Origin of the sequence: Sphingomonas rustica (assembly GCF_039652585.1) — a bacterium.
GTDB classification, from domain to species: domain Bacteria; phylum Pseudomonadota; class Alphaproteobacteria; order Sphingomonadales; family Sphingomonadaceae; genus Sphingomonas; species Sphingomonas rustica.
In genome coordinates, this window is record NZ_JBDIZK010000002.1 from 56274 (window position 1) to 171616 (window position 115343).

Annotated in this window: 103 protein-coding genes, 3 tRNA genes and 1 pseudogene (2 of these 107 cut by a window edge); 66 read left to right on the plus strand and 41 right to left on the minus strand. The window is 66.4% G+C overall.

Features of this window, described 5'->3' with window-relative positions:
* From TPR58_RS03245 to TPR58_RS03280, 8 genes are all read right to left on the minus strand, one after another.
* Positions 1-1203 carry the 5' portion of an ATP-binding protein gene (locus TPR58_RS03245; RefSeq protein ID WP_346245182.1) on the minus strand. It extends 720 nt beyond the left edge of the window, so 1203 of the gene's 1923 nt are visible here — the first part of the coding sequence; the start codon lies at positions 1201-1203; its stop codon lies beyond the left edge, outside the window.
* A 39-nt stretch (positions 1204-1242) separates the two neighbouring features.
* A complete protein-coding gene (spt, locus tag TPR58_RS03250; RefSeq protein ID WP_346245183.1) occupies positions 1243-2496 on the minus strand; it encodes a serine palmitoyltransferase in 1254 nt (417 codons plus the stop codon).
* Positions 2497-2504: 8 nt separating this feature from the next.
* A complete protein-coding gene (locus tag TPR58_RS03255; protein WP_346245184.1) occupies positions 2505-2747 on the minus strand; it encodes an acyl carrier protein in 243 nt (80 codons plus the stop codon).
* A 70-nt stretch (positions 2748-2817) separates the two neighbouring features.
* Complete coding sequence (locus TPR58_RS03260) at positions 2818-3723, minus strand: NAD-dependent epimerase/dehydratase family protein (protein WP_346245185.1); 906 nt, start codon at positions 3721-3723, stop codon at positions 2818-2820.
* A 13-nt stretch (positions 3724-3736) separates the two neighbouring features.
* Positions 3737-4882, minus strand: a complete 1146-nt coding sequence (proB, locus tag TPR58_RS03265; RefSeq protein WP_346245186.1) for a glutamate 5-kinase — start codon at positions 4880-4882, stop codon at positions 3737-3739.
* 39 nt (positions 4883-4921) lie between these two features.
* Complete coding sequence (locus TPR58_RS03270) at positions 4922-5671, minus strand: hypothetical protein (RefSeq protein ID WP_346245187.1); 750 nt, start codon at positions 5669-5671, stop codon at positions 4922-4924.
* Between the two features lie 93 nt (positions 5672-5764).
* On the minus strand, positions 5765-6820 hold the full coding sequence (gene obgE, locus TPR58_RS03275; RefSeq protein WP_346245188.1) for a GTPase ObgE: 1056 nt from the start codon (positions 6818-6820) through the stop codon (positions 5765-5767).
* Positions 6821-6887: 67 nt separating this feature from the next.
* On the minus strand, positions 6888-7478 hold the full coding sequence (locus TPR58_RS03280) for a TetR/AcrR family transcriptional regulator (protein ID WP_346245189.1): 591 nt from the start codon (positions 7476-7478) through the stop codon (positions 6888-6890).
* Positions 7479-7533: 55 nt separating this feature from the next.
* On the opposite strand from TPR58_RS03280, the gene TPR58_RS03285 reads away from it, so the two are divergent.
* A complete protein-coding gene (locus TPR58_RS03285; protein WP_346245190.1) occupies positions 7534-8385 on the plus strand; it encodes a metal-dependent hydrolase in 852 nt (283 codons plus the stop codon).
* Between the two features lie 63 nt (positions 8386-8448).
* On the opposite strand, the gene TPR58_RS03290 is transcribed toward TPR58_RS03285, so the two are convergent.
* The 4 genes from TPR58_RS03290 to hspQ all read right to left on the minus strand — a co-directional run bounded on the left by TPR58_RS03290 (position 8449) and on the right by hspQ (position 10379).
* Positions 8449-9006 (minus strand): GNAT family N-acetyltransferase, encoded by a 558-nt coding sequence (locus TPR58_RS03290; protein WP_346245191.1) that lies wholly within the window; start codon positions 9004-9006, stop codon positions 8449-8451.
* A 167-nt stretch (positions 9007-9173) separates the two neighbouring features.
* A complete protein-coding gene (rpmA, locus tag TPR58_RS03295; RefSeq protein WP_110151222.1) occupies positions 9174-9443 on the minus strand; it encodes a 50S ribosomal protein L27 in 270 nt (89 codons plus the stop codon).
* 23 nt (positions 9444-9466) lie between these two features.
* Complete coding sequence (gene rplU / locus TPR58_RS03300) at positions 9467-9841, minus strand: 50S ribosomal protein L21 (protein WP_346245192.1); 375 nt, start codon at positions 9839-9841, stop codon at positions 9467-9469.
* A 157-nt stretch (positions 9842-9998) separates the two neighbouring features.
* Entirely contained in the window at positions 9999-10379 is a 381-nt protein-coding gene (gene hspQ / locus TPR58_RS03305; protein ID WP_428835688.1) for a heat shock protein HspQ, read from the minus strand.
* A 135-nt stretch (positions 10380-10514) separates the two neighbouring features.
* On the opposite strand from hspQ, the gene TPR58_RS03310 reads away from it, so the two are divergent.
* Positions 10515-10604: transfer RNA gene (locus TPR58_RS03310), tRNA-Ser, on the plus strand.
* Positions 10605-10832: 228 nt separating this feature from the next.
* On the opposite strand, the gene TPR58_RS03315 is transcribed toward TPR58_RS03310, so the two are convergent.
* From TPR58_RS03315 to TPR58_RS03340, 6 genes are all read right to left on the minus strand, one after another.
* Positions 10833-11891, minus strand: a complete 1059-nt coding sequence (locus TPR58_RS03315) for an ABC transporter substrate-binding protein (protein WP_346245193.1) — start codon at positions 11889-11891, stop codon at positions 10833-10835.
* Between the two features lie 12 nt (positions 11892-11903).
* Entirely contained in the window at positions 11904-13253 is a 1350-nt protein-coding gene (locus TPR58_RS03320; RefSeq protein ID WP_346245194.1) for an LLM class flavin-dependent oxidoreductase, read from the minus strand.
* A 4-nt stretch (positions 13254-13257) separates the two neighbouring features.
* Positions 13258-13998 carry a class II aldolase/adducin family protein gene (locus tag TPR58_RS03325; RefSeq protein ID WP_346245195.1) on the minus strand — a complete coding sequence of 247 codons (741 nt, stop codon included), beginning with the start codon at positions 13996-13998 and terminating at the stop codon, positions 13258-13260.
* Positions 13999-14011: 13 nt separating this feature from the next.
* Positions 14012-15070 carry an ABC transporter substrate-binding protein gene (locus tag TPR58_RS03330; RefSeq protein WP_346245196.1) on the minus strand — a complete coding sequence of 353 codons (1059 nt, stop codon included), beginning with the start codon at positions 15068-15070 and terminating at the stop codon, positions 14012-14014.
* 151 nt (positions 15071-15221) lie between these two features.
* On the minus strand, positions 15222-16346 hold the full coding sequence (locus TPR58_RS03335) for a sigma-54 interaction domain-containing protein (RefSeq protein WP_346245197.1): 1125 nt from the start codon (positions 16344-16346) through the stop codon (positions 15222-15224).
* An 87-nt stretch (positions 16347-16433) separates the two neighbouring features.
* Complete coding sequence (locus TPR58_RS03340) at positions 16434-17471, minus strand: ABC transporter substrate-binding protein (protein ID WP_346245198.1); 1038 nt, start codon at positions 17469-17471, stop codon at positions 16434-16436.
* Positions 17472-17704: 233 nt separating this feature from the next.
* On the opposite strand from TPR58_RS03340, the gene TPR58_RS03345 reads away from it, so the two are divergent.
* Genes TPR58_RS03345 through TPR58_RS03375 form a run of 7 tightly spaced genes read left to right on the plus strand, consistent with a single transcriptional unit; the run spans position 17705 to position 23942 of the window.
* Positions 17705-18826 carry an ABC transporter substrate-binding protein gene (locus TPR58_RS03345; RefSeq protein WP_346245199.1) on the plus strand — a complete coding sequence of 374 codons (1122 nt, stop codon included), beginning with the start codon at positions 17705-17707 and terminating at the stop codon, positions 18824-18826.
* The gene (locus TPR58_RS03350) at positions 18826-19614 is read left to right on the plus strand and encodes an ABC transporter permease (protein WP_346245200.1); all 789 of its coding nucleotides are present in this window, start codon (positions 18826-18828) and stop codon (positions 19612-19614) included. Before TPR58_RS03345 ends, TPR58_RS03350 begins: the two co-directional genes overlap by 1 nt.
* On the plus strand, positions 19611-20390 hold the full coding sequence (locus tag TPR58_RS03355) for an ABC transporter permease (protein WP_346245201.1): 780 nt from the start codon (positions 19611-19613) through the stop codon (positions 20388-20390). Before TPR58_RS03350 ends, TPR58_RS03355 begins: the two co-directional genes overlap by 4 nt.
* Positions 20391-20404: 14 nt before the next feature.
* Positions 20405-21250 (plus strand): ABC transporter ATP-binding protein, encoded by an 846-nt coding sequence (locus tag TPR58_RS03360; RefSeq protein WP_346245202.1) that lies wholly within the window; start codon positions 20405-20407, stop codon positions 21248-21250.
* A complete protein-coding gene (locus TPR58_RS03365; protein ID WP_346245203.1) occupies positions 21250-21858 on the plus strand; it encodes a nitroreductase family protein in 609 nt (202 codons plus the stop codon). Before TPR58_RS03360 ends, TPR58_RS03365 begins: the two co-directional genes overlap by 1 nt.
* On the plus strand, positions 21855-22772 hold the full coding sequence (locus TPR58_RS03370) for an LLM class flavin-dependent oxidoreductase (protein WP_346245204.1): 918 nt from the start codon (positions 21855-21857) through the stop codon (positions 22770-22772). Before TPR58_RS03365 ends, TPR58_RS03370 begins: the two co-directional genes overlap by 4 nt.
* A 12-nt stretch (positions 22773-22784) precedes the next feature.
* Positions 22785-23942, plus strand: coding sequence for an LLM class flavin-dependent oxidoreductase (locus tag TPR58_RS03375; protein WP_346245205.1), 1158 nt, complete (start codon positions 22785-22787; stop codon positions 23940-23942).
* 50 nt (positions 23943-23992) lie between these two features.
* On the opposite strand, the gene TPR58_RS03380 is transcribed toward TPR58_RS03375, so the two are convergent.
* The gene (locus tag TPR58_RS03380; protein WP_346245206.1) at positions 23993-26281 is read right to left on the minus strand and encodes a TonB-dependent receptor; all 2289 of its coding nucleotides are present in this window, start codon (positions 26279-26281) and stop codon (positions 23993-23995) included.
* Between TPR58_RS03380 and TPR58_RS03385 the strand changes: the two genes are divergently transcribed.
* From TPR58_RS03385 to TPR58_RS22655, 8 genes and pseudogenes are all read left to right on the plus strand, one after another.
* Complete coding sequence (locus TPR58_RS03385; protein WP_346245207.1) at positions 26253-26414, plus strand: hypothetical protein; 162 nt, start codon at positions 26253-26255, stop codon at positions 26412-26414. The genes TPR58_RS03380 and TPR58_RS03385 overlap by 29 nt on opposite strands.
* 491 nt (positions 26415-26905) lie before the next feature.
* Positions 26906-28024 (plus strand): ROK family transcriptional regulator, encoded by a 1119-nt coding sequence (locus TPR58_RS03390; protein WP_346245208.1) that lies wholly within the window; start codon positions 26906-26908, stop codon positions 28022-28024.
* A 180-nt stretch (positions 28025-28204) separates the two neighbouring features.
* Positions 28205-29167 (plus strand): ROK family protein, encoded by a 963-nt coding sequence (locus TPR58_RS03395; protein ID WP_346245209.1) that lies wholly within the window; start codon positions 28205-28207, stop codon positions 29165-29167.
* 61 nt (positions 29168-29228) lie between these two features.
* On the plus strand, positions 29229-30536 hold the full coding sequence (locus TPR58_RS03400) for a sugar porter family MFS transporter (RefSeq protein WP_346245210.1): 1308 nt from the start codon (positions 29229-29231) through the stop codon (positions 30534-30536).
* Positions 30533-32047 (plus strand): glycoside hydrolase family 32 protein, encoded by a 1515-nt coding sequence (locus TPR58_RS03405; protein ID WP_346245211.1) that lies wholly within the window; start codon positions 30533-30535, stop codon positions 32045-32047. Before TPR58_RS03400 ends, TPR58_RS03405 begins: the two co-directional genes overlap by 4 nt.
* A 111-nt stretch (positions 32048-32158) precedes the next feature.
* The gene (locus tag TPR58_RS03410) at positions 32159-34996 is read left to right on the plus strand and encodes a TonB-dependent receptor (RefSeq protein ID WP_346245212.1); all 2838 of its coding nucleotides are present in this window, start codon (positions 32159-32161) and stop codon (positions 34994-34996) included.
* A gap of 177 nt (positions 34997-35173) precedes the next feature.
* Positions 35174-36799, plus strand: a complete 1626-nt coding sequence (locus TPR58_RS03415) for a glycoside hydrolase family 32 protein (RefSeq protein ID WP_346245213.1) — start codon at positions 35174-35176, stop codon at positions 36797-36799.
* Positions 36800-36815: 16 nt separating this feature from the next.
* Positions 36816-37019 (plus strand): annotated as a pseudogene (locus tag TPR58_RS22655) (helix-turn-helix transcriptional regulator); the annotation flags it as partial.
* A 2-nt stretch (positions 37020-37021) separates the two neighbouring features.
* Here TPR58_RS22655 and TPR58_RS03420 read toward each other — a convergent pair.
* From TPR58_RS03420 to TPR58_RS03455, 8 genes are all read right to left on the minus strand, one after another.
* On the minus strand, positions 37022-38410 hold the full coding sequence (locus tag TPR58_RS03420) for an alginate export family protein (protein ID WP_346245214.1): 1389 nt from the start codon (positions 38408-38410) through the stop codon (positions 37022-37024).
* The gene (locus TPR58_RS03425) at positions 38407-39978 is read right to left on the minus strand and encodes an MFS transporter (protein WP_346245215.1); all 1572 of its coding nucleotides are present in this window, start codon (positions 39976-39978) and stop codon (positions 38407-38409) included. The genes TPR58_RS03420 and TPR58_RS03425 overlap by 4 nt, the downstream gene beginning before the upstream one ends.
* The gene (locus TPR58_RS03430) at positions 39975-40382 is read right to left on the minus strand and encodes a DoxX family protein (protein WP_346245216.1); all 408 of its coding nucleotides are present in this window, start codon (positions 40380-40382) and stop codon (positions 39975-39977) included. The genes TPR58_RS03425 and TPR58_RS03430 overlap by 4 nt, the downstream gene beginning before the upstream one ends.
* Position 40383: 1 nt before the next feature.
* Positions 40384-42315 carry an amidohydrolase gene (locus tag TPR58_RS03435; RefSeq protein WP_346245217.1) on the minus strand — a complete coding sequence of 644 codons (1932 nt, stop codon included), beginning with the start codon at positions 42313-42315 and terminating at the stop codon, positions 40384-40386.
* Positions 42312-42506, minus strand: coding sequence for a DUF1427 family protein (locus TPR58_RS03440; protein WP_346245218.1), 195 nt, complete (start codon positions 42504-42506; stop codon positions 42312-42314). The genes TPR58_RS03435 and TPR58_RS03440 overlap by 4 nt, the downstream gene beginning before the upstream one ends.
* A 20-nt stretch (positions 42507-42526) precedes the next feature.
* Positions 42527-43363 carry an alpha/beta fold hydrolase gene (locus TPR58_RS03445; protein WP_346245219.1) on the minus strand — a complete coding sequence of 279 codons (837 nt, stop codon included), beginning with the start codon at positions 43361-43363 and terminating at the stop codon, positions 42527-42529.
* A 75-nt stretch (positions 43364-43438) separates the two neighbouring features.
* On the minus strand, positions 43439-44098 hold the full coding sequence (locus TPR58_RS03450) for an isochorismatase family protein (protein ID WP_346245220.1): 660 nt from the start codon (positions 44096-44098) through the stop codon (positions 43439-43441).
* Between the two features lie 51 nt (positions 44099-44149).
* Positions 44150-44344, minus strand: coding sequence for a hypothetical protein (locus tag TPR58_RS03455; protein ID WP_346245221.1), 195 nt, complete (start codon positions 44342-44344; stop codon positions 44150-44152).
* Positions 44345-44545: 201 nt separating this feature from the next.
* On the opposite strand from TPR58_RS03455, the gene TPR58_RS03460 reads away from it, so the two are divergent.
* Positions 44546-47515 carry a sensor histidine kinase gene (locus TPR58_RS03460; RefSeq protein WP_346245222.1) on the plus strand — a complete coding sequence of 990 codons (2970 nt, stop codon included), beginning with the start codon at positions 44546-44548 and terminating at the stop codon, positions 47513-47515.
* Positions 47515-48171, plus strand: coding sequence for a response regulator (locus TPR58_RS03465; protein WP_346245223.1), 657 nt, complete (start codon positions 47515-47517; stop codon positions 48169-48171). The genes TPR58_RS03460 and TPR58_RS03465 overlap by 1 nt, the downstream gene beginning before the upstream one ends.
* A 30-nt stretch (positions 48172-48201) precedes the next feature.
* Here TPR58_RS03465 and TPR58_RS03470 read toward each other — a convergent pair whose 3' ends face one another.
* Positions 48202-49671, minus strand: a complete 1470-nt coding sequence (locus tag TPR58_RS03470; protein WP_346245224.1) for an AMP-binding protein — start codon at positions 49669-49671, stop codon at positions 48202-48204.
* A 320-nt stretch (positions 49672-49991) separates the two neighbouring features.
* On the opposite strand from TPR58_RS03470, the gene TPR58_RS03475 reads away from it, so the two are divergent.
* Positions 49992-51035 carry a rod shape-determining protein gene (locus TPR58_RS03475; RefSeq protein WP_346245225.1) on the plus strand — a complete coding sequence of 348 codons (1044 nt, stop codon included), beginning with the start codon at positions 49992-49994 and terminating at the stop codon, positions 51033-51035.
* A gap of 63 nt (positions 51036-51098) precedes the next feature.
* On the opposite strand, the gene TPR58_RS03480 is transcribed toward TPR58_RS03475, so the two are convergent.
* Positions 51099-52103: a M48 family metalloprotease gene (locus TPR58_RS03480; protein ID WP_346245226.1), complete on the minus strand. Its 1005-nt coding sequence runs from the start codon at positions 52101-52103 to the stop codon at positions 51099-51101.
* Positions 52104-52657: 554 nt separating this feature from the next.
* On the opposite strand from TPR58_RS03480, the gene TPR58_RS03485 reads away from it, so the two are divergent.
* The 10 genes from TPR58_RS03485 (at position 52658) to TPR58_RS03530 (ending at position 69318) form a co-directional block, all read left to right on the plus strand.
* A complete protein-coding gene (locus TPR58_RS03485; RefSeq protein ID WP_346245227.1) occupies positions 52658-53965 on the plus strand; it encodes a sugar transferase in 1308 nt (435 codons plus the stop codon).
* 87 nt (positions 53966-54052) lie between these two features.
* Complete coding sequence (locus tag TPR58_RS03490) at positions 54053-55342, plus strand: serine hydrolase domain-containing protein (RefSeq protein WP_346245228.1); 1290 nt, start codon at positions 54053-54055, stop codon at positions 55340-55342.
* A gap of 218 nt (positions 55343-55560) precedes the next feature.
* Complete coding sequence (locus TPR58_RS03495) at positions 55561-58560, plus strand: TonB-dependent receptor (RefSeq protein ID WP_346245633.1); 3000 nt, start codon at positions 55561-55563, stop codon at positions 58558-58560.
* Between the two features lie 115 nt (positions 58561-58675).
* On the plus strand, positions 58676-60229 hold the full coding sequence (locus TPR58_RS03500) for a tryptophan halogenase family protein (RefSeq protein ID WP_346245229.1): 1554 nt from the start codon (positions 58676-58678) through the stop codon (positions 60227-60229).
* A complete protein-coding gene (locus TPR58_RS03505; protein ID WP_346245230.1) occupies positions 60230-60946 on the plus strand; it encodes a SapC family protein in 717 nt (238 codons plus the stop codon). It abuts the gene before it with no gap.
* Positions 60939-61970, plus strand: coding sequence for a cupin-like domain-containing protein (locus tag TPR58_RS03510; protein ID WP_346245231.1), 1032 nt, complete (start codon positions 60939-60941; stop codon positions 61968-61970). Before TPR58_RS03505 ends, TPR58_RS03510 begins: the two co-directional genes overlap by 8 nt.
* On the plus strand, positions 61967-63472 hold the full coding sequence (locus TPR58_RS03515) for a tryptophan halogenase family protein (protein WP_346245232.1): 1506 nt from the start codon (positions 61967-61969) through the stop codon (positions 63470-63472). The genes TPR58_RS03510 and TPR58_RS03515 overlap by 4 nt, the downstream gene beginning before the upstream one ends.
* A 21-nt stretch (positions 63473-63493) precedes the next feature.
* A complete protein-coding gene (locus TPR58_RS03520; protein WP_346245233.1) occupies positions 63494-64552 on the plus strand; it encodes a LacI family DNA-binding transcriptional regulator in 1059 nt (352 codons plus the stop codon).
* Between the two features lie 256 nt (positions 64553-64808).
* Complete coding sequence (locus TPR58_RS03525) at positions 64809-66485, plus strand: hypothetical protein (protein WP_346245234.1); 1677 nt, start codon at positions 64809-64811, stop codon at positions 66483-66485.
* 88 nt (positions 66486-66573) lie between these two features.
* The gene (locus TPR58_RS03530) at positions 66574-69318 is read left to right on the plus strand and encodes a TonB-dependent receptor domain-containing protein (protein WP_346245235.1); all 2745 of its coding nucleotides are present in this window, start codon (positions 66574-66576) and stop codon (positions 69316-69318) included.
* A 78-nt stretch (positions 69319-69396) separates the two neighbouring features.
* On the opposite strand, the gene TPR58_RS03535 is transcribed toward TPR58_RS03530, so the two are convergent.
* On the minus strand, positions 69397-70059 hold the full coding sequence (locus TPR58_RS03535; protein ID WP_346245236.1) for a prolyl hydroxylase family protein: 663 nt from the start codon (positions 70057-70059) through the stop codon (positions 69397-69399).
* Positions 70060-70171: 112 nt separating this feature from the next.
* On the opposite strand from TPR58_RS03535, the gene TPR58_RS03540 reads away from it, so the two are divergent.
* The 10 genes from TPR58_RS03540 to TPR58_RS03585 all read left to right on the plus strand — a co-directional run bounded on the left by TPR58_RS03540 (position 70172) and on the right by TPR58_RS03585 (position 77422).
* Entirely contained in the window at positions 70172-71212 is a 1041-nt protein-coding gene (locus TPR58_RS03540) for a GspE/PulE family protein (protein WP_346245237.1), read from the plus strand.
* Positions 71213-71293: 81 nt separating this feature from the next.
* A tRNA-His gene (locus tag TPR58_RS03545) sits at positions 71294-71370 on the plus strand.
* A 56-nt stretch (positions 71371-71426) separates the two neighbouring features.
* The gene (locus TPR58_RS03550; protein WP_346245238.1) at positions 71427-72476 is read left to right on the plus strand and encodes a Leu/Phe/Val dehydrogenase; all 1050 of its coding nucleotides are present in this window, start codon (positions 71427-71429) and stop codon (positions 72474-72476) included.
* A 74-nt stretch (positions 72477-72550) separates the two neighbouring features.
* On the plus strand, positions 72551-73312 hold the full coding sequence (ccmC, locus tag TPR58_RS03555; RefSeq protein ID WP_346245239.1) for a heme ABC transporter permease CcmC: 762 nt from the start codon (positions 72551-72553) through the stop codon (positions 73310-73312).
* Complete coding sequence (locus TPR58_RS03560; RefSeq protein WP_346245240.1) at positions 73312-73440, plus strand: hypothetical protein; 129 nt, start codon at positions 73312-73314, stop codon at positions 73438-73440. Before ccmC ends, TPR58_RS03560 begins: the two co-directional genes overlap by 1 nt.
* Complete coding sequence (gene ccmE / locus TPR58_RS03565) at positions 73440-73874, plus strand: cytochrome c maturation protein CcmE (RefSeq protein WP_346245634.1); 435 nt, start codon at positions 73440-73442, stop codon at positions 73872-73874. The genes TPR58_RS03560 and ccmE overlap by 1 nt, the downstream gene beginning before the upstream one ends.
* Positions 73871-75823, plus strand: coding sequence for a heme lyase CcmF/NrfE family subunit (locus tag TPR58_RS03570; protein ID WP_346245241.1), 1953 nt, complete (start codon positions 73871-73873; stop codon positions 75821-75823). Before ccmE ends, TPR58_RS03570 begins: the two co-directional genes overlap by 4 nt.
* The gene (locus TPR58_RS03575) at positions 75820-76347 is read left to right on the plus strand and encodes a redoxin family protein (RefSeq protein ID WP_346245242.1); all 528 of its coding nucleotides are present in this window, start codon (positions 75820-75822) and stop codon (positions 76345-76347) included. Before TPR58_RS03570 ends, TPR58_RS03575 begins: the two co-directional genes overlap by 4 nt.
* The gene (locus TPR58_RS03580; RefSeq protein ID WP_346245243.1) at positions 76344-76778 is read left to right on the plus strand and encodes a cytochrome c-type biogenesis protein; all 435 of its coding nucleotides are present in this window, start codon (positions 76344-76346) and stop codon (positions 76776-76778) included. The genes TPR58_RS03575 and TPR58_RS03580 overlap by 4 nt, the downstream gene beginning before the upstream one ends.
* Positions 76775-77422 (plus strand): tetratricopeptide repeat protein, encoded by a 648-nt coding sequence (locus TPR58_RS03585; protein ID WP_346245244.1) that lies wholly within the window; start codon positions 76775-76777, stop codon positions 77420-77422. Before TPR58_RS03580 ends, TPR58_RS03585 begins: the two co-directional genes overlap by 4 nt.
* Positions 77423-77935: 513 nt before the next feature.
* On the opposite strand, the gene TPR58_RS03590 is transcribed toward TPR58_RS03585, so the two are convergent.
* The 4 genes from TPR58_RS03590 to ald all read right to left on the minus strand — a co-directional run bounded on the left by TPR58_RS03590 (position 77936) and on the right by ald (position 81879).
* Positions 77936-78949 (minus strand): hypothetical protein, encoded by a 1014-nt coding sequence (locus tag TPR58_RS03590; RefSeq protein WP_346245245.1) that lies wholly within the window; start codon positions 78947-78949, stop codon positions 77936-77938.
* A gap of 27 nt (positions 78950-78976) precedes the next feature.
* Positions 78977-79669, minus strand: coding sequence for a hypothetical protein (locus tag TPR58_RS03595; protein WP_346245246.1), 693 nt, complete (start codon positions 79667-79669; stop codon positions 78977-78979).
* A 225-nt stretch (positions 79670-79894) separates the two neighbouring features.
* Positions 79895-80611 carry a M50 family metallopeptidase gene (locus TPR58_RS03600; protein ID WP_346245247.1) on the minus strand — a complete coding sequence of 239 codons (717 nt, stop codon included), beginning with the start codon at positions 80609-80611 and terminating at the stop codon, positions 79895-79897.
* Positions 80612-80772: 161 nt separating this feature from the next.
* The gene (gene ald / locus TPR58_RS03605; RefSeq protein WP_346245248.1) at positions 80773-81879 is read right to left on the minus strand and encodes an alanine dehydrogenase; all 1107 of its coding nucleotides are present in this window, start codon (positions 81877-81879) and stop codon (positions 80773-80775) included.
* A 135-nt stretch (positions 81880-82014) separates the two neighbouring features.
* Here ald and TPR58_RS03610 point away from each other — a divergent pair, with 135 nt between their 5' ends.
* Positions 82015-82503 (plus strand): Lrp/AsnC family transcriptional regulator, encoded by a 489-nt coding sequence (locus tag TPR58_RS03610; RefSeq protein WP_346245249.1) that lies wholly within the window; start codon positions 82015-82017, stop codon positions 82501-82503.
* Here TPR58_RS03610 and TPR58_RS03615 read toward each other — a convergent pair.
* Positions 82490-82813, minus strand: coding sequence for a hypothetical protein (locus tag TPR58_RS03615; RefSeq protein WP_346245250.1), 324 nt, complete (start codon positions 82811-82813; stop codon positions 82490-82492). The two genes, TPR58_RS03610 and TPR58_RS03615, sit on opposite strands and share 14 nt — an antisense overlap.
* 240 nt (positions 82814-83053) lie before the next feature.
* Here TPR58_RS03615 and TPR58_RS03620 point away from each other — a divergent pair, with 240 nt between their 5' ends.
* The 4 genes from TPR58_RS03620 (at position 83054) to TPR58_RS03635 (ending at position 86681) form a co-directional block, all read left to right on the plus strand.
* Complete coding sequence (locus TPR58_RS03620) at positions 83054-84946, plus strand: potassium transporter Kup (RefSeq protein ID WP_346245635.1); 1893 nt, start codon at positions 83054-83056, stop codon at positions 84944-84946.
* Complete coding sequence (locus tag TPR58_RS03625; protein WP_346245251.1) at positions 84943-85494, plus strand: 2'-5' RNA ligase family protein; 552 nt, start codon at positions 84943-84945, stop codon at positions 85492-85494. The genes TPR58_RS03620 and TPR58_RS03625 overlap by 4 nt, the downstream gene beginning before the upstream one ends.
* Positions 85495-85545: 51 nt before the next feature.
* Positions 85546-85622 (plus strand) — tRNA-Met (locus tag TPR58_RS03630).
* Positions 85623-85778: 156 nt separating this feature from the next.
* Positions 85779-86681: an NAD(P)/FAD-dependent oxidoreductase gene (locus tag TPR58_RS03635; RefSeq protein WP_346245252.1), complete on the plus strand. Its 903-nt coding sequence runs from the start codon at positions 85779-85781 to the stop codon at positions 86679-86681.
* Positions 86682-86784: 103 nt separating this feature from the next.
* On the opposite strand, the gene TPR58_RS03640 is transcribed toward TPR58_RS03635, so the two are convergent.
* A complete protein-coding gene (locus tag TPR58_RS03640; protein WP_346245253.1) occupies positions 86785-87390 on the minus strand; it encodes a peptidylprolyl isomerase in 606 nt (201 codons plus the stop codon).
* A gap of 144 nt (positions 87391-87534) precedes the next feature.
* Between TPR58_RS03640 and TPR58_RS03645 the strand changes: the two genes are divergently transcribed.
* Both TPR58_RS03645 and trxB read left to right on the plus strand, forming a co-directional pair.
* The gene (locus TPR58_RS03645; RefSeq protein WP_346245254.1) at positions 87535-87669 is read left to right on the plus strand and encodes a hypothetical protein; all 135 of its coding nucleotides are present in this window, start codon (positions 87535-87537) and stop codon (positions 87667-87669) included.
* Between the two features lie 151 nt (positions 87670-87820).
* Complete coding sequence (gene trxB / locus TPR58_RS03650) at positions 87821-88792, plus strand: thioredoxin-disulfide reductase (RefSeq protein ID WP_346245255.1); 972 nt, start codon at positions 87821-87823, stop codon at positions 88790-88792.
* A 40-nt stretch (positions 88793-88832) separates the two neighbouring features.
* Here trxB and TPR58_RS03655 read toward each other — a convergent pair whose 3' ends face one another.
* From TPR58_RS03655 to TPR58_RS03665, 3 genes are read right to left on the minus strand one after another with little or no spacing between them, the layout of a single operon-like run.
* The gene (locus TPR58_RS03655; RefSeq protein ID WP_346245256.1) at positions 88833-89645 is read right to left on the minus strand and encodes a hydrolase 1, exosortase A system-associated; all 813 of its coding nucleotides are present in this window, start codon (positions 89643-89645) and stop codon (positions 88833-88835) included.
* Entirely contained in the window at positions 89633-90316 is a 684-nt protein-coding gene (locus tag TPR58_RS03660; protein ID WP_346245258.1) for a hypothetical protein, read from the minus strand. Before TPR58_RS03660 ends, TPR58_RS03655 begins: the two co-directional genes overlap by 13 nt.
* The gene (locus TPR58_RS03665) at positions 90313-90585 is read right to left on the minus strand and encodes an acyl carrier protein (protein ID WP_346245260.1); all 273 of its coding nucleotides are present in this window, start codon (positions 90583-90585) and stop codon (positions 90313-90315) included. The genes TPR58_RS03660 and TPR58_RS03665 overlap by 4 nt, the downstream gene beginning before the upstream one ends.
* Positions 90586-90658: 73 nt before the next feature.
* On the opposite strand from TPR58_RS03665, the gene TPR58_RS03670 reads away from it, so the two are divergent.
* The 18 genes from TPR58_RS03670 to TPR58_RS03755 all read left to right on the plus strand — a co-directional run bounded on the left by TPR58_RS03670 (position 90659) and on the right by TPR58_RS03755 (position 111300).
* Positions 90659-92179 carry an acyl-CoA ligase (AMP-forming), exosortase A system-associated gene (locus tag TPR58_RS03670; protein ID WP_346245261.1) on the plus strand — a complete coding sequence of 507 codons (1521 nt, stop codon included), beginning with the start codon at positions 90659-90661 and terminating at the stop codon, positions 92177-92179.
* Positions 92176-93390, plus strand: coding sequence for a pyridoxal-dependent decarboxylase, exosortase A system-associated (locus TPR58_RS03675; protein ID WP_346245262.1), 1215 nt, complete (start codon positions 92176-92178; stop codon positions 93388-93390). The genes TPR58_RS03670 and TPR58_RS03675 overlap by 4 nt, the downstream gene beginning before the upstream one ends.
* A gap of 988 nt (positions 93391-94378) precedes the next feature.
* The gene (locus tag TPR58_RS03680; RefSeq protein WP_346245263.1) at positions 94379-94651 is read left to right on the plus strand and encodes a hypothetical protein; all 273 of its coding nucleotides are present in this window, start codon (positions 94379-94381) and stop codon (positions 94649-94651) included.
* Positions 94652-94660: 9 nt separating this feature from the next.
* On the plus strand, positions 94661-95137 hold the full coding sequence (locus TPR58_RS03685; protein WP_346245264.1) for a PIN domain-containing protein: 477 nt from the start codon (positions 94661-94663) through the stop codon (positions 95135-95137).
* 264 nt (positions 95138-95401) lie between these two features.
* The gene (locus tag TPR58_RS03690; protein ID WP_346245265.1) at positions 95402-96043 is read left to right on the plus strand and encodes an XrtA/PEP-CTERM system exopolysaccharide export protein; all 642 of its coding nucleotides are present in this window, start codon (positions 95402-95404) and stop codon (positions 96041-96043) included.
* A gap of 10 nt (positions 96044-96053) precedes the next feature.
* A complete protein-coding gene (locus TPR58_RS03695; protein ID WP_346245266.1) occupies positions 96054-97580 on the plus strand; it encodes an XrtA system polysaccharide chain length determinant in 1527 nt (508 codons plus the stop codon).
* A 3-nt stretch (positions 97581-97583) separates the two neighbouring features.
* Positions 97584-98540: an AAA family ATPase gene (locus TPR58_RS03700; RefSeq protein ID WP_346245267.1), complete on the plus strand. Its 957-nt coding sequence runs from the start codon at positions 97584-97586 to the stop codon at positions 98538-98540.
* The gene (locus TPR58_RS03705) at positions 98537-100153 is read left to right on the plus strand and encodes a hypothetical protein (protein ID WP_346245268.1); all 1617 of its coding nucleotides are present in this window, start codon (positions 98537-98539) and stop codon (positions 100151-100153) included. The genes TPR58_RS03700 and TPR58_RS03705 overlap by 4 nt, the downstream gene beginning before the upstream one ends.
* A 20-nt stretch (positions 100154-100173) precedes the next feature.
* Positions 100174-101505: an AAA family ATPase gene (locus tag TPR58_RS03710; protein ID WP_346245269.1), complete on the plus strand. Its 1332-nt coding sequence runs from the start codon at positions 100174-100176 to the stop codon at positions 101503-101505.
* 7 nt (positions 101506-101512) lie between these two features.
* Entirely contained in the window at positions 101513-102355 is an 843-nt protein-coding gene (locus tag TPR58_RS03715) for an XrtA system polysaccharide deacetylase (RefSeq protein ID WP_346245636.1), read from the plus strand.
* The gene (locus tag TPR58_RS03720; RefSeq protein ID WP_346245270.1) at positions 102352-103425 is read left to right on the plus strand and encodes a FemAB family XrtA/PEP-CTERM system-associated protein; all 1074 of its coding nucleotides are present in this window, start codon (positions 102352-102354) and stop codon (positions 103423-103425) included. The genes TPR58_RS03715 and TPR58_RS03720 overlap by 4 nt, the downstream gene beginning before the upstream one ends.
* Positions 103425-104630 (plus strand): TIGR03087 family PEP-CTERM/XrtA system glycosyltransferase, encoded by a 1206-nt coding sequence (locus TPR58_RS03725; protein ID WP_346245271.1) that lies wholly within the window; start codon positions 103425-103427, stop codon positions 104628-104630. Before TPR58_RS03720 ends, TPR58_RS03725 begins: the two co-directional genes overlap by 1 nt.
* Positions 104627-106168, plus strand: coding sequence for an exosortase A (gene xrtA / locus TPR58_RS03730; RefSeq protein ID WP_346245272.1), 1542 nt, complete (start codon positions 104627-104629; stop codon positions 106166-106168). The genes TPR58_RS03725 and xrtA overlap by 4 nt, the downstream gene beginning before the upstream one ends.
* A 110-nt stretch (positions 106169-106278) precedes the next feature.
* Positions 106279-108171 carry an XrtA/PEP-CTERM system amidotransferase gene (locus TPR58_RS03735; protein ID WP_346245273.1) on the plus strand — a complete coding sequence of 631 codons (1893 nt, stop codon included), beginning with the start codon at positions 106279-106281 and terminating at the stop codon, positions 108169-108171.
* Between the two features lie 5 nt (positions 108172-108176).
* Positions 108177-108863, plus strand: coding sequence for a hypothetical protein (locus TPR58_RS03740; protein ID WP_346245274.1), 687 nt, complete (start codon positions 108177-108179; stop codon positions 108861-108863).
* Positions 108864-108976: 113 nt separating this feature from the next.
* Positions 108977-109876 carry a diacylglycerol/lipid kinase family protein gene (locus tag TPR58_RS03745; RefSeq protein ID WP_346245275.1) on the plus strand — a complete coding sequence of 300 codons (900 nt, stop codon included), beginning with the start codon at positions 108977-108979 and terminating at the stop codon, positions 109874-109876.
* A gap of 95 nt (positions 109877-109971) precedes the next feature.
* Positions 109972-110325 carry a hypothetical protein gene (locus TPR58_RS03750; RefSeq protein WP_346245276.1) on the plus strand — a complete coding sequence of 118 codons (354 nt, stop codon included), beginning with the start codon at positions 109972-109974 and terminating at the stop codon, positions 110323-110325.
* Positions 110326-110463: 138 nt separating this feature from the next.
* Positions 110464-111300 carry a MipA/OmpV family protein gene (locus TPR58_RS03755; protein WP_346245277.1) on the plus strand — a complete coding sequence of 279 codons (837 nt, stop codon included), beginning with the start codon at positions 110464-110466 and terminating at the stop codon, positions 111298-111300.
* A 109-nt stretch (positions 111301-111409) separates the two neighbouring features.
* Here the strand turns inward: TPR58_RS03755 and TPR58_RS03760 are convergent, their stop codons facing one another.
* Positions 111410-112210, minus strand: coding sequence for a hypothetical protein (locus tag TPR58_RS03760; RefSeq protein ID WP_346245278.1), 801 nt, complete (start codon positions 112208-112210; stop codon positions 111410-111412).
* A 151-nt stretch (positions 112211-112361) separates the two neighbouring features.
* Here TPR58_RS03760 and TPR58_RS03765 point away from each other — a divergent pair, with 151 nt between their 5' ends.
* Positions 112362-114878 (plus strand): hypothetical protein, encoded by a 2517-nt coding sequence (locus TPR58_RS03765; protein ID WP_346245279.1) that lies wholly within the window; start codon positions 112362-112364, stop codon positions 114876-114878.
* Between the two features lie 9 nt (positions 114879-114887).
* On the opposite strand, the gene TPR58_RS03770 is transcribed toward TPR58_RS03765, so the two are convergent.
* Positions 114888-115343 carry the 3' portion of a DeoR/GlpR family DNA-binding transcription regulator gene (locus TPR58_RS03770; RefSeq protein WP_346245280.1) on the minus strand. 300 nt of this gene lie beyond the right edge of the window, so 456 of the gene's 756 nt are visible here — the last part of the coding sequence; its start codon lies off the right edge, out of view — the gene reads right to left on this strand; it ends in the stop codon at positions 114888-114890.

Sequence of the window (115343 nt, forward strand, 5' to 3'; positions counted from 1 at the left end):
TGCGTCGCGGGCATTGACGGCGAGGTTGAGCAGCGCATTTTCCAGCTGATGCTTGTCGACGAAGATCCGCCAGCCGAGATCGGCGTCGCTGGTCGTCACTTCGATCGCGTCGCCCAGCGTGCGGTCGAACAGCTCGGACATTCCGGCGATGACGGTGCGCGGCTCGATGGCCGCCGGCAGCAACACTTCCTCACGCGAAAAGGCAAGGAGCCGGCGTGTCAGCGCAGCAGCGCGGTTGGCACCTTCCATCGCATTTTCGATATGCTTGTTCGCGTCGTTGCCGCCGGTGTGGAGATGGCGCTTGGCGAGTTCAAGGCCACCCAGCACCACCGCCAGCATATTGTTGAAATCATGGGCAATGCCGCCGGTCAGCTGGCCGACAGCTTCCATCTTCTGTGCCTGGCGGAGCTGCGCCTCGGTCTGTTCGCGTTCGCGCATCTCCTGGCGCAGCTGGGCCGTCGCCGCCTCGACCGCTTGCTGAAGCTCGTCGGCGCGTACGCGCTCGGCATCGGCATCGGTTTCCGCTTCGTCGCGGCCGGCGGCGGCCTGCACCGTCAACCATCCAAGCAGGATCGCGCCCGTGACGACCAGCAGGCCGAACAGACCGAGGATGTTGGTCGCAAGGTGCGAACGGGCAAGGAGAATCGCCGACCGGTCCTTGCGTGCGAGCAGTCGTTGGCGTTCGGTGGTGACGATCTGGTTCAGCAGTCGTTCGATCCCGGTCCGGGCCGCGGTCGCGCTCAACTGGTAATAGCTGCCAAGCGCGTCGCGGCCACGGTCATGAACCATGTAACCGACCGTTTGCGCCAGCTCGTTGCTGCGCGTCTGAAACGCATCCCTCAGACGGGCAGCCCGGACGGCCTGTTGGGGCTGGTCGCGAAGCTGGGTTTCGAGCTGCCTCAGCCGATCGCTCGCGCGTGACCAGCGGTCGGAGAATTGCCGGCCAACCGCGGCGTCGCCGCTGGTGATGTAGCGGCCGAGCATCGCTTCGGCCTCCGCGGAAGCAGTCGAGACCTGGCCGGCGCGGATGATGACTTCGTACGTGTGAGCCTGTCGTTCGAGCGCGGCGTCGCGCTCCCGATCGGTGGTCGTCTGTAGGTTGAGCAGCAGGACCAGCATGCCCGTGCCGGCCAGCGCCATCACGGCGAGCAGCACCATGCGCCAGTCAGTCTTCTGGACCGCTGTCTCTGGAACTGCCCTCATGTCATTCATCATGTCGATCCGGCCGGACGGCCTGTCTGGTTAAGCGATGGCGCCCACCGCATGGCCGGCCGCCTTGAACATGCCAAGCACGCGCTGGATCTGCTCGGACGTGTGTTCGGCGCAGAGCGAGCACCGCAGCAGATAAGTCCCGGCCGGCGTTGCCGGCGGGCGCGCCATGTTGACGTAGAGGCCGTTCTCCAGAAGCCCCTGCCACATGCGCACGGCCTGCTCCTGGTCCTCCAGGATCACGGCGATGATCGCGCTGTCGGGCGTTTCGGTCCCCAGTTTGAAGCCCATTTCCTTCAGGCCGCCATGCAGCGTGCGGGCATTTTCCCAAAGATGCGCGCGCTTGTTGTGCGCATGCATCAGCTTGCGGATCGACGTCGCCGCGGTCGCGACCACCGACGGCGGCAGCGACGCAGTGAAGATATAGGGGCGGCAGGCGAGGCGGATCGCCTCGAACTTCGGATGGTTCGACACGCAGAAGCCACCTACGGTGCCGACCGACTTGGAGAAGGTGCCGACGACGAAGTCGACATCGGCTTCGCAGCCTTGCGCTTCGTATACGCCGCGGCCGTTGGGGCCGAAGAAGCCCATCGAATGCGCTTCGTCCGACAGGACCATGGCGCCGTGCTTCTTGGCGACCGCAACCATTTCCTTCAGCGGGGCGATGTCGCCCAGCATCGAATAGACACCCTCGAGCACGACGAGCTTGCCCGCCTCGGCCGGCAGGCGACCCAGCCGCTTGTCGAGATCCTCGACCGAATTGTGCCGGAAGCGGACGATCTCGGCATAGCCCTGCTTGCAGCCGTCATAGATCGAGGCGTGGCTGTCGGCGTCCAGGATGACATAGTCGCCCTTGCCGGCCAGGGTCGAGATCATGCCCAGATTGGCCATGTAGCCGGTCGAAAAGACGATCGCGCCGCTCGTTCCGTAGAATTCGCGCAGTGCCTGCTCGACGTCCATGTGATCGCGGAACGTGCCGTTCAGCATCCGGCTGCCATTGGTGCCGGAACCGAAGGTGTCGAGCGCGTCCTTGCCCGCCTGCACCACGTCGGGATCGAACGTCATGCCCATATAATTATAGGTGCCGAGCAGGATCGTGTCCCGGCCCTTGATCACCGCCTCGGTCGGCGACTTGACCTGCTCCATCACGATCGCGAACGGATCGATCACGCCGCTGTCGAGCAGCGCCTGGCGCTCCGCGATCAGGCCGTCGAACTTGCTCATCAGGTCGGGCTTCGCGCCGGCGAGCGGGGCAGGGGCGTCGGACGTCTGGATACTTTCGCTCATGGCGTGGCTCAGCCCTTCAGCTTGGCGACCGCGTCGACCAGCTGACCGACATTCTCGATCTCGGCCTGCATGTTCATCGTGATGATGATGTCGAATTCGTCCTCGATCGCTGCGACGAAGTCCATCACCGTCAGGCTGTCCCATTCGAGATCGCCGGCAAAGCTGGTGGTCTCGGACAGCGCCACGCCTTTCTTGTTGAACGGCTCGATCTGGGCGGCGACGGTATCGAAGATTTCGGAGCGATCGGTCACGGGTTCGTCCCTGTTGTTCTTGGGTGCAGCCGCCGCCCTGCCAAGCAAATGCGGCGGCTTATGGGCGCGTCTATAGCAGCCCTTGCGCACGATACCATGCCGCGGTGGCGGCAAGGCCCTCCGGCGTCGGAACCTGGGGCCGCCACAGATCGGCGGGCGGTCGACGGGTCGAATCGATCACCCAATCCCGATGGCAGAAATAGGCGACGCGGTCCGGCGTCAGCTTGGCGCCCTTGCCGCGGACGAGCCGGTCGAGATGCGCGCCGGCCATCAGCAGCATGCGGGGCAAGGCAAGCGCCGCAACCCGCTTGCCCACTGCCGTGCCGATCGCGAGACCGAACGCCTTGTGGCTCCAGCCCCCTTCGGTGCCGTCATCTGCGTCGAGGCTCAGCCCTGGCGCATCGGTCACGGCGAGCGCCAGCAACAGCCGGGCGAGGTCGCCGACCTCGATCACCGACAATCGCCCGCCCGGCGGGAGCAGCGCGAGGCCGTGCTTCGCCAGCTTGAACAGTTCGAGCATCTCCATGTCGCCCGTCCCGTAGATGGCCGGCGGACGGACGACGCTCCAATCGAGCGAGGAGGCTTCGACCAGCGCTTCCCCCTCCGCCTTGGACCAGCCATAGGTCGACAATGCCGGCTCACGTGCGGCCAGCGACGAGACATGGACAAAGCGTCCAACGCCTTCCCGTCCGGCGGCGTCGAGCATGTTGCGGGTGCCATCGATATTGCCCGCGGCAAACCCGGCCTTGTCCGGCGCATTGACGACGCCGGCGACGTGAATGACCGCATTGGCGCCGTCGCACAGCCTCGCCAGCGCCGGAAGGTCGTGCAGGTCGCCCTTGACCCAGGCGATGCCGTCACGATGGGCCTGGTCCCGGCGGGTGAGGGCGCGAACCTGATGCCCGGCCGCCAGCGCCTCGGCGATCAGCCGCGATCCGACGAAACCGGTGCCCCCGGTTATGGCCAGCACGCTCACCTGAAGGTCCCCGTCACAACAGCGCCATATGGCTGCGATGGACCAGCGCCGATCGCGGGGCATAGCCGAGGATGGTGCCCAGGTCCTCGCTGCGCCGCCCGGTAATGCGGTGCGCATCGACATGGTCATATTCGGCGAGGCCGCGTGCCAGCTGCGTCCCGTCCGGTCCGGCGATCACGACCAGGTCGCCGCGCGCAAATCGTCCTTCGACGCGGGTCGCGCCGGCCGACAACAGGCTGCGACCCTGCCGCAATGCCTCGACCGCGCCGGCATCGATATGGATCGTGCCCTTGGCGGTCAGGCCGCCGCGCAGCCATGCCTTGCGCGCGCGGGCGCCCTGGCTGGCGACGAAGATCGTGCCGTGGCCGGTGGTGGCGAGTGCCTGGAGCGGATGATCGATCCGTCCGGTCGCGATCGCGAGATGGGCACCGGCGCTGGTCGCGATCCTGGCAGCCTCGATCTTCGAGACCATGCCGCCCGAGCCCATGCCCGAGGCGGAACCGCGATCGGCCATCGACTCGATCCGCGCGTCGAGCTTCTCGACCACCGGGATCATCACCGCGTCGGGATGGGTCGTCGGATTGCGGTCATACAGTCCGTCGACGTCGGACAGCAGGATCACCCCGTCCGCACCGGCCGCACTGGCGACGCGCGCGGCAAGCCGATCATTGTCGCCGAAGCGGATCTCCTCGGTGGCGACCGAGTCATTCTCGTTGATGACCGGCAGGACGCCCAGCTTCAGCAGCCGGTCGAGCGTTGCCGAGACGTTGAGGTAGCGGCGCCGGTCCTCGAGATCGTCGAGCGTGACCAGGATCTGCGCCGCCGTCAGCCCTTCGCCGTGCAGCAGCTCCGCCCAGACCCCCGACAGGGCGATCTGCCCGGTCGCCGCTGCCGCCTGCGCGTCCTCCAGGCTGGCGCGGCCCCCTTTCGGAAGCTTCAGTCGGCGTGCGCCAAGCGCGATCGCGCCGGACGACACGACGGCAACCTGCTGCCCGGCGCGGACCCGGCCGGCGATGTCCGCCACCAGGCCCTTCAGCCAGTCGCGGCGGACCTGACCGTCCGGATCGACCAGCAGCGCGGAGCCGACCTTCACGATCAGGCGTGCGCAGCGACCGGGCGAGAACGCGGTCATATCGACGGGGGCGAGGCGGGCGCTCATGGCGTCGCTCTTAGCGGGCAGGGGGATCGGACCCAAGCCCTAGACGAGCGAGTCCCTCTTGAGGTGCGTATAGGGCTGCTTGGCCAGTGCCTCGGCGAGCGTCACGCGGGTCGTCTGGTCGCCCGCGCGCACCTCGCCCAATTCGCCTGCGGTCAGCAGCACGATCGGCACCATCCGGACCGGAGAGACCGGCATGTCGTTGATCATGGTGGGGAAGTCAGGCGCAGGGCCGCCGATCAGGACACCCAGCGCATCGTCCGCGGTCACGAACCGCGACGGGACCTGCGAGGCGATCGGATGCGATTGCGATACGCCCGGCAATTCCATCGACAGCAGGCCGTCATAGCGATCCAGCATCGGGACGATGCCTTCGTTGGTCGCGACGATCCCGGCAATGTGGCTGAGCAGCGCGAACATCCAGCCGTCTCTGAGCGCGGTGATCTCCCCGGGCGTGCCCGCCTGCTCCGGCGGCAGGTCGGCGCACTGGACGAAGATCTCCATGCCATAGCCATTGGTGTCGCCCCCGTCGTCGAACGGATCGGACAGGCCGTCGGTCGCAAGCACGAGCGTGCCGTCCGCCCGGCGGACGATGCGATAGGCCTGCCGCGTCGTCGGCCATGCGGGACCGCCCGTGAACTGCGGACTGATCAGATGGGTGAGGACGTCCGATTCGACGGTTCCGACGCGCGACCAGAAGCGGGAGCGCGCCGCGAACGAGGCATCGAGCGCATCAGTGCCGGACGCTTGCGCCGCCGCCGACGGGGCAGGGGCGGCCTCCCGAGGCGACATCCCCAACCACCGTCGCAACTGCTCTCCCAGGTTCATCGGCGTCCTTTCCGCGAATCACTGCCGTTCAGGGAGTCAGGGTTGCTGCGAAATGCTTCAAATCGGCGACCATTCGAGCGTATCCTCGCCCTGATCGCCCTCGGGCACCTCGAGCGTGCTGACAGCGGGACCGATCTTTTCGAGCAATTCGTCGAGGACCCAGTCGATTCCGGTGCCCGCCGCGCCCGAGATCGGAATCACCTTCGCGCCGCTGGCATCCTCGAGTTCGGCCGACAGCGCGGCGATCAGTTCGTCGTCCAGCGTGTCGATTTTGTTGAGCGCGATGACGACTTCCTTGTCCTCCAGGCCGCCGCCATAGGCCTCCAGTTCGTCGCGAACGATGCGATAGCTCTCGGCGACGTCGACATCGTTGGCGTCGATCAGATGCAGCAGCACCCGGCATCGTTCGATATGTCCAAGGAACCGGTCGCCGACACCGGCGCCTTCGGCCGCGCCCGCGATGAGGCCGGGAATGTCCGCGACCACGAACTCGCGCTGCTTGTGGCGCACGACGCCCAGCTGGGGACGGGTGGTGGTGAACGCATAGGCGCCGACCTTCGCCTGGGCATTGGTGACGGCATTGATGAAGGTCGACTTGCCCGCATTGGGCAGGCCGACGAGCCCAGCATCGGCAAGCAGCTTCAGCCGCAGCCACACCCAGGCCTCTTCGCTGGGCCAGCCCGTGCCATGCTGGCGGGGCGCACGGTTGGTCGACGTCTTGTAGCTGGCGTTTCCACGCCCGCCATCGCCGCCGCGCATGAAAATCACCCGCTGCCCGACCTTGGTCAGGTCGACGAGCAGGCTGCGCTCCTCGTCGTCGGCCAGCACCTGGGTTCCCACCGGGACCTTGATCACCAGATCGTCGCCGCCGGCGCCGGTCCGGTTCGATCCCGATCCGCCATGTCCGCGCGGCGCCCGGAAATGCTGCGTGTAGCGAAAGTCGATCAGCGTATTGAGGCCGGCGACCGCCTCGAAGATGATGTCGCCACCCTTGCCGCCATTGCCGCCGTCGGGGCCGCCATATTCGACGAACTTTTCGCGGCGGAAGCTCACGGCTCCCGGGCCGCCGGAACCGGAGCGGACGAAGATCTTTGCCTGGTCGAGGAAATGCATCCCGCGCCCTTATAACAAGCGCTGCCGAAAGAGAACCTTCGTGCGTCGGCGTCGAGGGCTTGGCGGGTCAGGTCTCGCGGTGGAGGTGCGCGGTCGTCATCGCCTTGGTCGCCAGGTCGCGCGCGGTCTCGCGCGGCAGTCCCAGCGCCTTGGCCATCGGCGCGCCGAGCAGGGCGTCGCCCATCGCGGTCAGGACCAGCTGCAGCGTTTCCTCCTGCAGCGACAGGCCTTCGTGATCATGATCCTTGGCGATCATGTCGACCAGCTTCTGGATCGCCTCCAGGATCGGGTCGAGCACGTCCTGGTTGCCGTTCAGGATCATCCAGCTCGCCAGCGCGCCGGCCCCGCCCTTGTCGAACGCGTCGAAGGTCAGGTCCACGACCTCGCGCGGATTATGGTCGGCCCCGCGCGCGCGAAGGATCGCGTCGCCGATCCGCGCCGTCACGCCTTCGGCCAGTCGCGCCACCAGCGCCTTTTGCAGCCCCGCGGCCGACCCGAAATGATGCAGCAGATTGGCATGGGTCCGGCCGATCTTCGCGGCGACCGCCTTCAGCGTCACCGCCTGCGGTCCGTCCTCGAGCAGAAGCTGACGCGCGGCGTCGAGCGCAGCGTCGCGGGACTCCTCTGGGGACAAGCGGCGGCGTGGTGTTATTGACATTGGTGTAAGTAAAATCTAGGCCCCGGGTGTCACATGGACTTACTGGAGATTTCCCGTGGGGAAAGCAAAAACGCCAGCGGACCTGTCCATCACGCCGCGCGATCGCCGTTTCGGGCGACGGTCGCGGCAGGACCGCTGGTGGCTGGGCGGCGACCCGGTCGCCACCGCCTTCTACAATGCGCTGTCGGTCACCTTTCCCAAGGGCGAGGCCTTCTTCATCGAATCGGTGAAGGCGTTTCGCGACGGCACCCCCGACCGGCTCGGTCGCGAGATCCGCGCCTTCACCCAGCAGGAGGTGATGCACAGCCGCGAGCATGTCGCGTTCAATCGCCGGGTCGTCGATGCGGGATATGACGTGTCGCGGCTGGAGGCGAGGGTCGATCAGGTGCTGGCGCTCGCCGCTTCGCGTCCCCCGATCGTCAGCCTGGCGGCGACGATGGCGCTTGAACATTATACCGCGATCTTCGCAGGCGAGATCCTGCGCGATCCGCGCCAGCTGAAGGGCGCGGATGCCGAGAGTGCCGCCATGTGGCGATGGCATGCGATCGAGGAGATCGAGCACAAGGGCGTCGCCTACGACACCTGGATGCACGCGACGCGAAACTGGTCGCGGTGGAAGCGGTGGAGGGTCAAGTCGCTGCTGATGCTGGTGATCACCGGCGATTTCTGGAAGCACCGGATCGAAGGCGCACTCGACCTGTTGCGGCAGGACGGCATTAGCGGGCCACGGGCCTGGGCGGCGCTGTTCTGGTATCTGACGGTGCGTCCCGGCCTGTTGCGCAGGATCGTGCCAGGCTGGATCGCCTATTTCCTGCCGGGCTTTCACCCGTGGAACCATGACCAGCGCGCGCTGATCGACAAGGCGGAAAGCGACTATGAGGCTGCGCGCCTGGCGACGGCGGCGTGAGTCGATGAAATGATGCGATCCTCACGCCCTGTGGAGAGGCGGGGCGTGAGGATCTGGCGCGGCTCAGGCCGCCATTTGCGGTCGCGGGTCGCCGTCGGCTGCGTCTTCGCACAGGTCGAGTTCGAACAGCGCGCAGGCGGTCTTCGCGCCCCGCGCGCGCGAGTCGCGCTCGACGATTCGGCCAGTGGGGCGGAAGCCCAGCTTGCGCAGCACCCGGCCCGAAGCGGGGTTGTCGAGGAAGTGGCCGGACACCAGCCGCTTCATCCGCAGCGTATCGCGCGCCAGGCTGACCACGCCCTGCGCCGCTTCGGTCGCATAGCCGCGGCCCCAGGCATCCGGGGTCAGCCAATAGCCGAGTTCGGTCTCGCCATCCTCGTCGGTGCCGAGTCCGACGCCGCCGACCAGTCGGGTTGCCCCGCGATCATGCGCGAAGATCAGGAAGAAGGCATCGGCCTGGTCGCGCGGCACGCCCAGGAAATCCTCCGCATCCAGCTCCGAATAGGGCCAGGGGGCGGTGGCGAGCTTCGAGCACACCTCCCAGTGATTGATCGCGCGCGCCAGTTCGGGCGCGTCCTCGATCCAGCCGGGGCGCAACGTCAATCTTTCCGTACGCGCGAACATGACCACTCTCCTCAATTCGGTGCCCTTGCCGCGATCAGATGACGCGGTTGAGACACGCAGGGGAGGGAGCACGAAAAAAGGGAGCCGGGGCGACCCGTCTCCCTTGTTCGTCTGGTCCGCATCGGACCCGGGTCACCCTGGTGGGCAACCCGGCTGGTTACCCGATGTTATTCGGCAGCTTCCGCAATCATGTCTACCGAGCAGAACTTGCGGCCAAGCTTGCCCTGCTTGAACGACACGCGGCCGTCGGTAAGCGCGAACAGCGTATGGTCCTTGCCCATGCCCACGTTCACGCCCGGATACACCTTGGTACCGCGCTGACGGACGATGATGTTGCCTGCGACGACGGCTTCGCCGCCGAACTTCTTCACGCCAAGGCGGCGGCCAGCGGAGTCGCGACCGTTACGCGAAGAGCCGCCTGCTTTCTTATGTGCCATTGCCTATGCTCCTCGTATCTCGATTACGCTTCAGCGGCCGGGGTCGCGCCCTCGGCTGCAGCGGCCTTCGCCTTCGGCGCGGCCTTCTTCTTCTCGTCCTGGCCACCGATCGCGGTGATCTTCAGGATGGTGTGCTGCTGGCGATGGCCGTTGCGGCGGCGGTAATTGTGCCGGCGACGCTTCTTGAAGACGATGACCTTCTCGCCCTTCGCCTGGGCGATGATCTCGGCCGACACCGTCAGGCCGTCGGTCGGCTTCAGGTCCGAACCTTCGCCAGCGAGCAGCACGTCGCCCAGCGTGACCGTCGAACCGGCCTCACCGTCGAGCTTCTCGACAACAATCTTGTCTCCTGCGGCAACGCGATACTGCTTGCCGCCCGTGCGCACGATAGCGAACATGGCTCTCTTCTCTAACCAAATGCATGTGCCCGCCAGGAACTTGCCCCGGCAGGAGGAAGGGCGCAGCTATGCCAAGGCCCCGGCGAAGTCAACTAAAAGGTGAACGTTTCGCGGATAAATCGAAGCATCGATCCGCGACTCGGCACCGATCGGGTGATCAGTGCCGATGTCCCGGTTTCAGTCGATAGCGACCCGCTTCATAGGAGTCGAACATGCCGTCGATCGCGGGATGATCGATCGGCTCCTCGCTGTCGTCCGCTTCCAGATTCTGCTGGCTGACATAGGCGACGTAGCTGGAGTCGTCATTCTCCGCGAGCAGGTGATAGAAGGGCTGATCCTTGCGCGGACGAATGTCCTCCGGAATCGCCTCGTACCATTCGTCGCTGTTGGCGAAGACCGGATCGACGTCGAAGATCACGCCGCGAAAGTCGAAATGGCGGTGGCGCACCACATCGCCCAGCGCGAAACGTGCGACGGCGACCTGGGGCATCACGACCCCGCCATCGACGGGGTTCTGGGGGATTGCGCGTGTGTTCATGGGCTCAATCTAGGAAGTCGGCGGCAACACGCAAGGAGGGGCTTGCAGCCGTCGAACGACTCGTCTAGAGGCCGCCCCTTCACAGCGACCGGCGCGCTGCTCCAACCGGGTTGGAACAGGGCGCTGCGCCTCAGCGGAGAGGTGCCGGAGTGGTCGATCGGGGCGGTCTCGAAAACCGTTGTGGGTGCAAGCTCACCGTGGGTTCGAATCCCACCCTCTCCGCCAGTGGCCTTTGATTGCTTTGCATTTCCCAACGAAATCTCAGCGCGGCCATAATTTCGGTCATCATGGTGACGAAGGTTCGGACCGGACCCGGGCGCACCCGCGAGCCCTTCCGCAAGGCTTATAAGTAAGGGGCTGTGATCCCCGCGCCAGGCAGCGCAGCAGGGGAAGCCGGCCGCAGTCGCGGCCGGCCTCGAGGCCGCCATCAATATCGGGCGTCGCGCCGGCCGATCAACCCGCGACGCGGACGGCGCGCAGTGCCTCCAGCGGACGCGCGTCGATCCAGTCGGCCACCTCGAACTGCTCCGGGATGAAGCTCCAGCGGTGGAGGAAGTCGGTGAAGTCCTGGATCGCCGCGACCGACTGTTCGGCCAGGTCGGTCTTCAGCCGCGTCTGCGCGTCCTCGCCATAGGCGACCGAGACCCAATATTCGCTCGAATTGGTCTCGCGCGCGAGGTAGCGGCGAACCTCCGACGGATGATCCTGCGCCCAGGCCTCGGCACGCAGCACCTGGTCGAGGATGGTGACCGCGGCATCGAAATGATGGTCGATCAGGTGACCGTCGACCGCCAGCGTCCGCGGGGTGCCGTTGTTCGATCGCACCAGCGGATCGGGATGCGCGCCGGTGTCGATCACCGTGGTCAGCCCGAACTGGTTGGCGACCTGTGCCCCGTGCGCGCCCTTGAGGAAGATCGCATCGACCTCGCCGCGCAGCAGCGCGATCAGCTCGGCATTGTTCGCCCGGCCGCGGCTGGCGCTGCGCCCGCTCCACGCGACCGTGCCGGCGCCGTTGTCGGCGGCGGCGTCGCTGTAATGGCTCTCGATCGTCTGATCGACCAGCTCGACATCGCCGACCTCGAGCCCTTCGAGCCGCAGCGCATTTTCCAGCGCGCGCAGCGCCTGGGCGCGGGTGAAGTCGATCTCGACATGCCGCCAGTCGGGCAGGCCGAAGCGGCGGCCCTTCAGGTCGCGGACGCTGGTGATGCCCGAGTCCGGACTGGCGAGGATCAGCTGCGTCTCGTCCGCCCAGCTCAGGCCGATCAGCCGCGTATCGCGGCCGCGCGACCGGGCGCTGATCGCGGGGATGTTGCCGCCGTGGCGCACCGAATTGCGCAGCGTGTGGCTGAAATGCGATTCCCTTGTGGCGAAGTCGTTGGACTCCAGGATCGAGGACAGACTGGTCCCCCGGATGCGGAACGCTTCCTCCAGCCAGCCCTGCTGGATGGCGATGCCCAGCCCGGTCGGAACCGGGCAGCGGGTATACCAGAGCGTGTCGAGATGATCGGCCATGATGCGGCTCCCTTATTCGGCTGCGAGGATTTCGGGGTGGGGCGCGGCGGCGCCGATCGCCGGGCGCGAAAGCCCCAGATGATCGCGCAGCGTGCTGCCCTCATAGTCGGTGCGGAACAGGCCGCGGCGCTGGAGCTCGGGAACGACCAGGTCGACGAACTCGGTCAGCGAGCTGGGCAACAGCGGCGGGATCAGGTTGAACCCGTCGGCGGCGCCGCGTTCGAACCAGTCCTGGATCTGGTCGGCGATCTCGACCGGCGTACCGATCACCACCCGGTGCCCGCGCACCGCGTTGAACCGCAGGAACAGCTGGCGGATCGTCAGCTTCTCGCGCCGCGCCAGCTCGGTCAGCTGTCGCCAGCGGCCCTTGCCATTCTCCGGCTCGGGCAGGTCGGGTAGGGGCCCGTCGAGCGGATAGCCGCTGACATCCTGCCCCATCAGGTTGAGCTCGCCCGAGAAATCGACCGCGTCTTCCAGCGCGGCGAACTTGTCCTGCGCCTCCTGCCGGCTGGTGCCGATCGCGAAGGACAGGCCGGGCATCACCTTCAGCGCGTCGGGGTGCCGGCCATATTTCGTCATGCGCCCCTTCACATCGGCATAGAAACGCTGCGCCTCCTCGATGAACTGGGCGGCGGCATAGATCATCTCGGCATATTTGGCGGCGAAGTCGCGGCCGACTTCGGAATTGCCGGCCTGCGCGAAGACGGGATGGCCCTGCACCGGACGCGCCGTGTCGAGCACGGTGCTCAGGTGGAAATATCTGCCGTCATGGCGCACCGGATGGACGTCGTTTGGGTCGAGATAGATGCCGCTGTCCTGGTCGGCATGTTCGAACGCGTCGTCTTCCCAGCTGTCCCACAGCGCCCGGGCGACATCGACGAACTCCGACGCGCGGGCATAGCGCTCGCCATGGGTAAGGGGTTGGTCGATGCCGAAGCTTTTGGCGGCGCCATCGCCGAGCGACGAGACTATGTTCCAGCCGACACGTCCCTGGCTGATATGGTCGAGCGCGGCGAAGCGGCGCGCCAGCGAATAGGGATGGTCGAAATTGGTGTTGACCGTCGCCACCAGACCGATCTTGCTGGTCACGGCCGCGAGTGCGGCGACCAGCGTCAGCGGTTCGAAATCGAGAAAGGCGTGGCGCCGCTCGATCCCCTTGGTGCTGTCGCCCGCCTGGCCGACGAAATCGGCGAAGAAGGCGGTGTCGAGCTTGCCGCGCTCGGCGGTCTTCACCAGCTCGGCCCAATAGTCGAAATCGGGCCGGCCGCTCCTGGCGGATCCCGGCTGGCGCCAGGCGCCCGGATGATGGCCGTGGCGCGTGAGAAAGACGCCGAGCGCGAGGTGACGTTTCCTGGCGGTCATCGGCTTACTCCGCCGCCTGAGCGGTCGCGTCGGCGTAACGGATCTCGCCCTCGTCGGTGACATGCGCGTCGGCGGGCACCAGCTTGCCCATCTTCCATTGTTGCTCGAGGACGCCGGGGCCGAAGGGCCTGGAGCCGCCCAGCGCCGCGCTCAGGATCTGGAACTGTGCGCCTTCCTCCAGCAGGACGATGGTGTTGACGAGATCGCGCAGCCCCTGCCGGCTCCATACGGTCGCGCCGCCGTTCGCCTCGACGATGCCGGGCACCTGATGGTCCTGCTCGATCGCCTCCAGGATGAAGTCGACCTCCTTCTGGCGCCGGTTGATGTAGACCGGAAGCTCGGCCGAGAATCGGAAACGGCGGTTGGGAACATAGAGCAGCGGCAGCGCCGCATGCGCCTGCGAATAGGCGCCGAGATGCGGGGTGTGGATGTGGCTGATCGCCTGCACCCCGTCATGCGTCCTGAACAGCTTCAGATAGCGCGCAGCGCCGCCCGGCGGGTTGCTCCACAGGCTGTTGCCGTCGAAATCGATCACCGCCGTCTGCGGCTTGTCGGGATCCTCCTCCCACAGGCCGAGATAGTTGAGCGTGATGATCTTGTCCTCGCCGGGAATGCGGACGGCGAAGAACAGCGTGCCGCTGGCCGACAGGGTGCGGGTCTCGCGCAGCAGGCGAAAGGCGCGTCGCGCCTCGCTCTCGGTCCTGGCGATGAAGGCGATGGCTTCGGGGGACAGCGTCTGGGACATGGCAAATGCTCCTTCAGGCAGGTTCGGGAATGCGGGCATTGAGCGCGATGGCGGCCTCGAGCGGGCGCGGGTCGACCCAGTCGGCCAGCGCGAAATCGGCATCGAGGAAGCCGTGGGTGAAGAGGAATTTCTTCTGCTGCTCGAACAGCGCGAGCCGCTCCGGATCGAGCGTGGGATGCAGGCCCTCGTGCAGCCGGGCATAGGCCTGGTCGACCGCGGCGGCGCTGCCGTCGGTCTCGAACGCCAGGATCTCGCGCAGTTTGTCGGGTTGCGCCGCGACCCGGTCGGCGGCGCGCAGCGTCACCGCCAGGAAGCGAACCAGCAGGTCGAAATGGTCGTCCAGCAGCGACTGGTGGACGGTGATCGGTCGCGGCGTCCCGTTGTTCACGCGAAAGCGGCGATCGGGCAGGGCGTCGATGTCGACGGCAACGACCAGCCCTTCCTCGCGCGCCTGGTCGAGCGCGGCGGCGCCCTTGACGTAGATCGCATCGACCCTGCCCTCGGCCAGTTGCCGGATCGGCCAGAGCCGCCCCACGCCCGATCGGCGCGGACCCAGGTCGCGTCCGGCACCGCCGATGTTGCGCAGCACATCCTCGGTCTCGACCAGATCGACATCGTCCAGCGTCAGCCCGGCGGAGGCGAGCGCGCCCTTGTACCCGGCCAGCAGCATGCCGCGGGCAATGCTGGTGCCGCGGACATGATCGGGCACGTCGTTGCGGCTCCAGCCCGGCAGCGCAAGGCGCCGGCCCTTCAGGTCGGCCGCGCTACGGATGCCGGTGTCGGGGCGGGTCAGGATCAGCTGGCTTTCCTCGATCCAGGTGAGCCCGACCAGCCGGGTCGGCTCGCCCTGCGCGCGCGCGGCGATCGAGAGCATGTTGCCGCCCTCGCGGATCAGCGTCGGCAGGCGGTGGTCATAATGGTGGCGGCCAAGCTCGGAGCCCGATTCCTGCAGCGTCCTCAGCGCGATGCCGTCCGCGGCGAAGGCCTCGGTCAGCCAGCCGAGCTTGTAGGCGATGCCGGTCGCGGTCGGGACCGGGCAGCGTGTGAACCAGATTTCGTCGAGTGCCGGCACCGCGTCCTCCTCCGCATCGAAGCTGTCGGAGGAAGGAGCAAGGGGCGTGCCAATCGGGCCTGGGAGAGGGGCGCGGGCCGGCGCCCGCTCGGGCCGGGAAGATCTGCGCCATAATCAACAGGGGGCATGTGCGGTTTTCACCGCGCCCGCGTCAGATCAGGCCGAAATTCTTGAGGTGCGTACGCACGACATTGCGCGTGACGCCCAGCGCCGCGGCGGTCTTGATCTGGTTCGCGCCGTTGCGCTGGAAGGCCTCGGTCACCGCCGCGCTGACCAGGCGATCGAGCAACGCATCATGGCTGCCGTCGAGCAGACGGTTCACCAGCGGGCGCACCATGTCCTCCAGGTCCGCGGGCAGGCTCGTCGGCTGCCCGACCATGTCGGTCCGTCGCGCACTTGGCTGATGCTCGGGCAGGCCCAGGTCGTCGATCTGGATCAGCCCGTCGGTGCAGACCAGGGTGGCGCGATAGATCGCATTCTCCAGCTCGCGGATATTGCCGGGCCAGTCATAGCCATAGAGCGCCTCTTCGGCGGTCGGGCTCAGATCGAGCCTGCGCGGCCGGATCTTGTCGCCATAGACCTGGAGGAAATGGCGGGCGAGCGGCAGGATGTCCGCGCGGCGTTCGCGCAGCGGCAACAGCGGCAGCGTGACGACCTGAAGCCGGTAGAAGAGGTCGGCGCGAAACCCGCCCTGGGCGACGGCATCGTGCAGGTCGACATTGGTTGCCGCCACCACCCTGACGTTCAGCGGCCGCGCGGTGCGTGAGCCGAGCCGGACCACCTCGCGTTCCTGAAGCACGCGGAGCAGCTTCACCTGCAGCGACAGCGGCAGGTCGCCGATCTCGTCGAGGAACAATGTGCCGCCATCGGCCGCCTCGAACCATCCGGGGCGGGCGGCATGGGCGCCGGTATAGGCGCCCTTCTCATAACCGAACAATTCGCCCTCGATCAGCGTCTCGGAAAAGGCGCCGCAATTCACCGCCAGGAACGGCCCGTCCGCCCGGTCGCTGAGCGAGTGGACATAGCGCGCGACGAGTTCCTTGCCGGTGCCGGTTTCCCCGATGACGAGGATGTTGGCGTCGCTGGGCGCGGTCTTCTCGATCAGGGGCATCAGCGCGCGGGAGCGCGGGTCGGAAAAGATGAAGGCACGGGCGCGGGCGCCGACCGAATGATGTTTCTGCGAATCGAACGCCAGCACCGAGCGTCCGTTCGCCTGGTGCGCCGCGAGCCCGACATCGGCGCGCGGGCTCGATTCATCCTGTGCGATCATGGCCATGGGTTCCTCCCGAACAGGCGCCCGCAGCGTAACAGAACATATCCTATCGAGTCAGTAGGAAATAAAATACCCGCCAAAGCTGAGCTATCAGGCCTCCAGTGCCTGTGACGCGACACGGTCCGCGCGACGGCGCAAGGCGGCCTGGAGCGGCCGGGGATCGATCCAGCGCGCGACATCGACGCGCTCGTTCAGGAACCCGTGCGACCAGAGGAAATTCGCCTGGGAGTCCAGCATCGCCACGCGATCCTCCGACAGGTCGGGGTGCAGCGAGCGATGATAATCGTCGCGATAGGCCGCATCGACACCGGCGACGGTCGACAGCGTCTCGCGGGCGAGGATGTGGCGCAGCTCCGCGCGGTTGTTCGATGCCCAGTCGGCGGCGCGAAGCGTCTGGTCGAGATAGCGGACGACCAGGTCGAAATGATCCGCGATCATATGCTCGTGAACCGTGATCGGTCGCGGCGTGCCGTTGTTCACCCGGGTCAGCCGGCTGGGATAGGCGTCGAGGTCCAGGCCGACGGTCATGCCCAGCCGCGCGGCGGCTTCCGCACCGGCCGCCCCCTTCACATAGACTGCATCGACCCGGCCCGCGGCGAGCCATTCCAGGCCCAGCCACAGCCGCTTCATGCCCTGGATGCTGGGCTGTTCGACCGGCGGCGCGGGAACGTCGACCAGCCGGATATCGTCGAGCGTCAGGCCTCCCAGCGCCAGCGCGCTTTCGATCCCGTGCAGCGCCATGCCGCGGGCGATGCTCTCGCCGCGGGTGCGCGCGAAGCCGGGCAGGGCGAAGCGCAGGCCCTTCAGGTCCGATGCGCCCAGGATGCAGGTGTCGGGACGGACGATGATCGCCTGATGCTCGTCGATCCAGGTCAGGCCGATCACGCGGGTGGGTGCCCCCAGGGCCCGGGCGGCGAGCGCCTGGATGTTGCCGCCTTCGCGGAACAGGAATCGCGCCTGCTGCTCGGGGTTGGCCGCGACCAGGTCGAGCCCGATCTCGCGCACCCGCCTGATCGCGATCGCATCGGCCGCGAATGCCTCTTCCATCCAGCCAAGCGCCCAGGCCACGCCCGATGCCGAGGGAACGGGGCATCGCGTGATCCAGATGCAATCGGGGACTTCGGCCATCGGTTCGGGCTCCTTGAACGGCGATGCGAGCCAGCAAGGGACATGCCAATTCGGCCGCGCCGGGACAATGCGAAACGGCCGCTGGGATTCGCGCAATCCGCCCCGCGCGCTGCTGCAAACTGCGCAGCGACGGGGCGCAAGGCCGCGTCCGCGCCTGTTTTTCGGTAAGGATCGCGCTTGGCACGCGAAGTGCAACCGGAACGCCGGAACAACGCCGTAACAAGGAGTTTCGCGTGGCCAAGGCAACGTCATGGCGCCCCTGGGCAATCGGCATTTTCGTGGTGGCGCTGATCGGCGTCGCGATCGCCTTCCAGTTCCGCGGACCTGTCCAGGCCGGCGGCGCGAAGGTCGTCAACATCGCCGGCATCGCCTATCCCTATCAGGGCGGCCAGGCCTATAACGGCCTGACCGGCGTGGTGATCAGGCAGGGCTGGCTGAAGGACGAGCTTGCCAGGCGCGGCGTCGAGCTGGTGTTCACCCCGGTGCCCACCGCGGTGGGCGGCCCGATGATCAACGAGGGCTTTTCGGGCAAGCGGATCGACTTCGCTTCCTATGGCGATTTTCCCGCGATCATCGCGGTCTCCGGCGGTGTCCCGCTCAAGCTGGTCGCGCCGCTGGGCCAGGGGCAGAACAGCTATCTGGTCGTTCGCAACGGTCTCGCCGCAAGCAGCATTGCCGACCTGAAGGGCAGGAAGATCGCGCTGCACCGCGGTCGCCCATGGGAGCTGCCCTTCTCGAAGCTGGTCGATGCCAACGGACTGAAGCTCGGCGACTTCCAGATCGTCAACATCAATCCTTCGGCGACTGCTGCCGCGCTTGCCTCGGGCAGCATCGATGCGGCCTTTCTGCTGTCCGACGGACTGCTCCTCGAACAACAGGGTGCGGGCAGGGTGATCTGGTCGACCAAGGAGGCGCCCGCCGACTGGCGGATGCGCGCCGAACTGTTCGCGCGCGGTGGCTTCGTCGACGAGAATCCGGAGCTGACCCAATTGGTGGTCGACGCGTTCATTCGCGCCGCCGCGTGGTCGGCGCGCGAGGAAAATCGCCAGCAGGTGACCCGGGATGCCGCGCGCGGATCGATGCCGGTCGAGATCGTCGCCAGGGACTATGAGGAGTCGGGCATTACCTGGCGCGACCGCTTCTCGCCGCTGTTCACGCCCAATGTCGCCGGCCATTACCGCTCGGTCGCCGCCTATGCCCATGATCGCGGACTGGTGCGCAGCAAGGTGGATGCCGACGCGCTGCTCGATACGCGCTTCGTCGAGCAGTCGCTGCGCACGCTGAAGCTGGAGGGATATTGGAAACCGGCGGGCGAGGGCGCGCAGGCGTCCCGGCCTCAGGGGCCGCGGTCCTGATGGCGCGCGCGACACTTCCCCCGCCGGCGTCCGGCATCGGACGCCATGGCCGGCTTTCTGCCGTCATTGCCCCGCTGGCGCTGATCGCGCTGTGGCAGATCGCCTGTCTTTCCGGCCTGTTCCCGCCGCAGGTGCTGGTGCCGCCCAGCGAGGTCCTGGCCGCCCTGGTATCGCTTGCGAAGAGCGGCGAGCTCCAGCGGCACATCGCCGACAGCATGTTCCGGCTGGGCTTCGGCTTTGCCATCGGCGCGCTCGCCGGGCTCGTCTTCGGGACGACGATCGCGCTCTCGCGGCTGGCGGAGGCGGCGTTGAGCCCCTTCTTCCTGGCATTGTGGCAGGTGCCGGTGATCGCGTTCGTGCCCGTGCTGGTCGTCTTTCTCGGCATCGACGAGCCGTTCAAGATCGCCATCGTCATCCTGGCGGCCTTTTTCCCCGTTGCGCTGGCAACCTTCGACGGGGTGCGCGGTGTGCCCCGGGCATGGTTCGAGGTGGCGCGCGTCTATCGCACGCGGCTGCCCGACCTGATCTGGCGCATCATCGTCCCCGCCACGGTGCCCGCGGTGCTGACCGGGCTTCGCGTCGGGCTGACCCGCGCCTGGGTCGTGCTGGTCGCCGCCGAGCTGCTCGCGGCCGACAGCGGCATCGGCCAGATGATGGAGATGGGGCGGCAGATGTTCCGCATCGATGTCGTGCTGGCCGGCGTCGTCATCAGCGGACTGATCGGCTTCGCGCTGGATCGCGGCGTCAAGGCGATTGAGCGCCGCGCAACCCGATGGAAAACCGCATGACGCTGCTGCTCTCCCGCCGCTGGATCCGCCTCGCCATCGGGCTGGTCGTGCCGGCGATCGCGCTGACCTGGTGGCAGGTCCAGGCGTCGCAGGGCGGCGCCAACGCTATCGCCTTCGCGCCGCTCCAGTCGATCGGGGCCGCCGCCTGGGACCTGACCGCGAATGGCACGCTCGTCAGCGATATGATCGCCACCCTGTCGCGCAGCCTAACCGGCCTGGCGATCGGCGGCACTCTCGGCATCGCCGTCGGCGTCGCGATGGCGATCTGGGGACCGCTCGACCGCCTACTGGGGCCGTTGCTCAACGCCATCCGCCAGGTGCCGCTGATCGGCTGGCTGCCGCTGTTCGGCCTGTGGTTCGGGACGGGGCAGGGATCGGAGCTGATCATCGTCAGCATCTCCGCCTTCTTCCCGACGATGCTCAACAGCTATGAGGGCGTCGCGCATGTCGAGCACCGCTATCTCGAGGTCGGTCGCATCTATGGCTTCACCCCGTGGCAGCGCTTTCGCCTGATCCTGCTGCCGGCGGCGATGCCGCTGATCCTCACCGGCCTGACCCAGGCGCTCGCCTTTGCCTGGATCACCTCGATCGCGACCGAGATCCTGCTCGGCGTCGGCGGCGGGCTGGGCGTCACCATGCAGCTCGCCCAGACCCAGCAGCGCCTCGACATCATCCTGGTGGCCATCATCGCCACGGCAATGCTCGGCTTCGCGATCAACCAGCTGTTCCGCGCCGCCCGCGCCCATCTGCTGCGATGGCAGCCCCTTTCGATCTGAAGCGGAGAGTCCCCATGTACGTGGAAGCCCTGTCACGCGCCAAAGCGACCCCCACCACGCCCGCCGGCGGCGCGCTGAGCGTGCGCGACCTCAACAAGAGTTTCACCATCGGCGGCACGCCGCGGCCGGTGCTCGAAGGCATCAACCTCGACGTCAGGCCGGGCGAGTTCATCAGCATCGTCGGTGCCTCGGGCTGCGGCAAGTCGACGCTGCTGCGGCTGATCGTCGGGCTCGATGCCGAATATGGCGGCGAGATCCGGCTGGACGGCGAGCGGGTGGCGACGACCAGTCTGGACCGCGGCATCGTCTTCCAGGATCACCGGCTCTTCCCCTGGATGACGCTGGAACAGAATATCGAGCTGGCGCTGCTCAACACGGGCACGCCGAAGGAGCGGCGCGCCCGGATCGTCGCCGACCATATCGCGCTGGTGAATCTCGACGGTTTCGAAAAGGCCTATCCGCATCAGCTGTCGGGCGGCATGGCGCAGCGCGCGGCGATCGCCCGCGCGCTGGTGACCGAGCCCAAGCTGCTGCTGCTCGACGAACCGCTGGGCGCGCTCGATGCGCTCACCCGGGTCCATGTCCAGAGCGAGCTCCAGCGCATCTGGATGGCCGAGCGCTCGACCATGATCATGGTGACCCATGACGTCGAGGAAGCGCTGTATCTCGGCGACCGCGTGGTGATCATGGCGCCCAATCCCGGCCGCATCCGCCGCATCGTCAACGTCGACCTGCCGCACCCGCGCGATCGCAGCGCGCCGCTGCTGCACCGGCTGAAGGACGAGATCCTGGCCGAGCTGACCGCGACGCCGGCCGATCCCGCCAACCTGATCCGCCTGCCGGCGCGGGAGGAGCGCTGATGCCGCGCCAGGCCGCCTATCCGGTCGAACCGCTGTTCGTCGACCGCTGGTCCCCGCGCAGCTTCACCGGCGAGCCGGTGCCCGACGCCGTGCTCCAGACCGCGTTCGAGGCGGCGCGCTGGGCGCCGTCGGCGTCCAACGTCCAACCCTGGCGCTTCCTGGTCGCGCGCCAGGGCGATGCGAATTGGGACGGCTTCGTTGGTCTGCTCGCGGCACGCAACGCGCTCTGGGCAAGTCGCGCGTCCGCGCTGATCGTCATCCTGTCCGATCGCTATGTAGAGCGGCGCGGCGAGGTGGTCGCGAACAGCTCGCACAGCTTCGACACCGGCGCTGCCTGGACCAATTTCGCGCATCAGGCGCTGCTGCTCGGCTGGCACACCCATGGCATCGGCGGGTTCGACCGGGATGCCGCGCGCGAGCTGCTCGAGGTACCCGACGGGTTCGCGGTCGAGACGATGGTCGCGCTCGGCCGGATCGGCGGCCTCGACACGCTCCATGCCGATTTTCACGCATCCGAGACCCCCAATGGCCGGCGCCCCCTGAGCGAGTCCGTCTTCGCCGGCCGCCTGGGCCATCCTGCATTCGACGACGAAAGGACCGCGGCATGAGCGTCAGCACCTATTGGCGGATCGATCCCGCGGCCGACCCCTCCCGTTCGGAGCCCGGCGCGCGGCGTGGCGGTCTGTTCCGCGACGTCCGCCCGGCCACGATCAACCGCTATGACTATTATGCGCAGATCGCGCAGGCGGCGGCGCAGACGGCGTTCGACGGCCTGTTCATCGCCTATCGACCCGACTGCGACGACAGCCGCATCCTCGCCGCAGCGATCGCGCGCGAGACGCCCCGCCTCGCGCTGATCCCCGAATTCCCGTCATCCTCGGGATCGGCGGTCTATGCCGCCAAGCAGGCGGTAAGCTTCCGGCGCGCGACGCACGAGCGGCTGGGCTGGGCGATCGCCCCGTCCGGCGACGACCGGGACCTGGCTCGAACCGAGGAATTCCTGGCTGTAGCGCGGGGCGTGCACAGCCAGCATCCCTTCTCCTTCGCCGGCGATCATTTCGAGGTGCAGGGCGGTGGCTTCGAGGCGCCCCTGAACCGGGTGCGCGCGCCGCAGGTCTTCCTCCAGGGCGACAGCGAGGAGTCGCTGGCGCTTTCGGCCCGCGCGGCGGATGTCCACCTCTTCGCCGCCGCCCCGATCGATTCGCTGCGCCATGCCGTCGAGGCACTGGATGCCGCCAGCCTGAGTGCGGGACGAACGGTCGGCTTCGGCCTGATCCAGCCGATCCTCGCGCGCGAGGATGACGACGAGGCCCGGCGCGACGCCGAGCGGCTGGGCCTGGGCCCCGACGCGCTGGTCGGGACCTATGATGCGGTCGCCGACCGCCTGGCGCAGCTCGCCGCGCTCGGCATCGGCCACCTCGTGCTGACCGCGCCATCGTCGCTGGAGGAGGCCTATCGGACCGGCCAGCACGTCCTGCCGCGCCTGCGCGCGCGCACCGATCCGGCCCGCGCCGCCGCCTGAAGGGAGAGTTTCATGTCGATCGATTTCTACTGGCGCCTGCCGACCCATGGCTGTCACGCCAGCCTGCGCCACAGCGCCTATGACCGCGGCGACTGGTCGCCGCTTCGGCCGGGCAACGTCGCGCCGGGCCTGGACCGCGACGGCGAGGATGACGGCCATCGCTATATCGATCATCTCGCCGAGATCGCCCGCGCCGCCGAAAGCGCCGGGTTCATCGGCGGGCTGATCCCGTCCTTTCCCAATACCGACGATCCCTGGGTGATCTCGCCATTACTTGCACGTGCAACCAAGGCGTTCCGGTTCATGATCGCGTTCCAGCCGGGATTCCTCGATCCGGTCCACGCCGCGCGCATGTCGGCCAGCCTGCAGCGCGCGACCGGCGGACGCACTGTTTTCAACATCATAACCGGTGGTGGCGGCCCGTCCCAGCTCTGGTGGGGCGACGGTTTCGGTCATGATGATCGCTACGGACGGACCACCGAATTCCTCGACGTGTTCAAGGGCGTCTGGAAGGCTGAGGATTTTTCCTATGACGGCCGATTCTACCGGGTGCAGGACGAGGGACTCTCACCGCTGCTCGCGGCGGAGGACCTGCCCGAGATCTGGTTCTCCGGATCGTCGGACGCGGCGCTGCAATCGGCGGCGAAGCATGCCGACTATTACCTCTCCTGGCTGGAACCGTTCGACCAACTCGCCGACAAGTTCGCGCGCGTGAAGGCGCGCACCGCCGCGCTAGGCGGGGAGCAGAAATGCGCCGTGCGCGTCGATCTCGTGGCACGCCCGACCGAGGAAGAGGCGTGGCGCGAGGTTCGGGCGGGCTTCGAGAATCTGAGCGACGAACGCCGCCGCGCCAGCAGGGCCGGGCCGACCGATTCCGTTGGCGCCGCGCGCCAGCAGGCGCTGAAGCCCGGCGAAGCGCGATATTATGACGACCTGATCGTCGCGTCGAACCTGTGGGGCGGGTTCAGCCTGCTGCGCGGCGGACCCGCGCTCGGCATCGTCGGCAGCTACGAACAGTGCGCCGCACGGCTCGACGAGCTGATCGCCCGCGGCGCCGACGCCTTCATCCTTGCCGGCACGCCGCATCTGGAGGAAGCGTGGCGCGTGGGCGAGGAGGTGCTGCCGCTGCTCGGACGAAGCGCGCAGAGCCTGCTGCAGGCCGCCGAGTAACAAGAAAAAAGGGGGCGCCCGCGGGATCCCGCGGGCGCCCCCTTTTCGTGTCAGAACCGCACGATCAGCGAGGCGCCATAGGTGCGCGGATCGCCCCATTGCACCGTGTCGCCGGTGATGCCCTGCACCGGATTGTTCTGCGGCAGCGCGTGGTTGCGATAGTCGGTGTCGAGCAGGTTGTTGGCGAACGCGGACAGGGTGTAGCGATCGTCGGCCGAGGTGAAGCTGATCCGCGCATTGGCGATCGTATAGCCGCGCTGCGACAGCGCCGGCCGGTTCACCAGGTCCTGCGGCGTGATGTAGTAATGCTGGAGCGAGGTGTATCGCGCATCCGCCACCAGATCGATCGTGCCCGCGCCCTCGATCGGCACGCTATAGGTCGCGCTGCCGTTCAGCGTCAGCCGCGGCGCGCGCACGAACCGCGCGCCGGACAGGTTCGCCCCGCCATTCACCACCTGGAGCCGGTCGTACTTGGTATCGAGGATACCGACCGCGCCGCTCAGCTGCAGCCGGCTGACCGGCCGCGCCTGGATCTCGATCTCGACGCCGTTGACATGCGCCTTCTCGGCATTCTGGAGGTAGGAGACGGTCGCCCCGCCCACCGCGCCGGGGTTGGGCCCGACCACGTTGATCTGCACGTCATTATATTTGTAGTGGAAGCCGGTGACGTTGAACGTCAGCGCGCCGTCGAACCATTGCGACTTGTAGCCGAGTTCGAATGCGTCGAGCTTCTCGGGTTCGACCACCTGCAGCGCGACCGGCAGCGTCGCGGCAGTGTTGAACCCGCCCGACTTCAGCCCGTGCGAGAATTTGAAATAGAGCAGGTTGTCGCGGTCGATGTTCCAGGACGGAGTGACGTCATAGGTGAACGCGTCCCAGGTCTTCCTGAAATCGCCCGAGAACGTCCCCGCACCGCCGAAGCTGCCGGTGTAGCTGTCCCACCAGCGCGCGATGTTGGACCAGCCGGCGGCGGCGGCGTTGGGCGACGCGAACCGATCGAAATCGAGCGTCTTGGTCTCACGCGTCCACCGCGCGCCGAGCGTCAGCTTCACGGCATCGGTGAAGGCGAAGGTCGCGCTGCCGAAGGCGGCACCGCTCTCCGCCTTGTGGTCGTAGCGCGTCAGGCTGTAGGCCGCGGTCGCGGTCGCGCCGGGACGCGACGGCACGCTGCCCTGCGGCAAGGTCGCGGAATAGCTGTCGGACGCGATCTTCTCGGTGAAATAATACAGGCCGAGGATCCAGCTCAACCGATCGGCCTGGGGCGAGGCGAGGCGCACCTCCTGCGTCCATTGTTCGCTCTTCGCCTGCACATAGCCGCGCGAAATCTCCAGCGGCGTATAGTCGCTGTCGGTCGCGCCGCGCGTCTTAAACCGTTCATAGCCCGTGATCGAGCTCAGCGTCAGTGCGCCCAGCGTCCAGTCGAGGTGCAGCGATCCCCCGAACTGGCTGTTGCGCGAGAATTCGCCGGCATTGGTCGAGATGTCGTCCTTGTCGGTCGAGGGCGCATACCCGTTGCGCAGGATTCCGCTGGGGGCATAGCTGATCGTGTTCCAGTAGGTGCCGTCGGTGTCATAGTCGCGATAATGGAGGCTCAGCAGCGTCTCGACATTCGGGTCTGGCCGGAACAGCAATTGCCCGCGCAATACGGTATCGCGAACCGCATTCGACGTCTCGCCGGTGAAGAGATTGGTGAAGCGCCCGTCGCGATCGTCGAACCGGGCCGAGATGCGTGCCGCGAGCACATCCTGCGCCAGCACCGCGCCCACCGCGCCCTCCACGATCTTGTTGTCGAAGCTGCCATATTCCAGCTTCACATAATTGTCGCCGTCGCGCGGCGTCAGGCTGGGCCGCTTGGAAATGACGTTGATCGCGCCGCCGGTCGTGTTCTTGCCCCACAAGGTGCCTTGCGGGCCGCGCAGCACCTCGACCCGCTCAAGGTCGAACAGCGGGATGCCGGTCGCGCTCGCATTGCTGATATAGACATCGTCCAGATAGAAGCCGACCGGGTTCGCCAGATCCAGCTGCTGCTGCCCCGCGCCGACGCCGCGGATCCACCAGCGGGGGCGGCCATGTTGCTGCGTGCCCGCCGACGCATTGGGAACCAGGTTCAGGATCTCGTTTGCCGATCGCCCGATCCCGCCTTCGCGAAACACCTCGTCGCCCAGCACGGTGACTGCGGTCGGCACATCCTGCACCCGCTGTTCGCGGCGCTGCGCGGTCACGACGATGTCGGCGCCACGTTGATCGTCTTCATCGTCGGCCTTGGCGGAGGCGCTGGCAGGAACGACGTCGTCCCCCCCGGGGGCGGCATTGGCGACGCTGGCCGAACCGAGTGCCAACGCCAAGCTGCTGATCCGGGTAAGCGTGACGGTGGAAGGTGTAAAAATCTTCGACAAGGAAGCCCCCGACTTGACGCGCGGCGACCGCGCAGGTTCGAAGCAAGTCGAAGCAATGGTCATGCCATTTATCTAACCGTTTGAATTGACATATTTTCGTTACCGTCTTGGCGCGTTGAGGCCTGGGTATGGTGCGATCGCAACAACCCAAATCCGGGTCGCTGCTGAGGATTGAACACGTGGGGATGTATGTCCGGCTATCGAGGCGGCACCCTTGGTCCATGCCTTCGCACGCCCAATGGCAGCGCTTGATCCCTGACCGCTTGCGTGAGGCGAACTGACCAAAGGCCAGTGCGTCGGCCGGTGACGATTCTGGAAAACGGTTGGTCCGTTGTCGGCGCCGCCGCGGCGATTCCGACCGTGCCCTTCATGGAGCAGGCGATTGAGAAGAGGAGCGCTGTCGCGCTCGACACTCGGATGTCCCCGGCCCATGACCTTCGACGACAATGCGCAGTTAGCGCCAATATGGTGGTAACCGGAAGTGTGCCAACCTATTCCTGATCGTGTCGGGAGGGGGCTGGCCTAACTGGCATTCCCGGGATCGAAAGAAGAGGATGCGGTTTGCAAATGATGCGTAAAGGCACGAACGCTGGCGGAATGCGGCGGTACAACGAACGCCTCATCCTGTCCGCGGTGCGCCGCATGAATGGCGCTTCGAAGGCCGAACTCGCGCGGATGACCGCGCTTTCTCCGCAAGCGGTCGTGCGGATCGTGGATGAGCTGGAAGAGGAAGGCCTTCTGTTCCAGGCGGCCAAACGAACCGGCGGCATGGGGCAGCCCGCGACGATTTATCGGATCAACGGCAAGCGAGGAAATACTGTCGGCGTGGAGGTGGGTCGCGGTGACACGACGATTGTCCTGCTGGACTTCGATGGAGCCCGAAAGGCAGTTTGCCGCCATGCGGGCAGCTTTCCATCGATCGATACCGTACTTCGGCACGTGGCATCTTTCATTGACGAGCATCTTGCGTCGAACACCGTGCAGAATGCCGAGGCCCTGATGGGCATCGGCATTGCGATGCCGTGGTTCCTGGGCGAATGGCGTGATGAACTCGGGATATCGATGGACCAGGCCGATGAGTGGCGCCGGGCGGACGTCGCGGATCGGCTTCAGGCCGGATTTGCCTGGCCGGCATTCTTCGAGAATGACGGCAATGCCGCTGCGCTTGCACAGCTGCTCTGCGGTGCCGGCGTCGATCTCCAGGATTTTCTGGCGGTCAACATCGGTACATTCGTCGGTGGTGGCCTGGTGCTGGGCGGACGCGTGCATCAAGGTCGGCACGGAAACGCCGGTGCGCTGGCATCGATGCCCGTTTTCGCAGCGGACAAGAGCGATTACCTGATCCACTACGCGTCGCTCTACGCGCTCGATCAGGACGCAAATGCCGGAGCCCGTTCCGCTTGGACGAAGCAATGCATCGAAGCGCTGGCCTTCGCAGTGACGAGCGCGAACAGCCTGCTCGACCTGGAAGCGGTTATCCTCGATGGCGCGCTGCCGCCTGCAATACTGGATGACATTGCAGAGGGGCTGCGAAGCCATTTCTGCACTGATGCGCCGCCGGACTTTTTTGTCCCCGAGATCCGGAAGGGCACGCTGGGCGGGGTCGCGGGAGCGGTGGGCGCCGGCCTGCTGCCGCTCCATGCAAGCTTCACTCCCGATCTGGCGAGCCTCTTCAAGAAGGGCTGAAACCGCCGCTGGAGCGACGACACCCCCATGTCGCCGGGAGCTGCGCAACTTCGCTTGACAGACTAAATCTCACTAGTAGATTTAGTACCTGACCGCGAGGCCGCGGCTGTGAGTAGGGGAGGAAGTTGGTGCCCGTCCGCGTTATATCGTTCTGGCTTGCTCGCGTATTGGTGAGCGTCCATGGTTGAGCCATTGCGCCTGGGCGCCATCGAGGCCGGCGGAACGAAGTTTCTCTGCGCCGTCTCCGATCGTGACGGCACGATTCTGATGCAGACGCGCATCGCAACTACGACCCCGGACGAGACATTGGGCGCGGCCAGTGCTTTCTTCACGAAAGCCGCCGAGCAGCTTGGCGCTCTCTCGGCCTTCTCCATCGGCAGTTTCGGCCCCCTTTCGTTGAACCCGGTCGCGGCGGATTATGGCTGTATCACCTCTACGCCGAAGGCGGGGTGGCAGGACGTCAATCTGCTCACGCATTTCCGCTGCACCGTCGATGCTCCGATGGCGCTCGACACCGACGTGAATTGTGCGGCGGTGGGGGAGCGGCTGTTCGGTAGCGGCCAGGGGCTTGATACCTTCTGCTATGTCACGGTCGGCACCGGGATCGGTGTGGGATTGCTGATCAACGGCGCTCCGCATGGGGGCGCCAATCATCCGGAGACAGGGCATATCAAGTTGCCCCGCGCGCCCGGAGACGATCAGTTTGCCGGCATCTGCCCCTATCATGGAGACTGCCTGGAAGGTCTCGCATGCGGCCCCGCGATGCAGGCGCGGTGGGGCGTCCCGGCGGAGACGCTGCCCGCAGATCACCAGGCCTGGGACATCGAGGCGGAGTATCTCGCCGGCCTCTGCGCCACACTCACCTATACGGTGCGCCCCGACCGCATCATCATCGGCGGCGGGGTCATGCAGCCGCCGATGTTCGATCGAGTGCGCCGCGCCCTGCGCGAGAAGCTCGCCGGCTACGATGCGAGCATGCGCGCGATCGATATGGCAGACTATATCGCCGCGCCGACGGCCGGGCCGTCCGCGGGTCTCACCGGCGCGCTGGCGCTCGCCTATCGGACCATGACGCGCCAGTGGCCGATGCACTGGGCCATCACCGATACCTCCTCCATCACAGCGGAAGCCGTCCATGCATAACGTTGTACATCCAGGCGACTCCGGCATTGTTGACGACGCCAGGGCGACGCCAGCGATCATCATGAGCGCCGCAGGCGCCGCGCTGGGCGGTCTGCTTTTCGGTTTCGATACCGCCGTGATTTCCGGCGCGACCGACGCGTTGCAGGATCAGTTCACGCTGACTGCGGCCTCGCTGGGCTTCACCGTGGCGTCGGCGCTGATCGGAACGGTCCTCGGCTCGCTGATCGCGGGCGCCCCAGCGGATCGCTATGGCCGCAAGGCCATCATGCTTTCCGTCGCAATCGGCTATGTCGTGTCCTCCCTCGGCACTGCGCTGGCGCACGACTGGTATCTGTTGGTCGCGTTCCGCTTCCTGGGCGGCATCGCGATCGGCGCGGCGTCCGTCGTCACGCCAATCTACATTGCGGAGGTGTCGCCGGCGCGGTTCCGCGGGCGGCTGGTGGCGATGAACCAGCTCAACATCGTGCTGGGCATCCTGATCGCCTTCCTTTCCAACTATATCATCGCGCAGGTGCTGCCGCCCCAGACAGCATGGCGCTGGATGTTCGGCATCGTCGCGGTTCCGTCGATCCTGTTCCTGGTCGTCACCTTCTTTCTTCCGGAAAGCCCGCGATGGCTGGCCGTGCGCGGGCATCGCGAACGCGCCGTGCGCGCGATGACGCAGCTTGGCTTTACCGATCCTGGAGCCGAACTGGCGCGTATCGAAGCGGCAGACCGGCGCGAATCAGCCAAGGGCGCGCCCAGCCTGTTCCAGGCATCGCATCGCCTGCCGGTGGCGTGCGCAATCGCGATCGCGATGTTCAATCAGCTTTCGGGCATCAACGCGCTTCTCTACTACGCACCACGGATCTTCCAGCTCGCCGGCGCCGGAGCGGACAGCGCATTGCTGCAGTCGGTCGCGGTTGGCGGTACCAACCTGTTGTTCACCGCGCTGGCATTGTTCCTGATCGATCGGTTCGGGCGAAAGCCCCTGCTGTTCGTCGGCTCCATCCTCTGTGCCGCCGCCCTGCTCCTCGTCGGCTGGCAGCTGGAACGGGCGGCGCCAGACGGCACGCTGATCCTCGCCGGGCTCCTGGTGTTCATCGCCGCGTTCGCGGTCAGCCAGGGCGCGGTGATCTGGGTGTTCATCTCCGAGGTGTTCCCGAGTTCCGTGCGCGGCAAGGGTCAGGCGCTGGGATCAACCACGCACTGGGTAATGGCGGCAATCATCACCTGGCTGTTCCCGGTGGTCGCCAGCGCCGTCGGCGGCTGGGTCTTCGCCTTCTTCGGGGGGATGATGCTGCTCCAGTTTCTCTGGGCGTGGAAAGTGATGCCGGAAACCAATGGCGTTGCGCTGGAAGACATGAATTTGCGGGGAGCCGCGGCATGAAGAAGATCGCCCTGTTCTTGGCCGCCAGCGCCATGCTCGCCACGTCGGCGGTCGCGCAGCGCGCGGACCCGCGGCCAAGCTATCACTTCGCGCCGGCGAAGAACTGGATGAACGATCCCAACGGGCTCGTTTACTATGACGGCGAATATCATCTGTTCTACCAGTACAACCCGCACGGGGATCGGTGGGGGCATATGAATTGGGGCCACGCCGTGAGCCGCGATCTGGTGCACTGGCAGGAACTGCCCATCGCCATTCCGGAAACTGCCGATGTGATGGCCTTCTCGGGCAGTGCTGTCGTCGACTGGAACAACACGAGCGGTTTCGGCCGAAACGGCAAGCCTCCGCTGATCGCGATCTACACCGGTCACAATCCCAAGGCGAAGCTGCAGTCGCAGTACGTCGCCTATAGCAACGATCGCGGGCGGACCTGGACCGTGCACGGTGAGGTTCTGAGCGTCGGTTCGCCCGAATTCCGCGATCCGAAGGTGTTCTGGCATGCTGCTACGAAGCGTTGGGTGATGGTTGCGGTGATGGCGCTGGAGAACCGCGCGCTTATCTTCACCTCACCGAACCTCAAGCAATGGACCTTTGCCAGCAGCTTCGGGCCTGCGGGCGGACGCGGCAAGAATTGGGAATGCCCCGATCTCTTCGAACTGCCCGTGGAGGGCGGGGCGGCCGGCGAGAAGCGCTGGGTGCTCGGCATCAACCTGGGCGATAATGCCGTGGGCGGCGGATCGGGGGGTCAGTATTTTGTCGGCGATTTTGACGGGGCGAAGTTCACTCCGGTTCCGGGCTGGCCGGGCGATGCACAGTGGATGGATTATGGCGCGGACTTCTACGCCGCCGTGTCGTGGAACGATCTGCCCAAGGATGATCCCCGCCGCATCTGGATCGGCTGGGCGAACGACTGGCGCTATGCCGAAGCAATTCCGACCTGGCCGTCGCGCGGGCTGATGACCGTGCCGCGGCAGGTCACGCTGCGGAAATCGGCGGCCGGTTATCGCATCGCGCAAATGCCGGTGCGGGAAGTCGCATCTCTGCACGGCACCCGGCAGGATTTTGCCGCGACGCTGGATGAAACGCCGACTGCGCTGCCCGTGCAGGGCGGATCGGCGGATCTGGAATTCGCGATCGACGGCGGATCATCCGAGCAGGTGGCAATCACGCTGACGGATGGGGAGGGCTATCAGACAGTTGTCGGCGTCAATCCGACCGTGGACGAGGTGTTTGTCGATCGGACCCGCTCGGGACCCCACTTCCACCACGCGTTCGCCAACCGGCATGTGGCGCCGGTCGACCTGAAGTCTCGCACCGTAAGGCTGCGCATCCTGGCGGATGAATCGATCCTCGAGGTCTTCATCAACGATGGCGAGCGTACGATCACCGATCGATTCTTCCGCGGCGGCGGCCCGCTTCGCTGGAGCGCCTCCGCACGCGGCGGCAATGCGAAACTGAAGCTTACCGCGTGGACCATGCAGGACGGTGCAGTGAAAGCTGAAGCGGAGTGAGGATGTATTTCGCTCCAGGGGCGATGGCCATGATAGCGCCGGGCTGACCGGTCGGGCCCATGGCCCCCACCATCATTTCTAGAACATCAACGTAATAAAAGAGGGGATTTTATGACGAGGTCTTTCCACGCCTTGTTGGCATCTGCTGCACTTCTTCCGATGATCGTCGCATCGTCCGCTTGGGCGCAGACGTCCAGCGAACCGCTGCCTGGCGCAGCGCCCGCCGGAGCAGAACAGGCAGATCCCGCCCAGGACAGCGACGCAACTTCCGGCCAGGAAATCGTCGTGACCGGCTACCGTGCCGCGCTCGGTTCTGCGCAGGCGCTCAAGCGCAACTCGGATTCGATCGTCGATGCGATCGTTTCCGAAGACATCGGCAAACTGCCGGACAACAACGCCGCCGAAGCCATTTCGCGCGTGGTTGGCGTAACCGTGACGCGCTACAATGATGAAGCGGGCGTCATTCTGGTGCGTGGTCTGCCCGACGTTGCGACCACGTTCAACGGGCGCGAGTTCTTTTCGGCCGAAGATCGCGTCCTGCATCTTCAGGACTTCCCGGCTGGCGTGGCGGCCGGCATCGAAGTGTACAAGTCGGGGACAGCGGACTTGATCGAGCCGGGTCTCGCCGGCTTGGTCAACCTGCGTTCGCGTCGCCCGTTCGACGTGAAGGACACCGAGATCGCGGGCGAGATCCGCGGATCGTACAACGATCAGTCGAAGAAGTTCGACCCGGCCGGCAACCTGCTGCTGACCAAGCGCTGGGACACCCCGATTGGCGAGATCGGGGCGCTCATCAACCTCAGCTATGTGCGTTCCACCTATCGTAACGCGGATCGCTACGCAGATTCCGCGGTGATCACGCCGCGCGGGTTCGGCGTCGACGATCCCGCCGACGACATCAAGGTGACGACCCCCGGGGTCGGCAACTTCAATTTCCCGGCGAACGCCGGCAACTTCTACGAAAAAGGCGTGCGTCACCGTCCCGCCATCAACGGCACGCTGCAGTGGCGCCCGTCCGCTGATCTGGAAGTCTATGCCGAGGGCCTTTGGCAGGCCTATCGCGGCAACGTGCTTCGGGATTCGTTCAACGTCAATTTCGAACGGCGGGATCTGAACGGCGTGGCGCCCACGCTCAGCAACGTCGTTCTGGTACCCGGTGAGCCCGGCAAGGCGGCGAGCTTCACCAAGACCGGCGGGTACGTGCCCGAATTCTCCCGCGTGGCGCAGGACGATCGTACCGATACCTATCAGGGCGCCATAGGCTTCAAATGGACTACGGGCCGGGCCACCCTGTCGGGCGACTTTGCCTACACCAACAGCCGCTACAAGGCGCTGGAGATCGCGATCGATTCCCAGCTCGCCACCGCCCCGACCATCAATGTCGACTGGGATGCCCGCGGATCGGCAGTGTTCGACCTGGGCGGATACGACATCATGAATCCGAATACTGCGCGGTGGCGCGGCATCAACCAGCGCGAATTCGTTGCCAAGGGCAATGGCATCCAGGGCCGCCTCGATCTCGACCTTCAGACCGACTGGGCCTTCCTGCCGCGCCTGCAGTTCGGTGTGCGTGCCAGTGACCGCAATGCATTGTCCCAGAACAATTCGCGCTATGCCTATACGGCGGGTCTCGACATTCCGCTGGCTTCTTTGCCCACCGGCGCGCTCGAAGAGATCACCGAGGGCTTCCGGAGTGATCCGCAGCGTTTCCGGACCTGGCTGGCGCCCGATCGCGACGCGATCATCGCCAACAGTGAAGCGCTGCGCCAATTGGCCTATGCGTCGGTGCAGAAGGCGACGATACTGTTCCCCAACGATGGCGGCATTCGTGATGCGGTGACCAAATATGCCACGGCAGCGATCCCGGTCGATCCGCTGGGTGGCTTCACTGCCAGCGAGGCGAGCTACGCCTTTTACGGCCAGGGCAAGTTCGCCTTCAACATCGGCAGCATCGACATCGATGGCACCGCCGGCGCGCGCGTGGTGAACACCGATGGCGAGTATCGCGGGTTTAGCCGGGTGCAAGGTGCCAACGGCGGCACCGCCATCGTGCCGACGACCACCAGGCAGAACTATGTCGATGTCCTGCCGTCTGCGATTGCACGCATTCGCTTCTCCCGGGAGTGGCAGGTGCGCCTGGGTTATACGCAGACGCGCACGCGCCCGGGCTTCGGCCAGCTCAATCCGTCGCTTAACATCACTGCCAACAGCCCGGGGCCGGATGGCTCGCCACCGCAGTTCGACGCGAGCGGCTCGGGCGGCAATCCGAACCTCCGCCCGCTGACGTCGAAGAACTATGATGCGACGCTGGAATGGTACTTTGCCAAGAACGGTTCTGCGTCGATTGCAGCCTTCTACCGCGATCTTAACGGCTTCATCGGCAACTACACCCAAGTGGTGAATGACCCGATCTATGGGCGTGTCCAGCTGAACCGGCCGGAGAATGCCGGCGATGGCCGGATCAAGGGTCTGGAAGCCTCCGTGCAGACCTTCTTCGACTTCCTGCCCGGCATGCTGTCCGGTTTCGGCGTACAGGCAAACGGCACCTATTTGGACGGAACCAATCAGCTTCCGCAGGCACTCGGGGTAGGCAGTCCCCAGGTCCAGATCACTGGACTGTCCAAATGGGCGTACAACCTCACCGGCTTTTACGAGAAGGGGAAAGTCTCGGCCCGGCTCTCGTATAACTGGCGTTCGGGATATACGACCAGCTACAACCGCAACGTCAACGAAGTGCAATATGCCGGCGAACTGGTTCGACCCGTGTCGCGCCTCGATTTTTCCGCGAGTTATGAACCCGTCACGAACATCACGGTCATAGCGAACGTCAGCAACATCTTGGGGCAGCCGTTCAAGAACTACCGCTACTACAATGAAACGCAGTATTTCGGTCGTGATCTGCGGGTCGAAGGTCGATATTTCAGCCTCGGGCTGCGGTTCAAGATGTAGTCGTCCCATGCCGTCCGGCGCGGACTGATGCGCCGGACGGCATGGGCCATATTTCCCTACGCCACGTCGTTCGCCGGCACGTCGGCGGCGCATGGCGTGCGCGTGCCTTCCGCAGGACGAAGCCGTTGGACGGCAGACAGCGCCCGCCTTCAGAAATTCCGGATAGGAGCCAAGGCGATGACGATCGAGAAACCCTGTTCCCGAAGAACCGCACTGGGCATGATCGCCGCGCTGCCTGTCGTGGCGTCATGCGGACAATCCGCCGCCGGAAGCGTTACAACGGCACCCACAAGCGGCGCGCCGCCGTCCGCACCGCTCCCGACGCCAAAGCCTGCGCCGCCCACCGTGAGCGCGCGCCCCCAATACCATATCGCAGCGCCGGCGGACATCTGGATCAACGATCCTCAACGGCCGGTGAAGATTGGCAACACCTGGACCTTGTGGGCGCTCTCCAATCCCACTTATCCAACAGGCGGCACCGAATGGCGGCGTTGGACCTCGCCGGATCTTGCCACCTGGAAAGATCAAGGCGTTGCCATTCCGCGGCGAACGACTGCGTTCGGTGATGTGTGGAGCGGCAGCACCGTTGTCGATAAGAACAATAGCGCCGGCTTCGGCGCGGGGGCACTGATCGCCCTGCTGACGATGCCGGCCGACGATGCAGGCGGACAAAACCAGTCGTGCGCCTTGTGGTACTCGCTCGATGGCGGCGCCAACTTCGCCTTCCACGGCATCGTCCTCCCGAATTTCCCGGGTCACAAGGCATTTCGGGATCCCACGGTGTTCTGGCACGAGCCGACAAACTGCTGGGTCATGACGCTTTCCGAGGAAGGAAAGATCGGGATCTATACCTCGTCCAATTTGACACAATGGACCTATGCGAGCGGCTTTGTGTCCAATGTCGCGGGCGACATCATGGAATGCTCGCACCTCTTCAAGCTGCATTTGTACGATGCCGATGGAACGACATCGGCGGACAAATGGGTTCTTCTGGTCGGCGGCAATGGCACGGCGCGGGGGTTCACCGGCGGCACCTATTATTGGGTCGGCGATTTCGACGGCACCACCTTCGCCGCTCAGCATGCTGAAGGACAGTGGCTCGACGGCGGCGCGGATTTCTATGCTGCCGTGGTGTGGACAGATCCGGATGCTGCGGACCCGCTCGCGTCCGCCTTCTCGATCGGCTGGCTGAACAACTGGGCTTATGCCAACCAGCTGCAGCCTGCCGGAGGGTATCGCGGGCAACTCAGCATCGTTCGGCGGTTGCGCTTGCAGCGCGTCGAGGGCGTACCGCGCCTGCTCAGCACGCCGCTGACGGCGCAGAATGGTGTCTTCGAGAAATCTGTCATCGGAACCGACCAGACGATCGCGGAAGGCACGGACTATATCTGGCCAGCGGGTGCCGAAGCCGTTGCCGGCAGAATTGATCTCACCCTGATCCGGATTGGTGCGACATGGCCATCGGGGCTTTGGCTATCGGTGCGAAGAGGCGACGGATTCTTCACGCAGATCGGTTTTGACCTTCGGAACAACAGGGCCTTCACCAACCGCCGCTCGAGTGGTCCAGACGCACCGGACAGCGATGCATGGCGACAGGACCGCAGCGTAGCCTGCGACTTTTCGGGCGGCACGGCCACTGTCAGCCTGTTCGTTGACGCCGGCTCCGTTGAGGTCTTCCTGAACAACGGAGCCGCCACGATGTCCACCCTGATCACGGCGCCAATGACGGCAACCGGCTTGCACCTGAATGTTGCGGGCGGCAGCGTCCGCGTTTCGGGCGTGACGATCGCAAGCAAGCGATAAGCGCGCGCCGCATGCCTATCTGCGACGGTGGCGGCTCACACTCGCCCAGGCGCTTGTGGCGCGTGGCAATGTGACAGCTGCCCATGACGCAAGCGAATTGGGTTACACGTCGCAAAGCGCGCTCGGCCATTCCTTTCGAACGGCGCTCGGTGTCTCGCCCCGCGCGAGCGCCGGCGAACCGATGCTCGACGGGGTATGCGGCCGTGCTGGCGATCGTTGAGCTCAGAATCTCAGCATCGCCTCGCCCGCGATCATGCGGATTGGCTCGTCGGGCCCGGTCTCGCGCACGAACCTGCCCGCCGAGAACAGCGACGCCGAGGCGGAGAAGGACAGGGTCGGGGTGGCCTGCCAGCTCATTGACGCTTCGATCTGGTTGCCGATGTGGCGCGCGCGGCTGCCGCCGGGCCCGCGGATGAGCTGCCCCGGCACGTCGTAGATCCCGTCGCCGCGGCTGGCGCGCCAATAGGCGATTCCGGCGATCTCCGCCGTGACGCCGCCACCGAGATCGAAATCCATGCTGGGATGCAGGTTCACGATGTTGCGCGGTCCGATCGGCGACAATTCGCCGAAATATTTTCCCTTGGGAAACATCGCGTTGAAGGTGCCGAGCACCCCGTCGGCGGGATTGCGATCGCCGCTGGCAATATTGGCGCGCAGGCGCAGGCGGGGGGCGAAGGCGAGCCGGGGCCAAGTATAGCTCGTCTCGCTGGCGATCGACCAGGCGCGGATCGCCTCGCCCTGGAACCGGCCGCGCTGAAGCATCGCTTCCCAGTTCCATGCCAGTCCGCCATTTCGGCCCCAGAGCCTGGCGCCGAACGTGTCGCGCCGCTCTTCACCGTTCGCGCCCTGGAAACGGGCGACCCTGTCCCGATAGCGCAGCCAATAGAGATCTGCCTTGGCGCCGGCGGCAAGGGGCAGGGTGGCATAGACGCCGCGCAGCGCCCTGGTCGGCGAGGTACGGTCGTCGAAATTTCCCGGCCCTACCGCAACCGGCCGCAAGTCGAACGCATCGATCCGAACCGATCCGATATCGAGCATCCCGCGCACGCCGTCGAACGCCTGCGGCACGTTGGGCCCATAGCGCAGCCCTACGAGCCGCTCGGATCCGAGGGCGACGAGTTCGCGACCGCCGCGCAGGGTGAGCGTCGCATGGCTGCCGAGGGGCAGCCGGACATCGGCGAATGCCTGGAGGACGTCGATGCCGGTCGTGTCGGCGGGCCCGGCACCGGCAGCGACCCCGTCGGCGTGCGCCGCAATCCCCTGGACGAAGGCGCGCACCGGACCGGCGCGCAGTTCGGCGAGCGGCATCAGGCGAAGCCACAGATAGCCGTCGTCCGGGGCGGGCGGCTGGCCCCAGAGATTGTCACGAAACGCCTCGAACCGGGCACGCGCCTCGGCGCCGAGGGTCAGGCGAATATCGCCATCGCCGTCAAGCGGCCGGTCCTTCAGCCGATGCCACCAGTCGGCGTTGCGATGCGGCAAGTCGCGCAGCCGTGCCCAGTCCTCGTCATAGCGTAGATTGGTCTGCGCCACCGTCGCCTCGCTCTCGGACTGGGCCAGCGCGGCGCCCGGCAGCATCAGCAAGGCGGCGGCAGTGCAGCGGCGGATCATCGCGCGATCAGGTGGCGCACGACCGGCGCCACACCGTCCAGCTGGAAGGCCCCGACCTGGTCCTGGCGCACGCGATCGGCATTAGTGACGCGGTCATGCTGGCGCAGATGCTCGAGCCAGCTTTCGACGGTGAAGGTCTCCAGCACCAGTCCGGGCTCGGCGACATCCTCATACAGGCCCCAATGGATCGCGCCGTCGCGGCGGCGAATGCGGCGCATGCCCTGCATCTGCTCGAAAAAGGCCGGAACCTGGTCCGGAGCGATGCGATACTGGATCGTCACCATCACCGGGCCCCGGTCATGCTCGACCGCGCCTTCGGTCACGGGCGACGGCCAGTGGAGCGAGGGGGCAAGATCGAGCTTCGCCATCCCGTCGAGCGGATAGCGCCAGGCAAGCGCCAGCGTGACCGCGACCAGCAGGGCCGCCGCCAGCGTCAGCGTAGCCGGCACGCCGACCTGGCCGGCAATCGTTCCCCACAGCGTCGATCCCGCGGTCATCGATCCCTGGAAGACCAGCAGATAGATCGCCAGGGCGCGTGCCTTGACCCATCCCGGCGAGCTCGACTGGGCGCCGCCGTTCAGCGACGCCATCATCGCGATCCAGGCGAAGCCGCCGGCAGCCAGGGCGGCTGCGGCAGCGACGAAGCTGCCGGCCTGGGCGAGGCCCGCCATCGCGGCCGCGAGCAGGATCGACGCGAGGACCGTCGTGCGGTTCGCCCCCAGCCGGCTGCGAAGCCGCGGCATCAACAGCGCGCCGCAGATCGCGCCCAGGCCCATGACGGTCAGCAGCCCGCCATAGCCGGCCGGCCCCAGGCCCAGGTCTCGGCGGGCGATGATCGGCAGCAATGCCCAAAGGCCGCTGGCGAACAGGAAAAAGCCGACCGACCGGATCAGGACGATCTGCAGTTCCGGCGCGCGCAACGCGTAGCGGACACCGGCGCGCATCGCTCCGACGAAATGCTCGGCCGGCAGATGACGCTCCGCGGCGGTCCGGCGCCAGCGCCACAGCACGATGATCACCCCCGACACCGATACCGCGTTGAGCGCGAAGACTGCGGCGGTGCCGGACGCCGCGATGATCAGCCCGCCCAGTGCCGGGCCGATCGCCCGGGCGATGTTGACCCCCAGGCTGTTCAGCGCGACCGCCTGTTGCAGCGCCGGACCGCCGACCAGTTCCGGCACGATCGCCTGGAAGGTGGGGGCGGACAGCGCGGCGCCGACCGCGATCGCCGCCGTCATCGCCAGCAGCAGCCAGGCGTCGGTCAGTCCCATTGCGGTGGTGAGGGCGAGGATCAGGGTGGCGCTCAGCCCGAACAACTGGGCACCGATCAGGAGCCGGCGGCGATCGAGGATATCGGCCAGCGCTCCCGCCGGGAGCGCCAGGACGAACATGGGTAGGGTCGTCGCCGCCTGGACGAGCGCCACCATCAGCGGGTCGGACGACAGCGACGTCATCAGCCAGCCGGCACCGACATCGTGCATCCAGGTGCCGATGTTGGAAACGACGGTCGCGATCCACAGCGCGCGAAAGACCGGGTTGGCCAGCGGCTTGTCGGAGGTCGCGGTCATGCCTCCCTCCGCCCGATGGCGGCGGCGAGCATCAGTCCGCCGATCAGCCCGACATGCTCGAGAAAGGTGTTGCGCTCGTGAAAGCGGAGCATCGGATCGGCGACCTGCCAGAAGGGATGGGCAATCAGCGTGGCAAGCGCGGTGAACACGCCCAGCGCGCCGGCGCCGAGCCAGGCATGACGGCCATGGATCACCAGCAGCGATCCGCCGATCTGGACCAGGATGGTCAGCGCCGCGACCGCGACTGCGGGCTCCAGCCCGAAATGCGCGGCCTCGCCGACCGCGCCGTGCCAGTCGGCAAGCTTCAGCAGTCCGCTCGACCAATAGGGAAGGGTGAGGAGGATCGCCGAGGCGAGGACGAAGCGGCGGTCGGCCAGCAGCCTGGCGAGGTTGGATTGGGTCATGTCAGATCGCCCAGCAGCCGCAGCCGAAGCTGCCCCAGAAGCTCTGCACATCGGCGGCCGGTGCCGATGCCCCCAGCGCCGCGGCATGATCGTGTCCGTGCACCGCGCACGCGCTGTGGCAGCTACAGGCCGAGGCAAGCTTCTTCGCCGTCTCGGGCGCGCGATGATAGCCGCCGAAGGTGGCAACGGGCGACCAGTCCGGCATCGGTCGCGGCAGGGCGGGGGCGATGTCGGCATAGTCGCCTTCGCCGTGCACGACGGTACCGCCGAGCAGCGTCAGCACCGATCGCAGCTGCGCGATCTCGCTCTGCGCGACGCTGAAATAGTCGTCGGACAGCAGGGCAAGGTCGGCGAGCTGTCCCTGCTTGATCTGGCCCTTCTTGCCGACCTCGTTCGAGAACCAGGTGTTGCGCTCGGTCCAGAGGCGCAAGGCGGTTTCGCGATCGAGCCGATTGCGAACGGGATAGAGGCCGAGCCCGCCCAGCGTGCGCCCGGTGACCAGCCAGGACAGCGACACCCAGGGGTTGTAGCTGGCGACACGGGTCGCATCGGTGCCGGCACCGACCGGCAGCCCTGTGTCGAGCATTCGCTTGATCGGCGGTGTCGCCTCGGCTGCCTTTGCGCCATAGCGCTCGACGAAATACTCGCCCTGGAACGCCATCCGGTGCTGCACCGCGATCCCGCCGCCCAGCGCGGCGATGCGATCGATGTTGCGCTCGCTGATCGTCTCGGCATGGTCGAAGAACCAGTTCAATCCCTGCAGCGGGATGTCGCGGTTCACCTTCTCGAAGACATCGAGCGCGCGGGAGATGGTCTGGTCATAGGTTGCGTGCAGCCGCCACGGCCAGCGCCGCTCGGCCAGCAGCCGGACGACCGGCTCAAGATCGGATTCCATGCTCGGCGGCATTTCGGGCCGCTCGACGCGGAAATCCTCGAAGTCCGCCGCCGAATAGACCAGCATCTCGCCCGCGCCGTTATGGCGATAGGTGTCGTCGCCGTCGCCGGGCTTCACCTGGGTCGACCAGCTTGCGAAATCCTTCAGCTCTTCCTTCGGCTTCTGGGTGAACAGGTTGTACGCGATGCGCAGCGTCAGTTGCCCGTCGCCGTGCAGCTTCTCGATGATGCGATAATCGTCGGGATAGTTCTGATACCCGCCGCCGGCGTCGATCACGCTGGTCACGCCCAGGCCGTTCAACTCGCGCATGAAGTGGCGGGTCGAGTTCAGCTGATATTCCTCGGGCAGCTTCGGCCCCTTGGCCAAAGTGGCATAGAGGATCGTCGCATTGGGCTGCGCAAGCAGCAGTCCGGTCGGGTTTCCGGAGGAATCCCGCATGATCTCGCCCCCCGGCGGGTTGGGCGTGTCCTTCGTATAGCCGACCACGCGGAGCGCCGCGGCGTTCAGCAGCGCGCGATCATAGAGGTGCAGGATGAAGACCGGCGTTTCGGGCGCGACCGCGTTGATCTCGGCCAGCGTCGGGAGGCGCTTCTCGGCGAACTGATGCTCGGTGAAGCCGCCGACCACGCGCACCCATTGCGGTGGCGGCGTGTTCGCGACCTGTCGCTTCAGCATCGCCATCGCGTCGGCCAGCGTCGGGACGCCGTCCCAGCGCAGCTCCATGTTATAGTTCAGCCCGCCGCGGATGACGTGGATATGGCTGTCGATCAGGCCCGGGATCAGGCGGCGGCCGCGGGCGTCGATCCGCGTCGCACCGGGGCGGACCGCCGCGCGGACCTGGGCCTCGGACCCCACGGCCAGGAACTTGCCGCCCCGCATCGCCACGGCGTCCGCGCTGGGATTCGCGCGATCGAGTGTGGTGACCTTGGCGTTGACGATGATCAGGTCGGGGTCGGACATGGCGAAAGCCTCCGTGGCGGTCAGCAGGGCGGTGGTGACGGCGCCGGCAAGCGCGCCGCGACGGGTCAGGTCCATCATGGTCGGGAGTCCTCGCGGGTGATGGCGATGGCCGACAGGCGCTTGGCCAGCGGCAGGATCTGCTCGCCGGCCAGCATGCCGGCGAGCCCGATCAGCGCGATCGTCGGCGGGGCGGGGGAGCGGACACCCATCAGGCTGTAGACGATGCCGACGATCAGCCCGGCCCCCAGGGAGAGCAGATAGGGTTTCATGGATGCCGCTCCCTCGACCGTCAGCCGCGGATGAAGGCGAGCAGATCGGCGTTCAGCGTTTCCGCATTCACCGTCAGCATGCCGTGCGAGAAGCCGGGATAGATCTTGGTCGTCGCGTCCGGCAGCAGCTCGGCCTGGAGCAGCGCGGCATGCTTGTACGGGACGACCTGATCGTCATCGCCCTGAAGAACCAGGGTCGGCACGGACATCGCCTTGAGATCGTCCGTCTGGTCGGTCTCGGAGAATGCCTTGATGCCGAGATAATGGGCGAGGCTGCTGCCCATCATGCCCTGACGCCACCAATTGTCGGTGATCGCCTGCTTCATCTCCGCGCCGGGACGGTTGAAGCCGTAGAAGGGGCCGTCCGCCACCTCGCGGAAGAACTGGGCGCGGTTGGCGGCTAGCGCGCTGCGCAGGCCGTCGAACGCCGCCATCGGCAGGCCACCGGGATGGCGTTCGGTGTCGAGCATGACGGGCGGGACCGAGGCGACCAGCACGGCCTTGGCGACGCGGCCCTGGGGAATGCCGTGGCGCGCGACATAGGCTGCCACTTCGCCGCCACCGGTCGAATGGCCGATATGGACAGCGTTCTTCAGGTCGAGATGCGCGACCACGGCCGCCGCGTCGGACGCATAGTGATCCATGTCATGGCCGAAATCGACCTGCGCCGAACGGCCATGGCCGCGGCGATCATGCGCGACGACGCGGAAACCCTGGTTGAAGAAGAACAGCATCTGGCTGTCCCAGTCGTCCGACGACAGGGGCCAGCCATGGTGGAACATGATCGGCTGCGCGTCCTTCGGGCCCCAGTCCTTGAAGAAGATCTCGGTGCCGTCCTGCGTGGTGATGGTGGTCATGTCAGATTCCTTTTCCGGGAGGTAGGTACGCGGGGGAACGAGGCGGACGGCGCGGCTCGCCGCCCGCCCGGGGCGTCAGCGGCCGCCTTCGGAGGCGCCGAACATGGTCTTGGCGTAGGTGACCCCCAGGCCGTAGGCGCCGCCCCATTGGCGGGCGATGCCGGTGGTCAGCTCATAGGTCTCGCCCCGCGCCCAATCGCGCTGGAGCTCGAGCAGATACTGGAGCGCCGTCATCGGCCGGGCGCCGGCCTGGACCATGCGGGCAACGGCGCGCTCATGCGCTTCCTCGGAGATGTCGCCGCAGGCGTCGGTGATCACATAGGTCTCGAAACCCTGGTCGATCGCCGACAGCACCGGCCCGACGATGCAGACCGATGTCCAGAGTCCTGCGAAGACGAGCCGCGAGCGCCCGAGGCGGTTGATCTCCTCGATCACCGCTGCATCTTCCCAGGTGTTCATCGATGTGCGGTCGAGCAGCGCCTGGCCCGGAAACGGGTCGGTAATCTCGGTGAACATCGGGCCGGAGAAGCTCTTCTCGGCGACCGTGGTCAGGACGGTGGGGACTGCGAAACCCGCGGCGGCATTGGCGATCAACGCGGCGTTGTTGCGCAGAAGTTCGGCCGCGATCGACTTGGTCGCAAAGGCCATTTGCGACTGGAAATCGATCAGGACCAGCGCGTGATCGGTGCCGGAGAGCAGGGTCTTGCCGGGCGTTGCGGTTGCGGTGGGCATCATGGGGTCCTTTCAGATGTCGGGCTATGCTGTGATGGTTCGGAATGGATCGGTTCAGGCCGGGCGGGATCGCGACAGCGCGATGACCGCGCCGACGCTCAGCAACAGGATCGCCGCCGGCCATCCGGCCTCCCGCGCGGCGGCACAGAGCAGCGGGAGGATCACCAGGCCGGCGATGCCCGCGACCAGCCTTGCGGCAGTGCGGGCTTCCGTGTGCGGCGACGGTGCGACAGTCGGTGGCATCGGCATGGATCATCTCCCCCCTTCTCGCCGGCCGCCTCGACGGCGATCGACAGGAGGATGAATAGACCCGGTGCAATCGGACTGGCCCACTGACAGGGGGGGCAATCCGATCCCCCATTCGGGTGAGCGACGCCGCTCGCCATGCGCTATGCCGATCGCTACCCGTAGGCCGAGGTGAAGGGGGATTCGCGCGTGCGACGATGGCGGATGCGGCTGCTCGGTCTGGCGATGCTGATGCCGACGCAGGCGGTGACCGCGGGGACCGAGGGGTTCAAGCACAGCAGCTGGACCCCGGAACAGGGTGCCCCCGGAAATCTTGTCGGGATCACCCAGTCGCGCGACGGCTATCTCTGGCTGGCCTCGACCGAAGGCGTCTATCGGTTCGACGGACTGAGCTTCGAGCGGATCCCGCTGCCGCGCGACAGCCGGTTCGCCAATGCCATCCCGACCTCGATCTTCCGCGACCGGACAGGCACCATCTGGGTCGGCTTCAACCAGAATGCGGGGGCCGCGATCTATCGGTCCGGCCGGCTAGTCCCGGTGCCGATGCGGGATGCCCCGCCGTCGATCCTGAAATTCGCCCAGACCCGCGACGGCGCCATCTGGGCGTCGTGGGGCGGGCAGGGGGATCGCCTGTTCCGCTATTTCAAGGGCGAGTGGCGGCTGATGGACTATGTCGTCGGGCTGCCGCCTGGCGAGATCGCCTCGATGGCCACGACCGCCGACGACAGCCTGTGGGTTTCGCTGGGGCAGAGCCGCGAAGTCGGAAGCCTGGCGCGGCTGCCCTGGGGCGCAAGCCGCTTTGTCGCGGCCCCGGATCGCGTCGGCTTCACCATGCTTGGACGTGCGCCCGATGATGCGCTGTGGATCTCCGACGGCCTGGGAACGCGCCGGATCCGCGATCGGCTCGGCACGGCGACGTCCGGCGATCGGATCTTCCCTGCCGTGCCCGGTGCCGCCGTTCCCTCGCTCGCGTTCGACCGCCGCGGCGGCATCTGGGGGACCACGCGGGGCGTCGGCCTGTTCCGGATCGATCCGGCAGCCGCGGTTCCGCTCGAGCGGCTGCAGGCCGGGCGCCTGCTGACCTCCGACGCGACGATCGAAACGTTCGTCGACCGCGAAGGCAGCATCTGGGTCGCAACCGATGCGGGCCTCGATCGCTACCGCCCCGTCGCCATTGCGCGCATTCCTCTGATCCCACCGGACGTGCAGGATGGTCTGAAGATGGCGAGGGCGATCGACGGCACCGTCTTCGTAGCGGCGGCGCATCGCCTCTACGCCATCGCGCCTGGCACGCCCGGGCGCGTGGTCCAGGACGGTGTCGGTCGGATCGGCGCCCTGTGTCCGGCGGTGGACGGCGGGGTCTGGGCGGTCCATGCCGGGCGGGTGACGCGCGATGGCGGGGGTGAGAGCATCGGCTTCGCCCTGCCGCCCGACCGGATGACGCCGACGAGTTGCGCCCAGGATCGTGACGGCAGGTTGTGGCTGGATGGCGAGGGCGCGATCTGGACGGGCGCTCGCGGGGCCTGGCGGCAGGTGCCGTCTGCAGGCACCGGGGGCGGCGTGATGGATATCGTGCCGGACCCGCAGGGCGCTGGCGTGCTCGTCAATACCGGCGCGGCGGATCTGCTGCGGCTGACCCCCGAGGCGCAGGGTCGCATCTCTGCCCGACAGCTCGGCATCGGCCCGATCGCGGCACTCTGGTCGTCCGGGGCAGGGGTCTATGCCAGCGGCGCCGGCGGCATTGCGCGGATTCAGGGCGGAAGGGTGCAGCGGATCGGCACTGCGGCCAATCCCTGGCTGGCCGGGGTACGCGGCATGGCGCAGGGGAGCGACGGCGCGGCCTGGTTCCTCGCCCGGTCCGGCATCGTGCGGGTGGCGGCGCAGGATCTGGATCAGGGCTTTGCCCGTCCCGGCGCGGGAATCGCGCACCGGACGTTCGACGCGCATGACGGCTATGAGACGCGCGGGCAGGCGATCAGCTTTCGCGGAGCTCAGGTCGCGGCGGTCGGCGACGGTCGTGTGATTGTCGCGACGCGTGCGGGGCCGCTGGTCGCCGACCCGTCGCAACTCGGGGCAGATGCGCTGCCGCCGCCGATCCATATCCGTAGCCTGTCGGCCGGGGGCACGCGGTGGCGCGATCCGTCGGGGCGGGTGGTGCTTCCGAAGGGCACGCACACCGTACAGATCGGCTTCGCGGTCAACAGCCTGGCCGTGCCCAGCCGCAACGCCGCCTATTTCCGGCTCGAAGGACAGGCAGGGGACTGGACGGGCGCGGGCAACCGGCGGGAGGCGACCTACACCAACCTTTCGCCCGGGCGATATGTGTTCCGCGTCATCGGGGTGAATGCCGACGGTACCTGGAACCGCGACGGACAGACACTGGCGTTCGAGATTCCGGCGACCTTCCTGCAAAGCTGGAAGTTCAAGCTGATCTGTCTGGTCGCGGCGCTGGCGCTGCTCTGGATCGCCTATCGCATCCGTGTCCGCGTCCTGGCGCGCCAGATCCGCTCGCGCCTGCTGGATCGGCTGCGCGAGCGCGAGAGCGTTGCCCGCGACATTCACGATACGCTGCTGCAATCGATCCAGGCGCTGATGCTGCGGTTCCAGTTCGCCATCGACGGGCTGCCCGCCAATCATGAGGCGCGTCCTGATCTCGACGACGCCATGGATCGCGCGGACATGGTGCTGGCCGAGGGGCGCGATCGCCTGCGCGACCTTCGCCGGACCGAAGGGAGCGCCGACCCCGAGGCTGCGCTGCGCGAGATCGCGCGGCGACAGCTTGCCGGAACTGCGATCACCGCGGCGGTGCGATCCAGCGGCACCGCACGCCCGATCGACGTCGTCGCCTGGGACGAGCTGGCCAGCATCGCTTCGGAGGTGCTCTTCAACGTCGCGCGGCATGCCCATGCATCGGATGTGAGCGTCGAGCTTCAGTATCGGCCGGGCGGCCTGATGCTGCGTATCACCGATGACGGGATCGGTATCCCCGCCGAGATCGCCAGGGAAGGCCGCCGCGGCCATTACGGGATCCCCGGTATGCGCGAGCGGGCGGCCCGGTTCGGCGGCGTTCTCATGATCGAACGCAGGCGTGAGGGGGGAACCCAAGTCACCGTGACAGCGCCCGCCGCGATGGTATACCGCGCAGGAGCACGCGAGGACAGCCAGGACCGCTGATGGACCTTTCCAGAGACAGGGCCGGTTCGCCGGCGGGCGGCCCGCCGATCCGCGTGCTGGTGGTCGATGACCATCCGATGATGCGCGAGGGGATCTGCGCCGCGCTGACCCGGCACGAGGATGTCACGATCATCGGCGAGGCCAGCGACGGGCATGAGGCGCTGGCGATGTTCCGCGATCATCGCCCGGATGTGGTGCTGATGGACGTCCAGATGCCCGGCCTCGGTGGCATAGAGGCGCTGGAGGCGATCCGCGCCGAGCAGCCCGATGCGGCGGTGCTGATCCTGACGACCTATCCCGGCGATGCCCAGGCGCACCGCGCGATCCAGGCGGGCGCCGCCGGCTATCTCCTCAAATCCTGCCTGCGCAAGGAATTGATCGACACGGTTCGCGCGGTTCACGCGCGCCGCCGCGTGATTTCCGCCGACGTCGCCCAGCAACTGGCGCTGCATGCGCCGCAGGACCGGTTGAGCGAGCGCGAGATCGATGTGCTGCGCCTGGTCGCCGAGGGGCATCCGAACAAGCAGATCGCCTGGCAGCTCTCACTGTCGATCGAGACGGTGAAATCGCACCTGAAGTCGGTTTTCGAGAAGCTGGGCGTCGACGACCGCACCCATGCCGTGACCATCGCGGTACGGCGGGGCTATCTGAGCTGAGGGGGTACCGACGCGATCACCGGCCCGCGGTCATCGGCCCTCTGCGGAGAAATGGGACGAATAGCGCGCGCGCAGCGCCGCCTTCTGCACCTTGCCCATCGTGTTGCGCGGGAGTTCGGGCACCACGAACACGGCCTTGGGCAGCTTGAACCCCGCCAGTTCGCCGCGCAGCGTGGCGATCAGCGCCGCACCGTCGAAGTCTTCGGGCGATCGGGCATGCACGACGGCGGCGACCGCTTCGCCGAAATCGGCATGGGGCAGGCCGATGACTGCCGATTCCACGACGCCGGGAAGGTCGTTGATCCGCTCCTCGATCTCCTTGGGATAGACGTTGAGGCCGCCCGAAATGATCATGTCCTTGTCGCGCCCGACGATGCGGATCACGCCGTGCGGGTCGATCGTCGCGACGTCGCCGGTGACGAAATAGCCGTCGTCGCGAAACTCCTGGCGCGTCTTTTCTGGCATCCGCCAATATCCGCCGAAGACGCTCGGCCCGCGCACCTCCAGCACGCCGATCGCTTCGCCATTGGCAATGCGCGCGTCGAATCCCGGCAGCGGGCGTCCGACCGATCCTGCGATACGCTCGCCGCGCAGGGGGTTGGAAGCGATGATTCCGCATTCGGACATGCCATAGCGTTCGAGGATCCGGTGGCCGGTCCTGGCCTCGAACGCCTCGAAGGTCTGCGGCGTCAACGGCGCCGATCCGCAGATGAAGGCCCGGACGCCTGAGACCGATTCCGCATCGAGCCCGGATTCGGCGAGCAATCGGGTATAATAGGTCGGCACGCCCATGAAGAGTGTGGCCTGCGACAGGCCCGCCAGCACCGCCTTCGGGTTGAATTCGGGAATCAGGTCGGTGCGTCCGCCCGCCAGCAGCATCGTGTTCAATGCGACGAACAGCCCGTGAATGTGGAACAAGGGCAGCGCGTGCAGCAGGCGATCGGCCGGCGCCAGTTCCCATGTCGCGACCAGCGCCTCTGCATTGGCCAGCAGGTTGCCGTGACTGATCATCGCCCCTTTCGAGACGCCGGTCGTACCCGATGTGTAGACGATCGCGGCCAGATCATCGGCGGTCGCGTCATGCGCCGGGGCTGGCGGCGGGGTTCCTGCGGCAAACGTGGCGAGATCGGAAATCGCGCGGACCTGGACGCCCGCCAGCGGCTCGCGCGCGTCGTCGCGCACCAGCAGCACCGGATCGGCATTGCCGACGAAATAGGTGATTTCCTGGTCGGTATAGCCGGTGTTCAGCGGCAGGTAGATCGCGCCGATCCGAAGCGCCGCAAGATACAGAAGGACGAGATCGAGCGACTTGCCCGCCTGCACGGCGACGCGGTCTCCCTTGCCGATGCCCAGGCCCGCCAGCATCCCCGCCCAGCGCTCGACCTCGGCGAGCAATTCCGGTCCGTTGAGCGTGCGATCGCCGGCGGACAGGACCACCGACCGAGCCTCGGACAGGCGGCCTGACACTCTGGTCCAGAAGGATGCGGTCATATCGGTCATGGTAGAGGCCCTGATTGGATGGGAAGCAGACTGGCACAATTGCTGTCCGTATCGGAAGCCCGCTGGACGAAGCCCCAAATGCGTTGGCGATTAATGCCGCCGCCGAACGCTATCACATCATCCCGGTCGCTGCAGTTCGACGCATCAGCAGCCCGGCCGGCCCCGATTGTGACGCTATGACATCAATTGACCGCTCGCGCCGCTCGTGCAGGCGCGAAGCCGCTTGACCGGTCATCGCGGCTTGCCCACCCGGCGGTTCCACCCATCGAGTGGGGCTCGCGCCGGTGCGGGCCGCTGCCGATGGCAACAGATTGATGTCAATGCGGTTTCTGCGTAGCTTTTCCGGCGGGTCCCATGACCTTGCCATCGACCTCGGGACCGTGAACACGGTCGTCTATCTTCGCGGCAGCGGAATCGTCCTCAACGAGCCCTCGGTCGTGGCGATGGAGACCGTTGGCGGCATTCCCCGGGTCCGCGCGATCGGTGCCGAGGCCAAGCTGATGCTCGGCAAGACGCCCGGCAACGTCAAGACGATCCGACCGATGCGGGACGGCGTGATCGCCGATCTCGAAATGGCCGAGCAGATGCTCAAATATTTCATCGAGAAGGCGCGCGGGGGAAAGCGGCGGTTCGCTCGCGGTCCCGACATCGCGATCAGTATCCCCAGCAGCGCGACCCAGGTCGAGCGACGCGCGATCCAGAAGGCCGCGACCAATGCCGGCGCGCGCAACGTGAGCCTGATCGAGGAATCGATGGCCGCCGCGATCGGCGCGGGCCTGCCGGTAACCGAACCGCTGGGCGCGATGGTCGTCGATATCGGCGGCGGCACGACCGAGGTGGCGATCCTGTCGCTGCGCGGACTGACCTACAGCGCCTCGATCCGGGTCGGCGGGGACCGCATGGACGAAGCGATCGCATCGGGCATTCGCCGCCGTCACAATCTGATGGTCGGCGACGCGACGTCGGAACGCATCAAGGTCGAGATCGGAACCGCGCTCGCTCCGGCCGACGGGGTGGGGCAGGTGATCGGCGTGCGCGGCCGCGACCTGCTCAAGGGCATGCCTGCCGAGGTGGAGGTCAGCCAGGGCGAAATCGCCAATTTCCTGTCCGACCTGACGGCTCAGATCGTCGAGGCGGTGCTATCCGCCCTGGAAAAGGCCGAACCCGAACTTGCGGCCGATATCCACGACCAGGGGATCGTCATGACCGGCGGCGGCAGCCTCCTGTCACGCCTCGACGAGGTGCTGTCGAACGCGACCGGGTTGCCGGTCACCGTTGCCGACAACGCGCTGATGTGCGTCGCGACCGGTGCCGGGCTGGCGCTGGAAGATCCGAAATATCGCGGGGTCATGTACAGTTTTTGATCCGCCACGCCGTCGATACGGGGCGCATGGGCTCTGCCATCGGCGGGGCGTTGGACCGAGATTTCAGCGAAGCTCGGGCAGCGTATCGCCCGTCATGAAACTGGGCTTCGGCTGCTGGCCTGCCGCCTTCATCCGCGTCAGGTTGCCGATCTCGGTGTTGACCACGGCGATCCGGTCGCCGGGGCCGAGATGCGTCGGTGCGGCGATCTGGTTGAGCGGATGGGCCCCGCGATATCGGGTCCAGAATGTCACGATCGCTGCGGGCGGGTAGCCGGCGTTGGCCATCAGATACACGCTGAGCCGGTCCGCTTCCACTTCGGTTTGCCGGATCAGCCTCGCGCTGCGGCCCAATTGGCCGAATATGCCACGCCGGACACCGGCAGCTTCCAGCCGGATGCGATGGCGAAGAATGTTATGGGCGAATTCGTGCGCGAGCATTGCCGCGACCTGATCCTCGTCACCGGCAAAGCGGATCATGCCCGAATTGATCTGGGCATAGACGCCGTCTGCCTTGGACTGAAGTTCGTCATCAGGATTGACGAAGAATCGGGTGGGGCAGCCGGTTTCGAGCGCGACGTCGATCGTCATCGCGCGTTCCCCTCGTCGAATGTCGAGCGACAGATGGCCGTCGGCGGCCGCCCGTTCGAGCGTGTCGAGCACCTCCTTCGTTCTTGCATAGGATGCCGGCCCTCGCGGCGATGCCGCCGCCGACACCGTATGGCGATCGATCGCGTGCAGTTCGTCCCCCGCGCGCAGGCCGGCTGAAGCTGCAGGGCTTGATCCGGCGACCGCTAGGATGAGCGGCCGAGTGCCGAAGCCGAAAGTGGCTTGCGCATCCTTCCGCTCGGCCGACGGATATTGCGTCAGGTCGTGGACCGAAAAGCCAAGAAGAGGTTGATTTGACCGACAGAATTGGCCGTTCGCAACTGCAAGGCGATAACCCACGCCCGTAACCAACCTGTCCTGTTCGTGCAGCGTCCGAAGGTCCTGAATATCGGGCCAGGCCGGGCGCGAGAATATCAGCGACGCCAATATTGCGACCAGGGTGATGGCGATCCGACAGGGCATGATCTACCCTACATCCCGGCATCGTCTGCAAAAGGCAATTCTCCCGTTCGATGCCCACGCACCGAGTTCGGCAGGGCGGGGACAAATGCGCTTTTGCACAGCTTTCCTTGTTCGCAGGTGCGGCATTTTATGCTAACCGATTCTGCAGGTTTCGACGATTGCTTCCAAGACGGTGCTATTGAGGATCGGATAAGGCGGGCGTCCGGGAGCTTGTTGATGGTTCGTCGAGTACCGGCGAGCGGCAGTCGACAGAAGTGTTGAACCGGTTTCAGGCGTACGGAGAGGGCTTTGGTCAAGGCGGAGGCTCGTCTCTGATCGATCTAGGCTATGAGCGGTAATGGTGCAGCGGCTTGGCGGAGTTTGCGATGAAACCAATGATTTAAGCGCCGGTCTTCGTTGTGAAATTATTGAAATGTTATAGTCCGGACGCCGAACCGGCTAGAATTTCGAAGGGGCAGGCTTCGATGAATGTGGAAACAGGCGGTTTGCGGGCTTCTGCGTCCGATACGTCGGTGGAGGCCGCTCATGCGAGATGGCAGCCGTCTCGCGCTTCGTTGCGGTTCAGACTGCATCTCTCGCTCGTTCTGCTCGACATTTGCTGCATCTTCGCCGGCTTCTTTCTCGCTGAGCTGCTCTATCCCCATGCGTTCGCGGATCAGTGGCTCACGATCAGCCTCTCGGTGTCTCCGCTTTATCTCGCCATGGCGTTCGGTGCCCGGGCCTTCTCGACCGAAGTGATCGTCAATCCGGGCAAGGGCGTCGCACGCTCGATGCAGGCGTTCGTCGTCGCAGCCGCCGCAATGATCTTCCTGGCGTTCTCGATGAAGGCGTCGACGGATTTTTCGCGCGCCATATTCGTTCTGGGCGTCGGCATCAGCGCGCTGATCCTGTTCTTCGTGCGAGCGCTGTTCCTTCATCGTGCGCGTTCCATCCTCGGCGGCAATCCCTACAACATCATCCTGATCAGCGACCGGTTGGCGCCGCCGGGCGGCGACTATTCGGTCGTTCTGCCCGCATCGACCTTCGATCCTGGCGAGGATTGCCCAATAATGTATGATCGTCTGGCGACCGCGCTGAAGAGCGCCGATCGGGTCATCCTGGACTGCTCGCCGGCGCACCGGACCAACTGGATTCATGCCCTGCAGGGGGCGAACGTCCAGGCAGAGCTTCTCATGCCGGAGTTGAACAGCATCGGTCCGATCGCACTCGCCAGCTATGGCGGTAATGCGACCCTAGTCGTTGCGAAGGGGCCGCTGAATCTTCCGGACCGAATCCTCAAGCGCCTGTTCGACATCGCCGTTGCCGGCAGTGCGATCCTGCTGATTGCGCCCGTGTTGATCCTGACCGCCATTGCGGTGAAACTGGAGAGCAAGGGGCCGGTGCTGTTCGTTCAGACCCGGATCGGCCGCGGCAACAAGATGTTCCGGATGCTCAAATTCCGCAGCATGTACGCCGATCGCGGCGATGGCCATGGTACGTCTTCAACGGGCCGGAAGGACGACCGCATCACGCGTGTCGGCCGGGTGATCCGCAAGACCAGTATCGACGAGCTTCCCCAGCTCATCAACGTGCTGATCGGCAATATGAGCATCGTCGGGCCGCGTCCCCATGCGCTCGGTTCCAAGGCTGAGGACCAGCTGTTCTGGGAGATCGACGGTCGCTACTGGCATCGCCATGCGGCAAAGCCGGGATTGACGGGACTGGCGCAGGTGCGTGGCTTCCGGGGCGCGACCGACCGACGCGACGACCTGACCAACCGGTTGATGGCCGATCTGGAATATCTGCACGGCTGGTCGATCTGGCGCGACATCAAGATTATAGCGATGACCTTTGGCGTCGTGATGCATAAGAACGCGTTCTGACGGACCCGGACTCGGTTTCCTCGCGAACGGGGACTGGCGGGCGCAAGTTCGTCGGTAATTTGGGTCGCAGAGAGAAACACAGTTCGTATGAGTAAGTCGAAGGCGGGAAGGGCGGGCCGGCTCCCGGTGGTGCTGGCACTGATTCTCGTTGCTTGCATCGCGCTTTTCCTCGCCGTTGCCGCCTATCTCAAGCCGCCCTCTCGTTCGGGCGGTGAGGCATCTCCCGGCATCAAGCTGCTCGAGCCGCCCGCAGATGCTTCCCCCGCACGCGTCGATTATCGGCGGCTGGACGCGCGGATCACCGCACTCATGCAGGATCCCGACATGGTCGGGCTGGCGGTCGGCACGGTCGAGCGCGGGCGGGTCCGGTTCGTGAAGGGCTATGGCGAGACGGTGGCCGGGTCCGGCGTTCCGATCACGCCCGACACGGTGTTCCGCTGGGCCTCGCTGTCGAAAAGCGTGGCGGCGGCGCTGGTCGCGGGGCTGGCCGATGAGGGCAAGCTCTCGCTCGATGCTCCGGTGGCGTCGCTCCACACGACGCTCACGCTGCCGGGTGATACGCGTAACGTCACCGTCGCGGATGTGCTGTCGCATCGGCTCGGCCTCGTTCGAAATGCCTGGGACGATCGGCTCGAGGCCGGCGAAGACCCGAAGACGCTGCGGTCCGAACTCGGGACGCTGGCGCCCTTCTGTCCGCCGGCGACCTGCTACGCCTATCAGAATGTCGCGTTCGATACGGCGTCGGAGATCGTCGAAGGCGCGACGGCGCGTGACTATGCGAGCGTCGCGCGCGCACGGCTGTTCGGTCCGCTCGGCATGACGAATGCCAGCATCGGCCGGGCAGGGCTGCAGGGTGCCGGACGCTGGGCACAGCCGCACCATCGCGGCCGCGTGCCTGCCCGGGTCGACGACAATTACTATCACGTCCCCGCGGCAGGCGGCGTCAATTCGTCGATCAACGACCTTTTGCGCTGGATGCGTGCGCAGATGGGCGATGCTCCGGCGGTGCTGTCACCCAAGCTGCTCGACATCATGCATCGTCCGCGGGTGTCGACGCCGCCCCACGGACGCCGCGGGCCGATGGACCGCGCGCTGACCAACGCCGCTTATGGTCTTGGCTGGCGCAGCTACACCTATGCCGGCCATAGCCTGGTCGGGCATCGCGGATCGGTCGATGGCTATGGCTCGCTCATCCTGTTCGACCCGGCCGAGCGCAGTGGCATCGTGATGTTGTGGAACAGCAACCAGTTCAAGGCTGCCCGACTGCAACTGGAATTCTTCGACCTGCTTTACGGGCTCCCGCAGACCGACTGGCTGGAGCTTCAGAAGCCGGAAGAGGTCGCACACCCAAGTCAGCCGGTGCCCGGCACCGACTGACTTCTGGGCGGGCGTACCTGCCCTTGTCCGCTGCACCGTCCATCCCGCCCTCGGGACCAACTGTTGCGCGGTTGCAACCGTAGCCCAGATCCGGTTGCCCAACGGCATCAGGTTGCTTGACAACGTTGGACAGGGAGAAGAAGGGAACGTTCTCATTTGTGAACGTTCTCATTCTAAAGAGCGCCCCCAGGGCGCCTATGTCTCCACGGGGAGGATCTATGAAAAGCTTCAAGGCTCGCTCGCTATTTCGTCTGGTTGTCGGAGCGTCGGTTCTGGCGATTGCCGCACCTGGCGTCGCGCTCGCTCAGGATGAGGCCGCCGCGCCGGCGCCTCAGGATGGGCCCGTCACGCAGGATGACACCGGCGAAGAAATCGTCGTTACCGGCATCCGCGCCAGCCTTCGCGCATCGGCCGATATCAAGCGCGACGCATATGGCGTCGTAGATGCGATCTCCGCCGAGGATATCGGCAAGTTCCCCGACACCAACCTGGCCGAGTCGCTTCAGCGCATCACCGGCGTGTCGATCGACCGCTCGAACGGTGAGGGCCAGTTCGTTACCGTCCGCGGCTTCGGTCCGGAATTCAACCTGGTGACCCTTAACGGCCGTCAGATGCCGACCTCGTCGCTGGGTGACGGCGCCAGCGCGCCGGCCTCGCGCTCGTTCGACTTCGCCAATCTCGCCTCCGAAGGCATTGCCGGGGTCGAGGTCTACAAGACCGGCCGTGCGAGCATTCCGTCGGGCGGCATCGGCTCGTCGATCAACATCCGCACCCCGCGCCCGTTCGATCGTCCCGGTCTGCGCGGCAGCGTGTCGGCCAAGGCTGTGTACGATACCTCGTACAACCAGGGTACCGAGATCACGCCCGAATTTTCTGGCCTGGTCAGCAACACGTTCGCCGACGACCGGATCGGTGTGCTGCTGGTCGGTTCGTACCAGCGCCGCAAGGCCAGCACGAACACGGCGAATGTCGGCTGGCGCGACGGTTATCTGGGTTCGGATGTAGATGTCTGGGGTCAGTTACCCACAAACGGCAATGCCATTAATCGCCCCGGTCCGAACGACGTCTATCAGGTGGCCCAGAACGCGTCCTATGATCTCAATGACATCGATCGCGAGCGGATCAATGGACAGGCAGTACTCCAGTTCCGGCCGATCGACTCGCTGACAGCGACTGTCGATTACACCTATTCACGCAACACCGTCGAAGTTCGCAACAGCAATGTTGGCATCTGGTTCAACCATGGCGACACGTCGAGCGAATGGACGGACGGTCCTGTTGCCGGCCCCATCTTCTACAGCGAGCGTTTCGGTGCGGCGGAGCGCAAGGACCTGTCGTACAGCGGTTCACTTGTCGCGAACCGCAGCGAGAACAAATCGCTGGGCGCAAACCTGCGCTGGGATGCCCCGGGCAACATGACGATGGAACTCGACTTCCATTCGTCGAGCGCGGAATCCAAGCCGACCAACAAATATGGTAGCAGCGTTTCCGTCGGCAACGCCGTATTCGGCGTCGCGAGCCAGACGATCAATTTCGACAACGACCTGCCGGTTATCTCCTATGTGATGCAGCCGGGAGTCGATGCGCTGGATCGCTCGCTGATCACGCCGACCGGCAATTCATTCCGCAATGCCTATTTCCGCAACGATATCGACCAGATCCAGCTGCGCGGCCGCTATGATCATGACGGCGGTTTCCTGGACAGCATCGACTTCGGCGTGTCCTACACCGAGAACAAGGTCCGCTCGGCCTACGGCTTCGTCCAGAATGAATCCTGGAGCGGTGCAGGTCCTGCATCGGATATACCGGATGACATCTTCAGCCTCGTGAGCCTGCCCGACAAGTTCAAGGGCGTATCGGGAGCGGGCGCGGGGATGATCCCGAGCTTCTATACGTTTGATTTCGAGCGGATGGTCGATCTGATCGAGAACAAGTATCAGGTGTGTAGCGACCCGCAGACGGGCAAGGCCGCGCCGGGCACCTGTCTGGCCGACTACACCGTCGATCGCCGGACCAGCGAAAAGATGCTCTCGCCCTATCTTCAGGTCGCGAACAAGTTCGACCTGTTCGGCAACCCCGCACATCTCGTCGCTGGCGTCCGCTACGAACACACGGTCATCGACTCCCAGGCGCTGGTACCTGTACCGGTCGGCACCTCGTGGAATGCTGCTAACGAGTTCTACGTGATCCTGTCGGACGAGTCGCAATTCACTGGCTTCAAGGGCAACTATCAAAACTGGCTGCCGTCGATCGATTTCGACGTTTCGCCATTCCAGAACGTCAAGCTGCGCGCGTCGTATAGCCATACGATCACGCGTGCCGACTATGGCAGCCTGCAGGGCGGCCTGACGCTGGACTCGCAGTTCCGCATTGCCAACGGCACCGGAAGCCGCGGCAATCCCGGCCTGATGCCGTTCAAGTCGAAGAATATCGACCTGTCGGCCGAGTGGTACTACGCGCCGACCAGCTATGTGTCGGTCGGCTATTTCCGCAAGAACGTGTCGAACTTCATTTCGCAGGAACGGGTTACGCAGGAAGCATTCGGCCTGCGCACCGTTGCCGGTGGTCCGCGCTATCTGGCCGCAGTCGCTGCACTGGGCCCGAACGCCGGAGCGGATGCAATTCGTAGTTATATCTTCAACAACTTCCCGGAATCGACTGAGTTCGAAGGTCTGGACCCTGCGGGTAACCCGAAGGGTCGAATCTTCGCGCTGCCGGAAGATCCGCTGCTCGAATTCCAGATCCAGACGCCGGTCAACAGCAGCCAGACCGCCGTGCTTCAGGGCTGGGAGTTCGCATTGCAGCACAGCTTCTGGGATACCGGCTTCGGCGTCATCCTGAACTACACCAAGGTCGATGGCGACGCGGTGTACGACAACACCAAGCCGTCAAGCGTGACCCAGTTCGCGCTGACCGGTCTCAGCGACAGCGCCAACGCGGTCGCCTTCTACGACAAGAACGGGCTCCAGGCGCGCGTCGCCTGGAACTGGCGCGACAAGTTCCTCACCCAGTCGGGACCGAATCCCTTCTATATCGAGGAATATTGGCAGATCGATGCGAGCGCGAGCTATGAGGTCATCAAGGGGCTGACTGCGTTCGTCGAAGGCATCAACCTGACCAATGAAGGGCGTCGCGGTCACCTTCGCTCTGAGCGCAACGTGAACTTCGCGTCTCCTGGTTATGCTCGCTACTCCGCGGGCGTTCGCTTCAACTTCTGATCCGGGTCAGCCCCCTGTCCGGATCGGGCCACGGGAAAGCCATCCTCTTGCGAGGGTGGCTTTTTCCACGCCCGGGGGGCAGGGTTCGGCTCCCAGGAGAGAACGGAACCACCGCGTGACCCGGCCTGTCAGCAATATCGTCATCGTCGGCGGCGGCACCGCCGGCTGGTTGGCGGCGTGCCTGATCGCCGCCCGCGCCGCGGCCGGGGATACCCCGCCGCTGCGCGTCACCCTGATCGAATCCCCCGACATCCCGACGATCGGCGTGGGAGAGGGCACCTGGCCGACGATGCGCGCCACGCTCGATCGGATCGGGATTGCGGAGAGCGATTTTCTCCTCGCCTGCGACGCCTCGTTCAAACAGGGCTCGCGCTTCGACGGCTGGCTGACCGGCGCGCCGGGCGAGCATTATTACCACCCGTTCGTCGCCCCGATCGATGGCGACCCGCGTGACGTGGTCGCGGCCTGGCAAGCCTCGCAACCCGATCGCCCCTTCGCCGAAGCCGTCTCTGCCCAGCCGCTCGCCTGCGCACGCAATCTCGCACCGCGCCAGCGCGCGATGCCCGATTACGCCGGCGCGCTGAACTATGCCTATCATCTCGATGCGGGAAAGCTGGCGACCCTGCTGATGCGTCACGCCACCGGGAGACTGGGCGTGCGGCACCTGCGCGATCATGTCACCGGCGTCGACCGGGCGGAGGACGGCGATATCGCGGTGGTGCGAACGCGGTCCTCCGGGCCGGTCACCGGCGATCTGTTCGTCGATTGCTCCGGCCATGCCGCGCTGCTGATCGGGAGCGAATATGGCGTCGGCTTCGTCGATCGCAGCGGCGACTTGTTCAACGACCGAGCCCTTGCGCTGCAACTGGCGGTGCCGCCGGACAGTGCGATCGCGTCGCAGACCAGTGCGACGGCGCACGCGGCCGGCTGGATCTGGGACATCGGCCTGCCGACACGCCGCGGCATCGGCTGTGTCTATGCATCGGACTTCCTGAGCGACGACGAGGCGCTTGATATCCTGCGGGACTATGTCGCCCGCACCGCGCCCTGGGCGGCGGCCGGCACGTTGGAGCCGCGCCGCCTGACCTTCCGCTCCGGCCATCGCGAGCGGTTCTGGGAGCGCAACTGCATCGCCATCGGCCTGTCGGCCGGGTTCCTCGAACCGCTCGAGGCCTCGGCGATCGTCCTGATCGAGTTGTCGCTGGGCGCGCTGATCGACAATTTCCCGGTGACGCGCGACGTGATGGACATCCACGCCGGGCGGTTCAACACGCTGTTCCGCTATCGCTGGGATCGCATCGTCGAGTTTCTCAAGCTCCATTATGTCCTGAGCCAGCGCGAGGAGCCCTATTGGCGGGCGCATCGCGATCATGCATCGATCCCCGAAAGGCTGACCGATCTGCTGCACATCTGGCGGCATCAGCCGCCCTCGCATCACGATCTGGGCATGATCGACGAGATCTTTCCGGCGGCAAGCTATCAATATGTGCTCTACGGCATGGGCTTCCCCCCGCCGGCGACAAGGACGATGCGGGCCGCCCGATCCGGCGATGCCGCAGCGGCGCTGCGCCAGGTCGATCACCGTGCTCGCACGCTAACGTCCAGCCTGCCGGGCAATCGCGCCTATCTTTCCGCCCTACGCGCCGCCGCGCATCAGGAGACGATCTGAATGTCCGGACACCAACTGCTCACGGTCGAGGACCATCGCGACCTGCGCATCCGCACCGACCGCGCCGTCGAACTCGGCGACGGGGTGATGAGCTGCGTCACCATGCCCTATGAGTTTCGCCAGGTGCAGGACGAATATCCGATCCTGTTCCGCCTCAACCAGGAACGCGACAGCTTCACCGCGCTTGCCCTGTTCGGGTTCCAGAATGGCGAGAACCTTTTCCTGCGCGACGGGCGATGGGATGCCCGCTACGTGCCGCTGGCGCAGGATATCCAGCCATTCCTGATCGGCGGATCGGCCGGGGACACCGCGACGAAGCAGGTCCATGTCGACATGGACAGCCCGCGCATCGGCGGCGAGGAAGGCGTTCGCGCGTTCGATCCCGACGGTCGGCCAACTCCCTTTCTCGATGCGGTCGCCGAAAAGCTCGGGGCGCTGGACGAAGGCTATCGCGCTTCGGCCGGGTTCTTCGACGCGCTGCGCCGCCATGACCTGCTCGAGCCGCTGACGCTGGAGATCACGCTTGCCGATCACTCGACCAACCGGCTGGTCGGGTTCCATGTGATCGACGAGGATCGGCTGCGCAGCCTCGATGGCGGGGCAGTCGCCGAACTCCATGCCGACGGCCATCTGATGCCGATCTTCATGGCGCTTGCATCGCTGTCGAACATCGGCGCGCTGGTCGCCCGCAAGAATCGCGACAGCGGCCATGGCTGAGGCCGATGCCGGCATCTTCGCGCAGCTTGCGTCGGTGCCGGAGGTCATCGTCGCCGACGCGGCGCAGCTCGACGCCCAGCTGCGCGCGGCGACCGCGCCGTTCGTCGTGCGCGGGCTGGTGAAGGACTGGCCGCTGGTCCAGGCCGGGCTGCGCTCCGGTCGGGATGCTCGCGACTATCTTCTGCGTCATCGGCGGGACCGGCCGTTCACTGTGTCGGTGGGCGCGCCCGGCGGCGACGGCCGGCTGTTCTACGATGCCGCGATGGCCATGAATTTCGTGACGGTTCAGGGCAAGCTGCCCGAGGTGCTTGCCGATATCGACAAGCTCGAGGCAAAGGGCGATCCGCGCGCCGTCTATCTCGGTTCGGTCGACGTCCATGACTATTTCGACGGCCTGCACCAGGCCAATCACGTCGATCTGGGCGAGCGCAAGCCGATGGCGAGCATCTGGATCGGTACCGCGACGCGCATCGCCGCGCACAACGACTTTCCCGACAATCTCGCCTGCGTCGCCGCGGGCAGGCGGCGGTTTACCGTCTTTCCTCCCGACCAGCTCCGCAATCTCTATCTCGGGCCGATCGACAATACTCCGGCGGGCCGCGCGATCAGCATGGTCGATTTCCGCGCCCCCGATTTCGACGCCCATCCACGATTCCGCGAGGCGATGCGCCATGGCCAGACCGTCGAGCTGGAACCGGGCGATGCGATCCATATCCCCAGCATATGGTGGCACCATGTCGAGGGGCTCGCGCCGTTCAACATCCTCGTCAATTACTGGTGGCGCGATACCCCGCGCTGGATGGGCCTGCCGCAGGATGCATTGACCTTCGCGATGCTCGCCATCCGCGACCTGCCGGAGGACGAGAAGCGGCACTGGCGCGACATGTTCGACTATTATGTGTTCGAGAACGGCGACGAGGTCGTGTCGCACATCCCGCCCGAGGCGCGCAGCGTCCTGGCGCAGCTGACCCCCGAAAGCGCGGGCCGGATCCGCGCCTATCTGCTGAGGACGTTGAGCCGATGACGAACCCCGATCAGCGCCTGCGCCGCGTCGTGATCGCCGGCGGGGGCACCGCCGGCTGGATGGCAGCGGCGGCGATCGCCCGCACCCTGGGCCGAACCGTCGACCTGACCCTGATCGAATCCGAGGCGATCGGCACGATCGGCGTCGGGGAATCGACGATCCCGCCGCTGGTCAATTACAACCGACTGCTCGGCATCAACGAAGCCGAGTTCATGCGCGCCACCCAGGCGACGTTCAAGCTGGGCATCCTGTTCGATGACTGGAAGGAACCGGGCAGCCGCTATTTCCATTCCTTCGGCCTGACCGGCAAGGATCACTGGTCGGCCGGCTTCCAGCATTTCTGGCTCTATGGCCGCAGCAAGGGCCATGACCCGTCCTATGACGAGTACTGCCTCGAACTGATCGCCGCGTTGAAGGGCCGTTTCGCGCACCTGCCCGAAGACCGGATGAACTATGCCTATCAGCTCGATTCCGGGCTGTATGCGAAGTTCCTGCGCAAGATGGCGGAGGGGGATGGCGCCGCCCGTATCGAAGGGCGGATCGCTCGCGTCGAACTGGACGGGGAAAGCGGCGACATCGCCGCGCTGCACCTGGACTCGGGACAGCGCGTCGAGGGCGACCTGTTCATCGACTGTACCGGCTTCCGGGCGCTGCTGATCGGCGATGCATTGCATGTCGGCCATGACGACTGGACGCACTGGCTGCCGTGCGATTCCGCCATCGCGCTGCAGACCGAGAGCGTGGGTCCGGCCGTCCCCTATACCCGCGCAATGGCGCATGACGCGGGCTGGCAGTGGCGCATTCCGCTGCAGCACCGGGTCGGCAACGGCATCGTCTATTGCAGCCGCTATCTCGATCGCGACGCGGCGCTCGATCGCCTGGTCGGCAATGTCGAGGGAGAGATACTGACCGAGCCCAATTTCCTGAGGTTCGGTGCGGGCGCGCGCCGCAAGCAATGGCATCGCAACTGCGTCGCTATCGGCTTGTCGGGCGGGTTCATGGAGCCGCTGGAATCGACCAGCATCCACCTGATCCAGCGCGCGGTGCTGCGCCTGATCCGGATGATGCCGCTGACCGGGATCAGCGAGCACGACATCGCCGAGTTCAACGACCAGCAGCATAACGACATGCTGCAGATCCGCGATTTCCTGGTGCTCCATTACAAGGCGACCGACCGCCGCGACAGCGCCTTCTGGCGGCAATGCGCCTCGATGGAGATCCCCGACTCGCTCGCGCACAAGATCGAGCTGTTCCGCGAGACCGGACGGGTCTTCCGCCGCAACGACGAATTGTTCGCCGAGAACAGCTGGGTCCAGGTGATGATGGGGCAGGGGATCATGCCGCGGTCCTGGCATCCGATCGCCGAGAAATTGCGCGATGACGAACTGGCGCGCCTGTTGACCATGCTGCGCGACGAGGTGACCCGGACCGTGTCGACCCTGCCGGAGCACGCCGCCTATGTCGCCCGCTATTGCGGTGCTGCCCGCCCTGCTTCAGGTTAAGTTCGGGGCCGGGGGGACCAGATGATCAGGCGCAAGCGTTCCGTTACCATTAAGCATGTCGCGGCAGATGCCGGCGTGTCGTTCCAGACCGTCAGCCGCGTCATCAACAACGAATCCGGGGTGCGTCCCGAGATGAAGCAGCGCGTCCAGGCGTCGATCGACAAGCTGGGCTATGTCCCCTCGATCGCGGCGCAGCGCATGGGCGGGTCGCGCTCCTATCTGATCATCGCGCTCAACGACCGCGAGCGCACCATCGCCGACTGGCGTGCGCGTCAGGGCGCCGACTGGGTCGACCAGATGCTGCTGGGCGGCATGCTGAAATGCCATGAATATGGCTATCGCATGATCATCGAGCTGGTCGATACGCACAGCGACCATATCGAGCGCGAGCTTGCCGCCGCGATCGCCTCGCTCCAGCCGGACGGGGTGATCCTGACTCCGCCGCATTCCAGCAACCCGCTGATCACCGGATTGCTGGCCGAACACCATATCAGCTTCGCCCGGATCGGATCGCTCGATCCGGGGCCGGGCTTCGCGCTCACCATGGACGACGAACGGGCGGCGCGACTGGCGACCGACCACCTCGTCGAACTGGGCCATCGGCGGATCGGCTTCATCGCCGGCCCCGAGGAATATGAGCTCAGCATGTGGCGCGTCGATGGCTGGAAGGCGGCGATGGCCCGGGCTGGCCTCGCGATCGACGGCCTGCTCGGCGGCGGCGACTTCAGCCTGGCATCCGGAGCGGTCGCGGCGACCGCGCTGCTGTCCGGCACCGACCCGGTGACCGCGATCATCGCCAGCAATGATCAGATGGCGCTCGGCACGCTGGAGGCTGCCCGGGCGCTGGGGATCGCCATTCCGCATGACCTTTCCCTGATCAGCTTCGACGACACGCCGATCGTGCGGGTCACGCATCCGCCGCTCGCCGCCATCGTCCAGCCCATCGCCGAGGTCGCTGCGCGGTCGGTGGAACTGATCATCGCCGAGCGGGCCGGCAAGGCCGCGCCGGGCGAGCCTATCGTGGTCCCGGCCAGTCTGGTGCTTCGAAACTCGACCGCGCCCGCACCCGCCAGGGACTGACCCAGGCGCAAGCGCGCCAGCTTACTGCGCTCATCCGCCGAACCGAACGCCTCGGCGCGTCATCGCGATTGTTGCAGGACCGCAACATCGTCACGAACCTGTCATCAAACCGTCTTCCGCATGTCTTCGATCTCGCACCGGCGCGTCATGCTGGCCCCCTAGCGGGAGCCCTGCGGCCGGCAGGGGGCATACCGAGTCGCATCACCCATGCAGACCCCGCCCAAACTGCCGGCAATCCACCCGGAACGGAGATTTTATGGCCAGCTTCAAGCGTCTCAGCCTCATTCTTATGACCAGCTGCGCCGGCGGCGCGATGCTGTCGGCTTGCGACGGCGCGACCAGCGTCGCTTCCCCCGGCGAGGGTGTGATCGTCGTTCCGGCGCCGACCCCGGCCGCCCCGACCCCGACGCCGACCCCGACGCCGACCCCGGGTACGCCCGCTGCTTCGTGCCCGTCGGGCACCATCGATCGTGGCGTTATCGGCTCGTTCCGCGGGTGCCGGATTCCGTCGCTTATCACGGGCACCACCACGCTCGCAAAGCTGCCGGGCGTCGCCTACGAGATCAACGGCCGCGTCAATGTCGGTATCGACCTCGGTGGTTCGGGCTCCGCTCCGGGCGGCCAGTCGGCCATCCTCACCGTCCAGCCGGGCGTGATCTTCTATGCCAACGAACTCGACGCCGATAACGACTATCTGCTCGTCAACCGCGGCTCGCGCATCCTGGCGGAAGGCGCCGAGAGCGCACCGATCATCTTCACCTCGGGCCAGAACCTGCGCGGCACTGCGACCGACGAGTCCCAGGGCCAGTGGGGCGGCGTCATCCTCGCCGGCCGCGCGCCGATCTCCAACTGCAACACCGGCGGCGTCGTCGGCGGCGATGCAGCCTGCGAGAACGTCGTCGAAGGCACCGGCACCGCACTGTACGGCGGCAACGCACCCGCCGATGACAGCGGCGTGATGCGCTATGTCCAGATCCGCTATTCGGGCACGATCCTGGCCGAGGGCGTCGAGCTTCAGGGCCTGACCCTGGGCGGCACCGGCTACGGTACCCAGCTCGATCACATCCAGATCCACAACAGCTCGGATGACGGCATCGAGATCTTCGGCGGTCGCACCAACCTGAAGTATCTGGCGATCACCGGCGCGGACGACGATTCGCTGGATTACGATGTGGGCTGGCGCGGCATGGTCCAGTTCATGATCGCCATCCAGAAGCCGACCAACACCCAGAGCGACAACTATCTGCTCGAGATCGACTCGAACGGTGCTGAAGACGCACTGCCGCGCACCTGGGGCCAGATCGCCAACTTCACGATGGTCCAGACCACGACGGGCACCAACGCCGCAATCCGCATCCGCGGCGGCGCTGACGGCCGCTTCATCAACGGCATCGTCACCACCCCGCAGGCGTGCCTGAACATCGTTGCCGGCGCCGACGCCGGCGGCAAGACCACGATCCGCGCCGGGGACTCCACCCCCTCGACCACCAGCCCGCTGGTGACCGGTTCGCTCGGGCCGCTGCAGGATTACGGCGCACCGCTGTTCCACTCGCTCTACTTTGCCTGCGGCGCGACCAAGTTCGCCGCCAGCACGGTCAGCGGCGTGACGGTCAGTGCCGACGAGCAGCGCGCGGTTGTCGAGAATGCTCGCAACAGCAACGTCAACATCAACGGCATCATCGGCGATGCGCTGACCGCCCAGTACAAGATCGGTACCGGCCCTGCCGGTGTCACCGCGGCGAATGCGGCGAACTACAATCCGGCTCCGGCGACCGGACTGGCCGCGTTCTTCGTCAACGCGCCGTATCTCGGTGCGGTGTCGCCGACTGCGGGCGATCCGAACGCGACCTGGTTCGAGCGTTGGACCTGCAACTCGAACCGCGCCAACTTCGGCACGGCGAGCGGCAACTGCACCGCGCTGCCGGTCAACTAAGACCCACAGCGATCGTGCGGGGCGGCGGCATCGATCCGCCGCCCCGCATGCCATCTTCTCTCCGCCCTCCGACCGACCGGATACGCACATGAAAAAGCAGCTCGCTTTCGGCACGCTCCTTCTAGCCACCACGACCCTCGTCGCACCCGGCGCACTTGCGCAGGACACCAGCGTCGTGACGCCGACGACCCAGCAGGAGCAGGCCGAGCCGACCCGGGACGCGGGGCAGGACCCCGGTCAGGATACGGCTGTCGAGATTTCTGCGCCTGGCGCCGATGCCGAGGTCAGCGAGATCGTGGTCGAGGGACGCAATATCCCCAATGTCATCCGTGCGACGCCGCAGGTCGTGTCGGTCCTGTCGTCGGAAGACATTTCGCGGACCGGCGAGGGCGATATCGCCGGCGCGCTCGAGCGCGTGACCGGCCTGTCGGTCGTCGGCGACGGCTTCGTCTATGTCCGCGGCCTTGGCGACCGCTATTCCTCTTCGCTGCTGAACGGGTCGCCGCTGCCGAGCCCCGAGCCGCTGCGCCGCGTCGTTCCGCTCGACATCTTCCCGACCAACATCATCGCCTCGGCGCTGGTGCAGAAGAGCTACTCGGCCAATTATCCCGCCGAATTCGGCGGCGGTGTGATCAACCTGACCACGCGTGCGGTGCCGAAGGACAGCTTCCTCCAGGTCGGCGCATCGATCGGGGCCGATACCTTCACCACCAGCAATCTGGGCTACGTCTATGACGGCGGTCGCGCCGACTTCTTCGGCTACGACACCGGCGAGCGCGACGTGCCGCAGTTCATCAAGGACGCCGGCCGCAACCGCACCGCGATCCTGCCGTCCAGCGCGATCACCGGGCTGACCAATGCCGAAACGACGCTGGCCCAGACGAACTATCACATTCCGCCCAATCTCAGCTGGGAAGCGAGCATGGGCGGTTCGGTCGATATCGGCGGCGCGCGCGTCGGCCTGATCGCGGCGGGCGGGTTCAGCAATTCGTGGCGCACCCGCGACGCGATCCAGCAATTCTCGATCGACGATGTCGGCGGTTTTGCGAAGGACTTCCGCACCGTCACCACCGACAACCGCATCCTGGTCAACGGCATGATCGGCCTGGGCGCCGAATTCGGCGAGCACAAGGTTCGCTGGACCAATCTCTACATCCACGACACGCTGAAGCAGACCGCGCTCGGCACCGGCGGACAGGGCAATAATTTCGATGTCATCGACGGCAACCAGGCGTTTCTGGATCAGAACACCAGCTGGTTCGAGCGCCAGCTGATCAACTCGCAGCTGGCCGGCGAATTCAAGTTCGGCGATCTCAGCCTCGATCTGCGCGGCAGCTATGCCAACACCAAGCGCAAGTCGCCCTATGAGCGCTATTTTCGCTATACCTATGTCGGCGCGCGCGGGAACACGCCGATCAACGACTATATCAACAATCTCGGCACGCTGACCCCGGCGACCATCGCCTTCAGCGACCTGAACGAGGATCTCTGGGCGGGGCAGGCCGATGTCGCCTATCGCTTCAACCTGGCCTTCCCGCTGACCGTGTCCGCAGGGTATAATTACAGCGACGCCGATCGCACCTCGAGCCGTTATTCCTTCCAGTATTTCGGCCCCGACGGCGTGTCGCTGCCCGACGTGCTGGCTCAGCTTCGCCCCGACTACCTCCTGTCGGACGACACGATCCTCAACGGCTGCCGCCGCTGGATCCCGGGTTTCCCGCAGAACAGCACCTCGTGCATCGAGCTGCGCAACACGTCGGCGAATTCGGGCGCGGCCGAATATACCGCCGGGCTCAAGACCCATGCGGGCTATCTCCAGGCCGATCTCGAGCCGGTCGAGAATATCCGCGTGAACCTGGGCGTGCGCTACGAGAAGGCGGACGAGGTCGTGAACACCGGCGGCGCGGTGAACACCAATCTCAGCAACAGCTACTGGCTGCCTGCCGCGACCGTGACGTGGAATTTCCAGCAGAACATGCAGCTGCGCTTCCACGCATCGAAGACGATCGCGCGCCCGCAGTTCCGCGAGCTCGCGCCGCAGCTCTATCAGGATTTCGAGACCAACCGCCAGTTCCTGGGCAATCCGCTGCTCAACGACTCGCAGCTGTGGAACGGCGAGATCCGCTATGAGTGGTTCTTCGCGCGCGATCAGCGCATCACGCTCGCCGGCTTCTTCAAGAAGATCGACCGGCCGATCGAGACGGTCGCCTTCTTCCCGGGCGGCTCGACGACGCCGCAGGTCGGTTTCTCCTACGCCCCCAGCGCGAAGCTGTACGGAGCGGAGATCGAAGCGGTGAAATATGTGCCGCTCGAATTCATCTCGCCCGCACACCGGCTGCTGCTGATCGCCAACTACACTTACACCAAGTCCGAACTGGACGTGGACGACAGCTTGGTGCCGAGCCCGCTGCAGGGTGACGTTGCCAGCTATGTCCGTGCCAATCAGCTGTTCGTCGATGGCGACCCGCTGGTCGGTCAGTCGGACCATCTGGTGAATTTCCAGGTCGGCCTGGAAAATCGCGAGCGCCTGTCGCAGCTCACCTTCCTGGTCAACTATGCCAGCGAGCGTGTGACCAATCGCGGACCGGTTCCCCCCACGGGCACCGGCATCCCGCAGCCGAACATCGTCGAGCGTCCGGGTTGGCGCTTCGACCTCGTCGCCCGCCAGGGCGTCGAGCTGGGCGGCGTCGATTTCGAGCTGAAGTTCGAGGCGCGCAACCTGACCGCGCGCCGCTACGAGGAATTCCAGATCTTCTCGAACGGGGTTCGCCGCGATGTGAACACCTATGACCTGGGCCGTTCCTTCACGATCGGTCTCGGCATCACCTTCTGATCCCGGGCCTGCCGAACGAAAAGACCCCGGTGCGACGCGCACCGGGGTCTTTTTTCTGTCCGTCGATCGCGCGTCCGATCAGCCCCAGGGCCGCTCGCGATACCATTTGGTGATGACGTATTTCAGTCCGGCGCGCACCTTCATCGCATGGTGCAGCGTCGACGGGTTCGGACGCCCGTCGGGACGCAGGTTGTTCCATGCCAGCACCTTGCCGGCCTCGGGCTGGATGATCTTGTCGATCGCCTTGAACCGGGTCGCGCCGCCGGCCTCGACATCGTTCAGATAGATCATCACCGTCCAGGTCCGCTGGCCGGCAACGGTGCAATATTGGGCGAAATCCTTGCCGGTCGGCTCGAAATAGTCGGTATGCGCCTTGAACTCCTGCCCGATCTCATAGCGCTGGCCCTGCATCGGCTCGCCATGTCGCGGGTCCAGCCCGACCATCTCGGTGATGCGGCGCTCCACCTCCATCACCACCGCGTCGCTGTTCGGCAGGTCGCACGTCTCGCTGGTGCGAAAGGCATAGTCACCGTTGCCGTCCGCCAAGGTGGAGGGACGTCGGTCCGCATCGATCTTGTACATCAGCAGCTGGCACAGCTCGGGCTCCAGAAAGCCCTTCTTGATGAACATCGCCACTTTCGGGCTCGGTACCCGCTGTACGCCTGGCCGGGCGACCAGATGGTTCATCACGGGTTCCGAAGGGTGGCCGCAGCCGAAATTGGGACTGGAATCAGCGCTCATGCGCGCCTTCTGCCAAAAGGGCAGGGCGGTTTCCACCCTGCTGGCGCGTTGCAACGGGACCGTCACAAAAGCGCAAAGCCCCTGTCACGCTAGGTGCATAATCGCTGCGGTCATGACCGCAGCCGCCCCGACGATTCCGACTCCGGCCGACCTTCCGGCCCCGTCCGCGTCGCCGGGCCATGCCGATCCTGCTGCCACGATCCTGAACGAGGCGCACCGGCGCGATGCCAGCCATGTTCATGTCGAGCAGAGCGAGGGCGGGCTTCGCGTGCGGATGCGATTGGGCGGTCGGTTGCGCGACGTGCTGCGTCTCGACAATCCGACGCTTCCCGACTTTGCGGACCACGGCGTCGACGTCGCCCGCATGGCCACCCCGTTCGGAGAGCGGCTCGTCCTGCATCTGCCCGAGCGCGAGGCCCGGTTCGCTGCGATCGAGGCGCTCGGCATGCCGCCCCGGCTGGCCCAGGCGGTCGGCGGCGCGCTGGCCGGGACCGGCCTGATCCTGATCTCCGGACCCGCCGGCGCGGGCAAGCGACGGACGCTGAAGGCGCTGGTCGATCAGGCCGATGACGGCACCCGCAACATCCTGTCGGCCGGCTCGCTCGACGAATTGCGAGGCGTGCTGCGCCAGGATCCCGATGTGATCGCGATCGATTCGGTCGCCGATCGCGATCTCGCCCGGCTGATGGTCCTCGCCGCCGACGCTCATCTCGTCATCGCCACGATCGAGGCGCGCGACGCGGTCAGCGGGCTGCAGCGCCTCCGCGATTTCCGCGTCGAGCCGTTCCAGCTTGCCTCGACGCTGCACGGCGTCATCGCCCAGCGGCTGGTCCGCCGCCTGTGCCAGTCCTGCCGCGAACCGGTTCAGGCGCGCGGATCGGTGTCGTCGCTGCTCGGCTTCGATGCCGGCGCGGTCGTCTATGCGCCCGTCGGCTGCGACGCCTGCGATCAGGGATTTTCGGGCGAGACGGGCGTGTTCGAGGCGATCCTGGCCGATCCTGCGCTGCGCCGCCTGATCAACGATGGCGGCGACGGCGCGATCATCGCGCGCCACGCCTTCCTGAACGCGCCGAACCTCGGCTCGGCCGCCCGCGCGCTGGTGCGCGAGGGGCGGATCACCGCCCACGAGGCGGTGCGGCTGTCGCGCAGCTAGGGCGCAAACCGGAATCGGCACGATGCGCGCGACATTATCTTGCGCTCCGAAAAAGCTGACGCTAAGCGCACCTTCATCGCGGCGACCGTAGTTCAATTGGTTAGAGCGTCGGCTTGTGATGCCGGAAGTTGCGGGTTCAAGTCCCGTCGGTCGCCCCATTCTTTTCCCTGACCGCCCGCGCCCGCAGACGGGCGGCCGCCGTGCAGGATTTCATATGATCACCGATTGGGGCTACCCCGACTTCGACGACCATGAGGGCGTCCACCTGTTCTCCGATCGCGAATCGGGGTTGAGCGCGATCATCGCCGTTCACTCCTCGAAGCTTGGGCCCGCGGCCGGCGGCGTCCGCTTCTGGCACTATGCCGACAGCGACGCGGCGATCACCGATGCGCTGCGCCTGTCGCGCGGCATGAGCTACAAGAACGCCATGGCGGGCCTGCCGCTGGGCGGCGGCAAGGGCGTGGTCCTGGCGCCGCATGCCGGTGCCGAGATCACCGACGCCCAGCTCGAGGCCTTCGGCCGCGCGGTCGAGTCGCTGAACGGCCGCTACGTGACCGCCGAGGATGTCGGCATGTCGGAAGCGCGAATGAAGCAGGTCGCGACCCAGACGCGCCACGTCTCCGGCCTGCCGGTCGCGGCCGGCGGCGCGGGCGGCGATCCCGGCCCCGTCACCGCGATGGGCGTCTATCTGGGCGTCAAGGCGGCGGCGAAGCGCGGCCTGGGTGCCGATGACATGAAGGGCGTGCACGTCGCGATCCAGGGCGTCGGCAGCGTCGGCGGCGGGCTTGCCCGGCTGCTGGCCAGGGACGGCGCGCGCCTGACCCTGGCGGACGTCAATACCGATCGCGCCCGCGCGCTGGCCGAGGAACTGGGCGGCGAGACCGTCTCGACCGATGCGATCCTCTCGCTCGACGCCGATATCGTCAGCCCCAATGCGCTGGGCGCCATCCTGACCGAGGCGTCGATCGCTGCCTTGCGGACGACCGTGATCGCCGGCGGTGCGAACAACCAGCTTGCGACTCGCGCCGACGGTACGCGGCTGCAGGACCGCGGCATCCTCTATGCGCCCGATTATGTCATCAATGCCGGCGGCATCATCAATGTCGGCCTGGAATATCTCGGCCTGGGCGACCGCGCCGAGGTCGAGGCGCGGGTGCAGAAGATCCCCGATCGCCTGGTCGAGGTGTGGGACGAGAGCGCGCGTACCGGCGATCCGGCCAGCGAGGTCGCCGATCGCATCGCCCAGCGCCTGATCGGCCGCTGACGATCGGGAGGCAGTCGCCGGGCGCAACCGCCCGGCGATACCGCGACTTCGGCCCCGTCGCTTTGATCGCGGGCATGGATTTGCGGCGGCTTCCCGGCTATCCCCCGCGCGTGCCCGTGCTCCATGCCCTCGCCAATCCCGCGCGCTTCCTGAAGATCGCGCGTCCGCTGACGCCCATCCTGTTCTGGCTGGGCGTCATCCTGGCGGGCTTCGGCGCCTGGGCCGGGCTCAGGGTGACCCCGCCCGACTATCTCCAGGGCGAGACGGTGCGCATCCTTTATATCCACGTCCCCGCCGCCTGGCTCGGCATGGGCGGATGGAGCGGGGTCGCGATAGCGTCGCTCTGCTACCTCGTCTGGCGCCATCCGCTGGCCAGCCTCGCCGCGCGGGCGATGGCGCCGGTCGGCGCTTTGTTCGCCGCGATCTGCCTGGCCACCGGGTCGATCTGGGGCCGCCCCGCCTGGGGCACTTGGTGGGAATGGGACGGCCGGCTGACCTCGATGCTGCTGCTGCTGTTCGTCTATCTCGCCTATATCGCGCTGGCGAAGGCCGATGCCGAACGCGGCGGGGACGGCCGGGTGCCGGCGCTGTTCGGCGTCGCCGGATCGGTGCTGCTGCCGGTCATCCGCTATTCGGTGGTCTGGTGGAACACGCTGCACCAGGGCCAGAGCATCGGCCTCACCAGCACCAGCATCGACGCCTCGATGCTGTGGCCGCTCTGGTTCACCCTGGTGGGGTTCAGCCTGTTCTTCGGCGGCGTGGTGCTGATGCGGATGCGCGCGGCACTGGCGACCCAGAAGGTCGAGGCGCGGATGAAGCGGATGGCGGCGCAATGATGGATCACTGGACCTTCGTGACGGCGGCCTATGCGATCACCGGCGTCGGGTCGCTCGCGATGGCGGTGGCCAGCTATGTCGCGATGCGCCGCGCCGAGCGGGCGGCGGACGCCCTGAAGCGCAAATGATGAAGCCCAAGCATCAGCGGCTCGTCCTGGGCCTGGCCGCGCTTGCCGCACTCGGCGGCGCCAGCGCGCTGGCCCTGTCCGCGCTGAAGGACGAGGCGGCATTCTTCTACGCCCCCGGCGACATCGCCGGACAGCCGGTGCCGCTCGACCGGGCGGTGCGCCTTGGCGGCATGGTCCAGAAGGGATCGGTCGTGCGCGGCGCCGACGGCGTCTCGATCCGTTTCGTCGTCGAGGATGGGAAGTCGACCGTGCCGGTCGCGTTCCGCGGCGTGACCCCGGACCTGTTCCGGGAAGGATCGGGCGTGGTCGCCGAAGGCAGGTTCCAGCCCGACCGCAGCTTCGTCGCCGACAATCTCCTCGCCAAGCATGACGAGCGCTACATGCCGCCCCAGATGGCGGGCAAGATGCACAAGTCGGAGAGCGTCGAGCAATGATGGCCGAAGGGGGCCTTGCCGCGCTGTGGCTCGCCGCGGCGCTGGCGCTCGTCCAGCTGGTGCTGGCCTGGGGCGCTTGCCGCGCACCGGCGCGCGACGGCGTGGCCGATCCCGGCGACCTGATCCGCGCCACCCGCCGCATCGCCATCGCCCAGGGCGTGCTGGCGGCGATCGCCTTCTTCATCCTGATCCTGCTGTTCGTGAACTCCGACATGTCGGTGCTGCTGGTCGCGACCAACAGCCATTCGGCCAAGCCGATGATCTACAAGATCGCCGGCGCCTGGGGGAATCACGAAGGCTCGATGCTGCTGTGGGTCACGATCCTGGCGGTGGCCGGCGCGGGTGTCGCGCTGTTCGAGCGGCAGCTGGCGGGCAGGACGCTGGCGGCGACGCTCGGCGCGCAGGCCGCGATCGCGCTCGGCTTCTACGCCTTTCTCGCCTTCGCCTCGAACCCTTTCCTCAGGCTGACCCCGCCGGCACCGGACGGGCAGGGGCTCAACCCGCTGCTGCAGGATCCCGGGCTCGCCTTCCATCCGCCCACCCTCTATCTCGGCTATGTCGGCCTGTCGGTCGCATTCAGCTTCGCGGTCGGCGCGCTGGTGATGCGCGATGTCGGGCCCGCCTTTGCCCGGGCGATGCGGCCCTGGGTGCTCGGCGCCTGGATCTTCCTCACGATCGGCATCGCCGCCGGCAGCTACTGGGCCTATTACGAGCTGGGCTGGGGCGGCTGGTGGTTCTGGGACCCGGTCGAGAATGCGTCGCTGATGCCGTGGCTCGCCGCGACCGCGCTGCTCCATTCCGTTACCGTGCTGGCGACCCGCGACGGGCTGCGCGCCTGGACGCTGATGCTCGCGGTCGTCGCCTTCTCGATGTCGATGCTCGGCACCTTCCTGGTGCGCTCGGGCATTCTCGTGTCGGTCCATGCCTTTGCCGTCGACCCGACCCGCGGGACCTTCATCCTCGCGTTGCTCGGCCTCTATATCGGTGGGGCGCTTGCCTTGTTCGGTGCGCGCGTCGGCACGGTGAAACAGGGTTCGACCTTCGAACTGGTCAGCCGCGAGGGCGCGCTGGTCATCAACAACCTGCTGCTCACCGTCATCCTGGGCATCGTCTTCATCGGCACGCTCTATCCGCTTGTGGCCGACGCGATGGGGCAACAGCTGTCGATCGGCCCGCCCTTCTTCAACAAGGCGGCGATCCCGGTGATGATCGCGCTGATGGTCGTCACCATGGCCGGGCCGATGCTCAAATGGCGCCGCGACAAATGGAGCGAACTCGCCCGCAAGATGCTGCTTCCCGCGGCGGCGGCGGTGACCATCGCGCTGATGATGCTGCTTCTGCTGCCCGGCATCGGCCTGTTCCCGCTGCTCGGCCTCATCAGCGCCGCCGCGCTCGGCGTCGCCAGCATCGTGCCGCTGTGGCGCCGCAACCTGCGCCGCACCCCGCTCCACATCTGGGGCATGGTGATCGCGCATCTCGGCGTCGCCGTCAGCATCGCTGGCATGGCCAGCGACAGCGCCTTCAAGCAGGAACGGCTCGCGGCGCTGCGCGTCGGGGAGGTCACCTCGGTCGGCCCGTTCGAGGTGAAGCTTCACGAGATCCGCCCGGTCATCGGCGATAACTGGTCGGCGATGGAGGCGGTGCTGATCGCCCGACGCGGCGACGGCAAGCCCTTCCAGCTCAACCCGCAGCAGCGCTATTTCAACCAGCCGGTGACCACCACCAGCGAGGCGGCGATCCGCACCACCACCGATGGCCAGCTCTACACCGTGCTCGGCGCGGGCGAGGGCTCCGGCCCCGATGCCCGCTGGCAGCTTCGCCTGTGGTGGAAGCCGTGGGTGACCTTCATCTGGTTCGGCGGCGGCCTGATCGCATTCGGTGGCCTGCTCGCGCTGATCGGTCGCATTCGTCGTGAGCGTCGCAGCGCGTCCGAGGAGGAACTGCGATGAGGCGGCTGCTGATCTGGGCGCCGCTGGCGCTGTTCGCGATCATCTTCGGCCTGGTCGCCAGCGGGCTGCTCTCGCCCGCCGACCGCACCGTCAAGTCGGCGCTGATCGGCCAACCCGCGCCGGTGTTCGACCTGCCGCCGCTGATGCCGAACAAGCCCGGCATCCTAAGCAAGGACTTTGCCGACGGCAAGCCGCGCCTCGTCAACATCTTCGCCAGCTGGTGCAGCCCCTGCATTGCCGAGGCGCCGCAGCTGATGGCGCTCAAGCAGCGCGGGGTCGAGATCGTCGGCATCGCCACCGCCGATACGTCGGAAGCGATGCTCGGCTTCCTCACCCGCAACGGCGATCCCTTCGCCGCGATCGGCGACGATCGCCACCGCAAGGTTCAGTTCGCCTTCGGGTCGGCCGGCGTGCCCGAGACGTTCGTGATCGACGGCAAGGGCAAGGTGGTGCTGCAGCATGTCGGCTATGTCAGCCCCGACGACGTGCCCAAGCTGATCGATGCGCTGGAGCGCGCGAAATGAGGCGCGCGCTCGTCCTGCTCGTCGCGCTGCTCGTCGCCGCACCCGCCTTGGCCGAGGGCGATATCCCTGCCACCGAGCTGTCCTATACCCAGCTGAAGAACCCGTCGCAGGAGGCGCAGGCCAAGGCGCTGATGGACACGCTGCGCTGCCTCGTCTGCCAGGGCCAGTCGATCGCCGACAGCGACGCCCAGATGGCGGGCGACATGCGCGCGCTGGTGCGCCAGCGCATCCAGGCGGGCGAAAGCCCCGGCCAGGTGCGGCAGTGGCTGGTCGAACGCTATGGCGATTACGTCACCTATGATCCGCCGATGAGCTGGCTGACCGTGCCTTTGTGGCTGACCCCGATCGCGCTGCTGCTGATCGGCATCCTGATCGCCCGGCGCAGCTTCTCGCGCCGGCCCGGCGAAAGCGGGCAGGGGGAGGACACATGAGCGGCTGGATCATGCTGGCGCTCCTCGCGGCGCTGACCGGTGTCCTGCTCTGGGCGATCGGCTTTCCCAAACGCATGTGGATGGTCGCCGCAACCGCGCTGACGCTGGGCGCGACCGGCTATGCCTGGCAGGGCAGCCCCGGCGTCCCCGGCTACAACGCCGCGACGGCAAAAAAGACCGGCGATCTCGACCCGCTGATGGTCGAGATGCGCGATGCCATGTACGGCCGCTTCAACGCCTCCTGGTATGCGTTCAAGCCGGCCGAGGCCCTGCTGCGCATCGGCGACGCCCGCCGCGCGGTGATCGTGATGGAGGGCGCGGTGAAGCAGGGGCCGCGCGATCCCGCCGCCTGGACCGGCCTCGGCATCGCCCTGTCCGAACATGATCGCGGCGTCTCCCCTGCGGCCCGCTTCGCCTTCGATCGGTCGATCGCCCTCACGCCCAAGCATGGCGGCGGCGCCTATTTCCTCGCCATGGCTTATTTCCGGTCGGGCGATCTCGCCGAATGCCGCAAATGGCTCGCGCTCGCGCTGGAGCGCACGCATGCGGACGCGAGCTACCGCCCCGTCATCGACGCACAATTGCGCCAGCTCGACCAGATCATCGCCCGTCAGACCGAACAGGCGAGCCAGCCGCCGCGGTAGCGAGTGCCCGTCAGCGGCTCCGTTCGATGATCATGTTCTACCATTGGTAGTCGGACGCCATCGCGATCATGTGACGCCCGCTGCGGCGCCCGACCTCGTAGGTACCGATCAGCGGATGCATGTCGGTCGGCCCCGGACATCGGATATGGTTCATAAACTGGCGTAGCGCATGACAGGCGATCAAAGGGTTTCCTCGTTAAGCACCTCGGTCAATTCATGGGATTTCTCGGCACAAGCTCTTTGAAGATCATAAGGGCGTGGAAAGAGCGAGAAGCGCCGACGACGAGGGAACCCGAAAAGGCCTATCGCAGAATTCGTTTCGATCACCGTCACTGACTGCGGAACGCCGAGCTATTATTCTACTCGGGCGTTATACAAACGATTGTTCATTTAAAAATATAGTCCGTCAGATCAGGGTGTGTGATAGAAGTTTTTTTACTTACGCATGGTCATCTAAAGCTATGGAAGGATTACATACTTATTAGGATATAATGCTTCAGCCGGATGCGTGGGCTAAACCATCACCGATCTGACAGTGGCGGGCCGCGTCAGCTTCGAGAGAATTCTCGCAACCGACTCTGCCTTGCGGAGTTCTCCCGCTTTGTCGCCACCAACCCGAATCCCGCCAGGTAGCGAAAGGCCGGCGTAAAATGGTTTATGAAATATCTGAGAATGCAATAGATCGATTCTAGATTGTATATAACTTCCAGGGCGGTCAATCTCTACCGTTCTATAATACCCTCGTGTTCTAGCAAAGCTCTCGGATTTTGGGTATTTCATATCAGAAGGTAGAACATCAATACCGCCGGCGCGAGACGGCGGCGTGCGCATGTCCGGTGGAGAGTGATACATAATGTAATCGCTGCTTAGTATCATATCCATATAAAAACTTAGCTCAATCTTTGGAGCGAGCTTGTTAGGGTCGAGCTGTCTATCGGGTGTTTGCATAAACGGCGAATCTAGAACGGAAATTATGCACTGCTCTTTCAATTTGCTATTGATAGAGTGATCAGAGCCTACTGCTTCGCAGAACTCCTGCATAACTAGGCCTTGAATCGTAACTTGCCGGGTGAGATATTTGTCTCGGTTGAGAGGGAGGGCGGGTGATGTGCCGTTCACTGTCATCTCGACTAGTTTTCTTGCTGTCGATTTAACCTTATCGCCAGCGTACCCCTTTACCAAATCATAAGCTTTTCCAAAAGAAAAAGCTGTAATAGGATCTGCAGCGCCTTGACGATACAGGGAGATAACTGCTCTTGTGTTTGCTAATCCTAAAGTTCTAAGCGCGAATCTTGTGGAAAGTCTAGATAAAGGATAATTTGCAAACATAGCCATCACAGCAGATGTTAACATTATCGAGGCGATTGCGACGAACATCTCGGCTTGTGCTTTGTTTCGATCCTTTTGTTCCTGTAGAACATTTTCAAAATTAACATAAGCAGTATTGTAAGCTTCAACGTACGGAGAAACAACAAGACTAATCCACCAATTGGTGGCGCGTGTGATCTTATCATCTATATCCGACATGAGAGGTTACCTTTCATGACCAAATGACTAATCTATAACGAAATCGGTAAAGCTAACTTGATATGCAATAATTGCAGAATGAAAATTGGTCGGCTTAAGCATTTTTATATCAAGATGGCCATCGCGTACGTGTAAATATTCATCGCCGAGGAATTCGACGCCGAAGGAAGCTCGCACTGCTGGAAAAGCCTTGCGGATTGCGGGGTCGACGAGCCATGGGGCCGGATCAACCAATCGAAACCCGTAACGATATATGGGAAGCGAACCGCTCGCATCGATCCAGACTGAGGTCACTTCGCGCCTAGCGAAGCATAACAAATGCATAGGGAGCGCCGTTCGCTCGGCCGAGGTCAGTGAGAACCATCGTCGAGCCGCGGGGGCGGGCATGAAAAATTTGTCGTTGCTGTTTGCAGGGCCTGGCCGCGGATCCATAATTATCAACTTGGCAGCCAGTAAAGCGCGCGCAGCAGGGGTGTCAGGTGCGGCGCGCATCAGGCCATTGGAATCGGTAACCAACACTTGAGCGCATTGAGGATGAGTGTCGAAGCGCTGCTGAATGAGTCGCTTGGCAGCGCCACTCTTAACTATTTGCAAAGCGTCCCTATCACTTCGGGAAATGTTGCCGCAGCTCGCGAGCGAGAATGCAAATCCGCATAATATCGCGGCATAAGCGCGTCTAATCGGCATCCGATACCATCCAAAAGTCATGCGGTTGGCCATTTCGTTCTTGGGCTCCAGTAAAACGCTGCCACCCAGTTTTCCAAATTTCCTCCTGATGCATCGTCCCAGATAAAAACGGCGCCCTAGTTAGTCGCAGTCATATCGCGGTATTGTAACACATTGTAGAAGTGCAATACCTTGGAATTGCATCCAATTTACTTGGTAATTATCGTGATCGAGCGAGGTGGCCTAGCCTGCGTGATCAACATCGGGTCAAGCTCCACGTCACCGCCGAAACGCGATGGCAAAGCTTCGCCACAACAGCAGCAGGATCACCACACTGATCGCCGCGCCCCAGAACCAATAGGGGAGCAGCAGCGCATCGGCGATCGCGCCGGTATCCGATCGGTGCAGCTGGCCGTCGATGACGCCGCCGGCGGTGAACAGATAGCCGAACTGGTGCCACACGCTGATACAGGCCTCGACGCCCAGCAACTGGATGCCGAAGCGCTGCTGCTCCGCCGTGCCCCGCCAGGCAAGCAGCAGGATGGCGATGCCCAGTGCCGGCAGGATCAGCCAGCCGGTCATCGTCCGCACCCAGATTACCGTGGAGAGGATCAACACCCCGCCCATGATCGCCAGCGCGGCATGCGTCGCCTTGCTGGTTCGCGAGGCGATGATCAGGAGCGCTCCCGCGATCGCAGGTCCCAGGGGGCCGCTCGCCGCGACCAGTGCATCCGGCAGCGGGGAGGCATGGACCGGCCCGAACGACTGGGCGACCCCCGAGCCGTCGGGATAGATCAGCAGGCGTTCGAAATGCCAGCCGAGGAGCATCGCGGCGATGCCATGGCCCATCTCGTGAAACCAGGTGGCCAGGATCGTGAAGGGGTAGAGGATGAGGCTGCCGATCTCGGTCTGCCACAGCAGGATGGATACGATCGCGATCGTCGCCATCAGGCGGAGGCGCTGCCTATGGGCCTGCTCGGCAAGGATCGTGGACATCGGCGCTCCAGTCGGGGTCAGGGCAGGCGGTGACGTCTATCTAGCCAGGCAAGCCACCTGGCTACAACTCCGCCAGAAGCGATGACCATGGCTCGATCGCCAAAAGAAAAGCCCCGGACCTTCCGACCCGGGGCTCCTCGTTTCGATCCGGCCGGCGGAGCTTACTCGCCCCATGCCTCGAACGGCAGGTCCAGCGCCTCGGCGACTGCGGCGTGGCGGATCTTGCCGTCCGACACGTTCAGGCCGTTGGCCAGGTGGCGGTCGGACTGCATCGCCGCCTCGGCGCCCTTGTTGGCCAGCTTCAGCACGAACGGCAGCGTCGCATTGTTCAGCGCGAAGGCCGAGGTGCGGGCGACCGCGCCCGGCATGTTGGCGACGCAGTAGTGGATCACGCCGTCGATCTCGTAGACCGGATCGTCATGCGTGGTGGCATGGCTGGTCTCGAAGCAGCCGCCCTGGTCGATCGCGATGTCGACCAGCACCGATCCGCGCATCATCGTCTTCAGCATGTCGCGCGTGACCAGCTTCGGCGCGGCGGCGCCGGGGACCAGGACCGCGCCGATGATCAGCTGCGACCGGCTGATCGCCTCGGCGATCGCCGCCTTGCTGGCATAGGCGGTCTTGATCTGGCTGCCGAAATGCATGTCCAGCTCGGCCAGGCGCTCGTTGTTGATGTCGTAGATCGTCACGTCGGCGCGCTGGCCGACCGCCATCTGCGCCGCATTGATGCCAGAGACGCCGCCGCCCAGGATCGCGACCTTGCACGGCGCGACGCCGGGAACGCCGCCCAGCAGTTCGCCGCGGCCGCCCTGTTCCTTTTCCAGATAATGCGCGCCGACCTGGATCGACATGCGGCCGGCAACTTCCGACATCGGCTTCAGCAGCGGCAGCGCGCCCGAATTCGACGTCACCGTCTCATAGGCGATGCAGGTCGCGCCCGACTTCATCAGGCCCTCGGCCTGCGGCTTGTCGGCGGCGAGGTGGAGATAGGTGAACAGCAGGTGGCGCGGCTCGAGCATCGCGATTTCCTGCGCCTGCGGCTCCTTGACCTTCACGATCATGTCGGACCGGGCGAACACGCTCCTGGCGTGCGGGGCGATCGTCGCGCCGACCCTGGTATAGGCCTCGTCCTCGAAATCGATTCCCATGCCGGCGTTCGCCTCGACGATCACCTCGTGACCGGCGGCGACCAGCTCGGCGACCGACGCCGGGGTCAGGCCGACGCGATATTCGTGGTTCTTGATTTCCTTGGGGACACCGATGCGCATGGCAGCTCTCCTGAAACTTCCGATGAGGGATGGTATCTCAGGTTACCGGTGCGAATCCCTGCAAACTTGTGCGTCAAAGCTGGCGATGACACATGAAACTGCTAACATGGCCAGCTCAACCGGGAATTCATGCATATGGACCGCATCTTCACCGCGATCCTCAAATTGCTCGCCGCCGATGCGCGCGCGCCGGTCAGCGGCATCGCCGCCGATGTCGGACTGTCGCAATCCGCCTGTACCCGCCGCATCCAGGCGCTCGAGGCGTCGGGCCATATCCAGGGCTATGGCGCGCGACTCGGCCACCGCGAACTCGGCTTCCGCGTGACCGCGCTGGTCGACATCACCCTGGGAACGCAGAAGGAAGAGGATCTTGCCGCCTTCGAGCGCGCGGTTTCGGGGATCGACGGCATCGTCGAATGCGCGCTGGTCTCCGGCGGGCAGGACTACCGGCTCAAGATCCTGGCCCGCGATCTTGACGATTACGAGCGCCTCCACCGCGAACATCTCGGCCGCCTGCCCGGCGTGGTGACGATCAACTCCAGCTTCGTGCTGCGATCCGTGCCCACCCGCAGCGAGGCCGATGCCCTGTTCGGGACGGGCTCCGCCGGGGTCATGCGGTCCTGAGTTCGTCGACGACGCTGTCGAACCGGTCCAGATATGCCTGCTCCATCCCGGCCGGGTCGAGCGAGAACAGGGCGAGCGCCGCCGGCAGGGCCAGGTCGCGCGCGGCGTTCCGGCCATCCTCTTGGAACTGCGGATGGACATCGGCCGCCGCCTGCAGGTCTCCGGCGTTGCGAATCCCGTAATCCGCCGCCCACAGGCAATAGATCAGGCGTTCGAACGGGGTCAGTGCGGACTCCCCGTGCTCGGTCTTCCGCACGATGACCTCATGACCTGTCTCCAGCAGCCAGGTTTCGTTGTCCATCTCGGCCATGCTCGTTTCCCCGCGACTGTCGTGTCCGCCGCGCGATCTTTCGCGGGCCGCGAGGAATGTGGAACCGGCGGATGATCCGGCGGTTCCGCATCCGAAACGCCGTTGCGGGTGCATGTTGCACGTGCTAACGGCGCGCCACTTTGCAGAAGGCGAGAACACAGGTCGTATGGCCATCTCCGTTCCCTTCTCACCGGCCAGTCGTTTCCGCCCGTGAGCACCCCCGAAAGCGCTGAACCCGTTGTGGGCCAGGAGGAGCATCTCCCGGCGCACGACCATTCGCATGACGGGCTGATCAAGCTTGCCATCGGGGCGATCGGCATCGTCTTCGGCGATATCGGCACCAGTCCGCTCTACGCCTTTCGCGAGACGTTCGACGGCCACCACAAGATGGCGCTCGACGCCGCGCACATCATGGGCGTGATCAGCCTGATGTTCTGGTCGATGATGGCGGTAGTGACGCTGAAATACGTCACCATCATCATGCGCGCCGACAACAAGGGCGAGGGCGGCAGCCTGGCGCTGCTCGCGCTGATCAACCGCAAGAGCGGGCAGAAGAAATGGACCGCGGGCATCGTCCTGCTGGGGGTCTTCGCGACCGCGCTCTTCTATGGCGACTCGATGATCACCCCGGCGGTATCGGTACTGTCCGCGGTCGAGGGGCTGGCCATTGCCGCGCCCGGGTTCAGCGGGCTGATCGTGCCGATCTCGGTTGCGATCATGGTCGGTCTGTTCTCGATCCAGAGCACGGGAACGGCCCGGGTCGGGATGTTCTTCGGCCCGATCATGCTGATCTATTTCGCGGCGATCGCGACGCTCGGCATTCTCAGTTTCATCCAGACGCCGGACATCCTCTGGGCGCTCAATCCCTGGTACGCCGTCCGCTTCTTCGTCGATACCCCGGGCCAGGCGTTCCTGGCGCTGGGATCGGTCGTCCTGGCGGTCACCGGGGCGGAGGCGCTCTATGCCGATATGGGGCATTTCGGGCGCAATCCGATCCGCGTCTCGTGGCTGTGGTTCGTGCTGCCGGCGCTGATGTGCAACTATATGGGGCAGGGCGCGCTGCTGATGCGCGACCAGGGCGCGATCAACAGCCCCTTCTACAATCTCGCGCCCGAGGCGCTCCAGCTTCCGCTCGTCGGCGTCGCCACGCTCGCCGCGATCATCGCGTCGCAGGCGGTGATCTCGGGCGCCTTCTCGGTCACGCAGCAGGCGATCCAGCTCGGCTTCATGCCCCGGCTGCGGATCGAGCATACCAGCGCCTCGACCGCGGGCCAGATCTACATCCCGCTCGTCAACTGGGCGCTGATGGTGATGGTCATCCTGCTGGTGCTCAGCTTCCAGACCTCGTCGAACCTCACCGCGGCCTATGGCATCGCCGTCACCGGTGCGATGCTGATCGACAATTGCCTGCTCGCGGTGCTGCTGCTGACGCTGTGGGGCTGGCGCAAGCGCTATGCGATCCCGCTGCTGGCGCTCTTCTTCACGGTCGATCTGGCCTATTTCGCCGCGAACATGACCAAGGTGCCCGATGGCGGCTGGTTCCCGCTGCTGGTCGGCTTCCTGATCTTCACCCTGCTGACCACCTGGTCCAAGGGGCGGATGCTGATGATGCAGCGGCTGCGCGAAAGTGCGATGCCGATCAGCATCTTCATCGAAAGCGCCGCCAATTCCGCCACCCGCGTCCCCGGCACTGCGGTCTTCATGACCTCGACGCCCGAAGGCGTGCCGCATGCGCTGCTCCACAACCTCAAGCACAACAAGGTGTTGCACGAGCGGGTGATCCTGTTGACCGTGAAGATCGCCGACTCGCCCTATGTCCCGGACGAGAACCGCATCTATCTCGAGGACCTGGGCAAGGGCTTCCACCGCATGGTGCTGAAGTTCGGCTTCATGCAGGAGGCGGACGTGCCCGCGGCGCTGAAGCAGGTCGATACCTGCGGCGCCGAGTTCAAGATGATGGAGACCAGCTTCTTCCTGGCGCGACAGACGCTGCTGCCCTCGGCGCGGCCGGGGATGATGATCTGGCGCGAGAAGCTGTTCGCCTGGATGCTGCGCAACGCCGAAAGCGCGATGGAGTTCTTCCGCCTGCCGACCAACCGGGTGGTCGAGCTGGGCAGCCAGGTCGAGATTTGAGCGACCCGGCATCGACCGGTTCGGCGGCAGGCGGGGCAGGGGTCAGGCCTGCCCCGCTGATCGTCACCGTGCTGTTCGGGCGGCAGGACCAGGCCTGGTTCGATGCGCTGCGCCGCGAGCATTTCCCGCCCGATCGGCTGGTCGTCGGCGCGCACCTCACCCTGTTCCATCATCTGCCCCCCTCGGTTGCCGACGAACTCAAGCACCGGCTGAGCGAGGAGACCCGCGGCATCCGTGCGCCGCGCGCGAAGGTCACCGGGCTCATGTCGCTCGGCCGCGGCGTCGCCTACCGGATCGAGGCGCCCGAACTGTCGGCGATTCGCGAGCGGCTGGTCGATGCCTTTGCCGGCATGCTGATGCCGCAGGACGCCGGACGCTGGCGGCCGCATGTCACCGTGCAGAACAAGGTCGCGCCCGTGCTCGCCGGTGCCGTTCTCAAGGCGCTGTCGCGCGATTTCGTGCCGCGCGAGGTCGAGATCGCCGGGCTCGCCAGCTGGCATTATCGCGGAGGTCCGTGGGAGGCGCATTCGCGTCACATGTTCGCTTGACCCGCCCCGGCGCCCTGACTATGAGGCGCCCTCGCTCAGGCGATCTCGTGAGGCGGGGTAGCTCAGTTGGTTAGAGCAGCGGAATCATAATCCGCGTGTCGGGGGTTCAAGTCCCTCCCTCGCTACCAGTTCAAACCCCCGGAAGACTTCGGTTTTCCGGGGGTTTTCCTTTGCGTTTCCGCCAGCTCGCGCCCGGCCCGGCATCTGCCCGGTCGCGCCACCGGTTGACACGCACGATATCATGTAACATTAAATGATGCGAATTAGAGGCTGGAGCATCGACCATGCAGCATGACGTAGCGATCATCGGAGGCAGCTTCGCGGGCCTGGCCGCCGCGACCTATCTGGCACGGGCGCGGCAGCGCGTCTGCGTGATCGACAGCGGCCGGCCCCGCAACCGCTTCGCCGATGCGTCGCACGGCTTTCTGGGCCATGACGGCAGTGATCCCGCACGCATCCTGCAGGCCGCGCGCGACCAGCTGGCGGCCTATCCGACCGTCTCGTTCGTCGCGGGCGAGGCAGTCGATGCCGGACGCGACGGCGACGGCTTCCTCGTGCGGCTCGGCGGGGATTCGGGGTCGCCGCTCTCGGCGCGTCGGCTGATCCTCGCCTTCGGGCTGCACGACGACCTGCCCGGTCTACCCGGTCTGCGCGATCGCTGGGGCAAGAGCGCGATCCACTGTCCCTATTGCCATGGCTATGAATTCGCCGATCGGCCGCTGGGCGTGCTCTACCGCGTCCCGATGTCCGCGCATCAGGCGATGCTCGTCGCCGACTGGGGGCCGACGACGCTCTACATGAACGGCGCGCCGCGGCTCGACGACGAGACGCTGGCGAAGCTCGCCGCGCGCGGGGTGCAGGTGGTGCCGGATCCGGTGCGGGCGCTGCACGGCGAACGCTGCGCGCTCGACTCGATCGAGCTGGACGACGGATCTCGGCTCCCGCTCGAGGCACTCTACGTCGCGCCGCAGTCCCGTCTGGCCAGCCCGATCGCGCGCGGGCTCGGCTGCACGGTCGAGGACGGGCCGGCGGGGGAGATGCTCGTTACCGATGCCGACAGGCAGACCGATGTGCCGGGCGTCTATGCGGCGGGCGACATCGCCCGCGCCCCGCACAGCGTCAGCTGGGCCGTGGCCGACGGGGTGACCGCGGGCACTGCAGTGCACCGCGCGTCGGTGTTCGGCTGAGGCGAGGTGTCAGAGACTGTTTGGAAAATCGCGAAAGAGCGATTTTCAAGGCGGCACGGGCCGGCACCGCAATGCGCCAACAGGCGCATTTCAAAACGGTCTCTCAGGGCAGGCGGCGCGCGGTCACGATGCGCACCGGCTTGGCCAGCATCTCGCCCTTGAACGTGCCGCCCGGCGCGGTGGGCGCCTCGTTGATCTTGCGGATCACGTCCATCCCCTCGACCACCCGACCGAAGGCGGCGTAGCCCAGATTGTCGCCCGGCTTGGTCGGGTCGGCATCCATCGACGGCTGGTCGCCCAGCATGATCGTGAAATCGCCGCGCGCGCTCCCCGGCGCCAGCCTAGCGGTCGAGATCGTGCCGTCGAGATGCTTGATCCCCGTTTGCGTCGTCGGCTCATGCCTGATCGGCGGCAGCACCCGCTTCGGCGCGTTCTGCACGCCGAACTGGACGAAGCCGAAATTCGGCGCGACCCGGACGGTGCGGTAGAAGACCGTGCCGTCCAGCCGCTTCTGGTCCACATAGCGTAGGAAATTTCCTACGGTGATCGGCGCCTTCTCGCGCTCCAGTTCCAGCACGAATCGCCCTTCGCTGGTTTCCATCGCCACCCGGACGGTTGCCGGCTTGCCGGCAGCGGCCGTTCCGGTCTGGGCGGCCGCGGGCAGCGCGCAGGCCAGGGCCATCATCGTCAACACCAGCCACCGCATCATGTCGTTCTCCCGCGAGATGCCATAATCGACGTCGTCCTCCGTATCGATCCGTATCGGACAATTACGGGAACGAAATCTTATCTCGCTTCTTATAGGAAGAGGCCAGGCGAACAAAAAGGGCCGCTAATCTAGGAGAGAGATGTGATGAAGACATGGACGACCGCGCCGCGGAAATTCGTCGATATCGACGAAGACCGGATGCCTCCCGGCGGCGGGTTGCTGATCGCTTTTGGGATTTCCGTCGCGTTCTGGGGCCTGCTCGCCTGGGTGGTCCTCTGATCGACTGATCGACTGATCGGCCAAGCTCGGCTTGGTTCCTCCACAGCTTTTCGACGCCGCGTGCGGCTTTGCAGCGGCGTCGCCCGAACCCATGTTGCTTCCGAACCCGCCCGCACCCTAGATGGCGGCACAGATCATTTCGGAAGACTCGATGACCGCCACCCATTCCACGCGCATGCTGATCCTCGGTTCGGGCCCTGCCGGCCTTTCCGCCGCCATCTATGGCGCGCGCGCCGGGCTCGCGCCGATCGTCGTCCAGGGCATCCAGCCCGGCGGCCAGCTGACCACCACCACCGATGTCGAGAATTATCCCGGCTTCCGCGAAGTCATCCAGGGCCCGTGGCTGATGGAGGAGATGCAGGCCCAGGCCGAGCATGTCGGCGCCAAGATGATGTGGGACACCATTGTCGAGGTCGACCTGAGCCAGCGCCCGTTCCGCCTGATCGGCGACGGCGGTACCGTCTATCTGGGTGACGTACTGGTGATCGCCACCGGCGCCCAGGCCAAGTGGCTGGGCATGGACAGCGAGGAAAGCCTAAAGGGCAAGGGCGTCAGCGCCTGCGCGACCTGCGACGGCTTCTTCTACCGCGGCAAGAAGGTCGCGGTGATCGGCGGCGGCAACACCGCGGTCGAAGAGGCGCTGTACCTGACCAACCACAGCCATGACGTCACCCTGATCCACCGCCGCGACAGCCTGCGTGCGGAAAAGATCCTTCAGGAGCGGCTGTTCGCCAACGAGCGGATCAAGGTCCTGTGGAACAAGGAAGTGTCGCGCTTCGTCGGCGAGGGCGAGCCGCATGGGCTGGTCGCGATCGAGCTGAAGGACACCGTCACGGGCGACCTGTCGCGAGTCGATGTCGAGGGCGGCTTCGTCGCGATCGGCCACCATCCGGCGACCGAGCTGTTCCGCGGCCATGTCGAGCTCGACGAGGATCATTATATCAAGGTCGAGCCGGGCAGCACCCGTACCAACATCCCGGGCGTGTTCGCGTGTGGCGACGTGATGGACAAGATCTATCGCCAGGCCGTCACCGCCGCCGGCACCGGCTGCATGGCCGCGCTCGACGCCGAGCGCTTCCTGGCCGAAGTCGACTTCGAACAGGTTGCTCAAGCTGCTGAGTAAATAAATGAAATCAGGCTATTATCCTGATCTTGCGAGCCGACTAGCGCCTGTTCAGGTCGCTTAGCGCCTGGTCGATCTTCGCGAACAGCCACGCTTTGTCCTCCTCCCCGGCAAAGCTGTGGCTGGCCGTGTCTCGTGCGGTGATCTTCGCCCGCTCACGCGCGGGGGCAAAGGTCGGCGTTTCCCAGGCCTCGCGAAACGCGACGGCCGTGTTGTCCCGCGCCGCGGTCAGGATGGTCACCGGGATTTCGGCGTCCGCCATCGCGGTCGCCAACCGCTCCGAGACATCGGTGCCGTGTTGAGATCGCGTCTCCGTGATCTTGGACAAGCCTCGAAATAGCTTGCTGAAATCTACCTCTCCGCGAAACAGCCGAGCCCATTGCCGCGGGTCCTTCACCCGCTCGGCATAGCGTGCCCGGATCGCCGCGGCAGGAGGAAGCGCGTCGTGTTCCTCCGTTACCCAGGGGTTGGCTAGCAACAGCGCGTCGATCCCCGCGTGCTCATGAAACAGTGCCAGCGCCGTCGCGGCATCGCAATTGCCGAAGGCCAGGATGCGGGTCAGCTGTGGGACTTCCGTCCGAAACGTCGCCGCAGCAGCGGCAATGTCCGGCCCGCTGCCCTCATATCCCGAATTCAGCCCGGTCGAATCGCCCACGCCGCGCCGGTCGTAGCGCAGCACCGGCGCGCCAAGCTCGGCGGCGACGCGCGCCGCCAGCAGCGCCATGCCGCGATGCGCGCCGCTGCGGATCTCGTTGCCGCCCGAGACGATCAGCAGCCCGGTGCTGCCCGCCGCCTCGTCGATCGTCCCGACCAGGGTTTCGTTCCCGCAGGGAAAGCCGATCAGCCGTCGCATCGCCGGATCCAGGATGCGATGTCGTCGGCCAGCCGCGCGGCCAGCGCTGGATCGGTGCCGGGTTCGGCCCGCCGCCACAAGGGGCTGCCCGGCAGCCGAAGATCGGCCTCGCGCGGATCCCCGTCCAGCCGCACCGCGCGCGCGCCTGGCTGCGGATGCGCCGATGCCAAGTCGTCGAGCAGCGTCCTCGACACCAGGTTCCCGGCGATCCCGACGAACGCGTCTTCAGGCGCCATCACGCCCGCCTCCCGGGCGGCGGCCTGGCGGATCCGCGTCAGCTCGCGCAGCAGCTCCTCGCCGGTCTGCGGCGCCAGATGCCAGCGCCCGGCCGCATCTGCCAGCGTCTCCACCAATGCCCCGCTGCGCACGGCGATGACCCAGGGCGCGCGCCGCTCGTCGCGGACTCGCGTCACCGCCGCCGCAAACGCCTCGCGCAGGGCGGGCAGCGTCATGTCGCGCGTCTCGACCAGGCTCTCGCCGGTGCCGGGCAGGTCGGGCAGGGCGCCGGCGATGCCGCGACCGGCAAGTGCGCGCAGGATCGCCACGACGAACGCCCGCGTCCGGTTTGCTTCCTCGAACAGGGGAAGCGCCGCAACCACGACCGGGCCCTCCGCCGGACCGAAGCGAAGCATCGCCTCCCGTCCGCCGGCCCAGTCGTAGCTCGCGATCATTTGAGCGCTTTTGCCGCCGCGAACCGGGTGAGCGAACCGAAGCTCTCCAGCATCTCGCCATCGACCTCGTCATCCTCGATCAGGATGGCCAGCCGATCTTCGAGTTCGGTCAGCACGCCGGCGACCGCCATCGAATCGAGTTCGGGCAGCGCGCCGAACAGCGGCGTCGCCTCGGTGAACGCGGCCACCCGCTCGGCACTGATCCCCAGCACGTCGCGCAATACGGCGCGCACGGTATTCTCGACTTCTGCGATCCCGTCGGGTTGCACGGTCTACCCCCTGATGCGTTTTTTGCCCCCGTTAAGGGTTGGCGGCGGGGATGCCAAGACTATGGTCGCGCGCATGACCCGACCCGACCCGACGCCCCGGCCGATCGACAGGCTCCCGCTGTGCGGCGATCCGGCCGCGATCGCGCTTCGGGACCGGGCGGGCACGCTGAGCTTCACCGAGCTGGAGATGGAGGTCGGTCGGCTGGCCTGTTGGCTGAAGGCGCAGGGGCTGAACCCCGGCGACCGCGTCGCCAGCTGGCTGCCCAAGACGCGCACCGCCTGCCTGATGCCACTGGCCGCCCCGCGCGCCGGGCTGGTGCATGTCCCGATCAACCCCGTGCTCAAGCGCCAGCAGGTCGCGCATATCCTCGCCGATTCCGGCGCCCGGCTGCTGCTCACCCAGGCCGGCCGGATCGCAGCACTCGAGCCGGGCGACGTGCCCGCGACGACGCAGGTTCATGAGGAGGCAGCGGCGCGGTCGGACGAAGCGCTCGCTCCGTCCTCTGCCGATCCCGACGATCTGGCCGCTATCCTGTACACGTCTGGATCGACCGGCCGGCCCAAGGGCGTGATGCTGAGCCATGCCAATTTGTGGCTCGGCGCTGTCAGCGTGTCCCATTATCTCCGGATCGGACCTGAAGATCGGGTTCTCGCCGTCCTGCCGCTCAGCTTCGACTATGGCCAGAATCAGCTGTTCTCGACCTGGCATGCCGGCGGGTGCGTGATCCCGCTCGACTATCTGACCGCGCGCGACGTGGTGAAGGCGGTCGACCGGTTCGAGGCGACGACCTTGGCCGGGGTGCCGCCGCTCTGGGTGCAGCTGCTCGACGCCGACTGGGGCGTGGGTGCGAACCGCCTCCGACGCCTGACCAATTCGGGCGGCGCGCTGACCCCCCGCCTGGTCCGCGCACTGCGCGAGCGCTTTCCCCGGGCGCGCCTCTACCCGATGTACGGGCTGACCGAGGCGTTCCGGTCGACCTATCTCGATCCCGAGCTGGTCGACGACCATCCCGACTCGATCGGGCGGGCGATCCCCTTTGCCGAGATCATGGTCGTCCGCCCCGACGGCAGCCGGGCAGCGCCGGACGAGCCCGGCGAACTGGTCCATGCCGGGCCGCTGGTCGCGCAGGGCTATTGGCAGGACCCCGAGCGTACCGCGCAGCGCTTTCGCCCCGCGCCCGGCTTTGCCGAGAGCGGCGGAATGGCGGTCTGGTCGGGCGATACGGTCGTCGTCGCGCCGGACGGGCTGCTGCGCTTCGTCGGCCGCGACGACGAGATGATCAAGTCGGCGGGCAACCGCATCAGCCCGACCGAGATCGAGGAGGCGGTGCTCTCCGGCGGGGAGGTATCGGAGGCGGCTGCATTCGGAATTCCGGACGACCGGCTCGGCCAGTCGATCCTGGTCGTCGCCCGCGCGGCCGATGCCGATGCCGTGGCGACCGAGGCCGCGCTGCGCGAGCGGCTGCGCCGGGAGCTGCCCGGCTTCATGCAACCGTCGCATTATGACTGGCGCGACGCCCTGCCGCGCAACGCCAATGGCAAGCTGGACCGCAGCGCGCTGAAGGCGGAGATCGGCCAAGGACACGGATCATGACGACGGCCAAGCCCAGTGGGCCCATCCCCCCCGAATTCGCGCAACAGCTACCGGTCGAAGCCTGGATCGAGCGGGCGGGGGGAACGCCGCTGTTCGTCTATGACCTTGCGATCGTCGCGGCGCGCATCGCCCGGCTGCGCGCTGCCTTGCCCGCCGGGGTCGATCTTCACTACGCGATCAAGGCCAATCCGCTGCCCGATCTGCTGGCGGCGGCGGCGCCACTGGTCGATGGGTTCGACATCGCCTCGGTCGGCGAGCTGGGCAGGGCGCTCGGCGTCATGGCGCCGGACCGGATCAGCTTCGCCGGCCCGGGCAAGCGCGACGAGGAACTGGATGCGGCGATCCGCGCGGGCGTGACGCTGAACCTCGAGTCGGAGGGGGAGGCCGCGCGGGCGCTGGCCATCGCCGATCGCCTGGCGATCCGCCCCCGGCTGGCGGTGCGGGTCAATCCCGACTTCGAACTGCGCGGATCGGGCATGAGGATGGGCGGGCGCGCTTCGCCGTTCGGCATCGATGCGGCTCGGGTGCCCGCCCTGGTGAAGCAGCTGATCGCGGCGGGGGCCGACTGGCGCGGCTTCCACATCTTCGCTGGCTCGCAGTCGCTCGATACCGCCGCGATCGCGGAGACCCAGGCGCAGACGCTTGGCCTGGCCGCCCGGCTGGCGGAGGCGATCGGCGCCGGTCCGCCCCTCGTCAATCTGGGCGGCGGCTTCGGCATTCCCTATTTCGCCGGCGATACGCCGGTGGATGTCGAGGCGATCGGCCAGGCTCTGGGAGAACAACTCGACCGGCGCGACGCTGCCCTCGCTGGCAGCCGCTTCGCGATCGAGCTCGGCCGCTGGCTGGTGGGCGAGGCGGGCGTCTATCTGACGCGCGTGATCGATCGCAAGGAAAGCGGTGGCGAGACCTTCCTGATCGTGGACGGCGGCCTCAACCACCATCTCGCCGCCTCGGGCAATTTCGGCACGGTGGTGCGCCGCAACTATCCCGTTGCGGTGGCGAGCCGGAGGGATGCGCCGGTGGACGAGGTCGCGACGATCGTCGGCCCGCTGTGTACCCCGCTCGACCGGCTGGCCGACAAGGTCGCGCTGCCGACTGCGCAGGTGGGTGACGTCATCGCGATCTTCGCCTCGGGCGCCTATGGCCCGACCGCCAGCCCCTCGGCCTTTCTCGGCCATGCTCCGGCACGCGAGCTGCTGATCGGGTCATGATGACCCGTTGCTCGGGCACAGTGCTAACGCAATACTCATCTGAGGTGGCAGATTTTACCCTGCTCCAGCGAGGTCGCCGATGCGCTCAGAACTATGTCGGTGGTAAGTTATCGGATAGGACGACGCTCTGATATGGCTGCTTGCCAATCGATGTCCAACGGTACGTAGCCTAATCTGGACGCACAGCTTTAACTTATCTAATTCGCGTTTTCTTTAACGGTTCTCCGATCGTTGCTAACCTCCTCATCCCAAATGTAGGTATCTCGATCTTTATGATGCAATCATTCTCTAATAAATTTCTAATCGATTCTAACCGGGGCTGAATGCGCAAATTCGTAAAGTGATTTATCACACATCCATTGGCAAGCATTTCGCGCATAGCCCGAAGCTTCGGCAACTTCCATAAATCGCCGATATGCTTCTAGCAGTTCCCGAGTGAGGAACACGCTGACGGCAACCATAGCAGTTATGGCCAAAACGTTGACGTTTTCGATTTTCATCGACGCATAGGTAGCCACATCGACCGCTCGCGCCATTCAGCTGAAAGCAGGTAAATGGGTCAGTGAATTAACCGCCGAAGCGCGCCCATGGCGTGAGCAACCAACAGCCCTCGCAGTGCTATCGCGCGGATCAACCCCTCCGGCCTCGCCGCGTTCTGTCCGCTCGACTAGGCATCCGGCTACGAGTTCGCGCTTACCGTCTTCACTTCTTTGAGCGCGTTTGGGCGCGCTGGGCAAGGCCATCGTCATCCGACCTGACAGCGCGCGGAAGTGGCGAGACCGAGACGAGGATAAGGAAGCGGTTGTTCTAATCAAGAAAGAGGGAGGGGCCTGCGAGGCGAGGGGCGTGGTGACAGTTGGAGGTGTGGGGTGGCATTCCCGCAACGCGCGTACGAAAATTTCAGCCAGTTTCTTTATTGTGAGTGCCTTGAGTTGGCAGCGCTTGATCTCGATAGCGACTGATGCATATCTTGCAGTGGGAGAATCGGATGATCGCCAGAGAAGCAATTCGCGTAGCCAAAGAATATGTTGCAGATGTTTTCTCTGAGGAGGGAATCCATAATATTGGTCTCGAAGAAATTGAGTATATTGCAGATGGCAATCTCTGGATGGTGACTGTTGGATTCTCTCGCGATTGGGATCGCCCTGTGATCGGAGGATTACTCGGGGATCGGGCGGCACCTAGAACCTTCAAGACAGTCTCCATCGATAATGGATCTGGCTTAGCGATTGGTATAAAAAACCGCATCATTCAGGGATGATCGACTCAATTGAGAACAGCGATCCTCGACACCAATTTGCTCTGCCTTCTAGTTGCCGGGGCGGAAGGCGGTGGAAGGGTTCCAAATCATAAACGGCTACAGGCTTACGACGATGAGGCGTACTCTCTTTTGATCGATCTTATCTCTCGGTTCGATCGGATAGTAGTGTGTCCTCAGATACTTGCGGAATCTAGTAGCTTGCTAAGGCTGGCGCCGGAACCTTTGAAATCCCGTTTGACGGCGCGATTGGGTGCGATGCTTGACCAAATTGTTGAATTGCATATTCCGGTAATTCAATGCGTGAATTATCCTGAATTTGATAGACTTGGTGTTACTGACAGTGTGATACTAGCTATGCTGGCTACAGATGGAGTGCTGCTTTCGGCAGATCTGGACCTGTATCTAGCGGCTGGCAAGCGTAGCTCAAAAGTTATCAATTTCAGTCATCTGCGAGACGGCTCGATTAAATTAGGCGTGGATATTTGAGACGAGCACGACTGATGACGAGCCATGCCATACGGGATCTGGAGTCTCTCACCAATGCTGTCGAACTGGGCAACCTGCTCTGCGTCAGCGACGGGTTGCCACAAAGTGGGCGATCTTTACGAGAGAACCGTGGACAATCGCGGTAACCCGCCAATTCTCCCTAACGCAAAATTTACCTCTCTGCTTCCATAGGTCGCTCCAATCCGGTGGGGAGATGGTCGAGACGTCGATCATGCGAGTCCCCGGCCGGAAGGGAGCTCGATCATGCGTGTGTTTCGTTCGAAATCGTTCATCGCGGCGCCGGCTCTGGCGGCGGTCCTCCTGGCCGGCTGTTCGGGCGGAGGGCGTCCGCAGCTGCCCGCCGCGTCGTTCGTCGCCGGGCGCGAGGCGCCGAGCGAGGACTATGTCATCGGCCCGATGGACCAGCTCCAGATCTTCGTCTGGCGCAATCCCGACCTGTCGGCCAAGGTCCAGGTGCGCCCCGACGGCCGTATCACCACCCCTCTGATCAGCGACATGCCGGCGGTCGGCAAGACCCCGGCGATGCTGGCCGACGACATGCGCTATGCGCTGGGCGAATATATCAAGGACCCGATCGTCTCGGTCATCGTCGAGAATTTCTCGGGCACCTACAGCCAGCAAATCCGCGTCGTCGGCGCCACCGAGAAGCCAGCCTCGATTCCCTATCGCGCCAACATGACGATCCTCGATGCGATGATCGCGGTCGGTGGGCTCAACGAGTTCGCCGCGGGCAACCGGTCGCGGCTGGTGCGGGTCGACCGCAAGGGCGGGCGCCAGGTCGAATATGGCGTCCGCCTGTCCGACCTGCTGAAGAATGGCGACACCTCGGCAAATGTGAAGCTCGAGCCGGGTGACGTCATCATCATCCCGCAGAGCATCTTCTGAGCGCTGAACGGTGGGCAGCATCTTCGAGGAAATCCGTGCCGCGATCCACGCGGTCTGGATGCGGCGCTGGATCGCGCTCGCGGTCGCCTGGGTGGCCTGCCTGGCGGGCTGGCTGGTCGTCTCGCAGATGCCCAGCAGCTATGAGAGCCGCGCGCGCGTGTTCGTCCAGCTGCGCCAGATCCTGCCGACCGAGAATGCCGCGACCCAGGCCGAGCAACAGCGCGACATCGACCGGGTTCGCCAGACGCTGACCTCCGCGGTCAATCTGGAAAAGGTGGTGCGCGGCACCGATCTGGCGGCCACCGTCCAGACCGACCGCGACCTTGCCGATCGGATCGCGGCGCTTCAGCTGATGATCAAGATCACCGCCCAGCAGGACAATCTGTTCGAGATCAGCATCACCGCCGCCAGCGGCAAGCTGGCACGCCAGATCGCGCAGAAGCTGATCGACCTGTTCGTCGAGGACAATCTCGCCGGCTCGCGCGACCAGACCAGCCAGTCGCTGCGCTTCCTCGACCAGCAGATCGATGCGCGGCAAAAGGCGTTGCAGGACGCCGATGCCAAGCGGAACGACTTCCAGGCGCGCTATCTCGGCACGCTGCCCGGCACGGGATCGATCAACGACCGGGTCGGCCAGGCGCGCCAGCAACTGGCCCAGGTCGATGGCGACCTGGCGGCGGCACAGAGCGCGCTGACCACGATCAACGCCCAGATGGCGGGCACCCCGGCCAGTGCCCCGGGCGGCGGCGGCGGGGCTGTCGCCTCCTATGGTCCGGCCCGCGCGCGATTGGCGGCGGTGCAGGGACAGCTGAGCGATGCCCGTGCCAAGGGCTATACCGAAAATCACCCCGACGTGATCGCGCTGCGCAGCCAGCTTGCCGCGGCGCAGTCCGCCGCGCGCGGCGAGCCGATGGTCGGCGGCGCGGCTGCCGCGGCCGCGGGCAATCCGCTCTATATGAGCCTGCAGGCGATGCGCGCCGACAAGATGACCCAGGTCGCGGCGCTGTCGCAGCGCAAGTCGGCGATCCAGGGCGACCTGGCCAAGCTCCAGTCGGCGATGACCGACAATCCCGCCGCCGCCGCCGAGCAGTCGCAGATCGAACGCGACTATCAGGTGCTCAAGGACCAGTATGACAAGCTGCTGAGCGACCGCGAGCAGGTGCGCATCCGCAGCTCGGTCCAGAACGAGACCGATGCGGTCAAGTTCAGCGTCATCGACCCGCCGACCCAGCCGCGTGCCCCGACGGCGCCGAACCGCACCCTGTTGCTGACCGGCGTGCTCATCGCCGGCCTGGGTGCAGGGGTGGCAGCCGCATTCGCGCTGGGCCAGCTGAACACCACCTATTCGACGGCGGGCCGGCTGGAACGTGCCAGCGGCATGCCGGTGATCGGGTCGATCGGCGAGGTGCTGGACGAGGTCCAGGTCGCGCTGCGCCGGCGCAGGCTGAAGCTGTTCGCCGGCGGCTTGGCCGCGCTCGGCGTTGCCTGGGTCGGACTGCTGGGCGCCGAGATGATCCAGCGCGGCATGGGGGCCTGAGCGATGAACGATCACACGCCCGACCGCCTGCGCGGATCCCTGCTGGAACGCGCGGCCGAACAATTCGCCTTCGGCGCGGCACCCACTCTGCGAGTGCCGGCGGTCGAGGAGGTTGCGGCGTCGAGCGTAGCGCGCGCGCCTGAACCGGTGCCGGTGGTCGCGCCCGTGGCAGTGCCCGTTCCGCCGACCGAGCGCGTCGCGCCGCTGCCCGCCGGCGTATCGGCGCGTCGTTTCGCGGCGGTCGATCGGGATCTGCTGGCGGCGGGCGGCATGCTGGTACCCGGTGGCCCGGTGACCGCGCTGGCGGAGGAGTTTCGCCTGGTGAAGCGCCAGCTGCTGCTGACGGCGCGTGCGGTGGCGGGCGGCGATGGCCGGCGGGCGCGGATGATCCTGGTCTGCTCGGCCCAGGCCAATGACGGCAAGACCTTCTGTGCGATCAACCTGGCGCTTTCGATGGCGGCCGAGCGCGATGTCGAGATCCTGCTGGTCGATGCCGATTTCGCCAAGCCGGACATTCTCGACCGGCTGGGGATTCCCCAGGGGCCGGGCCTGCTCGACGCGCTCGCGGGCGCGATCGACGATGTCGAGCGCTGCATCGTCGACACCGACATTCCGCAGCTTTCCGTCCTGCCGGCGGGCACGAAGACGCATGGCGACACCGAACTGATCGCCTCGGACCGGGCCCGCCATGTCCTCGAGGCGCTGGCGGCGGCCGATCCGCGGCGGATCGTGATCCTCGATTCCCCGCCCGCGTTGGCGGCGTCGCCTGCCGGCGTGCTGGCGACGCACGCCGGTCAGGTGATGCTGGTGGTGCGCGCGGACAAGACCAGCGAATCCGACCTGCGCGAAGCGGTCGCGATGCTCGACGGCTGCGATCACATCCAGCTGGTGCTCAATTCGGTTTCCTTCCAGCCCGGCGGTCGCCGGTTCGGAAGCTATTATGGGGAGGCGGGCAAGTGACCCGATCGGGACTCTGTGCGGCGGTCGTCCTGGTCGGCGCCGGCGCGGCGCAACCGGCCATGGCCCAGCGCACGACCGTCGATCCCTATATCGAGGTGGGTCAGGTCGTGACCGCCGATCTGGGCGATGGCGGGGAGGTGCTGACCTACAGCACCGTCGCGGCGGGTATCGACGCGACGGTCCAGACCCGCCGGGTGCAGGTGCAGGCCAGCTATCGCTACGAACATCGATTTTCCTATGACAAGCGGGTCGGCGACGACTCGATCCACACCGGCCTCGCCAATGCGCGAGTAGTGGTTGCGCCGGGCCTGACGATGGAGGCCGGGGCGCTGGCGACCCGCGCGCGCAGCGACGTGCGCGGCGAGGTGGCGGTCAATCCGGTCTACAACACCCGCAACATCAGCCAGGTCTATTCGGCCTATGTCGGCCCGTCGCTGGCCACCCATGTCGGGCCATTGTTCGTCAACGGTGCCTATCGCTTCGGCTATACCAAGGTCGAGGCGCCGACCGATGGCGTCGGCCTGCCGGGTGGGACGCCGCCGCTGGACCTGTACGATGATTCCCGGGTTCATGTCGCGACGCTCAGCACCGGCGTGAAGGCGGGCACCGTGCTCCCGATCGGCGTGACCGTCAGCGGCAGCTATACGCGCGAGGATGCCGGTCAGCTGGACCAGCGGTTCGAGGGCAAGTTCGGCCGCGGTGACGTGGTCCTGCCGGTCGCGCGCGGCCTCGCGCTGACTGCCGGCGTCGGCTATGAAAAGATCGAGATCAGCCAGCGCGACCCGCTGCTGACGCCCGGGCCCGATCCGGTGCCCGTGGTCGACGGCGCCGGGCGCCAGGTGACCGACCCGGCATCGCCGCGCCGCATCGCCTATGATTTCGACGGGATCTTCTGGGACGCGGGCGTCCTCTGGCGGCCCAGCAGCCGCACCACGCTGGAGGCGCGGGTCGGCCGGCGCTATGGCTCGATGAGCGTCATCGGCTCGCTTAGCTACCAGATCGGACCGTCCAGCGGCATCCAGATCGGCATCTATGACGCGATCGAAAGCTATGGGCGGCAGCTCAATGGCGGGCTGGCGACGCTGCCGAACGGCTTCGTCACCGGCAATGACCCGTTCGGCAACCAGACCAGCAGCTGCGTCTTCGGGTCGGCGGGCAATGCGGCGGGAAGCTGCCTGACGGGCGCGCTGAGTTCGGCCACGACCGGCAATTACCGGGCGCGCGGCGTCACCGGCGTCCTGGTGCTCGGCCGTGGCGGCACGACCTACGGGCTCGGTGCCGGCTATGCCCGACGCAGCTATCTCACGCCCGGCGCGGGCCTCGGCAACGGGATCAGCCTCAGCGGGACCGCTGACGAGACCTATTTCGCGCAGCTGTTCGCATCGCAGCAGGTCGGTCCCAACGGCTCGCTGGGCGGCAATGCCTATGTCAATTATGTCGAGAGCGACGTCGCAGTCGACCCGATCCTCGGCTGGGGGGCGAACGCGGTCTACACGCATCGCTTCGGCCGCCTGACGGGCACGCTGGCGGCGGGCATTTCCGGGTTCCAGGGTCAGGCGGGTCAGGATGCGCTGTCGGCGCAGGCGCTGATCGGTCTGAGATACGGTTTCTAAGGGTCGAGGCAGACAAGCATATGTATGACGACCATTATGGATTGAGCGGCCGGCCGTTCCAGCTGACTCCGGATCCGCTGTTCTGGTTCGACACCGCCACGCATCGCAAGGCGATGGCCTATCTCGGCTATGGGCTGAGCCAGGGCGAGGGCTTCGTGGTCATCACCGGCGATCCGGGCGCGGGCAAGACGACGCTGATGGGGCATCTGCTGGGCCAGATCGACCGCGAGCGGATGAATGCGATCAAGATCGTGTCGAGCCAGTTGCGTCCCGACGACCTGCTGCGGATGGTCGCGTCGGGGCTGGGCGTCGATGCGGGCGGGCTGGACAAGGCAAGCCTGTTGTCGTCGATCGAGCGCGGCCTGCACGGCGTGGCGCGTGACGGCAAGCGCACGCTGCTGATCATCGACGAAGCGCAGGCGCTCGCGTTCGAGACGCTGGAGGAGCTTCGCATGCTCTCCAATTTCCAGGCGGGTGGCTATGCGCTGCTTCAGATCTTCCTGCTGGGTCAGCCCGAATTTCGCGACACGCTGCAGGATGCGCGGCTCGAACAGCTGCGCCAGCGGGTCATCGCCATGCATCAGCTCGACCCGATGGCGGCAGACGAGGTCGAGCCGTACATGCTGCATCGCCTGTCCTGTGTCGGGTGGACCGGCACGCCGCGCTTCACCGGCGACGCGCTGGCGGCGATGCATCTCTGGTCGGGCGGCAATCCGCGGCGGATCAACCAGCTTGCCGGTCGCGTGCTGCTGTACGGCGCGGTCGAGCGGATCGAGACGTTCGGCGCGGATGCGCTGGCGGCGGTGATCGCCGATCTGGATCAGGACACGCCGCGTCCCAGCTATCGTCCGGCCCCGCCGGTCGCGCCGCAGCCCGCCGCACCGGTGGTGTCTGCCGCGCCGGTCGCGTCTGCCGCACCGGTAGCGTCCGTCGCACCAGTCGCGTCCGTCGCGCCGGCCGTGGTGGATGACGAACCCTATGACCTGATCGAACTTGCGCCGCTGGCGGCGGAAATCTCGGCGGTGGTCGAGGCGCGGCGTTCGATCCTGCGCGACACCGCGATGCCGAAGGCGGCGGTTCCTGTGCCCCAGCCCGAGCCCCAGCCCGAGCCCCAGCCCGAGCCCGAGCCCGAGCCTGCGCCTTCGCCGGCGCCCGTTGCCGATCCGGTCGAGCCGCTGCACGTGGTGCTTTCGGACGATCCGATGGTGCGCATTGCCGCGCTCGAGGCGCAGGTGAAGCAGCAGGAAGCAGCCTTGCGCCGCGTCCTGTCGCTGCTGGTCGACTGGGTCGAGAATGACGATCGCCCGGGGTCGCGTCCCGATCTCTCCGCGCTGCACGACGCGGTCGGCTGACGATCCGATGGTGGTCAACGCGCTCTCGGTCGATGTCGAGGACTGGTTCCAGGTCGGCGCCTTCGAAACGGTGATCGACCGGCGCGACTGGGACGGACTCGAGCATCGCGTCGAGGCGAACAGCGACCGTGTGCTCGACCTGTTCGAGCGGGGCGGGGTCAAGGCGACCTTCTTCACCCTGGGCTGGGTGGCGCAGCGCTATCCTGCACTGATCCGGCGCATCGTCGCGCGCGGGCACGAGATCGCCAGTCACGGCTGGGACCATCGCCGCGTCTTTACCATGACGCCAGAGGCGTTTCGCGACGACCTCGCCCGCGCCCGCGCGGCGATCGAGGATGCCGGCGGCGCGGCCGTCACCGGGTATCGCGCGCCCAGCTTCTCGATCGACCGGCGGACCCCCTGGGCACATGTCGTGCTGGCGGAGCAGGGCTATGCCTATTCCTCCAGCGTCGCGCCGATCCGCCACGACCATTATGGCTGGGCCGACGCCCCGCGCACGGCGTTTCGCCCGGTTGCGGGATCGGACCTGGTCGAGCTGCCGATCACCATCACCTCGGTGTTCGGCCGGCAGGTGACGACCGGCGGCGGTTTCTTCCGGTTGCTTCCCGCGTCCGTGACCCGCGGCGCGATCGAGCGCGCCAATGCCCGGGCGCGGCCGGCCGTCTTCTATTTCCATCCCTGGGAAATCGATCCCGATCAGCCTCGCGTCGCCGCTGCGCCGCTCAAGTCGCGACTGCGCCATTATGCCCGGCTGGACGCGATGGCGGGCAAGCTCGAACGGCTGATCGCGCGCCATGACTGGGGCCGGATGGACGCGATCGTCGCCTGCGAAGCGGCGCGCCTGTCGTGAACGCCGCGCCGTCCCCGCAACTTGTGGGCGTGCGGGTCGCCAACCTGTCCGACCCGGACGAACGGTCGCGTATCGAGGCCTATGTTCTGGCGCACGAGGCCGGGACGCCGTTCCACCTTCCGGCCTGGAGCATGGCGGTCGCCCGCGGTTGCGGACAGACCAGCCATTATCTGGTCGCGGGGCAGGGTGACGGCACGCTGGCCGGCGTGCTGCCGCTCACCGAATGCAGCTCGCCATTGTTCGGCAAGGTCCTTGCCTCGGCCGGCTTCGGCGTCGGCGGCGGGATCCTCGCCGATCGTCCGGCGGCGGTGACGGCGCTTGCCGAGGCGTGCTGGTCGCTGGCGCAGCGGCTGGGCTGCCCCGGCGTCGAGCTTCGCGGGGGCGCGCATCCCGGCGCCGACTGGACGATCGAGGATTGCCGCTACCAGGGATTCGTGAAGCCGCTGGCGCCCGACGACGCCGCCGAGCTTGCCGCCATCCCGCGCAAGCAGCGGGCCGAAGTGCGCAAGGCGCTGGCCGGCGATTTCGAGATCCAGGTCGGCCGCGACCGCGCGGCGGCGGCGGCGCATTACCGCGTCTATTCGGAGATGGTCCGCAACCTGGGCACGCCCGTCTTTCCCCGCCGGCTGTTCGACAGCGTACTGGACCTGTTCGGAACCGATGCGGACATCCTGACGGTGCGGCATCGCGGCGTGCCGGTGTCGAGCGTGCTCAGCCTCTACTGGAAGGGCAGGGTCTATCCCTATTGGGGCGGCGGCACCGGGGCGGCACGGGGCTTGCGCGCGAACGACCGGCTCTATTTCGAGCTGATGCGCCATGCCCGTGCGCGCGGCTGCACCGGCTTCGATTTCGGCCGGTCGAAGACCGGAACCGGCCCGGCGGCGTACAAGCGCAGCTGGGGGTTCGAGCCGCAGCCGCTGACCTATTACGACCGGGTGGCCGATGGGGCGGCGGTCCGCGACGCCAGCCCGCTCAACCCGAAATATCGGCTTAAGATCGCGCTGTGGAAGAAGCTGCCGCTCTGGGCGGCCAATCTGGCCGGGCCGGTCATCGCGCGCGGGCTCGGCTGATGGGCGACATCCTGTTCCTGGCGCACCGCATTCCCTATCCGCCCGACCGGGGTGACAAGATCCGCGGGTTCCACCTGCTGCGGCACCTGTCGGCCAGGGCGCGGGTGCATCTGCTCGCCTTCGCCGATGTCGAGGGCGACCTGGCGCATGACGAGGCGCTGTCGCACCACAGCGCCAGCCGGACGGTGCTGTGGCGCTCGGGCACGCAGGCGCGTGCCGCCGCGCGCGCGCTGCTGACGCGCCGCCCGGTCTCGCTCGCCGCGTTCGACGACCGGCGGATGCGCGATGCCGTTTCCGCCGCACTGTCGCGCAACCCGATCGACACGATCTACGTCTTTTCCAGCCAGATGGCGCAGTATCTGCCGGCGGACATCCGGGCGAAGCTGGTCATGGATTTCGTCGACATGGATTCGGCCAAGTTCGCCGCCTATGCCGATGCCGCCCGGGGACCGATGCGCTGGATGCTGCGCCGCGAGGCGCGCCTGCTCCAGCGGTTCGAAGGCGCGGTGGCCCGGCGCGCCGATGCCAGCCTGTTCGTCAGCCGGGACGAGGCCGCGCTGTTCCGCGCCCGGACCGGCGCCGATCGCGTATGCGTGATCGAGAACGGCATCGACACCGACCATTATGATCCCGCGGCGCGGTTCGCACCGGTCGATCGTGACGGCCCGCTGATCGTCTTCACCGGCCAGATGGACTATCGCCCGAACGCCGAGGGCGTTGCCTGGTTCGCCGAGGCGATCCTGCCGCGCATTCGCCATGCGCATCCCGGCGCCCGCTTCGCGATCGTCGGCCGCAACCCCGGCGACGCGGTCCGTGCGCTGGCGAAACGCCCCGGCGTGCTCGTGACCGGGGAGGTGCCCGATGTCCGCGGCTGGCTGGCCGCCGCGTCGGTGGTCGTCGCGCCGCTCAGGCTGGCGCGCGGGATCCAGAACAAGGTGCTCGAGGGCATGGCGATGGCGCGTCCGGTGGTCGCCTCGGTCGCGGCGGCGCAGGGGATCGACCATGGCGGCACGATCGCAGTGGGCGAGTCCGAAGCGGCGCTGGCGGAGGCCGCGGCTTCGCTGCTCGCCGATCCCGCGCGCGCGGCCGAACTGGGTGCGGCTGCGCGGCGACAGGTGCAGGCGCGCTATGCCTGGCCTGCGCGACTGGCCGATCTCGACGCGATCCTCGGTATCGCGCCTAACGCGCCGCGGGCCGCGGCATGAGCACGCTCGCCGCTCCGCTCGCTGCGCGCCCCGTAGCGCCGATATTCGACGCCCGCTGGCGGCTGCACGCGGCACTGCTTGCGGCCACCTGGTTCGCGCTGTTGCTGATGTTCCGCGGCGATGCCCGCGACCTGGCGGAGATCTACTGGACCAACACCACCTACGGCCACTGCCTGTTCATCGCGCCCGTCGTCGCCTGGCTGGTGTGGCAGCGGCGTCAGGGGCTGGCCCGGGTCGCGCCGCAGGGCTGGTGGCCCGGACTGGCGCTGGTAGCCGCGGGCGGGCTCGGCTGGGTCGTCGGCGACGCCGCCGGGGTCGCGCTGTTCCGCCATGGCGGGCTGGTGCTGATGCTGCAGGGCGCGGTGGTCGCGGTGCTTGGCCCCAATGTCACGCGCGCGCTGCTGTTCCCGCTCGCCTATCTCGCTTTCCTGGTGCCGTTCGGCGACATGTTCGAGGAACCGCTCCAGCGGCTGACCGTCGCGATGGTGATGCCGCTGCTCCACCTGTTCGGGGTGCCCGCCAGCGTTGACGGGGTGCTGATCACCACCTCCAACGGCTATTTCGAGGTTGCCGAGGCCTGTTCGGGCGCCAAGTTCCTCATTGCGATGATCGCCTATGGCGTGCTGGTCGCCAATGTCTGCTATGTCTCGTGGTGGCGCCGCGCGGCCTTCCTGGCGATGGCGCTGGTGGTGCCGGTGATCGCCAACGGCGTCCGCGCCTTCGGCACCATCTACGCTGCTTGGTGGACCTCGGTCGAACAGGCCACCGGTTATGACCATATCGTCTATGGCTGGGTGTTCTTCGGACTGGTGATGGTGGCGGTGCTTGCGATCGGCTGGCGCTGGTTCGATCGCGACCCCGATGCGCGCTGGTTCGACCCCGCCATGGTACAGGCCGCCCCGCGCCGCCGGATCGACGCGCCCGTCGCCGCACTTCTGGCGCTTGCCATGGCCGCGGCCTTCCTCGCCTGGTCGGGCGCGATCGCGGGACGCACTGTACTGCCATCCGCCCCTGTCAGCCTGCCCGACATCCCCGGCTGGCACCGCGCCCCGCTGGACACCGGCCCCGCCGCCTGGACCCCGAACTATCCCGGTGCCGACCAGTTGCTCACCGGCCGTTATGTCGACGAGTCCGGCCGCACGGTCGATCTTGCGGTCGCGGTGTATGACCGTCAGCAGGAGGGCAGGGAACTTGTCGGCTTCGGCATCGGTGCGATCCGCCAGAACGACCGCTGGGTGCGGATCGAGGATCTGCCCGACCTGGCCGGCGGCGCATCGCTGAGGATGACCGCGCCCGGCCCGGTCGAGCGTCAGGTCGTCACCTGGTACCGTGTCGGTGGCCGCGTCACCGCCAGTCCCGGCCGGGTGAAGCTGGAGACGCTGCGCACCCGCCTGTTCGGTGGCAATCCGCGCGCCGTGGGGCTGCTCGTCTCCGCCCCGGCAGGCCCCGACCGCGACGCCCGCGGGGCGATCGCCGACTTCGTCCGCGCCGCCGGTCCGATCGACCGGCTGGCCGATCGCATCGCCGGCACGCGCTGACCGGTGCGAATTTCGCCGCGCGGCGAGGTAGCGCGCGAGCGCTTCTCCCGATATTCGGAGCGCGGCGCGCGGGGCGCCGTCAATCCTGATCGCATGAGGAGAGCGCACTGATGTGCGGGATCGCGGGCCTTTTCTACCCGAAAACGCCCAAGCCGGTGGACCCCGCGCGCATCGTCCAGATGGCCGATGCCATGGCCCATCGCGGCCCCGACGGATCGGGCGTGTGGACCGGCCCGGGCATCGGCCTCGGCCATCGCCGCCTCTCGATCATCGACCTGGGCGGCGGTGCCCAGCCGATGGCCAGTCAGGATGGCGAGATCGTCGTCAGCTACAATGGCGAGATCTATAATTTCCAGGAGATCCGGGTCGAGCTCCAGGCGCTCGGCGCTCGGTTCCTGACCAACAGCGATACCGAGATCCTGCTCCATGGCTGGCGCGCCTGGGGCCCGGACCTGCTGGGGCGGCTGAACGGCATGTTCGCCTTCGCGCTCTACGATGCCGCGACGCGCAGCCTGTTCCTCGCCCGCGACCGGTTCGGGGTGAAGCCGCTCCATTATACCCAGCTGTCCGACGGTGCGATCGCCTTCGCCTCCGAACTCAAGGGGCTGCTCGCGCATCCCTCGTTCCGCCGCACCGCCGACGTCCGCGCGGTCGAGGATTATCTCGGCCTCGGCTATATCCCCGACGACAGCTCGATCCTGGCGGGCGTCTCCAAGCTTCCTGCGGGCCATTTCCTGCTCGTCGAGCGCGGCAAGCCCATGCCGCGTCCGGTGCAATGGTGGGACATCGACTTCTCGCAGCGCGCGACCGCCAAGCCCCGGGACCTGGAGGCCGAGCTGGTCGATCGCCTGCGCGAGGCAGTGCGCTCGCGCATGATCGCCGACGTGCCGCTCGGCGCGTTCCTGTCGGGCGGGGTGGACAGTTCGGCGGTCGTGGCGCTGATGGCGGAGGCCAGCCGCGCCGCGGTCAAGACCTGCACCATCGGGTTCGACGTCGCCGACCATGACGAGACCGCCCATGCCCGCGCGATCGCGGACCGCTTCGCCACCCAGCATCGCAGCCGGACGGTCGCAGCCGACGATTTCGCGCTGATCGACACGCTGGTCGACGCGTTCGACGAACCCTTTGCCGATGCCTCGGCGCTCGCCACCTACCGGGTGTGCGAGCTGGCGCGCGAGACGGTGACCGTGGCGTTGTCGGGCGACGGCGCCGACGAGGCCTTCGCCGGCTATCGCCGCTTCCGCTTCTTCGCCGCCGAGGAGCGGATGCGCGGCCTGCTCCCCGAACGGCTGCGCGCCGGGATCTTCGGCACGCTTGGCCGTCACTACCCCAAGGCCGACTGGGCGCCGCGCCCGTTCCGCGCCAGGACGACGCTGCTCGCGCTGGCCGAAGGCGGCGAATATGCCTATCCCAAGGCGGTGGGCGTCACCGGCCCGGAGTTGCGGAACCGCCTCTACAGCCGCGGCGCGGTCAAGGCGCTGGCGGGGCATAATGCCGAGCAGCGCTATACCGACACAATGCGCACCGCACCCGCGCGCGACGGGCTCGACCGCGCGCAATATGCCGACATCAAGCATTATCTGCCCGGCGACATCCTGACCAAGGTCGACCGCACCAGCATGGCGGTGGGCCTCGAGGCGCGCGAGCCCCTGCTCGACCACCGCCTCGTCCAGTTCGCCGCCACGCTGCCGTCGTCGCTGCGCATCCGGGGCGGGCAGGGCAAATGGCTGCTCAAAAAGGCGATGGCGCCCTGGCTGCCCCGTGACATTCTCTACCGGCCCAAGATGGGCTTCGTGACTCCGGTCAGCGCCTGGTTCCGCACCGCGCTGGCGGACGAGGCGGCGCGGCTTGCCCGATCGCGGGTGCTGGGCGGTACCGGCTGGTTCGACATGCCGGTCATCGCTACCCTGGCCGCCGATCATCGCGCCGGCCGGGCCGATCATGGCCGCACCCTGTGGCAGTTGCTGATGCTCGAGCGCAGCCTGGCGCGCCTGTTTGGATGAAAACCATGATGAAACCCCTGCTCGCGCCGCTGTTCGCCCTGCTGTCCGTCGCTGCCCAGGCGCAGGAAGCGACGCCTGGGGCGGGGACGGCCGTCTCGCCTGCGGGCGACTATGTCCATTCGGAGCGCGAGATGATCGCCGGCTTGCGCCTCAATCCCGATGGCAGCTTCGAATATGCCCTGACGGTCGGCTCGCTCGACGAGAGCGCAAAGGGACGGTGGCAGGCTGAGGGCAACCGCATCCGCCTGACCAGCGATCCGCGACCGGTGCCGCCCACGATCACGGCGACGCGGATCGACGCCGATCCCGGCAAGCCCTTCTCGATCCGGGTGCTCACCCCGAGGGGCGTCGACATGCCCGGCGTCGACATGCTGGTCGAGTTCGACAGCGGCGATCCGCTCGACACCTACACCCCGGGCGTCCCCTGGACCGTTCCGGCGGACGAAAACCGCAGCCCCCGCTTCGTGACGTTCAGCATGCCATCCTATCGCCTCCGGTCGGAACGCCTCCCGCTCGACCCCAAGCCGGGCACGACCGCCATCTTCTCGCTGACCCCCAACGACTTCGGCGTGGCGGATTTCACCGGCGCCGAAGTCGAGTTTCAGGCGGGCAAGCTGATCCTGCACCGTCCCGAGGGCAGCATGGACTTTCGTCGCGTCGAACCCCGCGAGAAGGACGGCGAGCCGGAATGACCGGCACACTGCGGCCGAACCCCGTCAAGGTCGCCGACCGGTAGCGGCGCGACCGGCCGAAACGAATCCGTAACGGTCGCGGAGCCACTGTCTTCGTGGCGAGTTATGGGCGCATGCCAGCTCAACCGCTCCCGCGCGAAGCCGTCCTCGTGGTCAACGCGCATTCGCGCAAGGGCGAGGCGCTGTTCGCCGATGCCGAGCGTAAACTGAAACAGGCCGGGGTCACGCTGATCGCCGCACATCCGGTCGAGGATCCCGACCGGATGGAGGACACGGTGCGCGGTGCGGTGCGCAGCGGTGCGCCGATGGTGATCGTCGGCGGCGGCGATGGCTCGCTGGCCAGCACCGTCGACGCGCTGGTCGGGACCGACTGCGTCTTCGGCGTCCTGCCGCTCGGCACCGCGAACAGCTTCGCCCGGACCCTGGGCCTGCCGCTCGAACTGGACGGCGCGATCGACGCCATCGCCAATGGGGTGCGTCGCCGGGTCGATCTCGGCATGATCGATGACGATTATTTCGTGAACGGTGCCTCGCTGGGCCTGTCCCCGATCATCGGCGACACCATCCCGGCCGGGCTGAAGCGCTGGCTGGGCAGGGCGGGCTATCTGCTATGGGCGGTAAAGAGCTCGGCGAATTTCCGTCCGTTCCGCCTGACCCTGGAATGCGGCGAGGAAAGCGAGAAACTCTGGGCGACCGAGGTCCGCATTCTCAACGGCACCCATCATGGCGGCGTCGAGCTGTCGGGCGACGCCGCGATCGACAGCGGAGAACTGCTGATCCAGGTCGTCACCGGGAAGAGCCGGGTGAAGCTCGGGCTCGACTGGTACGCCAAATTCTTCCGCCTGCGCGACCGCGATGCGCGGACCCGCGAGTTCCGCGGCCGCGACTTCACCCTGAAGACGCGGCCGAACCAGCGCGTCTCGATCGACGGCGAGGTGCTTGCGCAGACACCCATCCGCGCAAGGGTTGCCGCAGGTGCGGTCCAGGTCGCGGTCCCCGCCGACACAGTCTGAAAGGACTCGCCGGGATTGAACCCTTGGCGGCCCGCCGCCGTTGGCATCCTGGAGCCCGGCCGAATCCGGGTGCCCGGGCAACGAGAGGACTGCCGATGAGATCATTATTTCTGCCGGGATCGGCCGGCCTGGCGCTCGCGCTGTTCAGCGTCCCGGCTGCCGCCCAATACGCCCCGGTCGATACGACGCCGATGGGCCAGACCGCCACCGGCGTGACCGCGAACAAGCTGTCGGGCGACATTGCGCGCGGAGAGACGCGATCGCGATCGATCTCCCGCCGGTGCCTCGCCGATTCCGGGCCTGGCCCGGAGCGTCGCGCGATGGAGGCCGAATATGCCCGGCGGCTGAAGGCGGACGGCCGGGCGGTAGCCGATGCCTGGCGTGAGCGGACCGGACGCCAGTATCGCGCGAAGCTGGTCGCCCAAGGCAAATGCAGCCCCCGCCCCTGAGCGACCGGTCGAATGCAGTGCCCGTCAACCATTGGACTCCTGACCCCGTCGTGGAAGCGATCGCCGCGGTCGATGGTTGACCCATCCTCGATTGCCATCGGGCCCCGGCCACGGCACTGATCGACGGCAAGGGAGAGCATGATGCGGATTGCGGCGATGACGATGCTGATGGCGGCGCCAGCCTATGCCCAGGATCCGCCGCTCGAGCCGCCGCCCGAACGCGCCCGGCCGGCAGGGGGCGACGGCTGGAGCGTCACGATCGGCGCGGCGCCGGTCCTGACTCCGGCATGGCAGGGGTCGAAGCAGGTCTCGCTGTCGATCTTCCCTGACCTGCGCATCGCCTATCGCGATGTCCTCTTCGCATCGGTTCCGGAGGGGATCGGCTGGAACGCCATCCGCGCCGATGGCTGGCGGGTCGGTCCGCTGGTCAAGCTCCGCTTCGGTCGCAACGAGCGCAATGGCGGCTCGCCCTTTCTCATCACGGGGGGCAGCGACGCGCTGCTCGGCATGGGCAATGTCAAGGCGGCAGGAGAGGCGGGCGGCTTCGCCGAGAAAACCTTCGGCCCGCGCGACCGGATCCGACTGAGGGCCGAACTGCGCCAGGGCTTTGGCGGGCATAGGGGCGCGATCGCCGATGTGTCGGCGACCTATCGCGCCCGTGTCGGACGCGCGATCCTGTCCGCCGGCCCGCGCGCGACCGCGGCGACCGGCGACTTCATGCAGACCTATTTCGGCATCGACGCCGGCCAGTCCGCGCGCACCGGGCTCGATCGCTACGATGCCGATGGCGGCCTGCTGTCCTGGGGTGTCGGCGGAACGGTCGTCCGCCCGCTGGACCGCCGCAGCGCGATCACGCTGTTCACCAGCCTGGAACGGCTCGCCGGCCCCGCCGCCGACTCCCTGCTGATCCGCGAGCGCGGCCAGGCGACGCAGTTCACGCTGGGCATCGGCTACGGCTTCCGCTTCGGTCTGTAGGAAGCCCCGTCTGCGGGTGTCTGCCGGTCGGCAGCTCGCGGAAGCAAGGTTCTGAACGCCACGACGGGCGGCGGCGACAGTCGCCAGCAAACGCGACTGCGGCGGCCCCCTAACGCGCAGTTCCGAACCAGTGCCGCCCGCCACCGCGCTGCAGGCCGATCAGCGTTGCGCCGATCGCCAGGATCGCCGCGATCCCCGCGCCGCCCGCCACCATCGGCTCCGCCCGTCCGCTCGCGGCATAAATTGCCGCCAGCGCCCAGAGGAAGACGATCGCATAGGGCGGGTTGCCGCGCGCGGATATCAGCGCCGCCGCCACGATGATTCCCGCCACGACCAGCACCGCCGCGGCAATCAGCGGCGCGGCGCCGTCGCCTTCGATCCCGTAATAGCGCAGCGTCGCGGCGATGTTGACGATCGACGCGACCGTCAGCCAGCTCGCCAGCGCGCTGAGCGGCAGGACCACGCACCATCGTTCTCCGCCGGTGAATGGCACCGCCCAGTTCGCGAACACCCGGAAACAGTGGAGCAGGCACAGCAGCGTGAACAGGATGATCGCCACCGACGCCGAGCCCAGTCCCAGGCTCTGGGTATAAAGCGCCCACAGCCCGTTGCCGAGGAACGCGCCGGCCGCCGGCCATCGGACCCATTTCAGCAGGGCATCGTCGCGCCGCGCCGGCAGCGCCTGATAGACCGCGAAGACCAGCGTCCCCGTGTAGAGCGCGCCCCAGATCGAGAAAGCCCAACCCGCCGGCGTGATCAGCGTACGCGCGCCGTCGGACTGGTCGCCGATCGGCTGGCCGATCCCGGCCAGCGGCAGGAGCGGGATCAGGATCTGGACGATCGCGCACAGCAACGGGGCGGCACGGCTCAGCGCCGATACGGGCTGGGAACGATCCTGAACGGTTGCCATGCGGGTTCAACCCCCGGCGAGGCCTTCGGTTGCGAAACGGATCGATCGCGTCTCGTCAAAACGCGCCGCGCCGTCTATCCCAAGGGCGACGCGTCACGTTGGGGGGATGGTGTTGCGGCTCCTGCGAAGGCGAGGACGCGCTGGATTGGCGATGAGCGCTTCGGCGGTCTGCCTGCTGGTCTGTCTGGCCGCTCCGGCGGCCGCGCAGCAGGCGCCTGGTCCCGATCCGGTTGCGCCCGACCCGTCGGGCGACGGACAGCCTCATTCCGACATCGTCGTGATCGGCCAGCGCGGATCGGCGGTGACCGACCTGCCGCCGCTGGCCGAGTTCGACGCGGCTGCCGTCGCCGCGACCGGCGCGACGACCGTTCCCGAACTGCTCCAGGCGATCCGCGGCTCGACCCAGGGCGCGGACGGCGCCGAACCCATCCTTCTGCTGAACGCCCAGCGCGTGTCCGGCTATTCGGAGATCGCCTCGCTGCCGCCCGAGGCGATCGAGAAGGTCGAGGTCATGCCCGAGCAGGCGGCGCTGAAATTCGGCTTCCCGCCGACCCGGCGCCTCGTCAATTTCATCACGAAGGCGCGCTTCCGCCAGGTCGAGGTGAAGGCGAGCGCCGGCACCGCCACCCGCGGCGGGACGACGATGCAAAAGGCCAATATCGGGCTGACCCGGCTGAACCAAGGCGCGCGCCTGACGCTGGGGCTGGAACTGCGCCGGGTCGATGCACTGCTTCAGTCCGATCGCACGATCCTGCCCGATCCCGATGTCCCGTTCGATGCGATCGGCAACATCACCGGCGTCGGCGGCGGCGAAATCGATCCGGCGCTGTCGGCAGCGGCCGGGCAGGCGGTGACCATCGCGCCGGTGCCCGTCGCGCCCGCCGATCGCGACTCGCTGCTCGCCTATGCCGCGTCGGGCAATCGTCCGCGGCTGTTCGACCCTGGTCCCTATCGCACGCTGGCGCCGGGTACCGAGGCGATCAAGGCCGATATGGTCATTGCCGATCGCATCGGCGAAACCCTGTCCGGATCGATCAGCCTGTCCGCCGGGCACAGCCGCGACCGTTCGCTCGGCGGCCCGGCCGGGGTGCGGCTGCTGATCCCGGCGACCAATCCCTATTCGCCGTTCGGCGGACCGGTGGTGCTCAACCGCTATCTGATCGAGGCGGGGGCGCTCGATCAGCGGCAGACCGTCACCGATCTCAACGCGGGGGCGCTGCTGCGCGGCGCGATCGCCGGCTGGCGCTGGGACGTGACCGCGAATTTCGATCAGAAGCGGACCGCCGGCGTCGTCGAGCGCGGCGTCGACGTGACCGCGGCCAATGCGGCGATCGCGGCGGGTGCCGACCCTTTCGCCCCGCTGACGCCCGAACTGGCGCCGCTGCTGGTCGACCGCATCGTCCAGCGGACGCGGACCACCGGCGCGAAGGCAGTCGCCACCAATGCTCCGATCCGGCTGCCTGCGGGCAAGGTAACCGTCACCGCCACGGCGGAGGTCTCGCGCGACAGCGCGGTCTCGTCGCTGCGCGGCCAGTTCCCGTCCGACCTCGCGCTGGCGCGGACCCGGGTCGAGGGCGGGCTGGCGATCGACGTGCCGCTTACCTCGCGGCGCGAGAATATACTGTCCTTCATCGGCGACCTGTCGGTCAATGCCTCGCTCAACGTCCGCCATGTCGGCGGTTTCGGCAGCCTCGACGACAGCGTTTTCGGGCTGTCGTGGGGACCGGTCACGGGTGTCCAGGTCATCGCGGCGCTGCGCCGAAGCGCCACCGCGCCCGACATGGCCCAGCAATCGACGCCGATCACCCGGGTGCCAAACGTCCCGGTCTTCGATTTCGGAACGGGCCGCACCGAGATCACGACCCTGATCACTGGCGGCAATCCCGATCTGCTGGCGGAGCGCCGCCTCGTCCGCTCGTTCACCCTGTCGCTGAAGCCCTTCGCCAAGCGCGAATGGCGGATCAACGCGACCTACGAGGCGACGACGATCCGCGACCAGACCGGCACCGTCCAGGCGATCACGCCCCGGACCGAGGCGATCCTGCCCGACCTGTTCGTCCGCGACGCCGGCGGGCGGCTGACCTCGGTCGTCTATCAGCCGATCAATTTCGACGTCGAGGAGGTGCGGACGCTGAACCTGACGGTCAACGCCACCGGCCAGTTCGCAAAGGCGCCGGCGGCGGCGGGCCAGCCGCCCCGGTCCTCGACCTATTATGGCGGCATCGGCCCCAGCCTGAAGTTCAGCGACCGGCTGAAACTGCGCCCGGACACGCCCGAGCTCGACCTGCTGGCCGGCGACACGGTGCGCGGCTGGGGGATGCCGCGCTTCTACGGCTATGCCTATGGCGGGATCAACCATCGCGGCATGGGGCTGACCTTCAACGCCTGGTACCAGGCGCCCAACCGGATCCTCAGCGACGATCCTGCCGGCAACCTGCGCTTCTCGTCGCTCTTCAAGCTGAACCTGGGCGCCTATGTCGGTCTGGGCCAGGTGCTGAAGGACCGGAAATGGGCGCGCAAGCTGCGCCTGGGCCTCGATATCGACAATGCGACCGACGCGCGTCAGCGTGTGACCGACGGCAACGGCCTGACCCCCAACCGCTTCCAGCGCGATTATCTCGAACCGGTCGGGCGCACGGTGACGCTGTCGCTGCGGCGGCTGTTCTGAGGCCAGGGTTCAGGACGTGAGGATGGTCACTCCGGCGGCGCGAAACGGGCCGAGCATGTCGTCGGGCACCCCCGCTTCGGTCACCAGCGTCGCGATCTCGCCCAGCGGCAGGATCGCATAGGGCGAGGCTGCACCGATCTTGTCGCGCGTCGCCAGAAGGATCGTCTCTGCCGCCTGCCGCGCGATCAGGCGCTTGATCGCCGCCTCCTCGGCGTCGCCCGTCGTCACGCCCAGTTCGACGTGCAGGCCGGTCGCGCCCAGGAAAAAGCTGTCGACGCGAATGCGCGAGATCGCCTCAGCCGCCTCCGCACCCACGGCAACGACCGAGTGACTGAACAGGCGGCCGCCGATCAGCTGCACCTCGATTCCCGAATGGCCGGCCAGTTCGACCGCGATCGTGGGGCTGTGGGTAACGATGCGCGCCTTCAGTTCACGCGGAAGGTGGCGTGCAAGCTGAACATTCGT

Bases quoted from the DNA above. Each gene is read 5' to 3' on its own strand.
- spt (WP_346245183.1), bottom strand. From the start codon at position 2,496: ATGAGCGAAAGTATCCAGACGTCCGACGCCCCTGCCCCGCTCGCCGGC.
- proB (WP_346245186.1), bottom strand. From the start codon at position 4,882: ATGAGCGCCCGCCTCGCCCCCGTCGATATGACCGCGTTCTCGCCCGGT.
- TPR58_RS03270 (WP_346245187.1), bottom strand. From the start codon at position 5,671: ATGTCGCCTCGGGAGGCCGCCCCTGCCCCGTCGGCGGCGGCGCAAGCG.
- obgE (WP_346245188.1), bottom strand. From the start codon at position 6,820: ATGCATTTCCTCGACCAGGCAAAGATCTTCGTCCGCTCCGGTTCCGGC.
- TPR58_RS03280 (WP_346245189.1), bottom strand. From the start codon at position 7,478: ATGTCAATAACACCACGCCGCCGCTTGTCCCCAGAGGAGTCCCGCGAC.
- TPR58_RS03290 (WP_346245191.1), bottom strand. From the start codon at position 9,006: ATGTTCGCGCGTACGGAAAGATTGACGTTGCGCCCCGGCTGGATCGAG.
- rpmA (WP_110151222.1), bottom strand. From the start codon at position 9,443: ATGGCACATAAGAAAGCAGGCGGCTCTTCGCGTAACGGTCGCGACTCC.
- rplU (WP_346245192.1), bottom strand. From the start codon at position 9,841: ATGTTCGCTATCGTGCGCACGGGCGGCAAGCAGTATCGCGTTGCCGCA.
- hspQ (WP_428835688.1), bottom strand. From the start codon at position 10,379: ATGAACACACGCGCAATCCCCCAGAACCCCGTCGATGGCGGGGTCGTG.
- TPR58_RS03315 (WP_346245193.1), bottom strand. From the start codon at position 11,891: ATGGCCGATCATCTCGACACGCTCTGGTATACCCGCTGCCCGGTTCCG.
- TPR58_RS03320 (WP_346245194.1), bottom strand. From the start codon at position 13,253: ATGACCGCCAGGAAACGTCACCTCGCGCTCGGCGTCTTTCTCACGCGC.
- TPR58_RS03325 (WP_346245195.1), bottom strand. From the start codon at position 13,998: ATGTCCCAGACGCTGTCCCCCGAAGCCATCGCCTTCATCGCCAGGACC.
- TPR58_RS03335 (WP_346245197.1), bottom strand. From the start codon at position 16,346: ATGGCCATGATCGCACAGGATGAATCGAGCCCGCGCGCCGATGTCGGG.
- TPR58_RS03340 (WP_346245198.1), bottom strand. From the start codon at position 17,471: ATGGCCGAAGTCCCCGATTGCATCTGGATCACGCGATGCCCCGTTCCC.
- TPR58_RS03350 (WP_346245200.1), top strand. From the start codon at position 18,826: ATGGCGCGCGCGACACTTCCCCCGCCGGCGTCCGGCATCGGACGCCAT.
- TPR58_RS03355 (WP_346245201.1), top strand. From the start codon at position 19,611: ATGACGCTGCTGCTCTCCCGCCGCTGGATCCGCCTCGCCATCGGGCTG.
- TPR58_RS03360 (WP_346245202.1), top strand. From the start codon at position 20,405: ATGTACGTGGAAGCCCTGTCACGCGCCAAAGCGACCCCCACCACGCCC.
- TPR58_RS03365 (WP_346245203.1), top strand. From the start codon at position 21,250: ATGCCGCGCCAGGCCGCCTATCCGGTCGAACCGCTGTTCGTCGACCGC.
- TPR58_RS03370 (WP_346245204.1), top strand. From the start codon at position 21,855: ATGAGCGTCAGCACCTATTGGCGGATCGATCCCGCGGCCGACCCCTCC.
- TPR58_RS03375 (WP_346245205.1), top strand. From the start codon at position 22,785: ATGTCGATCGATTTCTACTGGCGCCTGCCGACCCATGGCTGTCACGCC.
- TPR58_RS03390 (WP_346245208.1), top strand. From the start codon at position 26,906: ATGATGCGTAAAGGCACGAACGCTGGCGGAATGCGGCGGTACAACGAA.
- TPR58_RS03395 (WP_346245209.1), top strand. From the start codon at position 28,205: ATGGTTGAGCCATTGCGCCTGGGCGCCATCGAGGCCGGCGGAACGAAG.
- TPR58_RS03400 (WP_346245210.1), top strand. From the start codon at position 29,229: ATGAGCGCCGCAGGCGCCGCGCTGGGCGGTCTGCTTTTCGGTTTCGAT.
- TPR58_RS03405 (WP_346245211.1), top strand. From the start codon at position 30,533: ATGAAGAAGATCGCCCTGTTCTTGGCCGCCAGCGCCATGCTCGCCACG.
- TPR58_RS03410 (WP_346245212.1), top strand. From the start codon at position 32,159: ATGACGAGGTCTTTCCACGCCTTGTTGGCATCTGCTGCACTTCTTCCG.
- TPR58_RS03415 (WP_346245213.1), top strand. From the start codon at position 35,174: ATGACGATCGAGAAACCCTGTTCCCGAAGAACCGCACTGGGCATGATC.
- TPR58_RS03420 (WP_346245214.1), bottom strand. From the start codon at position 38,410: ATGATCCGCCGCTGCACTGCCGCCGCCTTGCTGATGCTGCCGGGCGCC.
- TPR58_RS03425 (WP_346245215.1), bottom strand. From the start codon at position 39,978: ATGACCGCGACCTCCGACAAGCCGCTGGCCAACCCGGTCTTTCGCGCG.
- TPR58_RS03430 (WP_346245216.1), bottom strand. From the start codon at position 40,382: ATGACCCAATCCAACCTCGCCAGGCTGCTGGCCGACCGCCGCTTCGTC.
- TPR58_RS03435 (WP_346245217.1), bottom strand. From the start codon at position 42,315: ATGATGGACCTGACCCGTCGCGGCGCGCTTGCCGGCGCCGTCACCACC.
- TPR58_RS03440 (WP_346245218.1), bottom strand. From the start codon at position 42,506: ATGAAACCCTATCTGCTCTCCCTGGGGGCCGGGCTGATCGTCGGCATC.
- TPR58_RS03445 (WP_346245219.1), bottom strand. From the start codon at position 43,363: ATGACCACCATCACCACGCAGGACGGCACCGAGATCTTCTTCAAGGAC.
- TPR58_RS03450 (WP_346245220.1), bottom strand. From the start codon at position 44,098: ATGATGCCCACCGCAACCGCAACGCCCGGCAAGACCCTGCTCTCCGGC.
- TPR58_RS03455 (WP_346245221.1), bottom strand. From the start codon at position 44,344: ATGCCGATGCCACCGACTGTCGCACCGTCGCCGCACACGGAAGCCCGC.
- TPR58_RS03460 (WP_346245222.1), top strand. From the start codon at position 44,546: ATGCGGCTGCTCGGTCTGGCGATGCTGATGCCGACGCAGGCGGTGACC.
- TPR58_RS03465 (WP_346245223.1), top strand. From the start codon at position 47,515: ATGGACCTTTCCAGAGACAGGGCCGGTTCGCCGGCGGGCGGCCCGCCG.
- TPR58_RS03470 (WP_346245224.1), bottom strand. From the start codon at position 49,671: ATGACCGATATGACCGCATCCTTCTGGACCAGAGTGTCAGGCCGCCTG.
- TPR58_RS03475 (WP_346245225.1), top strand. From the start codon at position 49,992: ATGCGGTTTCTGCGTAGCTTTTCCGGCGGGTCCCATGACCTTGCCATC.
- TPR58_RS03480 (WP_346245226.1), bottom strand. From the start codon at position 52,103: ATGCCCTGTCGGATCGCCATCACCCTGGTCGCAATATTGGCGTCGCTG.
- TPR58_RS03490 (WP_346245228.1), top strand. From the start codon at position 54,053: ATGAGTAAGTCGAAGGCGGGAAGGGCGGGCCGGCTCCCGGTGGTGCTG.
- TPR58_RS03495 (WP_346245633.1), top strand. From the start codon at position 55,561: ATGAAAAGCTTCAAGGCTCGCTCGCTATTTCGTCTGGTTGTCGGAGCG.
- TPR58_RS03505 (WP_346245230.1), top strand. From the start codon at position 60,230: ATGTCCGGACACCAACTGCTCACGGTCGAGGACCATCGCGACCTGCGC.
- TPR58_RS03510 (WP_346245231.1), top strand. From the start codon at position 60,939: ATGGCTGAGGCCGATGCCGGCATCTTCGCGCAGCTTGCGTCGGTGCCG.
- TPR58_RS03515 (WP_346245232.1), top strand. From the start codon at position 61,967: ATGACGAACCCCGATCAGCGCCTGCGCCGCGTCGTGATCGCCGGCGGG.
- TPR58_RS03520 (WP_346245233.1), top strand. From the start codon at position 63,494: ATGATCAGGCGCAAGCGTTCCGTTACCATTAAGCATGTCGCGGCAGAT.
- TPR58_RS03525 (WP_346245234.1), top strand. From the start codon at position 64,809: ATGGCCAGCTTCAAGCGTCTCAGCCTCATTCTTATGACCAGCTGCGCC.
- TPR58_RS03530 (WP_346245235.1), top strand. From the start codon at position 66,574: ATGAAAAAGCAGCTCGCTTTCGGCACGCTCCTTCTAGCCACCACGACC.
- TPR58_RS03535 (WP_346245236.1), bottom strand. From the start codon at position 70,059: ATGAGCGCTGATTCCAGTCCCAATTTCGGCTGCGGCCACCCTTCGGAA.
- TPR58_RS03540 (WP_346245237.1), top strand. From the start codon at position 70,172: ATGACCGCAGCCGCCCCGACGATTCCGACTCCGGCCGACCTTCCGGCC.
- TPR58_RS03550 (WP_346245238.1), top strand. From the start codon at position 71,427: ATGATCACCGATTGGGGCTACCCCGACTTCGACGACCATGAGGGCGTC.
- ccmC (WP_346245239.1), top strand. From the start codon at position 72,551: ATGGATTTGCGGCGGCTTCCCGGCTATCCCCCGCGCGTGCCCGTGCTC.
- TPR58_RS03560 (WP_346245240.1), top strand. From the start codon at position 73,312: ATGGATCACTGGACCTTCGTGACGGCGGCCTATGCGATCACCGGCGTC.
- ccmE (WP_346245634.1), top strand. From the start codon at position 73,440: ATGAAGCCCAAGCATCAGCGGCTCGTCCTGGGCCTGGCCGCGCTTGCC.
- TPR58_RS03570 (WP_346245241.1), top strand. From the start codon at position 73,871: ATGATGGCCGAAGGGGGCCTTGCCGCGCTGTGGCTCGCCGCGGCGCTG.
- TPR58_RS03575 (WP_346245242.1), top strand. From the start codon at position 75,820: ATGAGGCGGCTGCTGATCTGGGCGCCGCTGGCGCTGTTCGCGATCATC.
- TPR58_RS03580 (WP_346245243.1), top strand. From the start codon at position 76,344: ATGAGGCGCGCGCTCGTCCTGCTCGTCGCGCTGCTCGTCGCCGCACCC.
- TPR58_RS03585 (WP_346245244.1), top strand. From the start codon at position 76,775: ATGAGCGGCTGGATCATGCTGGCGCTCCTCGCGGCGCTGACCGGTGTC.
- TPR58_RS03590 (WP_346245245.1), bottom strand. From the start codon at position 78,949: ATGTCGGATATAGATGATAAGATCACACGCGCCACCAATTGGTGGATT.
- TPR58_RS03595 (WP_346245246.1), bottom strand. From the start codon at position 79,669: ATGGCCAACCGCATGACTTTTGGATGGTATCGGATGCCGATTAGACGC.
- TPR58_RS03600 (WP_346245247.1), bottom strand. From the start codon at position 80,611: ATGTCCACGATCCTTGCCGAGCAGGCCCATAGGCAGCGCCTCCGCCTG.
- ald (WP_346245248.1), bottom strand. From the start codon at position 81,879: ATGCGCATCGGTGTCCCCAAGGAAATCAAGAACCACGAATATCGCGTC.
- TPR58_RS03610 (WP_346245249.1), top strand. From the start codon at position 82,015: ATGGACCGCATCTTCACCGCGATCCTCAAATTGCTCGCCGCCGATGCG.
- TPR58_RS03615 (WP_346245250.1), bottom strand. From the start codon at position 82,813: ATGGCCGAGATGGACAACGAAACCTGGCTGCTGGAGACAGGTCATGAG.
- TPR58_RS03635 (WP_346245252.1), top strand. From the start codon at position 85,779: ATGCAGCATGACGTAGCGATCATCGGAGGCAGCTTCGCGGGCCTGGCC.
- TPR58_RS03640 (WP_346245253.1), bottom strand. From the start codon at position 87,390: ATGATGCGGTGGCTGGTGTTGACGATGATGGCCCTGGCCTGCGCGCTG.
- TPR58_RS03645 (WP_346245254.1), top strand. From the start codon at position 87,535: ATGAAGACATGGACGACCGCGCCGCGGAAATTCGTCGATATCGACGAA.
- trxB (WP_346245255.1), top strand. From the start codon at position 87,821: ATGACCGCCACCCATTCCACGCGCATGCTGATCCTCGGTTCGGGCCCT.
- TPR58_RS03655 (WP_346245256.1), bottom strand. From the start codon at position 89,645: ATGCGACGGCTGATCGGCTTTCCCTGCGGGAACGAAACCCTGGTCGGG.
- TPR58_RS03660 (WP_346245258.1), bottom strand. From the start codon at position 90,316: ATGATCGCGAGCTACGACTGGGCCGGCGGACGGGAGGCGATGCTTCGC.
- TPR58_RS03670 (WP_346245261.1), top strand. From the start codon at position 90,659: ATGACCCGACCCGACCCGACGCCCCGGCCGATCGACAGGCTCCCGCTG.
- TPR58_RS03675 (WP_346245262.1), top strand. From the start codon at position 92,176: ATGACGACGGCCAAGCCCAGTGGGCCCATCCCCCCCGAATTCGCGCAA.
- TPR58_RS03680 (WP_346245263.1), top strand. From the start codon at position 94,379: ATGATCGCCAGAGAAGCAATTCGCGTAGCCAAAGAATATGTTGCAGAT.
- TPR58_RS03690 (WP_346245265.1), top strand. From the start codon at position 95,402: ATGCGTGTGTTTCGTTCGAAATCGTTCATCGCGGCGCCGGCTCTGGCG.
- TPR58_RS03700 (WP_346245267.1), top strand. From the start codon at position 97,584: ATGAACGATCACACGCCCGACCGCCTGCGCGGATCCCTGCTGGAACGC.
- TPR58_RS03710 (WP_346245269.1), top strand. From the start codon at position 100,174: ATGTATGACGACCATTATGGATTGAGCGGCCGGCCGTTCCAGCTGACT.
- TPR58_RS03715 (WP_346245636.1), top strand. From the start codon at position 101,513: ATGGTGGTCAACGCGCTCTCGGTCGATGTCGAGGACTGGTTCCAGGTC.
- TPR58_RS03725 (WP_346245271.1), top strand. From the start codon at position 103,425: ATGGGCGACATCCTGTTCCTGGCGCACCGCATTCCCTATCCGCCCGAC.
- xrtA (WP_346245272.1), top strand. From the start codon at position 104,627: ATGAGCACGCTCGCCGCTCCGCTCGCTGCGCGCCCCGTAGCGCCGATA.
- TPR58_RS03735 (WP_346245273.1), top strand. From the start codon at position 106,279: ATGTGCGGGATCGCGGGCCTTTTCTACCCGAAAACGCCCAAGCCGGTG.
- TPR58_RS03740 (WP_346245274.1), top strand. From the start codon at position 108,177: ATGATGAAACCCCTGCTCGCGCCGCTGTTCGCCCTGCTGTCCGTCGCT.
- TPR58_RS03745 (WP_346245275.1), top strand. From the start codon at position 108,977: ATGCCAGCTCAACCGCTCCCGCGCGAAGCCGTCCTCGTGGTCAACGCG.
- TPR58_RS03750 (WP_346245276.1), top strand. From the start codon at position 109,972: ATGAGATCATTATTTCTGCCGGGATCGGCCGGCCTGGCGCTCGCGCTG.
- TPR58_RS03755 (WP_346245277.1), top strand. From the start codon at position 110,464: ATGATGCGGATTGCGGCGATGACGATGCTGATGGCGGCGCCAGCCTAT.
- TPR58_RS03760 (WP_346245278.1), bottom strand. From the start codon at position 112,210: ATGGCAACCGTTCAGGATCGTTCCCAGCCCGTATCGGCGCTGAGCCGT.
- TPR58_RS03765 (WP_346245279.1), top strand. From the start codon at position 112,362: ATGAGCGCTTCGGCGGTCTGCCTGCTGGTCTGTCTGGCCGCTCCGGCG.